General features: G+C 65.4%; 109 protein-coding genes (1 of these 109 running past the window's edge). 61 read left to right on the top strand and 48 right to left on the bottom strand.

All coding sequences use genetic code 11. The features are described from left to right. The 8 genes from L0976_RS00540 to L0976_RS00505 all read right to left on the bottom strand — a co-directional run. Positions 1-129: the start of an AraC family transcriptional regulator gene (locus L0976_RS00540; protein ID WP_234185581.1), read on the bottom strand. The gene continues 870 nt to the left of window position 1, outside the view; the window shows 129 of its 999 coding nt (coding positions 1-129); it begins with the start codon at positions 127-129; its stop codon lies off the left edge, out of view. Positions 130-190: 61 nt separating this feature from the next. Then, entirely contained in the window at positions 191-463 is a 273-nt protein-coding gene (locus L0976_RS00535; RefSeq protein WP_203319737.1) for a hypothetical protein, read from the bottom strand. A gap of 159 nt (positions 464-622) precedes the next feature. Next, positions 623-2068 (bottom strand): D-alanyl-D-alanine carboxypeptidase family protein, encoded by a 1446-nt coding sequence (locus L0976_RS00530; RefSeq protein ID WP_234185580.1) that lies wholly within the window; start codon positions 2066-2068, stop codon positions 623-625. Between the two features lie 120 nt (positions 2069-2188). Continuing rightward, positions 2189-2950 (bottom strand): hypothetical protein, encoded by a 762-nt coding sequence (locus L0976_RS00525; protein ID WP_234185579.1) that lies wholly within the window; start codon positions 2948-2950, stop codon positions 2189-2191. A gap of 243 nt (positions 2951-3193) precedes the next feature. Then, the gene (locus L0976_RS00520) at positions 3194-3793 is read right to left on the bottom strand and encodes a transglutaminase-like cysteine peptidase (protein ID WP_203318969.1); all 600 of its coding nucleotides are present in this window, start codon (positions 3791-3793) and stop codon (positions 3194-3196) included. A gap of 171 nt (positions 3794-3964) precedes the next feature. After that, positions 3965-4225 carry a hypothetical protein gene (locus L0976_RS00515; RefSeq protein ID WP_234185578.1) on the bottom strand — a complete coding sequence of 87 codons (261 nt, stop codon included), beginning with the start codon at positions 4223-4225 and terminating at the stop codon, positions 3965-3967. A gap of 22 nt (positions 4226-4247) precedes the next feature. After that, the gene (locus L0976_RS00510; protein ID WP_203318968.1) at positions 4248-4859 is read right to left on the bottom strand and encodes a PilZ domain-containing protein; all 612 of its coding nucleotides are present in this window, start codon (positions 4857-4859) and stop codon (positions 4248-4250) included. A 133-nt stretch (positions 4860-4992) separates the two neighbouring features. Continuing rightward, positions 4993-5637 (bottom strand): PAS domain-containing protein, encoded by a 645-nt coding sequence (locus L0976_RS00505; protein ID WP_234185577.1) that lies wholly within the window; start codon positions 5635-5637, stop codon positions 4993-4995. Positions 5638-5925: 288 nt separating this feature from the next. Between L0976_RS00505 and L0976_RS00500 the strand changes: the two genes are divergently transcribed. Together L0976_RS00500 and L0976_RS00495 are read left to right on the top strand one after the other, a co-directional pair. Then, a complete protein-coding gene (locus tag L0976_RS00500; protein WP_203318966.1) occupies positions 5926-6666 on the top strand; it encodes a rhomboid family intramembrane serine protease in 741 nt (246 codons plus the stop codon). A 183-nt stretch (positions 6667-6849) separates the two neighbouring features. Continuing rightward, complete coding sequence (locus L0976_RS00495) at positions 6850-7278, top strand: CBS domain-containing protein (RefSeq protein WP_203318965.1); 429 nt, start codon at positions 6850-6852, stop codon at positions 7276-7278. Positions 7279-7454: 176 nt separating this feature from the next. Here L0976_RS00495 and L0976_RS00490 read toward each other — a convergent pair whose 3' ends face one another. From L0976_RS00490 to folE, 3 genes are all read right to left on the bottom strand, one after another. After that, positions 7455-8417 carry a patatin-like phospholipase family protein gene (locus L0976_RS00490; protein WP_203318964.1) on the bottom strand — a complete coding sequence of 321 codons (963 nt, stop codon included), beginning with the start codon at positions 8415-8417 and terminating at the stop codon, positions 7455-7457. A gap of 355 nt (positions 8418-8772) precedes the next feature. Beyond that, complete coding sequence (gene hisI / locus L0976_RS00485) at positions 8773-9225, bottom strand: phosphoribosyl-AMP cyclohydrolase (RefSeq protein WP_234185576.1); 453 nt, start codon at positions 9223-9225, stop codon at positions 8773-8775. 36 nt (positions 9226-9261) lie between these two features. Continuing rightward, positions 9262-9873, bottom strand: a complete 612-nt coding sequence (gene folE, locus L0976_RS00480) for a GTP cyclohydrolase I FolE (RefSeq protein WP_203318962.1) — start codon at positions 9871-9873, stop codon at positions 9262-9264. A 333-nt stretch (positions 9874-10206) separates the two neighbouring features. On the opposite strand from folE, the gene L0976_RS00475 reads away from it, so the two are divergent. From L0976_RS00475 to L0976_RS00465, 3 genes are all read left to right on the top strand, one after another. Beyond that, a complete protein-coding gene (locus L0976_RS00475) occupies positions 10207-10653 on the top strand; it encodes an iron-sulfur cluster assembly scaffold protein (RefSeq protein ID WP_203318961.1) in 447 nt (148 codons plus the stop codon). 204 nt (positions 10654-10857) lie between these two features. Continuing rightward, positions 10858-11226 carry a membrane protein insertion efficiency factor YidD gene (yidD, locus tag L0976_RS00470; protein ID WP_234185575.1) on the top strand — a complete coding sequence of 123 codons (369 nt, stop codon included), beginning with the start codon at positions 10858-10860 and terminating at the stop codon, positions 11224-11226. Positions 11227-11229: 3 nt separating this feature from the next. Then, positions 11230-11760 (top strand): DUF1697 domain-containing protein, encoded by a 531-nt coding sequence (locus L0976_RS00465; protein WP_234185574.1) that lies wholly within the window; start codon positions 11230-11232, stop codon positions 11758-11760. Here L0976_RS00465 and L0976_RS00460 read toward each other — a convergent pair. Further along, a complete protein-coding gene (locus tag L0976_RS00460; RefSeq protein ID WP_234185573.1) occupies positions 11729-12148 on the bottom strand; it encodes a hypothetical protein in 420 nt (139 codons plus the stop codon). The genes L0976_RS00465 and L0976_RS00460 overlap by 32 nt on opposite strands. Positions 12149-12802: 654 nt before the next feature. Here L0976_RS00460 and L0976_RS00455 point away from each other — a divergent pair. Further along, on the top strand, positions 12803-13384 hold the full coding sequence (locus L0976_RS00455) for a hypothetical protein (protein WP_234185572.1): 582 nt from the start codon (positions 12803-12805) through the stop codon (positions 13382-13384). A 190-nt stretch (positions 13385-13574) separates the two neighbouring features. Continuing rightward, the gene (thrS, locus tag L0976_RS00450; RefSeq protein WP_234185571.1) at positions 13575-15548 is read left to right on the top strand and encodes a threonine--tRNA ligase; all 1974 of its coding nucleotides are present in this window, start codon (positions 13575-13577) and stop codon (positions 15546-15548) included. A 159-nt stretch (positions 15549-15707) separates the two neighbouring features. Here the strand turns inward: thrS and L0976_RS00445 are convergent, their stop codons facing one another. Further along, complete coding sequence (locus tag L0976_RS00445; RefSeq protein ID WP_370577047.1) at positions 15708-16694, bottom strand: hypothetical protein; 987 nt, start codon at positions 16692-16694, stop codon at positions 15708-15710. Between the two features lie 105 nt (positions 16695-16799). Here L0976_RS00445 and L0976_RS00440 point away from each other — a divergent pair, with 105 nt between their 5' ends. The 3 genes from L0976_RS00440 to L0976_RS00430 all read left to right on the top strand — a co-directional run bounded on the left by L0976_RS00440 (position 16800) and on the right by L0976_RS00430 (position 19374). Then, the gene (locus L0976_RS00440) at positions 16800-17384 is read left to right on the top strand and encodes a nitroreductase (RefSeq protein WP_234185570.1); all 585 of its coding nucleotides are present in this window, start codon (positions 16800-16802) and stop codon (positions 17382-17384) included. A 4-nt stretch (positions 17385-17388) separates the two neighbouring features. Further along, positions 17389-17997 carry a flavin reductase family protein gene (locus L0976_RS00435; RefSeq protein WP_234186184.1) on the top strand — a complete coding sequence of 203 codons (609 nt, stop codon included), beginning with the start codon at positions 17389-17391 and terminating at the stop codon, positions 17995-17997. A gap of 249 nt (positions 17998-18246) precedes the next feature. Next, the gene (locus tag L0976_RS00430) at positions 18247-19374 is read left to right on the top strand and encodes a DUF2336 domain-containing protein (protein ID WP_234185569.1); all 1128 of its coding nucleotides are present in this window, start codon (positions 18247-18249) and stop codon (positions 19372-19374) included. A 98-nt stretch (positions 19375-19472) separates the two neighbouring features. On the opposite strand, the gene L0976_RS00425 is transcribed toward L0976_RS00430, so the two are convergent. Continuing rightward, on the bottom strand, positions 19473-19904 hold the full coding sequence (locus tag L0976_RS00425) for a hypothetical protein (RefSeq protein WP_234185568.1): 432 nt from the start codon (positions 19902-19904) through the stop codon (positions 19473-19475). 69 nt (positions 19905-19973) lie between these two features. Further along, positions 19974-22028, bottom strand: a complete 2055-nt coding sequence (gene parE / locus L0976_RS00420) for a DNA topoisomerase IV subunit B (protein ID WP_203318951.1) — start codon at positions 22026-22028, stop codon at positions 19974-19976. 209 nt (positions 22029-22237) lie between these two features. On the opposite strand from parE, the gene L0976_RS00415 reads away from it, so the two are divergent. The 4 genes from L0976_RS00415 to L0976_RS00400 all read left to right on the top strand — a co-directional run bounded on the left by L0976_RS00415 (position 22238) and on the right by L0976_RS00400 (position 26366). Continuing rightward, positions 22238-23122 (top strand): alpha/beta hydrolase, encoded by an 885-nt coding sequence (locus L0976_RS00415; protein WP_234185567.1) that lies wholly within the window; start codon positions 22238-22240, stop codon positions 23120-23122. Positions 23123-23210: 88 nt separating this feature from the next. Beyond that, positions 23211-23981: a triose-phosphate isomerase gene (gene tpiA / locus L0976_RS00410; RefSeq protein ID WP_234185566.1), complete on the top strand. Its 771-nt coding sequence runs from the start codon at positions 23211-23213 to the stop codon at positions 23979-23981. 122 nt (positions 23982-24103) lie between these two features. Further along, positions 24104-24592, top strand: a complete 489-nt coding sequence (gene secG, locus L0976_RS00405) for a preprotein translocase subunit SecG (RefSeq protein ID WP_234185565.1) — start codon at positions 24104-24106, stop codon at positions 24590-24592. Between the two features lie 145 nt (positions 24593-24737). Next, positions 24738-26366, top strand: coding sequence for a CTP synthase (locus L0976_RS00400; protein WP_234185564.1), 1629 nt, complete (start codon positions 24738-24740; stop codon positions 26364-26366). 62 nt (positions 26367-26428) lie between these two features. On the opposite strand, the gene L0976_RS00395 is transcribed toward L0976_RS00400, so the two are convergent. After that, positions 26429-26851 (bottom strand): BA14K family protein, encoded by a 423-nt coding sequence (locus tag L0976_RS00395; protein WP_203318946.1) that lies wholly within the window; start codon positions 26849-26851, stop codon positions 26429-26431. A gap of 285 nt (positions 26852-27136) precedes the next feature. Between L0976_RS00395 and L0976_RS00390 the strand changes: the two genes are divergently transcribed. Then, complete coding sequence (locus L0976_RS00390) at positions 27137-28111, top strand: GlxA family transcriptional regulator (protein ID WP_203318945.1); 975 nt, start codon at positions 27137-27139, stop codon at positions 28109-28111. A gap of 79 nt (positions 28112-28190) precedes the next feature. On the opposite strand, the gene L0976_RS00385 is transcribed toward L0976_RS00390, so the two are convergent. The 4 genes from L0976_RS00385 to L0976_RS00370 all read right to left on the bottom strand — a co-directional run bounded on the left by L0976_RS00385 (position 28191) and on the right by L0976_RS00370 (position 32566). Further along, the gene (locus L0976_RS00385; protein WP_234185563.1) at positions 28191-28967 is read right to left on the bottom strand and encodes an amino acid ABC transporter ATP-binding protein; all 777 of its coding nucleotides are present in this window, start codon (positions 28965-28967) and stop codon (positions 28191-28193) included. 16 nt (positions 28968-28983) lie between these two features. Further along, positions 28984-30138, bottom strand: coding sequence for an amino acid ABC transporter permease (locus L0976_RS00380; protein ID WP_203318943.1), 1155 nt, complete (start codon positions 30136-30138; stop codon positions 28984-28986). 1 nt (position 30139) lies between these two features. Continuing rightward, positions 30140-31348, bottom strand: a complete 1209-nt coding sequence (locus tag L0976_RS00375; protein ID WP_234185562.1) for an amino acid ABC transporter permease — start codon at positions 31346-31348, stop codon at positions 30140-30142. A 189-nt stretch (positions 31349-31537) separates the two neighbouring features. Next, positions 31538-32566 (bottom strand): amino acid ABC transporter substrate-binding protein, encoded by a 1029-nt coding sequence (locus tag L0976_RS00370; protein ID WP_234185561.1) that lies wholly within the window; start codon positions 32564-32566, stop codon positions 31538-31540. A 354-nt stretch (positions 32567-32920) separates the two neighbouring features. Between L0976_RS00370 and L0976_RS00365 the strand changes: the two genes are divergently transcribed. Next, entirely contained in the window at positions 32921-34111 is a 1191-nt protein-coding gene (locus tag L0976_RS00365; protein WP_234185560.1) for a cystathionine beta-lyase, read from the top strand. Between the two features lie 11 nt (positions 34112-34122). Here L0976_RS00365 and L0976_RS00360 read toward each other — a convergent pair whose 3' ends face one another. Together L0976_RS00360 and L0976_RS00355 are read right to left on the bottom strand one after the other, a co-directional pair. Beyond that, positions 34123-35283, bottom strand: a complete 1161-nt coding sequence (locus tag L0976_RS00360; protein WP_234185559.1) for an FAD-dependent monooxygenase — start codon at positions 35281-35283, stop codon at positions 34123-34125. A 22-nt stretch (positions 35284-35305) separates the two neighbouring features. Next, entirely contained in the window at positions 35306-35554 is a 249-nt protein-coding gene (locus L0976_RS00355) for a zinc-finger domain-containing protein (RefSeq protein WP_203318938.1), read from the bottom strand. Positions 35555-35721: 167 nt separating this feature from the next. Between L0976_RS00355 and L0976_RS00350 the strand changes: the two genes are divergently transcribed. The 8 genes from L0976_RS00350 to L0976_RS00315 all read left to right on the top strand — a co-directional run bounded on the left by L0976_RS00350 (position 35722) and on the right by L0976_RS00315 (position 42821). Further along, entirely contained in the window at positions 35722-36507 is a 786-nt protein-coding gene (locus L0976_RS00350; RefSeq protein WP_234185558.1) for an alpha/beta fold hydrolase, read from the top strand. Positions 36508-36595: 88 nt separating this feature from the next. After that, complete coding sequence (gene cysE, locus L0976_RS00345) at positions 36596-37429, top strand: serine O-acetyltransferase (RefSeq protein WP_234185557.1); 834 nt, start codon at positions 36596-36598, stop codon at positions 37427-37429. Between the two features lie 95 nt (positions 37430-37524). Further along, positions 37525-37728 carry a DUF3126 family protein gene (locus L0976_RS00340; protein WP_119259238.1) on the top strand — a complete coding sequence of 68 codons (204 nt, stop codon included), beginning with the start codon at positions 37525-37527 and terminating at the stop codon, positions 37726-37728. A gap of 277 nt (positions 37729-38005) precedes the next feature. Continuing rightward, positions 38006-38359: a phasin family protein gene (locus L0976_RS00335; RefSeq protein WP_203318935.1), complete on the top strand. Its 354-nt coding sequence runs from the start codon at positions 38006-38008 to the stop codon at positions 38357-38359. A 262-nt stretch (positions 38360-38621) separates the two neighbouring features. Then, positions 38622-38972: an ATP-dependent Clp protease adapter ClpS gene (gene clpS / locus L0976_RS00330; RefSeq protein ID WP_203318934.1), complete on the top strand. Its 351-nt coding sequence runs from the start codon at positions 38622-38624 to the stop codon at positions 38970-38972. A 9-nt stretch (positions 38973-38981) separates the two neighbouring features. Then, positions 38982-41489, top strand: a complete 2508-nt coding sequence (gene clpA / locus L0976_RS00325) for an ATP-dependent Clp protease ATP-binding subunit ClpA (protein WP_203318933.1) — start codon at positions 38982-38984, stop codon at positions 41487-41489. 250 nt (positions 41490-41739) lie between these two features. After that, on the top strand, positions 41740-42480 hold the full coding sequence (locus L0976_RS00320) for an AzlC family ABC transporter permease (RefSeq protein WP_234185556.1): 741 nt from the start codon (positions 41740-41742) through the stop codon (positions 42478-42480). Beyond that, positions 42477-42821, top strand: coding sequence for an AzlD domain-containing protein (locus tag L0976_RS00315; protein ID WP_234185555.1), 345 nt, complete (start codon positions 42477-42479; stop codon positions 42819-42821). Before L0976_RS00320 ends, L0976_RS00315 begins: the two co-directional genes overlap by 4 nt. A gap of 12 nt (positions 42822-42833) precedes the next feature. On the opposite strand, the gene L0976_RS00310 is transcribed toward L0976_RS00315, so the two are convergent. Genes L0976_RS00310 through L0976_RS00295 form a run of 4 tightly spaced genes read right to left on the bottom strand, consistent with a single transcriptional unit; the run spans position 42834 to position 45659 of the window. Then, positions 42834-43256, bottom strand: coding sequence for an HIT family protein (locus L0976_RS00310; protein WP_203318930.1), 423 nt, complete (start codon positions 43254-43256; stop codon positions 42834-42836). Between the two features lie 18 nt (positions 43257-43274). Continuing rightward, positions 43275-44468: a GNAT family N-acetyltransferase gene (locus L0976_RS00305; protein WP_234185554.1), complete on the bottom strand. Its 1194-nt coding sequence runs from the start codon at positions 44466-44468 to the stop codon at positions 43275-43277. A gap of 1 nt (position 44469) precedes the next feature. Continuing rightward, entirely contained in the window at positions 44470-45195 is a 726-nt protein-coding gene (locus L0976_RS00300) for a glycerophosphodiester phosphodiesterase (protein ID WP_234185553.1), read from the bottom strand. Beyond that, positions 45195-45659 (bottom strand): RidA family protein, encoded by a 465-nt coding sequence (locus L0976_RS00295; protein WP_203318927.1) that lies wholly within the window; start codon positions 45657-45659, stop codon positions 45195-45197. The genes L0976_RS00300 and L0976_RS00295 overlap by 1 nt, the downstream gene beginning before the upstream one ends. A gap of 146 nt (positions 45660-45805) precedes the next feature. On the opposite strand from L0976_RS00295, the gene L0976_RS00290 reads away from it, so the two are divergent. The 14 genes from L0976_RS00290 to lpxB all read left to right on the top strand — a co-directional run bounded on the left by L0976_RS00290 (position 45806) and on the right by lpxB (position 60244). After that, positions 45806-46624, top strand: coding sequence for a cell envelope integrity EipB family protein (locus tag L0976_RS00290; RefSeq protein WP_234185552.1), 819 nt, complete (start codon positions 45806-45808; stop codon positions 46622-46624). Between the two features lie 345 nt (positions 46625-46969). Continuing rightward, positions 46970-47731, top strand: a complete 762-nt coding sequence (gene rpsB, locus L0976_RS00285) for a 30S ribosomal protein S2 (RefSeq protein ID WP_119259227.1) — start codon at positions 46970-46972, stop codon at positions 47729-47731. Between the two features lie 242 nt (positions 47732-47973). Next, positions 47974-48900 carry a translation elongation factor Ts gene (gene tsf, locus L0976_RS00280; RefSeq protein WP_203318924.1) on the top strand — a complete coding sequence of 309 codons (927 nt, stop codon included), beginning with the start codon at positions 47974-47976 and terminating at the stop codon, positions 48898-48900. A gap of 186 nt (positions 48901-49086) precedes the next feature. Then, on the top strand, positions 49087-49809 hold the full coding sequence (gene pyrH, locus L0976_RS00275) for a UMP kinase (protein WP_203318923.1): 723 nt from the start codon (positions 49087-49089) through the stop codon (positions 49807-49809). Between the two features lie 57 nt (positions 49810-49866). Continuing rightward, positions 49867-50427, top strand: coding sequence for a ribosome recycling factor (gene frr / locus L0976_RS00270; protein ID WP_203318922.1), 561 nt, complete (start codon positions 49867-49869; stop codon positions 50425-50427). Positions 50428-50468: 41 nt separating this feature from the next. Further along, entirely contained in the window at positions 50469-51215 is a 747-nt protein-coding gene (locus L0976_RS00265) for an isoprenyl transferase (protein ID WP_203318921.1), read from the top strand. Continuing rightward, the gene (locus tag L0976_RS00260) at positions 51215-52048 is read left to right on the top strand and encodes a phosphatidate cytidylyltransferase (protein ID WP_234185551.1); all 834 of its coding nucleotides are present in this window, start codon (positions 51215-51217) and stop codon (positions 52046-52048) included. Before L0976_RS00265 ends, L0976_RS00260 begins: the two co-directional genes overlap by 1 nt. 25 nt (positions 52049-52073) lie before the next feature. Then, positions 52074-53207, top strand: coding sequence for an RIP metalloprotease RseP (gene rseP / locus L0976_RS00255; protein ID WP_203318919.1), 1134 nt, complete (start codon positions 52074-52076; stop codon positions 53205-53207). Positions 53208-53445: 238 nt separating this feature from the next. Then, on the top strand, positions 53446-55797 hold the full coding sequence (gene bamA / locus L0976_RS00250; protein ID WP_234185550.1) for an outer membrane protein assembly factor BamA: 2352 nt from the start codon (positions 53446-53448) through the stop codon (positions 55795-55797). Positions 55798-55845: 48 nt separating this feature from the next. Further along, positions 55846-56913: a UDP-3-O-(3-hydroxymyristoyl)glucosamine N-acyltransferase gene (lpxD, locus tag L0976_RS00245; protein ID WP_234185549.1), complete on the top strand. Its 1068-nt coding sequence runs from the start codon at positions 55846-55848 to the stop codon at positions 56911-56913. Beyond that, a complete protein-coding gene (fabZ, locus tag L0976_RS00240; protein WP_234186183.1) occupies positions 56906-57379 on the top strand; it encodes a 3-hydroxyacyl-ACP dehydratase FabZ in 474 nt (157 codons plus the stop codon). The genes lpxD and fabZ overlap by 8 nt, the downstream gene beginning before the upstream one ends. Continuing rightward, the gene (gene lpxA, locus L0976_RS00235; RefSeq protein WP_234185548.1) at positions 57376-58185 is read left to right on the top strand and encodes an acyl-ACP--UDP-N-acetylglucosamine O-acyltransferase; all 810 of its coding nucleotides are present in this window, start codon (positions 57376-57378) and stop codon (positions 58183-58185) included. The genes fabZ and lpxA overlap by 4 nt, the downstream gene beginning before the upstream one ends. 5 nt (positions 58186-58190) lie before the next feature. After that, the gene (locus tag L0976_RS00230) at positions 58191-59069 is read left to right on the top strand and encodes an LpxI family protein (RefSeq protein WP_234185547.1); all 879 of its coding nucleotides are present in this window, start codon (positions 58191-58193) and stop codon (positions 59067-59069) included. Continuing rightward, entirely contained in the window at positions 59066-60244 is a 1179-nt protein-coding gene (lpxB, locus tag L0976_RS00225) for a lipid-A-disaccharide synthase (protein ID WP_234185546.1), read from the top strand. Before L0976_RS00230 ends, lpxB begins: the two co-directional genes overlap by 4 nt. Positions 60245-60272: 28 nt before the next feature. Here the strand turns inward: lpxB and gltA are convergent, their stop codons facing one another. Beyond that, positions 60273-61562, bottom strand: a complete 1290-nt coding sequence (gene gltA / locus L0976_RS00220) for a citrate synthase (RefSeq protein WP_203318914.1) — start codon at positions 61560-61562, stop codon at positions 60273-60275. A gap of 308 nt (positions 61563-61870) precedes the next feature. Here gltA and L0976_RS00215 point away from each other — a divergent pair, with 308 nt between their 5' ends. Continuing rightward, complete coding sequence (locus L0976_RS00215; RefSeq protein ID WP_234185545.1) at positions 61871-64342, top strand: ComEC/Rec2 family competence protein; 2472 nt, start codon at positions 61871-61873, stop codon at positions 64340-64342. Here L0976_RS00215 and lexA read toward each other — a convergent pair. The 6 genes from lexA to L0976_RS00185 all read right to left on the bottom strand — a co-directional run bounded on the left by lexA (position 64323) and on the right by L0976_RS00185 (position 70616). Then, positions 64323-65048, bottom strand: a complete 726-nt coding sequence (lexA, locus tag L0976_RS00210) for a transcriptional repressor LexA (RefSeq protein WP_203318913.1) — start codon at positions 65046-65048, stop codon at positions 64323-64325. The two genes, L0976_RS00215 and lexA, sit on opposite strands and share 20 nt — an antisense overlap. Positions 65049-65141: 93 nt before the next feature. Further along, positions 65142-66365: a gephyrin-like molybdotransferase Glp gene (gene glp / locus L0976_RS00205; protein WP_234185544.1), complete on the bottom strand. Its 1224-nt coding sequence runs from the start codon at positions 66363-66365 to the stop codon at positions 65142-65144. Next, positions 66365-66859, bottom strand: a complete 495-nt coding sequence (gene moaC, locus L0976_RS00200; protein ID WP_234186182.1) for a cyclic pyranopterin monophosphate synthase MoaC — start codon at positions 66857-66859, stop codon at positions 66365-66367. Before moaC ends, glp begins: the two co-directional genes overlap by 1 nt. After that, on the bottom strand, positions 66859-67674 hold the full coding sequence (gene trpC / locus L0976_RS00195; RefSeq protein ID WP_234185543.1) for an indole-3-glycerol phosphate synthase TrpC: 816 nt from the start codon (positions 67672-67674) through the stop codon (positions 66859-66861). The genes moaC and trpC overlap by 1 nt, the downstream gene beginning before the upstream one ends. Positions 67675-67682: 8 nt before the next feature. Continuing rightward, the gene (gene trpD / locus L0976_RS00190) at positions 67683-68705 is read right to left on the bottom strand and encodes an anthranilate phosphoribosyltransferase (RefSeq protein WP_234185542.1); all 1023 of its coding nucleotides are present in this window, start codon (positions 68703-68705) and stop codon (positions 67683-67685) included. 15 nt (positions 68706-68720) lie between these two features. Next, on the bottom strand, positions 68721-70616 hold the full coding sequence (locus L0976_RS00185) for a peptidylprolyl isomerase (RefSeq protein WP_234185541.1): 1896 nt from the start codon (positions 70614-70616) through the stop codon (positions 68721-68723). A gap of 283 nt (positions 70617-70899) precedes the next feature. Here L0976_RS00185 and L0976_RS00180 point away from each other — a divergent pair, with 283 nt between their 5' ends. The 5 genes from L0976_RS00180 (at position 70900) to L0976_RS00160 (ending at position 77199) form a co-directional block, all read left to right on the top strand. Next, entirely contained in the window at positions 70900-72549 is a 1650-nt protein-coding gene (locus L0976_RS00180) for a Na/Pi cotransporter family protein (protein WP_234185540.1), read from the top strand. A gap of 80 nt (positions 72550-72629) precedes the next feature. Next, entirely contained in the window at positions 72630-74009 is a 1380-nt protein-coding gene (glmU, locus tag L0976_RS00175; protein WP_234185539.1) for a bifunctional UDP-N-acetylglucosamine diphosphorylase/glucosamine-1-phosphate N-acetyltransferase GlmU, read from the top strand. A gap of 127 nt (positions 74010-74136) precedes the next feature. Beyond that, positions 74137-75963, top strand: a complete 1827-nt coding sequence (glmS, locus tag L0976_RS00170; protein WP_234185538.1) for a glutamine--fructose-6-phosphate transaminase (isomerizing) — start codon at positions 74137-74139, stop codon at positions 75961-75963. Beyond that, positions 75960-76454: a GNAT family N-acetyltransferase gene (locus L0976_RS00165; protein WP_234185537.1), complete on the top strand. Its 495-nt coding sequence runs from the start codon at positions 75960-75962 to the stop codon at positions 76452-76454. Before glmS ends, L0976_RS00165 begins: the two co-directional genes overlap by 4 nt. Before the next feature lie 37 nt (positions 76455-76491). Further along, the gene (locus L0976_RS00160) at positions 76492-77199 is read left to right on the top strand and encodes a DUF502 domain-containing protein (RefSeq protein WP_203318904.1); all 708 of its coding nucleotides are present in this window, start codon (positions 76492-76494) and stop codon (positions 77197-77199) included. A 42-nt stretch (positions 77200-77241) separates the two neighbouring features. On the opposite strand, the gene L0976_RS00155 is transcribed toward L0976_RS00160, so the two are convergent. Together L0976_RS00155 and recG are read right to left on the bottom strand one after the other, a co-directional pair. After that, a complete protein-coding gene (locus L0976_RS00155; RefSeq protein WP_203318903.1) occupies positions 77242-77457 on the bottom strand; it encodes a hypothetical protein in 216 nt (71 codons plus the stop codon). Between the two features lie 79 nt (positions 77458-77536). Continuing rightward, positions 77537-79642, bottom strand: a complete 2106-nt coding sequence (recG, locus tag L0976_RS00150; RefSeq protein ID WP_234185536.1) for an ATP-dependent DNA helicase RecG — start codon at positions 79640-79642, stop codon at positions 77537-77539. Positions 79643-79748: 106 nt separating this feature from the next. Between recG and L0976_RS00145 the strand changes: the two genes are divergently transcribed. The 3 genes from L0976_RS00145 to L0976_RS00135 are packed head-to-tail and all read left to right on the top strand — an operon-like array spanning position 79749 to position 84238. Continuing rightward, the gene (locus L0976_RS00145; RefSeq protein WP_234185535.1) at positions 79749-80057 is read left to right on the top strand and encodes a succinate dehydrogenase assembly factor 2; all 309 of its coding nucleotides are present in this window, start codon (positions 79749-79751) and stop codon (positions 80055-80057) included. Beyond that, a complete protein-coding gene (mfd, locus tag L0976_RS00140) occupies positions 80054-83566 on the top strand; it encodes a transcription-repair coupling factor (protein ID WP_234185534.1) in 3513 nt (1170 codons plus the stop codon). Before L0976_RS00145 ends, mfd begins: the two co-directional genes overlap by 4 nt. Before the next feature lie 30 nt (positions 83567-83596). Next, positions 83597-84238 (top strand): glutathione S-transferase family protein, encoded by a 642-nt coding sequence (locus tag L0976_RS00135; protein WP_234185533.1) that lies wholly within the window; start codon positions 83597-83599, stop codon positions 84236-84238. 6 nt (positions 84239-84244) lie between these two features. Here L0976_RS00135 and L0976_RS00130 read toward each other — a convergent pair whose 3' ends face one another. Both L0976_RS00130 and L0976_RS00125 read right to left on the bottom strand, forming a co-directional pair. Beyond that, the gene (locus L0976_RS00130; RefSeq protein WP_234185532.1) at positions 84245-84916 is read right to left on the bottom strand and encodes a DsbA family oxidoreductase; all 672 of its coding nucleotides are present in this window, start codon (positions 84914-84916) and stop codon (positions 84245-84247) included. A 115-nt stretch (positions 84917-85031) separates the two neighbouring features. Continuing rightward, complete coding sequence (locus L0976_RS00125; RefSeq protein WP_234186181.1) at positions 85032-86831, bottom strand: extracellular solute-binding protein; 1800 nt, start codon at positions 86829-86831, stop codon at positions 85032-85034. Between the two features lie 292 nt (positions 86832-87123). Here L0976_RS00125 and L0976_RS00120 point away from each other — a divergent pair, with 292 nt between their 5' ends. After that, positions 87124-87747 (top strand): invasion associated locus B family protein, encoded by a 624-nt coding sequence (locus L0976_RS00120; protein WP_203318898.1) that lies wholly within the window; start codon positions 87124-87126, stop codon positions 87745-87747. Between the two features lie 77 nt (positions 87748-87824). Here L0976_RS00120 and hspQ read toward each other — a convergent pair whose 3' ends face one another. Continuing rightward, positions 87825-88157, bottom strand: coding sequence for a heat shock protein HspQ (hspQ, locus tag L0976_RS00115; protein WP_203318897.1), 333 nt, complete (start codon positions 88155-88157; stop codon positions 87825-87827). Positions 88158-88310: 153 nt separating this feature from the next. Here hspQ and L0976_RS00110 point away from each other — a divergent pair, with 153 nt between their 5' ends. Then, complete coding sequence (locus L0976_RS00110; protein ID WP_234185531.1) at positions 88311-89333, top strand: hypothetical protein; 1023 nt, start codon at positions 88311-88313, stop codon at positions 89331-89333. Positions 89334-89433: 100 nt separating this feature from the next. Continuing rightward, positions 89434-90468, top strand: coding sequence for a TAXI family TRAP transporter solute-binding subunit (locus tag L0976_RS00105; protein WP_234185530.1), 1035 nt, complete (start codon positions 89434-89436; stop codon positions 90466-90468). A 103-nt stretch (positions 90469-90571) separates the two neighbouring features. Here L0976_RS00105 and glnA read toward each other — a convergent pair whose 3' ends face one another. After that, positions 90572-91981, bottom strand: coding sequence for a type I glutamate--ammonia ligase (glnA, locus tag L0976_RS00100; RefSeq protein WP_203318894.1), 1410 nt, complete (start codon positions 91979-91981; stop codon positions 90572-90574). Positions 91982-92040: 59 nt separating this feature from the next. After that, on the bottom strand, positions 92041-92379 hold the full coding sequence (locus tag L0976_RS00095; RefSeq protein ID WP_011975544.1) for a P-II family nitrogen regulator: 339 nt from the start codon (positions 92377-92379) through the stop codon (positions 92041-92043). A gap of 367 nt (positions 92380-92746) precedes the next feature. Here L0976_RS00095 and L0976_RS00090 point away from each other — a divergent pair, with 367 nt between their 5' ends. Further along, positions 92747-94234 (top strand): NAD(P)H-hydrate dehydratase, encoded by a 1488-nt coding sequence (locus L0976_RS00090; RefSeq protein ID WP_234185529.1) that lies wholly within the window; start codon positions 92747-92749, stop codon positions 94232-94234. Between the two features lie 30 nt (positions 94235-94264). Here the strand turns inward: L0976_RS00090 and L0976_RS00085 are convergent, their stop codons facing one another. The 3 genes from L0976_RS00085 to uvrA are packed head-to-tail and all read right to left on the bottom strand — an operon-like array spanning position 94265 to position 98417. Continuing rightward, positions 94265-95068: a DUF72 domain-containing protein gene (locus L0976_RS00085; protein WP_234185528.1), complete on the bottom strand. Its 804-nt coding sequence runs from the start codon at positions 95066-95068 to the stop codon at positions 94265-94267. A 44-nt stretch (positions 95069-95112) separates the two neighbouring features. Continuing rightward, the gene (locus L0976_RS00080) at positions 95113-95502 is read right to left on the bottom strand and encodes a nuclear transport factor 2 family protein (RefSeq protein ID WP_234185527.1); all 390 of its coding nucleotides are present in this window, start codon (positions 95500-95502) and stop codon (positions 95113-95115) included. After that, complete coding sequence (gene uvrA / locus L0976_RS00075) at positions 95499-98417, bottom strand: excinuclease ABC subunit UvrA (protein WP_234185526.1); 2919 nt, start codon at positions 98415-98417, stop codon at positions 95499-95501. Before uvrA ends, L0976_RS00080 begins: the two co-directional genes overlap by 4 nt. 288 nt (positions 98418-98705) lie before the next feature. Here uvrA and L0976_RS00070 point away from each other — a divergent pair, with 288 nt between their 5' ends. Then, positions 98706-99218 carry a single-stranded DNA-binding protein gene (locus L0976_RS00070; RefSeq protein ID WP_203318889.1) on the top strand — a complete coding sequence of 171 codons (513 nt, stop codon included), beginning with the start codon at positions 98706-98708 and terminating at the stop codon, positions 99216-99218. 79 nt (positions 99219-99297) lie between these two features. After that, positions 99298-99705: a cupin domain-containing protein gene (locus L0976_RS00065; RefSeq protein WP_234185525.1), complete on the top strand. Its 408-nt coding sequence runs from the start codon at positions 99298-99300 to the stop codon at positions 99703-99705. A gap of 6 nt (positions 99706-99711) precedes the next feature. Here the strand turns inward: L0976_RS00065 and L0976_RS00060 are convergent, their stop codons facing one another. Further along, the gene (locus tag L0976_RS00060) at positions 99712-100341 is read right to left on the bottom strand and encodes a MarC family protein (RefSeq protein ID WP_234185524.1); all 630 of its coding nucleotides are present in this window, start codon (positions 100339-100341) and stop codon (positions 99712-99714) included. Between the two features lie 236 nt (positions 100342-100577). Between L0976_RS00060 and gyrA the strand changes: the two genes are divergently transcribed. After that, a complete protein-coding gene (gene gyrA, locus L0976_RS00055; protein WP_234185523.1) occupies positions 100578-103346 on the top strand; it encodes a DNA gyrase subunit A in 2769 nt (922 codons plus the stop codon). 116 nt (positions 103347-103462) lie between these two features. Here the strand turns inward: gyrA and L0976_RS00050 are convergent, their stop codons facing one another. Together L0976_RS00050 and L0976_RS28590 are read right to left on the bottom strand one after the other, a co-directional pair. Continuing rightward, a complete protein-coding gene (locus L0976_RS00050; RefSeq protein WP_203318885.1) occupies positions 103463-103609 on the bottom strand; it encodes a hypothetical protein in 147 nt (48 codons plus the stop codon). A 12-nt stretch (positions 103610-103621) separates the two neighbouring features. After that, positions 103622-103747: a hypothetical protein gene (locus L0976_RS28590; protein WP_255619905.1), complete on the bottom strand. Its 126-nt coding sequence runs from the start codon at positions 103745-103747 to the stop codon at positions 103622-103624. 250 nt (positions 103748-103997) lie between these two features. On the opposite strand from L0976_RS28590, the gene coaD reads away from it, so the two are divergent. The 6 genes from coaD to tgt all read left to right on the top strand — a co-directional run bounded on the left by coaD (position 103998) and on the right by tgt (position 108423). After that, complete coding sequence (gene coaD, locus L0976_RS00045) at positions 103998-104492, top strand: pantetheine-phosphate adenylyltransferase (protein ID WP_203318884.1); 495 nt, start codon at positions 103998-104000, stop codon at positions 104490-104492. A gap of 34 nt (positions 104493-104526) precedes the next feature. Further along, entirely contained in the window at positions 104527-105093 is a 567-nt protein-coding gene (locus tag L0976_RS00040; RefSeq protein ID WP_203318883.1) for a peptidylprolyl isomerase, read from the top strand. 83 nt (positions 105094-105176) lie between these two features. After that, positions 105177-105692: a peptidylprolyl isomerase gene (locus L0976_RS00035; protein WP_234185522.1), complete on the top strand. Its 516-nt coding sequence runs from the start codon at positions 105177-105179 to the stop codon at positions 105690-105692. A 78-nt stretch (positions 105693-105770) separates the two neighbouring features. Beyond that, the gene (locus L0976_RS00030; protein WP_203318881.1) at positions 105771-106220 is read left to right on the top strand and encodes a DMT family transporter; all 450 of its coding nucleotides are present in this window, start codon (positions 105771-105773) and stop codon (positions 106218-106220) included. Positions 106221-106228: 8 nt separating this feature from the next. Next, on the top strand, positions 106229-107296 hold the full coding sequence (gene queA, locus L0976_RS00025; protein WP_234185521.1) for a tRNA preQ1(34) S-adenosylmethionine ribosyltransferase-isomerase QueA: 1068 nt from the start codon (positions 106229-106231) through the stop codon (positions 107294-107296). After that, positions 107293-108423 carry a tRNA guanosine(34) transglycosylase Tgt gene (tgt, locus tag L0976_RS00020; protein WP_234185520.1) on the top strand — a complete coding sequence of 377 codons (1131 nt, stop codon included), beginning with the start codon at positions 107293-107295 and terminating at the stop codon, positions 108421-108423. Before queA ends, tgt begins: the two co-directional genes overlap by 4 nt. Positions 108424-108436: 13 nt before the next feature. Here the strand turns inward: tgt and L0976_RS00015 are convergent, their stop codons facing one another. Continuing rightward, positions 108437-108859, bottom strand: coding sequence for a DUF4864 domain-containing protein (locus L0976_RS00015; protein ID WP_234185519.1), 423 nt, complete (start codon positions 108857-108859; stop codon positions 108437-108439). Positions 108860-109047: 188 nt separating this feature from the next. Further along, positions 109048-110463, bottom strand: a complete 1416-nt coding sequence (locus tag L0976_RS00010) for an aldehyde dehydrogenase family protein (RefSeq protein ID WP_234185518.1) — start codon at positions 110461-110463, stop codon at positions 109048-109050. 96 nt (positions 110464-110559) lie between these two features. Here L0976_RS00010 and L0976_RS00005 point away from each other — a divergent pair, with 96 nt between their 5' ends. Next, positions 110560-111420, top strand: coding sequence for a LysR family transcriptional regulator (locus L0976_RS00005; RefSeq protein WP_234185517.1), 861 nt, complete (start codon positions 110560-110562; stop codon positions 111418-111420). Positions 111421-111644 lie beyond the last annotated feature (224 nt).

Raw genomic sequence — 111644 nt, 5'->3', positions numbered from 1 at the left:
AGCGACGACGGTGCAGGCGGCGACGAAGCCGATGGCTGGCCGAAGGGCGGGCTCGCGCAACAGGACCAGCCGCAGGAGGAGGACGCAGAGCAGGAGCGCGATGACGAAGGGAAGGGGTATTGCCGGCATTCTTCACGCACAGCAGATGTCGCGGGACTTTGCAAGGACCGGCGGCGCCGGTCCGGACGGTTCAGCGCAGGCGCAGGCGCACCGGATGGCGCCGCTCGCTGACGCCGACATGGAGATGGATCCCGGCGGCCGGCTGGCCCGAGCGCCAGGCTCTGGCGCCGTGGGCGAGCAGCATGCCGACGAGATCCTTCGTCCTGTTGCGCGAACGGCCGAGGCCGATGTCCGCGATCCGCATCGCCGCTTCGTGCAGCGGGTGGAGCGTGCCCTTCAGGGCCTTGCGTTTCCCGTCGCGCGCTGCGGGGTGGTCATCGAACAGGTTCTCGTTCATCGCCATGATCTGCCTCGTACGCATTACCCAATCGAGGATGGCAAACCCTTGTGGGGATTGCCGGGCCTTCCCCCGCAGCGTCCGGTACGCAATACCTCACCGGTGGCTGTGCGGGTACAAGGCGGTATTCCACAGGCCGCGCCTACATGGCGCGGTCCGGATGCATCACTGCTGGCTGGCCCAGCAGGCAAACCCCTTGCGCTTCAGCACCTTGCAGGCGGTTGCCGCGCGATCCTGGTTGTCGAAGCCGCCGAAGCGGGCGCGGAAGAGCTGTTCGCTGCCGCTGTTGACCGCGACGGTGAAGGGCTTGGCGCTGGCGAGCGCCTTGCCGCCCTGGTCCTGGGCCTTGGCCAGCAGCTTCTGCGCCTGGCCGCGGTCCGGCGTCGCGCCGATCTGGATCACCCAGCCCGAAGGCGTGGTTTCCCCGACGGCCGAGGTGGTCAGCTTGTCGACAGCGCCGCTCGTGTCGCCCTGTTCCGTCAGGTCTTCCTGCGGAACCGCGGCGTCGCGCTGCAGCTTCAGCGTGGCGGCGAGCGCGCGCTTGCCGACGACTTCCGAGCTGCTTGCCGGCGTCGCATAGGCCGTTTCGAGGTGGCTCTCGTTGTAGCGGTAGGAGGGGACCGGTCCGTTTTCCGGCAGGTCGAAGCCACCGGCGACCGAGGCGGTCGCCGCGCTGCTCGCGACTTCGGCGGACAGGGTCGGTGCGTCGCTGGTCTGGGCGATCAGGTCGCCGCCGCCGCGGCGCGAGGCCTTCGGCATGTAGGTGGCGATGAGCTTGCGCATCTGCTGGTCGCGGGCCGCGCCCGAGCGGCCGCCCATGACGACGCCGACGACGCTGCGGCCATCGGCCATGGCCGAGGTCACGAGATTATAGCCGGAGGCGCGGGTATAGCCGGTCTTGATGCCGTCGACGCCGCGAACCGCGCCGAGCAGGCGGTTGTGGCCGTTGATGACCTGCTTGCCGAGGCGGAAGCTGCGGACCGAGAAATAGGAATAGTACTGCGGGAAGTGCTGGCGCAGCGCGATGCCGAGGCGGGCCTGGTCGCGCGCGGTGGTCACCTGCGCGCTGTTGGGCAGGCCGTTGGCATTGCGGTAGACGGTGCGCGTCATGCCGAGCGCGCGCGCCTTCTGCGTCATGATGCGGGTGAACCGTTCCTCCGAGCCGCCGAGCAGTTCGGCCAGCGCCGTGGAGGCGTCGTTGGCCGAGCGGGTGATCAGGCCGAGGATCGCCTGTTCGACGGTGATCGAGTTGCCGACGCCGACGCCGAGCTTGGTCGGCGGCTCGCTCGAGGCGTTCTTCGAGAAGGGGACGCGGGAATCGAGGCGGATCTTGCGGGCTTCCAGCGCCTCGAAGGTGAGGTAGAGCGTCATCATCTTGGTGAGCGAGGCGGGATAGCGCAAGTCATCCGCGTCTTCGCTGTAGAGCACCTTACCGGTCTTCGCATCGATGACGATGCCGGAATATTTCGGATTTGCCGCCGCCGGCGTCGCCCAGGCGACCGTGGCGATCATCCCGATCATCACCAGACCTTTCGCCGCATTGGCAATCGCCTGACCGGGACGGGGGAGGAAATCGAGGAATACGGAACGGGACACTACGTTACTCTTCATTCTCGAATTGCATATGCCGTCCGCTTGCGACCTGCCGCGACGACCGTTTGGGGCAAGATAGCCACACAGCGTTACCAATCGGTTTATGATGAATCATTGGTTTCTGAGATTGCCCGTGTTTTATCGGCTGCGGGTGGAGGCGGAGGAGCGCCCGTTTTCGGCGAGGGAGCCTCCAAGATAGTCGCGCACCCGCGCCTCCATGGCCTGCCACTGCGGCAAAAGTCTGCTCGAAAAACGGTAAAGCACGGAAAGGTCGCGGCCGATGTGGATGTCGCGCTGGCAGTCGGCGCCTGTCGATTGCGAGGAGTCCGCGGGCATCATGCAGCGCACCGCGTAGTCGGAGCCATCGGGAAGCGTGCCCGTGAAGAACACCTCGCCGCCGTAGCCTGAATTCTCCTTGAGGGCCTGCCGCGTCAGCCCTGCGGGGCCCTGCTCGGGGCGGTCGCCGAAGAGATGGCTGTAGATCGGCCCCAGCCGGCCGGACATGTCCCTCGACATGGTGCTTTGCGAAAGATTGAGGAAAATCAAGTTCTCGGGCCGGGTGGCATCGTTGAAGCGGATGCGCTCGGCGTTGGAATAGCCGCTCATTTCCGGCCAGGTAAGGTAGAGGTCCACGCGTTCCGCGCGCCCCGTGCGGCGCTGGTCCTCGAAGCGGATCGCATTGGCGGGAAGGCGGAGCTGGTCCTGGCCGATGACGATGTCGATGGGTTCCGCATTCTCCGTGTGGCCGGCCAGCGCAATGCGCTCGCCGAGCGCGCGGCCCGCGATGGAGATGGCAACCGTCAGGCCCGCGAGGAAAGCGACGCCGATGGTCAGGCGCGTCAGCAGCCGGTTGGAGAGAAGCGGGGCATGGTCCCCGTTGCCGGTCGTCGCCGCAGCCATCGTCCCCTCGCGTTTCCTCGGCCCGTCCATCGTGGCACATCCTGGCGGAGGGTCTGCGAACATGGTTAATTTTCGGTTGAGATCGTCCGGTTGTATGGCGTCCTGAAAAAGGATGCGGCCGGCTCCGGGACAGGAGAGCCGGCCGCAGGGCCATGGTCGGGACGGGGATCGGGGACTGACCGGGCCCATTCTTTCGCCCGGCGCGCTGCCGGGCAATCTGGTCTTGCGCCTGGGCGCGGGATGCTACTTGACGCTGCCGACCGCTTCGGCGCGGCCGTCCTGCAGCTTGACCCACTTGCCGGCATTGGCCGAGGACTGGCGCTTCAGGAAGCGGTATTCGGTCTCCGACCACAGCAGGACCTTGTTGCGCATGTTGTCGAGCACGAAGTCGCCGCGGTCGGTGCGCACGGTCAGCACCGCGTGGCCTTCGCCGCTCGGCTGCAGCACGACCGTGATCAGCAGGTTCGAGGGCGAGATGCCGGCTTCGATCAGGCGCTTGCGCTTGATCAGGACATAGTCCTCGCAATCGGCGGCACCCTGCGGGTAGGTCCACTTCTCCTCGACGCCGTAGATCTCCATGTCCGTCATCGGAACGAACTCGATATTGGCGTTGTAGTTGACGTTGAGGATCGTCTTCCAGTTTTCCTGCGTCAGCTTGAGCGGGCCTTCGTCCTTGCCGTTGGGGCCGCATTCGTCGCGGTACTGCTTGCAGAACTCGTAGTGGCCGATGGGCTGGTTGGTGGCGCCCGCCAGCGGAATGTTGGCCGGCAGCGCCATGGCGACCTGTGCCGCGGCGAGAGAGAAGAGGAATGCAAGCGTCCCTGTCTTGATGTTTTTTGTCATTGTGTCGTCCCCGTTTGATGAGGCCACAATGACAGCTATGTTTTGATCTTGCGCGAAAAGCCGAAGTATAACTTAGTTCAAATCAAGATCGCATAAGTATAAAACAAGAATAAAACTTGATCTTCATTTTATGTGTATTCGAAACGAATTTGACTAAAATTCTAACGAGTTTCACCGCCGCGCCTGCCGGATGTTCTCACCTAATCCATTGGTTTTGAAAATTTTTTCGGATTTGCGGGTCGCGGCAGGATTCGTTTGGAGGGCGTGCATCAGGCCGAGGGCCGGGGGAGCGGATGCCATCCGCGTTACGCCGTGACGGCGCAAGCGGCCGCCCGGCGCGGGGAAGCGCCCGCGGGCGCGGAAATTTTTTCGGATTTTTTTGTGCCGACCTGAAACAGAAAAAGGCCCGACCGGGCCTTTTTGGGACTGCATCGTCCGGGATCGTCCTGAAACGCTACAGGAAGACGGTCAGCGCTTCCTTCGACTGGACCGAGGAGAATTCGATCGCAACGCCCTCCTGGAAGTGACGCACGACGCGGCCCTTCATGTGGCCGAGCTGGACGGCGGTTCCGAGCGCCGGGCGCACGTCGATGTCGACGGCCGCACCGGAAAGCGAAAGGTCGATGATGCGGCAGGGATAGCGCCGGCCGTCGTCCAGCGTCAGGTCGGTGCGGGTGTTGCGCGGGGTGAGGCGGTCGTGGCGGCGGTCTTCCGGCAGGCCGAGCTCATGCTTGTTGGCGATCCAGGTGAGCTGGGCCGCGAGCTTTTCCCGCTTGCGGTCCGTTGCGTTGAGCTGGATTGCGAAGCCGTCCGCGTTGAGAAGCGCGACGGTGCCCTCGATGCGGCCCACATGGTCGATATAGGCGATGATGCGCTCGCCCATCTTGGGGCGCGCCGCGCAGACGAAGCTCGCATCGCCCGGCGACATGTCGAGGACGGTGCAATCGAATTCTTCATGGCTTGCGAGCATCAGCCGGCCCGACAGGTTTACCGATACGCGCTGGAAGGCGCGCTGGTCGGGCTGCGGCTTCCGGGCGGCGGGCGATGCTTGCTGGAAAGAGTACATGAGCGCGCGTGCCTGATCATCCTATCTCTTTCCAAGACTTAACCTTTCTGGGTTAACAGAAGGTTTGCCGGTGCGGGAAAATCTCGCGAGGGGCGGGATTTCGACAACCTGTGGGCGTTGCAGGTTGTGTTCGCTAGCGTTCCTGCGGCTCTCCGGCCTTTCGGCCGCCCTCGAAGATGCGCAGGTGCATGACCCGGCTGACCGTCTGGCCAAGGCCGGCCGGGCGCATGGCCATGATCGAGGTCGGCATGGGGATCGACGGCCGGTTGGCGGCGGGATCGCTCCGGCGTTCGGGATCGATGACCGAGAGCGCGCCGAGCGTGGCATAGCGGAAGGCGGATAGCGGCGGGCGCTGGCCGGGCAGGGGCGCGAAGGTGCCGATGATGCGGTCGGCCGTCCTGCCTCGGGTGGCGAGCGGCAGCAGCGCGATTTCCGCCTCCGTCGTCTCCAGCGTGCCGTCGACGAGCTGGACATGCATGATGGCGGGTGCGGCCTGCGCCATGACGTTCTCGGCGATCCGCGCGACGCGGACGCGCTGGTCCGGTGCAAACAGCGCGTCGAAATCCGAGCCCTTGAGTTCCCGGGCGAACTGCGCGCAAAGCCGCGTGCCGGCCAGCCGGAAGCGCGGAGCGTGCAGGCGGCCGTCTTCGAGGATGAACACGTCGGGCAGGATCGCCGCGATGTCGGCGGGCTCGATGGCGCTGCGCAGCGGCACGGCGCGCTCGCCGCGCTGGCGTGCCCAATAGTCGTAAAGTGCCGTTGCGGCCTTGGTCTGCATGCGCATATCCAATCGATTCTGTCCCGTTCCGGCACGCTGGATGCGGCGAACGGGCATTCCCGGAAGGTGTAGCGAGTTTCATGCCAGCCCGGCATTAAGGTTAACGATTGGTTTCGATTGCGCAGGCCGCCGGCTTGGGAGAACATCCGGCCATCCCTCCACGAGGGAATGGTTTACTGCACATCGATTTGGCCTCGGCGATTGGGGCACCGGCCGTCGGCGAAAGCTGCACGGCCTTTCTTTTCTCTGTATAAGCACGATTCGATTTTTGAGTATGGTGGTTTGGTCATGCGTAACGACGGCGATGAAGTGCACGGTGGCGAGTTCGGCGACCGCAGGCGGGAGCCGGCGTTCAACCTGCCGGCAAGCCTCGTCTTCGTGCTCGGCGTGCTGACGCTGATCCATCTCGTGCGCACCTATCTCCTGTCGGCTTCGACCGACGAGTTCGTGCTGCTGCACTTCGGCTTCATTCCGGGGCGCTATTCGATTCCCCTTTCGGAGCAGGACCTCGGCTGGCTGTGGAGCCCGGTCACCTATTCGCTGCTGCACGGCGGCTGGGAGCATCTGATCTTCAACGCCTTCTGGATGGTCGCTTTCGGCGCGCCCGTCGTGCGCCGCATCGGCCGCACGCGCTTCTTCCTCTTCTGGTGCCTTTCCGCCATCGCGGCGGTGGCGTTCCACACCGCGCTGCACTGGGGGGCGATGATCCTCGTCGTCGGCGCTTCTGGCGTCGTCTCGGGCCTCATGGGGGCGGCCGCGCGTTTCGTCTTCTCGCCGAGCGGGCGCATCAGCCGGCAGTTCGCGCATCTCAACCGGCGGCTCACCATCGCCGAGGCGCTTTCCAACCGCTCGGTGCTCGTCTTTTCCGGCATCTGGTTCCTCACCAACTTCCTGATCGGCTTCGGGCAGATCTTCGGAACGGTCGCCGGCGGGGCGATCGCCTGGGAAGCGCATATCGGCGGCTTCCTGTTCGGCTTCCTGTTCTTCCCGCTCTTCGATGTGGCTACGGCCGAGAGCCGGCGGGATTAACGATAGTCCATTAGCGGTCTTGCAATCGCCTCTTTCGTGGCGCACCATGAACGTGTTCCGGTTCGCACATGCACACCGGAATGGGCCGCATCCGCAAGGAGGAAGGGATGCGTCCACGTTACTGGCAGGGCATCCCTGCGGGTGTCCCGCCTCTCAGCGTCATGATGCACACGGGAGGTACGCATGTATGTAAAGACGATACTGGACGAGAAAGGCCGCAACGTCGTGACCGGCGGCCCGCAGCTCACCGTGAGGCAGGCTGCCGTCTATCTTCATGAAAACCACATCGGCGCCATCGTCATCGTCGACCGGAACGACCGCATCGCCGGCATTCTCACCGAGCGCGACATCGTGGCCGCCATTGCCCGCAGCGGGGCCGAGTGCCTGGACAAGCCCATTTCCTCCATCATGTGGGGCAATGTCCATCGCTGCGACGAAGGCCAGACCGTCGACGAGATCATGGAAATGATGAGTTCGCTGCGCGCCCGCCACATTCCCGTGGAGAAGGAGGGACGCCTCGTCGGAATCGTCTCCATCGGCGACGTGGTGAAGTCCCATATTCGCGCCATCCAGCACGAGGCCGAGGCCATCAAGGCCTATATCGCGAGCTGACGCCGGCGTTAGAGCATTTCCGCTGAACTCCGGTTCAGCGGAAATGCTCCAGTTTTTTGTTTTTATCGCATTATCCGACGCCGAAGCGATCCCGCTTCGGCTGGAAATGCTTTAACGGTTTCGGGCGGAACGATCTTCATCGCTCCGCCCGTCGTCGTTTCTCGCCGCTGCGCCATTCAGCGCGCCATCACAACTTCCTGCATGCGCTTGATCTCGAAAATGCGCGCCTTGGCTTCGAGGTAGCCGCGGTCGATGGATTCGCCCGCGCGGTGGAATTCCGAGAGGCCGATATCCGCAAGCTTCGGATGCAGCGACAGGTCCGGCGGGTCGCCGGCCAGGCGCGCGCGGGAAATGCGGTCCTGGATGATGTTGAAGGACTGCACCATGACGCTCGTCAATCCGAGGCGGGCGGCGCTGTCCTCCTGTTTCGGTTCGGTCACCTTCTGCGGGCTGGCGCTGTGCTTGATCACGGCGGAGCGGCCGTAAAGATCGTAGTTGAGGTTGACGGCGACGACCAGCGGCTCCTCGTACGCCCGGCAGACGGAAACCGGCACCGGGTTCACCAGGGCGCCGTCCACCAGCGTCCTGTTGTTGCACTTGATCGGCTCGAAGATGCCCGGCAGCGCATAGGAGGCGCGCAGGGCCGTGATCAGGGCGCCGCCGTTGATCCATACTTCGTGGCCGCTGTTGACTTCCGTCGCCACCGCGACGAAGGGGCGGTCGAGATCCTCGATCGACAGGTTCTCCAGATGCTCCTGCATGCGGCGCGTCAGCCGCATGCCGCCGAAAAGGCCGGAGCCGCGGATGGTGAAATCGAGGAGGCCGGCGATGCGGCGCATGGTGAGCGATCGGGCGAAGGCTTCCAGCTCGTCCAGCTTGCCGGCAAGGTAGCAGCCGCCGACCAGTGCGCCGATCGACGTGCCGGCGATCATGCCGATCTCGATGCCTTCCTCGTCCAGCGCCCTCAACACGCCGATATGCGCCCAGCCGCGGGCAGCGCCGCCGCCGAGGGCAAGGGCGATCTTGGATTTGCGCGGCGGGGCCGGCGCGGGAATGTGAGACATGTCGTTCATGGAAGGTCCGCCCGGATCCGATGCATCCGCCGTTACGAGACTACGATTGAAACTCCAGTTCAGCATTCCGGACCTCCGTTCCCAAGAGGAATTCGCGGTGAAGCAAACGGTTCCGTCCACCCTGCGCCCTCGGCAACACAATAGATCGCAGGATAGTTGCAATCCGTGACGCGGGGAAATTCCGGCACGAAAATCCTTCCGGAAAGTGCGCGGCGTTTGAGCCGGAGCAGGGTGCCCGCCCGCAGGATCGTCGCCCCGCCGCAGGTGGCGCTGGAAACCGTTCGGGACGCATGCGAGCGATGGGGTTCCATATCCTGATCCGCATGGCGGGGCTAGAAGCCGCCATGGAAGCGATTAGGCGGCCGAAGAGGTTGCCAATTGGTAAATCCGTGCCGGAACGGGACGCAAAACGCGCGGATGCTTAATTTTTGCTGTAGACCGCCGCCGGGTCGAATTGCGGTTCGCCGCCGGTGATCGTCAGCACAGCACCATCCGGGCTGTTCGAGACCGTGCGGTAGAAGCACGAGCGGCGGCCGGTGTGGCAGGTGGCGTCGTGGCCGGCGACGGAGACCTTGAGCCAGACGGCGTCCTGGTCGCAGTCGGTCCTCAGTTCCACGACGGTCTGGAGGTTGCCGGAGGTCTCGCCCTTCTTCCAGAGCGCATTGCGCGAGCGGCTCCAGTAATGGGCGATGCCCGTCTCGATGGTGAGCGCCAGCGATTCGGCATTCATGTGGGCGACCATCAGCAGTTCGCCGTCCTTCGCATCCGTCACGACGGCGGTCACGAGGCCGCTGTCGTCGAAACGGGGGGTGAAGGCCGGGCCTGTCTCCAGCTCGGCCTTGTCCCTGGAGGGGGCTTGGAAGGTGATCGGCATGGCGGTCGGCTCCGTCGGGTGGAGCCGGCCTTCGGCCTAGCTCCGGATCATCGTCATGAACCGGACCTGTTCGGCCGGCTCGGTCTTGAAGGCACCGGTAAAGGTGGTGGTGAGCGTTGTCGAGCCCTGTTTCTGGATGCCGCGCATGGCCATGCACATATGCTCGGCCTCGATCATCACGGCGACGCCCCGCGGGTTCAGCGTTTCGTCGATGGACCTGGCGATCTGCGCCGTCATCGTCTCCTGCGTCTGCAGGCGGCGGCCGAAGATCTCCACCACGCGGGCAATCTTGGAAAGACCAAGCACCCGGCCGTTCGGAAGGTAGGCGACATGCGCCTTGCCGATGATCGGCACCATATGGTGCTCGCAATGCGAGAAGAACGGAATGTCCTTCACCAGCACCATGTCGTCATAGCCGGCGACTTCCTCGAAGGTGCGGCCGAGCACGTCCTCGGCGGCAAGGTCATAGCCGGAGAAGAGCTCGCGATAGGCCTTGGCGACGCGCGCAGGCGTATCCAGCAGGCCCTCGCGCTGCGGATCGTCGCCGGCCCAGCGAAGCAGCACGCGAACGGCGTCTTCCGCCTCTTTCTGCGTCGGCCGGCCGGCGTCATCCTCGATGCGCGGAAAATTGGTGACTATGGCGTCCATGGACCCATTGACCTTTCTGCAGGTTACCTGACGTGTGTATCGGACTCGCCACTGGCCATTCGCCTAACCCTGCAGGCTTGGGTTCCGTTGGCGGGCTCCGGGGCTCTCGGGTCATCGCTTAGCAGTGCGAGCGACCGTCCGGCACGGTTTCCCAAACAACAGGTGAGTGCTCCGCATCTTGCAAAACCCTCACCCCAATACGAGTTATCATATAGTATCGACCGAGGCCTGCGAAAGAGGCCTGAGGCGACACGCGATGCTTTTTTACCGACGACATCGGAATAATCTCCTCGGATCATTGAAGATTCCGCAAAAAACGCGGAAAACGGAAGCATGATGGACGATATTTACAACAGCCGTATCCTGGAGTTCGCCGGCAACATCCCGCGCATCGGCACCCTGCCGGATGCGGACGGCGAGGCCGGCGCCCATTCCAAGCTCTGCGGCTCGCGGGTGAAGGTGTATCTCAAGCTCGACGGCGATACCGTCAGCGATTTCGCCCATGAGGTGAAGGCCTGCGCGCTCGGCCAGGCGTCCTCCTCGGTGATGGCGCGCCATGTGATCGGCGCGACCGTGGCGGAAATCCGCAAGGCACGCGAGGACATGCTCGCCATGCTGAAGGCCGACGGCGAGGGGCCGACCGGCCGCTTCGAGGAGATGCGCTTCCTCAAGCCCGTCAAGGACTACAAGGCCCGCCACGCCTCCACCATGCTGACCTTCGACGCCGTGGTCGACGCCATCGGCCAGATCGAGGCGAAGCGGCTGGAAAAGGCCGGGTGAGGGCGGTGTTTGCCGTCTGCCCCTCATCCCGCTGCCGCGACCTTCTCCCCGCGAGCGGAAAGAAGGGAAATGCCGCACCGTTTTCCCCTCAAGCCGGACGGTCGATGGAGCGCCGGACGTTCCCGCCAGTCCCTTCCCTCCGCCTGCGGGGAGAAGGTGCCGGCAGGCGGATGAGGGGCATCCTCTCCTCGGGCGGCAAAGCCCATGTGTAACGCCCCGGACTGCGACCATACCCCCGAACGCCTGCGCCACAAGGGCCGCAACTGGAACGGCCCGTTCCGCAAGACGCCGGGGCGGCTCTTCGGCATGGGCCTCATCCGCCTCTACCAGCTCACGCTCTCCGGCTTCATCGGCAATTCCTGCCGCCACCTGCCGACCTGCTCGGAATACGGCTACGAGGCCGTCGCGCGCCATGGCCTGTGGCGCGGCGGCTTCATGACGCTCTTCCGCGTCGCTCGCTGCGGCCCCGGCGGCACGCATGGCTTCGATCCCGTGCCCGAGGCGCTGGAAGCGCGCCTTGCCTGGTGGGCGCCGTGGCGGTTGTGGCGCGTCTCGAAGGCGGAGCGCGGCTGAGCGGTGGAAACCTATGTCGCCCTCCTGCACTCCATCGTGCTTTCGCCCGGAAAGCGGGTGGTGATGGCGGACCTGAAGGCGATGGCCGAAGGCCTCGGCTTCCGCAACGCCCGCACGCTGGCCGCCACCGGCAACCTCGTCTTCGAGGGCGAGGCCGCGCCGCTCGGCGAAATCGAGGCGTGGCTGGAAGCGGGCTTCCGCACGAGCTTCGGCAAGCACGTCGACATCATCGCCCGCACCGCCGAAGCCTGGAAGCGCCTTGCCGCCGGCAATCCCTTCCCGCAAGGCAACGGCGCCGACGTCGTGGTGCGCGCCATGCGCGTGCCGCTCGACGAAAAAGCGCTGGCAAGGCTCGAAAGCCACGCGACACCCGACATCCGCCTTGCCCTTTCGCACGGCGACCTCTGGATCGATTTTGCCGCAAAACCGAGCGAAACGAAGCTGCTCGCGCACCTGACGACGAAGAAGCTCGGCATCGGCACGCTGCGCAACGCCAACACGGTCAACGGCCTTTGCGCGCTCCTGGCCCGATAGGCGGCGCGAGCGCGGTATTCCATCCTTCGGGCACGTTCGGGTCGTCGTCCAGCGCTTCCGCTTCCTCTTCCCACCTGTCCAGCTCTTCCTGGCTGTAGCCGGCGGCGAGCCATTCCCGGCGCTGGCGCTCTTCGAGCTCCCGCGACGCGCAGTTGAGCGCGGACTGGGTGGCATCGTCCACCACACAGGGCGGAAACTGCTTGTAGTGGGTGGTGGCGATCTCCTCCGCCGGCCAGCAGCCGGTGCAGCGCTTCGCCCGCCGGCATTTCGGCAGGCGGCAGGCAAGGTGAAGGCCGGCAAAGGTGGCCGCCTGACGAAAATACGGCTGGAGACGCTGAGTGCGCCTCTGGTGCCGCTCGTCCTTGAAAAGTTCCTGACCGTAAGACATCGCGCTCTCCTTTCCGCGCCGGCCTTCGCCACCGACGGGGCGCGCCGGAACCGCCCGCATGGCGATCCACCGGGTTTTCGAAACTGTCCGGAGAACCGCGCGAAAGCGTTGCCTCTCTGGTTTATGGATGGTGGCTTCGCTTTCGCGCGGCCCAGGCGTTCTTCGGAGGCGGTCCGACCTCCTTCAGGCTGGGAGCTGCTTCGCTGCACGCTGTCTCCGCATGAACCTTGTCCGAAAACCGTTTTCGCGGCTTTGGCGGGCATGCATCGGTCAGCGCTTGCATGGCGGACCCAAACCGACCCCGCAAGACCCGGGGAAGGGGGAAGCCTGTTGCGACGGAAGCTTTCGCCCCCGCAGCGCTCCTCGCCTCTTTCGCGCCTGCCGTACGTTTCGGCAGAACACGAAAGCGCCTCCTCCCGCCCGCATCGACACGTTACGCGATCCGTCCGGCGGCGGAAGGACTTTTAGGATAGGGGAGGTTTTGGGGGTGGGGAAAATGCAGATGTGTTTTCATTATATTTGCGGCAGCCTTGATCATAGAAGGCGCCGCAATTTCCTTAGTCTGCGCCCTTGGAGAAAACAGTGTCGCTTTGAACGGGGCTAGCCACCAGATATACCAAACCAGTGTTGTTGTCGTTGAGTGCGGGAGTTCTAATGTCTTCAGTTTTGCAGACCTTTGGAGAGCGTCTTTTTGAGAAAATAAATGATCCATTCGCGCGCCCGTTTGTTTGTAACGGCTCGCCATACGATTGCAGTGCATTCATAGTTGGAATCAACGCGGCCACAAGACTGGGACGCTTTGCCGAGTATTGGTCCCATGATTCAGGCTTTGATTGGGAAAAATTTAAAGCGGATTATAAGTCACTTGGAAAAAAAGAAGGCAACAGGCGTCCTATCGAGGCGATTTCCCGTGGATTGAATGGGGCCTTGGAAACTAACGTATGCGCGAAACCTTCACGTCGCTCCAACGAATTAACAGACGCTGACTGGAGCGGCAGCCTGTTGCCATTTCTATTTGCAGAGCTCAAGCCAAAGGTTGTCTTTGTCCACGCAACCCGACCAATTAGATATTTTGAAGGCGTTACCGGTTGCCGAGGTGTGAGCATGATTCCGCAGAAGGCTGAATGGTTAGGCCATAAGTTTTGGCTAAGCGGTAGGCCAGGCGCGCTGTATACTTTGGGAACGAATGAGGCGTTCATCTATGGGCAACAACTTCGATCCCTAGAAGACCTTTGATGATGCCAATCCCAGGGGGGCTTCTGTCGTACAATTTTAGAGATGTAAGAAGCGAAGTTGGGGGTGTCTTGCAGCCCTTCCAATCCTTCCGTTTTCCCCTTATATCGCAGGCGCAACGTGCCGGCGCATCCGGCCTTTTCACTCGCATACCACCCGCATTCGTTGGCGGGACTGGATAGGAGATTTTTGAATGTCTGCACCTGTTTCCCTGACTTTTCCCGACGGTTCCGTCCGCGATTATCCCGCGGGCTCGACCGGGCGTGACGTGGCTGAGGCGATTTCCAAGTCGCTGGCCAAGAAGGCGGTCGCGATTGCGCTCGACGGCGAGCTGCGCGATCTCTCCGATCCCGTTTCCAACGGGCGGATCGAGATCGTCACCCGCGAGGACGACCGCGCGCTGGAACTCATCCGCCACGACGCCGCCCATGTGATGGCCGAGGCCGTGCAGGAGCTGTGGCCCGGCACGCAGGTGACGATCGGCCCGGTCATCGACAACGGCTTCTACTACGACTTCGCCAAGGACGAGCCCTTCACGCCCGACGATCTGCCGAAGATCGAAAAGCGCATGAAGGAGATCATCCAGCGCAACAAGCCCTTCACCAAGGAAGTCTGGTCGCGCGACAAGGCCAAGGAGGTCTTCTCCTCCAAGGGCGAGAAGTACAAGGTCGAGCTGGTCGATGCGATCCCCGAGGGGCAGGACCTCAAGATCTACTACCAGGGCGACTGGTTCGACCTGTGTCGCGGCCCGCACATGGCCGCCACCGGCCAGATCGGCACGGCCTTCAAGCTGATGAAGGTCGCGGGCGCCTATTGGCGCGGCGATTCGAACAATCCGATGCTGACGCGCATCTACGGCACCGCCTGGCGCACGCAGGAGGAGCTCGACACCTATCTCAACATCCTCGCCGAGGCCGAGAAGCGCGACCATCGCCGCCTCGGGCGCGAAATGGACCTGTTCCATTTCCAGGAGGAAGGACCGGGCGTCGTCTTCTGGCACGGCAAGGGCTGGCGCATGTTCCAGACGCTCGTCGCCTATATGCGCCGTCGCCTCGCGGGCACCTATGAGGAGGTGAACGCGCCGCAGGTGCTCGACAAGTCGCTGTGGGAGACCTCCGGCCACTGGGGCTGGTATCGCGACAACATGTTCAAGGTGACCGTCGCCGGCGACGAGACCGACGACGAGCGCGTCTTCGCGCTGAAGCCGATGAACTGCCCGGGCCATGTGCAGATCTTCAAGCATGGCTTGAAGTCCTACCGCGAACTACCCGTCCGCCTTGCGGAATTCGGCAACGTGCATCGCTATGAGCCGTCCGGCGCGCTGCACGGGCTGATGCGCGTGCGCGGCTTCACGCAGGACGATGCGCATGTCTTCTGCACCGACGAGCAGATGGCGGCCGAATGCCTGCGCATCAACGACCTCATCCTCTCGGTCTACAAGGACTTCGGCTTCGACGAGGTCGTGGTGAAGCTCTCCACCCGCCCGGAAAAGCGCGTCGGTTCCGATGCGCTTTGGGATCGCGCGGAAAGCGTCATGATGGACGTGCTGAAGCAGATCGAGGCGCAGTCCGGCGGGCGCATCAAGACCGGCATCCTGCCGGGCGAGGGCGCGTTCTACGGGCCGAAGTTCGAATACACGCTGAAGGACGCCATCGGCCGCGAATGGCAGTGCGGCACCACGCAGGTCGACTTCAACCTGCCGGAACGCTTCGGCGCCTTCTACATCGACCAGGCGTCGGAAAAGCGCCAGCCGGTGATGATCCACCGCGCCATCTGCGGCTCTATGGAGCGCTTCCTTGGCATTCTCATCGAGAACTTCGCGGGGCACATGCCGCTGTGGATCGCGCCGATGCAAGTGGTCGTGGCGACCATCACCTCCGAGGCGGACGACTATGCCCGCGAGGTGGCCGACAAGCTGCGCGAGGCGGGCCTGACCGTCGAGACCGATCTTCGCAACGAGAAGATCAACTACAAGGTCCGCGAGCATTCGGTGACCAAGGTTCCGGTCATCATCGTCTGCGGCAAGCGCGAGGCGGAGGAACGCTCCGTCAACATCCGCCGCCTCGGTTCGCAGAACCAGACGGCGATATCGCTCGACGAGGCGATCGAGGCGCTGTCGCTGGAGGCGATGCCGCCGGATTTGAAGCGCAAGCTGGGCAAGGCTTGAGGCGAGGGGCGCTTGCCCCTCATCCGCCAGCCGGCACCTTCTCCCCGCAAGCGGGGAGAAGGGACTTGTGGCAAGGGGCGGTGCAACATCTTCCTCTCCCCGCTTGCGGGGAGACGGTCGCGGCAGCGGGATGAGGGGCTCGGCACCCTTGTCCGGCGCTCAGTCCACCACGTCCTGCGCGGCGGCCTTCTGGTCGTTCGCCTTCTCGTCGAGCAGCACCTCGACATCGGTGTTCACGCCGGCTTTCACCTGGAAATCGCGCTGGTAGATCCTGTTCTTGTTGCGGGCGACGGCGATGTAGCTGCCTTCCGCCAGAACGAGCGTCGGGAACGCGCCGACGCTTTCGGAGACGGTATCGCCCGAGGAGGTGAGGATCGACCAGGCCGTGTCGGCGATGGCCTCGCCGCCGGGCTCGGAGACGAGCTTCAGCGTCAGCTTGGCGGCGCGGTGCTGGATGGTGGCGCGCGTCAGCTTGCCGGCTTCCACCTGGATATCGGCGCGGATGACGGCATTGACGTCGCCATAGTCGGAAACGACATGGTAGGTGCCGGCATTGAGGCGCACGACGGAATTCGGCTTCACGTCGTCCATGACGAGGTTGCGCTCGCCGTCCTCGCGCACCTCGGCGGAATAGACCGCAAAGCTCAATTCCTTGGGCGGGATGCGCACATCCGCGCCGGAGACGGCGTTCAGCATGATGCCGCCGGCATCGAGCACCATGACCTGCTTGTCGACGGAGCCCTCTTCCGGCACGACGAGCTTCTTCGTCGCGCCCGCCCGGCCGAAGGCGACATTGACGAAATATTCCCCGGGAACGAGGTGGAAGGCGGCCGTGCCGCCCTCGGAGGTGGCCAGCAGCGGCAGCTTGCCGTCGGCGGCCGGAATGGGCGAGAAGACGCGCCAGGTCAGGCCATGCTGCATCGGCTGGCCGTCCTTGGTCAGCAGCGCCTCGCAGGTGACGTCCCTGAGGTTGCGCGGCGTCGCCTCGCCGGTGACGATGGGGTTGAAGGACGTAACCTTGCTGCCCTTCAGCGGCGTGGTGATCTGCGAGAAGCTCTCAAGCGAATCCTGCGCGCGCGCCGGCACGAAAGAGGCGGCAAGGCTCGCGAGGGCGAGGCCTGCGGCGGCGGCGGGATGGATACGCATGCGCATGGGAACGGTTGACTTCCTGACTGTAAGGCTCCACTTGAAGGCCCGGCTAATGGCATTTTCAAGGCCGCGCCGGCGGCACGATATTGGAACTCCCTCGCGATGAAAACCGAAATAAAGCTGATCGATTATCTTTCGACCCGCCGGTCGATCCCCGCCTTCCAGATGAGCGCGCCCGGCCCCTCGAAAAGCGAGGTGGAGGAGATGCTGAAGCTCGCCTCGCGCGTGCCGGACCACGGCAAGCTCGCGCCCTGGCGCTTCATCGTCTATCGCGGCGAGGAACGCCGGCGGATCAGCGAGGCGCTGGCCGGGATCGCGCTCGCCGACAAGCCGGACCTTTCCGAGGAGATGGTGAAGGTGGAGAACACGCGGCTCACCCGCGCGCCGGTGGTGATCGCCGTCGTCAGCCGCGCGGCGCCGCATTTCAAGATCCCGGAATGGGAGCAGGTCATGTCGGCCGGCGCCGTCTGCCTCAACCTCGTGATGGCGGCGAACGCCCATGGCTTCGCCTCGAACTGGCTGACGGAATGGTATGCCTTCGACGAGCGCGCCCATCCCATCCTCGGCGTCGAGCCGGGCGAGAAGGTCGCCGGATTCATCCATATCGGCACGCCGACCGTTCCGCCGACCGAGCGGCCGCGGCCGGAGCTTGCCGAGATCGTCACATGGGTGGGCGATGACGCCTGACGCACTGTTCTACGAGACCGCGGCGAACGCCCACGGCCTGAAGCACGATCCCTTCAAGGCCATCGTCGCGCCGCGCCCGATCGGCTGGATCGGCACGAAGGCGAAGGACGGGCGGCGGAATCTTTCGCCCTATTCGTTCTTCAACGCGGTGAGCGACAGGCCGAAGCTCGTCATGTTTTCCTCCAGCGGCCACAAGGACAGCGTGGCGAATATCGAGGAGACGGGCGTCTTCACCTGCTCGCTGGCAAGCCGGCATCTGGCCGAAGAGATGAATGCGAGCTCGCTCGCCGTGCCGCGCGGTGTCGACGAATTCGAGATCGCGAAGCTGACGCCGGTCACGGGGCGCCTCGTCGATGCGCCCTATGTCGGCGAGGCCCATGCGGCGCTCGAATGCCGCGCGACGCAGATCCTGCGGCCGCTCGGCCTCGACGGGCGCGAATCGGACAACTGGGTGGTGTTCGGCCAGGTCGTCGGCATCCATATCAGCCCGGAGATCGTTCGCGACGGGATGCTCGACATGGCCGTCGCCCGGCCGCTCGGGCGCATGGGATACATGGACTATTGCGACGGCGGGGCGGATGTCTTCGCCATGACGCGGCCGAAGGCCGGGTGAAGGCGGATCCTCGGGTCAAGCCCGAGGATGATGGCGGCGAGGCAAGGTCTCCAGCTCTTTCGACGTTGGGGCCGTCGCGGGTAATCCTCCGTCCTTCTCCTCCTTCGTCACTCTCGGGCTGACCCGCAGGATCCACCGCCGGGCGGCATTCATCGTGTCACCGTCCGGTTAACGGACATGGTGAACCAATCTTAAACACTTTGCCGCTAGCTTGGTGCCCGTAGCGTTTTCAGGCGTTTGGGGCGTCCATTGATCGTTCATGCATTTCTCCGTTGGGTCGAGACCGCGCGGGCCGCCGACAGGGCGAAGGCCGCAAGCGTGCTGGCGCGAGCCTATGCCCGCTTTCGGATCGCGCCGGACGACCGGCATGCGGCCGAGATGGCGATGATCTTCCTGCTCGACGATCCGGCGCCCAAGGTGCGGCTGGCGCTGGCCGAGGCGCTGGCCGACAGCGAGGACGCGCCGCGCGCCGTCGTGCTGCCGCTGGCGGAAGACCAGCCGGACATCGCCGCCCACATCATCCTGTGTTCGCCCGTGCTGACGGATGCCGATCTGGTGGACCTTGCCGCCAAGGGCGGCGACATGACGCGCATGCTGATCGCGCACCGCGCCTTGGTCTCCCGGGCCGTTTCGGCGGCGCTTGCGGAAGTCGGCGAGGTGCCGGATGTGCTGGCGCTGCTGGAAAACGAGGGCGCGGCGATCTCCCGCCGCAGCCTGGCGCGCATCGCCGACCGGCTCGGCCACGATGCCGAGGTCCGCGCGCTGCTGCTCGACCGGGACGACCTGCCGAGCGACGCCCGCCATGCGCTTGTCGAGAAGATCGGCTCGGCGCTTGCCGGCTTCGGCCTCATCCAGGCGGCGGTCGGCACGAGCCGGGTCGAGCGCATCACGCGGGAGGCCTGCGACCTGGCGACGATCGGCCTGGTCGCAGAGGTGGCCGACAGCGAAATGCCGGCGCTGGTGGAGCACCTGCGCCTGACCGGTCGCCTGACGCCCGTCTTTCTCATGCACGCGCTGTGCACCGGCCGGGTGGAATTCTTCGCCGCGGCCATCACCAATCTTTCGGGGCAGGCCGAGCGGCGGGTCCGCTCCATCCTGTCAGACGGCCGCGAGGCGGCCGTGCGGGCGCTCTATGAAACCGCCGGCCTCGGGCGCGACATCAGCGCGCTCTTCGCCGAGGCGACGATGCTGTGGCGCAGCGAGGCGAAGGGCGGGGATGGCCTGCTCTCCGTCTCGGAGCGGCTGCTGTCGCGCGCCCGCGCGGCTGGCAACGCCTCCTGCCAGTCCATGCTGGAACTGGTCGAGCGGCTCGCCATTGCCGAGCAGCGCCAGACGGCGCGCAGCTACGCGCTGATCGCGACCCGGGAAGCGGCGTAACCGGGGCCGATGTGCCGGGGATGACGCAGGTCGTCACGTCCCGGGCGCAAGCCTGCTGGAAGCGCGATGCCTCGCCTCGGAACTGCAAAGCCGATCGATCAATCGGCAAACCGCTTCACGACCCAGGAATAGCCGCCTTCCGCATAGCGGACCGGCGTGGTGACGGCGGCCTTCAGGGAGGCGGCGTCGGGGATGGCCCTTTTCACCAGGGCGAGCGTGCGGGCGGCAAGGCCCTGCCTTGCTTCCTCGGTTTGCACGGGGGCGGCGGGCTCGCTGCCGGTAGCGGTTTCCGCCGGCAGCGGATCGGGCGCGGGTTCCGCCACCTCGGCCGTCATGCGGTTGCCGGACGTTTCGCAAACGGCGACGATGACGGGATAGTTCGCGTTCTGGTGGCGGTTGATGTAGGTCTCGGCCTGCGCGTCGCAAAGCGCCACGGTCTGCCAGCTCCGGTCGACCGTATCGATATAGTGGCACTGGGTCGCGCTGTCGTCGCAGCCCATGATCGTCATGACGATGAGCGCAGCTTTCATGGCCGTCCTTTCCGCCTCGGATATGCCGGTTAGAAGCGGCCATTGCCGCGAAAATATGGCGGCAAGGCCTCAGATGTCGAGGTTGTCGGCGAAGACGGCGCGCTCCTGGATGAAACGGAACCGGGCTTCCGGCTTGGTGCCCATCAGGTCGTCCACCGCCGTGCGCGTGCCCTCGAAATCGACGTCGTCGATCGCCACCTTGAGAAGGGTACGCTTTCTCGGGTCCATCGTCGTTTCCTTGAGCTGCGCCGGCAGCATCTCGCCGAGGCCCTTGAAGCGGCCGAGCTCCACCTTGCCGCGGCCGTTGAACTCCGTGCGCATCAGCTCCTCGCGGTGCGCGTCGTCGCGCGCATAGAGCGTCTTGCCGCCCTGGCTGATGCGGTAGAGCGGCGGCACGGCGAGGTAGAGGTGCCCGCCGCGGATGAGGTCCGGCATCTCCTGGTAGAAGAAGGTGATGAGCAGCGAGGCGATATGCGCGCCGTCGACGTCGGCGTCGGTCATGACGATGACGCGCTCGTAGCGCAGGTCCTCGTCGCGGTATTTCGAGCGCGTGCCGCAGCCGAGCGCCTGCACGAGATCGGAAATCTGCTGGTTGGCGCCGAGCTTCTCGCGGCCGGCGCTGGCGACGTTGAGGATTTTTCCACGCAGCGGGAGAATCGCCTGGTTGGCGCGGTTGCGCGCCTGCTTGGCCGAGCCGCCGGCCGAATCGCCCTCGACGATGAAGAGTTCGGCGCCCTCGGCGGAATTCTGCGAGCAGTCGGCGAGCTTGCCGGGCAGGCGCAGCTTGCGCACGGCCGTCTTGCGGCTCACTTCCTTTTCCTTGCGGCGGCGCATGCGCTCTTCCGAGCGCTCGATCACCCATTCGAGAAGCTTGGCGGCTTCGGCGGGGTTGTCGGCAAGGTAATGGTCGAAGGGGTCGCGCAGCGCGTTCTCGACGATGCGCTGGGCCTCGACGGTGGCGAGCTTGTCCTTGGTCTGGCCGACGAATTCCGGCTCGCGGATGAAGACCGAGAGCATGCCGACCGCCGAGATCATCACGTCGTCGGTGGTGATGGCGGCGGCGCGCTTGTTCTGCGTCAGCTCGGCATAGTTCTTCAGGCCCTTGGTGAGGGCGATGCGCAGGCCCGCCTCGTGCGTGCCGCCGTCGGCCGTCGGGATGGTGTTGCAGTAGGAGTGGATCAGCGAATCGCCGCCGTACCAGGTGACGGCCCATTCCAGCGAGCCGTGGCCGCCCGACTTCTCGCTCTTGCCGGCGAAGATCTCGCGCGTGACGGTGTAGTCCTTGCCGAGCGTCGCCTGCAGGTAGTCCTTGAGGCCGCCGGGGAAGTGGAAGACGGCCTTTTCCGGGGTCTCGGAGCCTTCCGGCAGGAGCGAGGGATCGCAGCTCCAGCGGATTTCGACGCCGCCGAAGAGATAGGCCTTCGAGCGGGCCATGCGGAAGACGCGGCCGGGATCGAAGCGGGCATGCGTGCCGAAGATTTCCGGATCCGGGTGGAAGCGCACCTTCGTGCCGCGGCGGTTGTGCACGTCGCCGAGCTCCTCCAGGCCGCCGACCGGCTTGCCGCGCGAAAAGCGCTGGCGGTAGAGCTTCCTGTTGCGCGCGACCTCGACTTCGAGATGGTCGGAAAGGGCGTTGACGACCGACACGCCGACGCCGTGCAGGCCGCCCGAGGTCTCGTAGGCCTTGCCGTCGAACTTGCCGCCGGCATGGAGCACGGTGAGGATGACCTCCAGCGTCGACTTGCCCGGCATCTGCGGGTGGTTCTCGACCGGGATGCCGCGGCCGTTGTCGGTGACGGTGAGGTAGCCGTCCGCGTCGAGGTGAACCTCGATGAAATTGGCATGGCCGGCGACGGCTTCGTCCATCGAGTTGTCGATGACTTCGGCGAAGAGGTGGTGCAGGGCCTTTTCATCCGTGCCGCCGATATACATGCCGGGACGCATGCGCACGGGCTCGAGGCCCTCCAGCACGCGGATCGCCGAAGCGTCGTAGCCGCCCGAGCCTTCGGCCGGCGGCGCGGCGCGCGTCTCGCGGGCGGGCACGGGGCTTTCCTCCGGCGCGGCGGGCTGCCGGGCAGGTTCGGAGGGCATGTTGGCGAAGAGGTCGTTGTTGTCGTCTTGCATGGGCCGTTCAGAGTTTGTTCCGTTTGCCGGTTCTTCCCGCCGATCCGTCGGGATCGGGGCCTGGCAAGGATGAGGTCGTCAGCGAATCACTGGCGACTCTGCCAGATTCCGTGGGTTTTCGCGATGTCGGGATACACCAACCGCCGGGCGAGGATTGCTTTGCGCGCGGGCGGATGGCAAGTATCGCCAGCCCAGAGGAGCCGCACTTCATGCCTCAGTCCACAGTTCATTGCCTTTGCCGGCTGGTTCTGGCCGCGATCTTCGCCGGATTTGCCGCGGGAGACGCCGCGGCGCTGACGCTCAAGCCCTGGAAGGACGAGCTCTTCGGATATCCCGCCGTGGTGGAGACGACGGACAACGGCGCGTTGCGTGTCGTCGACTACCAGGAGATGCGCGACATCAACGGCCGCGACCAGGTGCCCGAGCGGCGCGTGAGGTCCGCCTATGTCTCGACGGCGGTGAAGAAGGCGCAGCAGAACCTGACGGTGGATACGCCCGCCGGGCCGATCGACGTGGCGATGACCGGCAAGGGCGAGGGGGCGTCCTTCACCGTCATCTTCATCCACGGCCGGGGCGGCGACCGGCGGCTCGGCAACAACGACTGGAATTTCGGCGGCAACTTCAACCGCCTGAAGAACCTCACCGTGCAGAACGGCGGCGTCTATTACGCGCCGAGCGTGCCGTCCTTCGACGATGCGGGCGCGGCGCGCATTTCCGGCCTCATCCTGAGGGCCAAGGCGCTTTCGCCGGACAGGCCCGTCATCCTCGCCTGCGCCTCGATGGGCAGCTTCATCTGCGCCCGCGTCGTGCGGGATGCGACGGCGGTCAGGAGCCTTTCCGGCATGGTGCTGATGGGCGGGGCGGCGGATGGCGACTATGCGAAGACACCGGCCTTCAAGGCGAAGCTGCCGGTGTTCTTCACCCATGGCGACAGCGACGGCGTCTATGCGGCCAACGACCAGATCGCCGTCTTCCGCAAATTGCTGAAGGCCGGCATCCCGACGCGCTTCGTGCTGCTCCAGACCGGCGGCCACGGCACGCCGGTGCGCATGACCGACTGGCGCGAGACGCTGAACTGGCTGTTTGCGCAGTAGGCGGCGGCCGGCGGCAAAACGCACCTTTCCTTGCAGGCCCCGATTTGCTACGCCGCTTGCCAACCGAGACGTATGATTGGGAGGCCTCATGACACCGGACGTTACACCGCTCGTCGCCGGAAACTGGAAGATGAACGGCACGCGCGCATCGCTCGACCAGATCAAGGCGATGGCCGAGGGCGTGAAGGGGCCGCTTTCGCAGAAGGTCGAGACGCTGATCTGCCCGCCCGCGACCCTGCTTTACGTCGCGACCGCGCTTTGCGACGACAGCCCGCTGAAGATCGGCGCGCAGGACTGCCACGAGAAGGCCTCCGGCGCGCATACCGGCGACATTTCCGCCGAGATGATCGCCGACTGCTTCGGCACCCATGTCATCGTCGGCCATTCCGAGCGCCGCACGGACCACAAGGAAAGCGACGCGCTGGTGCGCGCCAAGGCCGAGATCGCCCACCAGAGCGATCTCGTTGCCATCGTCTGCATCGGCGAGACGGGGGACGAGCGCAAGGCCGGCAGGACGCTCGATGTGCTAAAGGCGCAGCTCGCCGCTTCCGTGCCGGACGGCGCGACGGCGGAAAACACCGTCATCGCCTATGAGCCGGTCTGGGCGATCGGCACGGGCCTGACGCCGACGGCGGCGGACGTCGAGGAGGCGCATGCCTTCATGCGCGCGGAACTCACCGCCCGCTTTGGCGGCGAGGGCGCGACGATGCGCATTCTCTACGGCGGCTCGGTCAAGCCGGGCAACGCGCAGGAATTGATGGGCGTCGCCAATGTCGACGGCGCGCTGATCGGCGGGGCGAGCTTGAAATCGGACGATTTCCTTGCCATCTACCGCGCATACGAAGCGCTGACGGCCTGAGGCCTGTCCGCCTGCCCCGCAAAAGGCGGGCGGATCGACCGGAAGGGCTTGGAATGGCGCGCGGCTTGGTATATTGAGCCGCAAACCTGAAATTTGGGCCGCCTGGCCGGGACCTGGAAAACATGCAGACCATCTTGCTCGTCATCTATCTCATGGTCGTCGTCGCGCTGATCGGCGTCGTGCTGATCCAGCGGTCCGAAGGCGGCGGCCTCGGCATCGGCGGCGGCTCCGGCTTCATGTCGGCCCGCGGCACGGCCAATGCCCTGACGCGCACGACGGCGATCCTCGCCACGCTGTTCTTCATCCTGGCGCTCGGCATGGGCATCCTCGCCCGCTACGAGACGCAGCCCACCGACATTCTCGACCGTATCCCCGGCACCACGGGCACGGGCGGCGTGCTCGACGCGCTTGGCGGCGGCGAGCAGAGCCGGGGCACGCAGAACAACACCAACCAGACGCCCGCGACGACCGGCACCGACGCCGTACCGACCGAGGGCGGCGCGGCCACCGGCACGGGCAACACGTCGACCAATTCCGGTGCGACGACGGGCACCGGCACGGGTGCCGCCACGGGCGAGGGCGGAAACGCCGGCGTGCCGAGCGGCCAGTAAGCCGCATAAACCCAAACGAACCGGCCGGTTGGCGCAAACCAACCGGCCTTCTTCTGTGTAAAACGCCGATTGCGACTTCCGAAATCACGCCCAAGGTGATTTTTCGGTGGCGGAATCAATTTTGAAAAGGTATCCGGTGACTCCCATGGCGCGATATGTATTCATCACTGGCGGCGTGGTTTCTTCCCTCGGAAAAGGCATCGCGGCCGCTGCACTCGGAGCTCTCCTTCAGGCCCGCGGTTACCGCGTGCGCCTCAGGAAGCTGGACCCTTATCTCAATGTCGACCCGGGCACCATGAGCCCGACGCAGCACGGCGAGGTGTTCGTCACCGACGACGGCGCGGAGACCGACCTCGACCTCGGCCACTACGAGCGCTTCACCGGCCGCTCGGCCACCAAGACCGACAACATCACCACCGGCCGCATCTACAAGAACATCATCGACAAGGAACGCCGCGGCGACTATCTCGGCGCGACCGTGCAGGTCATCCCGCACGTCACCAACGAGATCAAGAACTTCGTCACCGAAGGCAACGACGACTACGACTTCGTGCTCTGCGAGATCGGCGGCACGGTGGGCGACATCGAGGCCATGCCCTTCATGGAGGCGATCCGCCAGCTCGGCAACGACCTGCCGCGCGGCACGGCCGTCTATGTCCACCTGACGTTGATGCCCTATATCCCGGCCGCCGGCGAGTTGAAGACCAAGCCGACGCAGCATTCCGTCAAGGAGCTGCAGGCCATGGGCATCCACCCGGACATCCTGCTGGTGCGCGCCGACCGCGAGATCCCGGAAGCCGAGCGCAGGAAGCTCTCGCTGTTCTGCAACGTGCGCCCGACCGCCGTGATCCAGGCGCTCGACGTCGCGTCCATCTACGACGTGCCGCTCGCCTATCACAAGGAAGGCCTCGACGACGAGGTGCTGGCCGCCTTCGGTATCGAGCCGGCGCCGAAGCCGCGCCTTGAAGCCTGGCAGAACGTTTCCGACCGCATCAAGACGCCGGAAGGCGAGGTGACCATCGCCATCGTCGGCAAGTATACCGGCCTCAAGGATGCCTACAAGTCGCTGATCGAGGCGCTCTACCACGGCGGTATCGCCAACCACGTCAAGGTCAAGCTGGAATGGATCGAGTCGGAGGTCTTCGAGAAGGAAGACCCGGCGCCATATCTGGAAAAGGTGCACGGCATTCTCGTTCCCGGCGGCTTCGGCGAGCGCGGCTCGGAAGGCAAGATCAACGCGGCGCGCTTCGCCCGCGAGCGCAAGGTGCCCTATTTCGGCATCTGCTTCGGCATGCAGATGGCGGTCGTGGAAGCGGCGCGCAACCTTGCCGGCATCGAGAAGGCGTCCTCCACGGAATTCGGCAAGACGGCCGATCCGGTCGTCGGCCTGATGACGGAATGGGTGAAGGGCAACGATCTGGAGAAGCGCTCGGCCTCCGGCGATCTCGGCGGCACGATGCGCCTCGGCGCCTATCGCGCTTCGCTGAAGGGCGGCACGAAGATCGCCGACATCTACGGCTCGACGGACATTTCGGAACGCCATCGCCATCGCTATGAAGTGAATGTCGATTACAAGGACCGGCTGGAAGGCTGCGGCCTCGTCTTCTCCGGCATGTCGCCGGACGGCCTCCTGCCGGAGACGGTGGAATATGCCGACCATCCGTGGTTCATCGGCGTGCAGTACCATCCGGAACTGAAGAGCCGCCCGCTCGACCCGCATCCGCTCTTCGCGAGCTTCGTGGAGGCGGCGCTCGAACAGAGCCGCCTCGTCTGACATCGGTTCAAACGAAAAGCCCGGCATTCCTGCCGGGCTTTTCGTATTTCAGGGCTGGACGATCAGCGCGAATAGGGCGACAGGCACTGCTTGCGCGGGCCGTTGTTCGGCTGGAACGTGTTGTCATAGGCCCGGTACGAGCGATAGCGGTTGACGCACCAGTTCACATGGGCGTTGCCGGCGCGCGGCTGGCTGTTGATCGCACCGCCGATGGCGGCGCCGAGGCCGAAGGCTGCGAGCGGATACCACCAGCCGTCCGAATGGCGGCGATAGCCCGGGCGCTGATAGCGGTAGCCGCGATGGCCATGCCAGTGACGCTCGGCCCTGCGCTCCCGGCGATCATAACGGTACTGCACCTTCTCCACCGAGGAGGCCGCCGGTACGGGGACCTGGGGGAAGGTGATCGCCTGGGCGGGCACGATGGAGGTGAGGGCGAGGGCGAATGACAGTGCGCCTGCGGCAAGACCGGACTTCAGCTTCAACATGGGGGAACCTTTCCTGCTTGTTCGCTTGCTCAACGCGGGAAGGGCGCTACGGTTCCACTCTTCTTCGCTGCCACCCCTGATTTCATTTGCAAAGTGCCAAAAAAAAACGGGCTGGTCCGCCTTTCGGCTCGCCAACCCGTTCCGATAGGTCGCGGATCAGGGTGTTCGGGGTACAGGGGCCTTCACCACGATCCGGCTGCATCTCCGGATCACCTGTGAGGCCGATCATGCCCGAACATATTTTTCCCGATTGACAAAATCCGCATCTTTTTTGACAATTTCCACATGGCTGGAAAAGCGCCGCGGCAGGGGCCGCTCGACGTCACCATCGCCCTTCTGCCGGAGTCGTCGATCATGTCGCTCGCCTCGGTGCTCGATCCCATGCGCGCGGCCAACCGCGTGACGCCGGAACCAGCCTTCCGCTGGAAGATCCTGTCGCCGCAGGGCAAGCCCGTCGTGCTGACCTGCGGCGTGGAGATCCGCGTGGACGGCGGCTTTGCCGACGTGACGAGCGGCGATGCGCTCCTCGTCATCGCCGGCTTCAACCAGGACCGCCACGCCGACCGCAACTTCGTCGCGCGGCTGAAGAAGGTGGCGCGCCGGTTCGGTATCGTCGCCGGCATCGAATCGGGGTGCTGGCTCCTGGCGCGCTCGGGCCTCCTCGATGGCCGCGATGCGACCGCGCACTGGGAGGAACTGGAGGATTTCGCGGCGGCCTTTCCGGCGCTCAACGTGCGCGCCGACCGCTTCGTCACCGACGGCCCGCTCTGGACCTCGGGCGGGGCCTCGCCGACCTTCGACATGATGCTGCACCTGGTGCGCGCGCATTTCGGCTCGGCCGTCGCGCTCGATGTTGCGAGCGTCTTCGTCTATGACGAGACCCATGCGGCGACGGATGCGCAGCCGCTCGTCTCGCTCGGCCGGCTGGGCGAGCACCAGCCGGAGCTCGCCGCGGCCATCCGGCTGATGGAGCGCACCATCGACCGGCCGCTGACCGTCGCGGCCCTCGCGCGGCGGCTGGGCTTTTCGACGCGCAGGCTGGAGACGCTGTTTGCCGGCCGTCTCGGGATCGGGCCGGGCAGGTACTACCTGCGCCTGCGGCTGACGGCCGCCCAGCGGCTCGTGCGCGACACGTCGCTTTCCATGCAGGACGTGGCATTGCGCAGCGGCTTCGACAGCCTCTCGGCCTTTTCGCGCGCCTTCCGCAACCATTTCGGAGCGAGCCCGCTGAAACTGCGGGCGGAATTGCGCGGGAAGTGACAAGCGCCGCGCTGCGCGCCCGGAATCGAAAAGGCGGGCGCAAGGCCCGCCTTTTCCCGTTCCGATGCCGAACCCGCTCTCAGTGAAGGATCTGGCTGAGGAAGAGTTTCGTGCGCTCGTGCTGCGGATTGTCGAAGAATTCGGCCGGGGCATTCTCCTCGACGATCTGGCCCTGGTCCATGAAGATCACCCGGTTGGCGACCTGGCGGGCAAAGCCCATTTCATGCGTCACGCACAGCATGGTCATGCCTTCCTCGGCGAGCGAGACCATCGTGTCGAGCACCTCCTTCACCATTTCCGGGTCGAGTGCCGAGGTCGGCTCGTCGAACAGCATGATCTTCGGCTTCATGCAGAGCGAGCGGGCGATCGCCACGCGCTGCTGCTGGCCGCCCGAGAGCTGGCCGGGATATTTGTGGGCCTGCTCGGGGATCTTGACGCGCTTCAAGTAGTGCATCGCGACCTCCTCGGCCTCCTTCTTCGGCATCTTGCGCACCCAGATCGGCGCGAGTGTGCAGTTTTCCAGGATCGTCAGATGCGGGAAGAGGTTGAAGTGCTGGAACACCATGCCGACCTCGCGGCGCACCTCGTCGATCTTCTTGAGGTCGTTGGTGAGCTCGATGCCGTCGACGACGATGCGGCCCTTCTGGTGTTCCTCCAGCCGGTTGATGCAGCGGATCATCGTCGACTTGCCGGAGCCGGACGGGCCGGCGATGACGATGCGCTCGCCCTTCATGACCTTGAGATTGATGTCGCGCAGAACGTGAAAGTCGCCGTACCACTTGTTCATGTTGACGATCTCGACGGCGACGTCGGTCGCGGAGACTGCCATCTTTTGCGCCTGGGCTTGGTTGGCCATTGTTGTTTCCTCTCAGTTATCTCTTGTGGTTCGTGTCGAGCCGGCGTTCCACGAAGGCCGAGTAGCGCGACATGCCGAAGCAGAAAATCCAGAACACGAAGCCGGCGAAGATCAGGCCCGTCAGCGGCGTGACCGGCGTGATCCAGCCCGAATCCCCGAAGCTCGCCTTCACGATGCCGAGCAGGTCGTACATCGAGATGATCGTGACGAGCGAGGTATCCTTGAACATGCCGATGAAGGTGTTCACGATGCCGGGGATCACGAGCTTGATGGCCTGCGGAAGCACGATGAAGGTCATTTTGTGGAAGTAGTTTAGACCAAGAGCGTCGGCCGCTTCATATTGTCCTTTCGGAATGGCTTGAAGACCGCCGCGAATAACCTCCGCCATGTAGGCCGAGGCGAAGATCGACACGCCGATGAGCGCGCGCAGGAACTTGTCGATGTTGTTGCCCGGCGACAGGAAGAGCGGCAGCAGCACGCTCGCCATGAACAGGACCGTGATCAGCGGCACGCCGCGGATCAGCTCGATGAAGACGATGCAGGCGGTCTTCATGATCGGCATGTTCGAGCGCCGCCCGAGCGCCAGCAGGATGCCGGCGGGGAGCGAGATGACGATGCCGACGAAGGAGAGGATGAGCGTCACCATCAGCCCGCCCCAGAGCGAGGTTTCCACATGCCTGAGGCCGAACGACCCGCCGAGCAGCAGGAAGAAGGAGACGAGCGGGAAGGCGAACAGCAGCAGGAGGGCGTTCAGCCCCTTGCGTGGCACCTTCGGTATCAGGAGGGGGACGAGCAGCGCCACGAACAGGGCGGCGACCAGCAGCGGCCGCCACAGCTCGTCGCGCGGGTAAGAGCCGAACATGAACTGCACGAAGCGGTCGTTCACATAGGCCCAGCAGGCGCCGCTCCAGCCGGCGGGAAGCTGGCCTCCCTGTTCCGTGGTGAGGCAGGCGGTGCGGTCCGCCCCAGTCCAGACGGCCGAAAGGAAGAGCCAGTTCAGCGCCTTCGGCACGTAGTAAAGGATCGCCGTGAGGGCGAGGATGGACAGGATGCTGTCCTTCCAGGAGGCGAACAGGTTGTTGCGGATCCAGGCAAGGGCCGACCTTTCGGAGACGGGCGGCTTTTCCGCCTCGAGGAACCGGTTGCGGACGTAGGTAATGCTCTCGGTCATCTCAGCGCTCCACCAGGGCCATCTTGGCGTTGAACCAGTTCATGAACAGCGAGGTGACGAGACTGATCGAGACATAGATCAGCATCCAGATCGCGATGATCTCGATCGACTTGCCGGACTGGTTGAGGATGGTGCCGCCGACCGCGACGAGGTCGGCGTAACCGACGGCCACCGCGAGCGAGGAGTTCTTGATGAGATTGAGATATTGCGAGGTGAGGGGCGGAATGATGATCCTCAGCGCCTGCGGCAGCACGACGAGGCGCGTCGCCTGGCCGGGACGCAGGCCCAGCGCATAGGAAGCTTCCGACTGGCCCTTGGAGACGCCGCGGATGCCGGCACGCACGATCTCGGCGATGAACGAGGCCGTGTAGAGCGACAGCGCCAGGTAGAGCGCCAGGAATTCCGGACCGATGACCATGCCGCCGCGCATGTTGAAGGAGCCGGGCACCGCGTAGTCGAGGCTGAGGGGGCTGCCCACCAGCACGAAGACGACGAGCGGCAGGAGCACGATCAGGCCGAGATTGACCCACAGCACCGGCGGGCGCCTTCCCGTGGCGCTCTGGCGGGCATTCGCCCAGATCGTGAAGGCGATGGCCGCCACGACGCCGATCGCAAAGGCGATCGCCACGCTCCCGAACCCTTCGCCGAAGACCGGCGCCGGCATGTAGATGCCGCGATTCGAGACGAAGAAGACCGCATCCGGATTTTCTTCGAGGTGCTGGAAGATGGTGCGGATCGACGGCAGGAGGGCGAGGACGCCGAGATACCAGAAGAAGATGACCAGCAGCGGCGGGATGTTGCGGAAGATTTCCACATAGACGGTGCACAGCCGCGCGACCAGCCAGTTGTGCGACAGCCGCCCGATGCCGACGAGCAGGCCGACGATCGTCGCGGTGACGATGCCGGCGGCGGCGATGACGAGCGTGTTGATGAGGCCGACCTGCAGCGCGCGGAAATAGGTCGAGTCGCTGGAATAGGCGATCAGCGTCTGCGCGAGGTCGAAGCCGGCGCGGCTGTTCAGGAAGCCGAAACCGGCCGTCATGTTGGCGCGGGCGAGGTTCTGGACGACGTTGTTCCACGCGTACCAGATGGCCGCGACGATCAACACGAGCGTCACGACCTGATAGACGATACTTCTCAGTGCCGGATTGTAGAGAAGAGATACCTTCGGCGGTTCGCCGGACCCTGTTCGGGCATCCGCAAGAGCCATGCATTTCCCCTGACGTTGCTTTCGCCCTGTTTTCCGGGCGTTTGTCTGGAGGCTTTCCGCCTTTCCAGAAGGCGGAAATCCCCGTTCCAGTTTAGCGCAGATTCCGGCGCGGCGCGCTCGGCGCATTTGCCGGAGATGCCTTGAAAGGGAGGGCAGCGCGCCGCCCTCCCGATGGTGCCGGAGCCAGGATCAGCGGACCGGGGGAGCGTACTGCAGGCCGCCCTTCGTCCACAGGGCGTTGAGGCCGCGGGCGATCTTCAGCGGCGAGCCTTCGCCGACATTGCGCTCGAAGGATTCGCCGTAGTTGCCGACCGCCTTGATGATCTGGACGGCCCAGTCCTTCGGTACGCCGAGGTCGGCGCCGATGGTGGAGTCGGCCTCTTCGCCGAGGAAGCGCTTGATGTCCGGGTTGTCGGACTTCTTCATCTCCTCGACATTGGCCTGGGTGATGCCGAATTCCTCGGCGGCCACCATCGCATAGTGCGACCAGCTCACGATGTCGAACCACTTGGAATCGTTCTGGCGGACAGCCGGGCCGAGCGGCTCCTTGGAGATGATTTCCGGCAGGACCATATGGTCGTCCGGGTTGGCCATCTTCAGGCGGATCGAATAGAGGCCCGAGGCGTCCGTCGTGTAGGCGTCGCAGCGGCCGGCATTGTAGGCGGCGTCCGCTTCGTCCTGCGCTTCGAAGACCACGGGCTTGAAGTCCATGTTGTTGGCGCGGAAGTAGTCGGCGAGGTTGAGTTCCGTCGTAGTGCCGGACTGGACGCAGACCGAGGCGCCGGAAAGCTCCAGGGCGGACTTCACGCCGAGTTCCTTCTTCACCATGAAGCCCTGGCCGTCATAGTAGTTCACGGCGCGGAAATCGAAGCCGAGCTGCGAATCGCGGCTGATGCTCCAGGTGGTGTTGCGGGCGAGAATATCGATTTCGCCGGACTGCAGGGCCGGGAAGCGGTCCTTGGCCGAGAGCGGCGTGTACTTCACCTTCGTGGCGTCGCCGAAGACGGCTGCGGCCACGGCCTTGCAGAGATCGACGTCGAGACCGGACCAGTTGCCCGCCGAATCCTGTGCGCCGAAGCCGGCGAGATTCGAACCGTTCACGCCGCACTGCACGAAGCCCTTGGCCTTCACGTCAGACAGCGTGTCCGCCTGTGCCGCCGTTGCGCCAAGCCCCAGTACGGCGGCGCCGACGAGCGCAGTCACGATTTTTTTTGCCATTTTTTACAACCTTTTTCTGTTGTCTTGTTTTGTCCGCAGGACCCGCTTCCCTGACGGGCGCACCTGCGGAACTCGCCACCCTCCCGGCGCGAGGTTGCTTATCTCATGCTCAAAATGACGCAGGGTCAAGGGAGCGCCGCCATTTTCCGGCCACACCCCGGAATTTATCGGCAATTGACCGCGATTTGGGCAGAAAATCACGAAACTGCGCAGTAAATCGCCCAAAAGATTCGCCTGTTCAACGTTTGAAGCGCTTTGGATGCGCCTGCGGTTGAAACCCTGGGGGTTGACCTCCCGGGCGCTCTGGCGAAAAGTCGGAACTGCGAAATTCCCTCCATCTTTCCGGACAGGCCCATGAAAAACAGAGACGAAATCCTCGCCGGCGCCGGCGTGAACACCCGCCTTGCCCACGCTGGAAACGACCCGGCGGCGTTCTACGGTTTCGTCAACCCGCCCGTCGTGCACGCCTCGACGGTGCTTTTCCCCAATGCCGCGACCATGGAGAACCGCGCGCAGAAATACACCTACGGCACGCGCGGCACGCCGACCACCGACGCGCTCTGCGCGGCGATCGACGAACTGGAGGGCTCGGCCGGCACGATCCTCGTTCCCTCGGGCCTTGCCGCCGTCACCGTGCCGTTCCTCGCCTTCCTGTCGGCCGGCGACCATGCGCTCATCGTCGATTCGGTCTATCATCCGACCCGCCACTTCTGCGACACGATGCTGAAGCGCCTCGGCGTTTCCGTCGAATACTACGACCCGACAATCGGTGCCGGCATCGAGGCGCTGATCCGGCCGAACACGCGGCTGGTGCACACGGAGGCGCCGGGTTCCAACACGTTCGAGATGCAGGACATCCCGGCCATCGCCGCCGCCGCCCACAAGCATGGCGCGGTGGTGACGATGGACAATACCTGGGCGACGCCGCTCTATTTCCGCCCGCTCGATTTCGGCGTGGACATCTCCATCCACGCGGCGACGAAATATCCGGCCGGGCATTCCGACGTGCTGTTCGGCACGGTTTCGGCCAATGCCGCCCATTGGGAGCAGTTGCACGAGACCCAGATCACGCTCGGCACCTGCGCCTCGCCCGACGACGCCTACCAGGTGCTGCGCGGCCTTCGCACGATGGGCGTGCGGCTGGAGCGGCACCAGGACAGCGCGCTGGAACTGGCGCGCTGGCTGGAAGGCGTCGACGAGGTCTCGCGCGTGCTGCATCCGGCCCTGCCGAGCTTTCCCGGCCACGACCTCTGGAAGCGCGACTTCAAGGGCGCGAGCGGCATCTTCTCCATCGTGCTGAAGGGTGGCTCGCCGGATCGCCACAAGGCCAAGGCCCATGCCTTCCTCGATGCGCTCGGCATCTTCGGCCTCGGCTATTCCTGGGGCGGTTTCGAGTGCCTTGCCGTGCATGTGCATCTCGGCGACCGCCGGGTGGCCAAGGGGCCGCAGGAGGGGCCGGTGCTGCGGTTGCAGATCGGGCTTGAGGACGTGAAGGACATCAAGGCGGATATCGAGCGCGGATTGGCCGCGGCGCGGGCGGTATAGGACAGGCCATTTCACTCCGGCGTGCGGTAGCCGTAGAGCCAGTCGAGATCGGCGGCGAGACCTTCCGGCCTGCGCAGGGAGAGCACGAGGTTGCGTGCCAGCGCGACCGGGCCGCGGGCGTGGTAGGCGAAGCGGTTGAACGCGCCGCGGCTGCGCACGCGGGCGACGCGCTCGCGGCGGGTCTTCTCGAACCGGCGCAGCGCCTCCGGGATATCGGTCGCGGTGGCGAGCCTTGCGGCCAGCAGCGCCGCGTCCTCGATCGCCATGGCCGCGCCCTGCGCCGCAAAGGGCGTCATGGCGTGGGCGGCGTCGCCGATCAGCACGGTTTTCCGGCCATCCGTCCACGCGCCGTCCGGGCAGCCGAAGAGCGGCCATACCAGCGGGTCCTGCGCGTCCGGCAGCAGGCGGCGGATGTCCGCGTGCCAGCCGGCGAAGGCCTCCAGCATGCGCCCGCGCGTCACCGCGTCGCCGCGGCGCAGCCAGCCGATGGGCGGCGCGTCGGACTGGGCGTGGATCGCGACGATGTTGAAGGCCTCAATCTCCGTGAGCGGATAGGCGATGAGATGGGCCTGCGGGCCGAGGAAGGCCGTGACCGCGCGCGGATCGAGGAACGGCGGGGCGGCGGCGAAAGGCACGAGGAAGCGCCAGGCGACATTGCCGGAATAGCGGGCGGGCAGGGCGCCGGGCACCGCGTGCCTGAGGCGCGACCAGACGCCGTCCGCCGCGACCAGCACGTCGGCGGGAGCGGCGGCAAGGGCGTCCGCGGCGCTTTCGATCCGCGTTCCCGTCGTCAGCGTGCAGAGCGGCTCGGCGCGAACGGCGTCGAGAAGGACCGTCTGGAGCGAGGCGCGATGGAGAACGCCGTAGGGAGCGCCCCAGCGGCTGCGCGCGGCCTTGCCGGCGGGAACCGAGGCGAGGGGGGAAAGCGAGATCCCGGAGGACAGGCCGATATGGTCCGGCTCGGTCCAGCGGGTGCTCAGCGCATCGAGGAGGCCGAGGTCGACCAGGATGCGCGAGGCGTTGGGCGAGAGCTGCAGGCCGGCGCCGACCTCCTCTAGGGCGGGCGCCTGCTCGAGGATATGCGAGGCGATGCCCCGGCGGGCGAGCGCCAATGCCGCCGTCAGGCCGGCAATGCCGGCGCCGACAATGGTCGTGGTTCTGATGGGGGACATGGAGGAATTGGCCTTTCGGCCGTCACGCCGCGACCTGGTTGGTGAAGGTGCAGCCGACCGGATCGGTCTGGGTGGCCTTGAGGGCCGGGTTGTAGCGGTAGAGCGTCGAGCAGTAGGGGCAGACCTTCTCGTTGTCGTCACCCATGTCGAGGAAGACGTGCGGATGGTCGTAGGGCACGGAAGCGCCGACGCACATGAATTCCTTCACGCCGATCTCGATCGCGCGGTGGCCGCCGTCGTTCTGGAAATGGGGAATGCTGTGCCCAGCCATGTCATGCTCCGTAAAACGCGTCTTTTCTGGCGCGGACCATAGTCGCCTTCGGGTTAAATGTGTAGATGCAAAACCGTCGCGGGGGAGGAGAAATCCGCGTTGCTGCGGTTTTCTCGGCGAGCGGCAGGCATTATGAGCATCGACAGGAAAACGAAAGACAGCCCGCCATGAACCTCGACAACCCGCCCTTTTCCCGCTTCACCCACGATGGCCTGGAGCTCGCCTTCTTCGACGAGGGCGATCCCGCCGGGTATCCGGTGCTGCTGATCCACGGCTTTGCCTCCAGCGCAAACGTCAACTGGGTGTTTCCCGGCTGGCTGAAGACGCTGGGCGATGCGGGCTACCGGGTGATCGGCATCGACAATCGCGGCCACGGCGCGAGCGACAAGCCGCACGACCCGGCACTCTATACGCCGCCGCTGATGGCGGGCGATGCCGCCGCGCTGCTCGATCATCTCGCGATCCCCGAGGCGCATGTCTTCGGCTATTCGATGGGCGCGCGCATCACCGCCTTCATGGCGCTGGCCCATCCGCACCGGGTGCGCTCCGTGGTCTTCGGCGGCCTCGGCATCGGCATGGTGGAGGGCGTCGGCGACTGGGATCCCATCGCGGACGCGCTGCTCGCGCCGTCGCTGGACGCGGTGACGCATGAGCGCGGCCGCATGTTCCGCGCCTTCGCCGACCAGACGAAATCCGACCGGCAGGCGCTCGCCGCCTGCATCATGACCTCGCGCGACCTCCTGACGGTCGAGGAGATGGGGCGGATCGACATGCCGGCCCTCATCGGCGTCGGCACGAAGGACGACATCGCGGGCGCGCCGCAGCCGCTCGCCGCGCTGATGCCGGACGCCCGCGCGCTCGACATTCCCGGCCGCGACCACATGCTCGCCGTCGGCGACAAGGTGTTCAAGCGCGCCGTCCTCGACTTCTACGCGGAAATCGCCGGCCGCTGAGCGGCCTTCACGATGATGGCCGAGCGGCCATTTCGCTCCGCCGTGCTTTGCACTATATTCAGGCGGACATGACACAAGGAGTGCGGCGATGGTCGCGATGAACGAACTGAGGGCCGGCGAGAAGCTCAAGGCCATGGATCCGATCTGGGACAGCCTGCGCGAGGAAGCGCGCGTGGCCGCCCAGGCCGAGCCGCTGCTGGCGGCCTTCCTCTATTCGACGGTGCTGAACCACCGCTCGCTGGAGGAAAGCGTGATCCATCGCGTCTGCGAGCGCCTCGATCATCCCGACCTCCAGGCGAACCTCCTGCACCAGATCTTCGACGAGATGCTCGAGGACTGGCCGGAATGGGGCAGCGTCCTGCGCGTCGACATCCAGGCCGTCTACGACCGCGACCCGGCCTGCCTGCGGTTCCTCGATGCCGTGCTCTACTTCAAGGGCTTCCACGCCATCCAGACCCACCGTCTGGCGCACTGGCTGCACGACAAGGGCCGGCGCGACCTTTCCCTTTATGTCCAGAGCCGGTCCTCCAGCGTCTTCCAGACGGACATCAACCCGGCGGCACGCATCGGCAAGGGCTTCTTCCTCGACCATGCGACGGGCCTCGTCGTCGGCGAGACGGCGGTCATCGGCGACAACGTGTCGATCCTTCACAACGTCACGCTCGGCGGTACCGGCAAGGAGGGCGGCGACCGCCATCCGAAGATCGGCGACGGCGTGATGATCGGGGCGGGCGCGAAGATCCTCGGCAACATCCATATCGGCCATTGCTCGCGCGTTGCCGCAGGCTCGGTCGTGCTGAAGGCCGTGCCGCCGAAATCGACGGTCGCCGGCGTGCCGGCCCGGGTGATCGGCGAGGCCGGCTGCAACGAGCCGTCGCGCGCGATGGACCAGCTTCTGGCCGCCTTCGACTACGATCTGTGAGCGGGAAAAGTCGCGCTCTCGTGGCATTCGAGGGTTTACACGCTCTGGAGCAGGTGCGAGAAGCGCGGCACATCAACCGTTGACGGAGACATATCGTGAAGCCGGAAGAAATCAGGAAGCTCGAGGCCTACTTCAAGCGCAATCTCAACAAGGAGATCGTCGTGAAGGCTCGCCCGCGCAAGGATGAATCGGCGGAAGTCTATCTCGCCGACGAATTCCTCGGCGTCATCTTCCGGGACGACGAGGACGGGGAACTCTCCTACAACTTCTCCATGGCGATCCTCGACATCGACCTGTGATCCGTCGGGAAACGCAGGATTACAAGGCCCGGCCGCCCTTGGCGCCGGGCTTTTTCATTGTGGGTGCTGCCCTTGCGCGGGGGGCATGAAGGCCTTGAACGGCGTTCCTTTTCGTTATCATTTTGCGACAGAGTTGGCTTTTGCAAGGCGCAATGATCATACCTATGGCGCAACGCGTTGCTTTGCCTCGGAAATATTGCATTGCAGCATCGATATTGACTTTTTTGTGCTCCGCATATAGATTTCGGCCCAATCACCGGATCCAAAGGAGACTTCGATGTTCAATTTCGACGAAGCCAACAAGAAGGGCAAGGAAGCCGTGGACACTTTCGTCAAGAACTACACGACCGTTGCACAGGGCTGGCAGGCGATCGCGACCGAAACCGCCGATTATTCCAAGAAGTCCTTCGAAAACGGCCTTTCCCATTTCGAAAAGCTTTCCGGCGTCAAGAGCGTCGAAGCCGCTCTCGAACTCCAGACGGCTTTCGTGAAGTCCTCCTATGAAGGCTTCGTGGCCGAAGCCACCAAGCTCGGCGAAATGTATGCCGACCTCGCCAAGGGCGCCTACAAGCCCTACGAGGCGCCGGTCGCCAAGGCGACCGCGGCTGCCAAGGCTGCCGCTGCGGCCTGACAGCTTCAAGACACGCGCATAGCGTTTACCGGCCGGCCGCGGGCAACCGCAGCCGGCCTTTCTGTGTTTGAGGATTGCGCGAGGCTGACGCAGCGGAGCCAAATTTCGCTATTTCCTTCGGATGGCCCGCGATTATGATTGCAGTGCGAAGCAGGGGTCTTACAATCGTGTACCGAGACATTAGATAACAGTTCCAGAAGGGCAGCCTCAGCCGAACGGTTCGCCACAAGGACGCGACCGTAAGACAAGGGAATGAACACGAATGGATGTGAGACGGGTTCGAATGCAGGATGGTGAAGAGGGCGGCGATACTCCCGGTCGCAGCACTTCGGTCATCACGCGCACGAAGCCTAAGACGAAGAAGCCGAGCCTCTATCGCGTCCTGCTTCTCAATGACGATTATACTCCCATGGAGTTCGTGATCCACATTCTGGAGCGTTTCTTCCAGAAGGACCGCGAAGCGGCCACGCGGATCATGCTCCATGTGCACAATCATGGCGTAGGCGAGTGTGGCGTGTTCACCTACGAGGTTGCCGAAACCAAAGTGACACAGGTGATGGATTTCTCCCGCCAGCACCAGCACCCGCTGCAATGTGTCATGGAAAAGAAATGAGGAACGAACGTGCCAACATTTTCTGCCAGCCTTGAAAAGGCCCTCCATCAGGCACTGACCTACGCGAACGAGCGCCATCACGAATATGCGACGCTCGAACACCTTCTGCTCGCGCTGATCGACGACGCGGACGCCGCCGCCGTGATGGGCGCCTGCAACGTCAATCTTGATGTCCTGCGCAAGACCGTCACCGACTATGTCGACCATGACCTTGCAAACCTCGTGACGGGCTACGAAGAGGATTCCAAGCCGACCTCCGGCTTCCAGCGCGTCATCCAGCGCGCGGTGATCCATGTCCAGTCGTCCGGCCGCGAGGAAGTGACCGGCGCCAACGTGCTCGTCGCGATCTTCGCCGAGCGCGAGAGCCATGCCGCCTATTTCCTGCAGGAGCAGGAGATGACGCGCTACGACGCCGTCAACTTCATCTCGCACGGCATCGGCAAGCGTCCCGGCGCATCCGAGCAGCGGCAGGTCCGCGGTGCGGAGGATGCCGAGAACGAGCCGAAGCAGCAGCGCAGCGGCAACGAGCAGGAAGAGCCCGCCAAGAAGCAGGACGCGCTCACGGCCTATTGCGTGAACCTCAACGAGAAGGCCAAGAACGGCAAGATCGACCCGCTGATCGGCCGTCACGCCGAGGTCAACCGCACGATCCAGGTGCTCTGCCGCCGCTCCAAGAACAACCCGCTCTATGTGGGCGATCCCGGCGTCGGCAAGACGGCCATCGCCGAGGGGCTCGCCAAGCGCATCGTCGAGGGCAAGGTGCCGGAAGCGCTGGCCGATGCGACGATCTTCTCGCTCGACATGGGCACGCTGCTCGCCGGCACGCGCTATCGCGGCGACTTCGAGGAGCGCCTGAAGCAGGTCGTCAAGGAGCTCGAAGAGTATCCGGGCGCCGTGCTGTTCATCGATGAGATCCACACCGTCATCGGCGCAGGGGCGACCTCCGGCGGCGCGATGGACGCGTCCAACCTCCTGAAGCCGGCGCTCTCCTCCGGCGCGATCCGCTGCATCGGCTCGACGACCTACAAGGAATACCGCCAGTTCTTCGAGAAGGACCGGGCGCTCGTGCGCCGCTTCCAGAAGATCGACGTGAACGAGCCGACCATCGACGACACGATCGAGATCATGAAGGGCCTCAAGCCCTATTTCGAGGAATATCACAAACTTCGCTATTCCAACGAGGCGATCAAGACGGCCGTCGAGCTTTCGGCGCGCTACATCAACGACCGCAAGCTGCCGGACAAGGCGATCGACGTGATCGACGAGACCGGCGCGGCCCAGATGCTGCTGCCCGCCGGAAAACGCCGCAAGCTGATCACCGAGAAGGAGATCGAGGCGACGGTCGCCACCATGGCCCGCATTCCGCCGAAGACCGTCTCGAAGGACGACGAGCAGGTGCTCGCCAACCTCGAGAAGGAACTGCGCTCGGTCGTCTACGGCCAGGACCTCGCCATCGAGGCGCTGGCCTCGGCGATCAAGCTGTCGCGCGCCGGCCTTCGCGAACCGAACAAGCCGATCGGCTGCTACCTGTTCTCCGGCCCCACGGGCGTCGGCAAGACGGAAGTCGCCAAGCAGCTTGCAAGCTCGCTCGGCGTGGAGCTGCTGCGCTTCGACATGTCGGAATACATGGAGCGGCACACGGTCTCGCGCCTGCTCGGCGCACCTCCCGGCTATGTCGGCTTCGACCAGGGCGGCCTCCTGACCGACGGCGTCGACCAGCATCCGCATTGCGTGCTGCTGCTCGACGAGATCGAGAAGGCGCATCCGGACCTCTACAACATCCTGTTGCAGGTCATGGACCACGGCTCGCTGACCGACCATAACGGCAAGAAGATCGACTTCCGCAACGTGATCCTGATCATGACGACCAATGCGGGCGCATCCGACATGGCCAAGGCCGCCATCGGCTTCGGCTCGTCCAAGCGCGAGGGCGAGGACATGGAGGCGATCAACCGCCTGTTCACGCCGGAATTCCGCAACCGCCTCGATGCGATCATCCCGTTCGGCTCGCTGCCGACGCCGGTCATCCATCAGGTCGTGCAGAAGTTCGTCATGCAGCTCGAAACCCAGCTTGCCGAGCGCAACGTCACCTTCGACCTGCAGCCGGAGGCGATCTCCTGGCTCGCGGAGAAGGGCTACGACGAGAAGATGGGCGCCCGTCCGCTGGCGCGTGTCATCCAGGAGAACATCAAGAAGAAGCTCGCCGACGAGATCCTCTTCGGCAAGCTCAAGAAGGGCGGCGTCGTCCGCGTCTCCGTCGGCACCAAGGAAGACGGCTCGAAGGGCCTGATCCTCGACGCCGTGCCGGAGACCGCGCCGATCAAGCCGAAGGCCGAGATCGAGGAGGCCGCCGCCAAGAAGGCGAAGCCGCGCAAGGCGAAGGAAACCGTCGCCGCCGAGGCAGCGCCGACCAAGGCGCGCTCGCCGAAGAAGGCGGCCGAGGCCAAGGCCACGGAGCCGAAGGACGAGCCGCCGCGCAAGTCCGGCACGGTTCCGAAGGTGCCGCGCAAGAAATAACGGCTTTACAAATCGTACCGGGGCCGGGCAGGAAACTGCCCGGCCCCGTTTCGTGACAAGGTGTCGCAAACCTCGCTATCGCCATGCTCCGGCCTGTCCCGGGCATCTGCGAAGGTTCGATCTTTCAAGGCGTTGGCAGACGCTCGGCACAGGGCCGAGGGTGACGCCGTGGACGAGGTGAGGCCTTGTCGAAACATGGGGTGCGGACGGCGAAGTGAGCGTCCAATCTTTCTTGCCGCAAGAGATTTTCATGACTGCCGAGACCGCGCCCGAACCCCGATCCCAGACATATTGGTTCCTCTTCGGCATGCGCGGCCTTTTCAGCCTGCCGGCCATCATCCTGATGCTCTCCTTCGTCGGCTTCGCCGCCTTCACGGCGGAGGCGAAGATACCGGTCGGGCAGGTGATGTTCATGACCGGCATGATCTGGGCGCTGCCGGCCAAGGTCATCCTCGTCGGCTCCATGCTGTCGGGCGCGCATATCGCGACGGCCTTCCTTGCCGTCACGCTCTCCTCCGTGCGCATGATGCCGATGGTGGCCTCGCTGGTGCCGGAGATCCGCACCGGCCGCACGCCGACCTGGCTGCTGCTGGTCGTTTCCCATTTCGTCGCCATCACGGCCTGGGTCTTTGCGATGGAAAGGGTGCGCGACGTGCCGCGCGCCGGCCGGCTCGCCTTCTTCGCCGGCTTCGGCATCACGCTGACCACCACCAATATCGTGCTCGTCGGCCTCGTCTATGGCGCCGTGTCGGAATTCCCGCCGCTCGTCTCCGGCTGCCTGTTCTTCCTGACGCCGGTCTATTTCCTCACCTCGATCTGGATTTCCGCGCGTCACCGCGTGATCTACTGGGCGCTCGGCGTCGGCCTTGCGCTCGGCTGGCTCTTCGCGGTGATCGCGCCGGAATACGACATCCTGCTTGCCGGCATCGTCGGCGGCACGCTGGCATGGTGGGGCGAGCGCATGCTGCGCCGGCGGGAGGCGGCCCGATGAGCTTCGAGGGATATTGGCCCTATGTCTACATCGCCGTTGCCGGCTGGCTCGCGACCGATTTCTGGCGCTGGGCCGGCGTCCTCGTCGGCAACCGCATCGACGAGCGTTCGGAACTTTTGAACTGGGTGCGGGCGGTGGCGACGGCGCTCGTGGCGGCCGTCATCGCCAAGATGATCTTCTTTCCGACCGGCACGCTCACGAGCTCGCCGCTCTGGCTGCGCTTGGGCGCGGTGGGCTTCGGCGCGGCCGCCTTCTTCCTCGGCGGCCGCTTCCGGCAGATCCTCGGCATCGCCGCGGCCATCGCCTTCCTGGCCGCGGGGCTTGCACTTCTCGGCGCCTGACGGCGCGGACGGTCACTTCAGCGCGTTGCGCAGCTTTTCCGCATTGGCGGCCAGCACGCCCTGGTCCTCCATCGTGCCGGAATGGGGTTTGAGCGGCAGGCCCTCGATGCGCGGGATGACGTGGAAGTGCAGGTGATAGACTGTCTGGCCGGCGGCCGGCTCGTTGAACTGGATGACCGTCACGCCGTCCGCCTCGAACGCCTCCTTTACGGCGACAGCCACCTTCTGCACGACAGGCATGAGGCGGGCGAGGGTCTGCGGGTCCGCATCGAGGATGTTGCGCGATGGCGTCTTGGGGATGACGAGCGTGTGGCCGCTCGCCTGCGGCATGACATCCATGAAGGCGACGGCATGCTCGTCCTCGTAGACGCGGTGCGAGGGGATCTCGCCGCGCAGGATCTTCGCGAAGATGTTGTTGGGGTCGTAGGCGGTCATGCTTGTCTCCCGGTCAGGTCAGTCGGTGTCGTCGTGGTTTTCGCCACGGCGGAAGGGGCCGTGCTCGGCAAGATAGTCGCCCATCATCTCGACATCTTGCCGCTCGCGTTCGAGATAGTCGGCGATGGCGCGGCGAAGGCCGGCATGGGCGATGTAATGGGCGGAATGGGTGGTGACGGGCAGGTAGCCGCGCGCCAGCTTGTGCTCGCCCTGCGCGCCGGCCTCGACGCGCGTGAGCCGCTTCTCGATCGCGAAGTCGATGGCCTGGTGGTAGCAGACCTCGAAATGCAGGAAGGGATGATCCTCGATGCAGCCCCAGTGGCGGCCGAAGAGCGTGTCGCCGCCGATGAAGTTGATCGCGCCGGCAATGTAGCGGCCCTCGCGCCGTGCCATGACCAGCAGGATGTCGTCCGCCATGCGCTCGCCGATCAGGCTGTAGAAGCGGCGGTTGAGATAGGGCCGGCCCCATTTGCGGCTGCCGGTGTCCATGTAGAAGGCGAAGAACTGGTCCCAGACGCTTTCGGTGAGGTCGCTGCCGGTCAGCCAGTCGATCTCGATGCCGTGCTCCAGCGCTGCCCTGCGCTCCTTCTTCAGCGCCTTGCGCTTGCGGGAGGCGAGCGTTTCGAGGAAATCCTCGTAGGCGCCGTAGCCGGCATTGATGAAATGGAACTGCTGGTCGGTGCGGTGCAAATAGCCCGCGGCCTCGAATACCGGCATTTCCGTCTCCGGCACGAAGGTCGCATGGGCGGAGGAGGCGCCGTGCCGCCGGGTCAGTTCCTTCAGGCCCTCGGCGAGCGCCGCCTGCGCTTCCACGACGGGTTCACCCGTGCGGTGAAGCAGGCGGGGGCCGGTCGCGGGCGTGAAGGGAATGGCGGCCTGGAGCTTCGGATAGTAGCGCCCGCCGGCACGCTCGAAGGCGTCGGCCCAGCCGTGGTCGAAGACATATTCGCCCTGGCTGTGGCTCTTGAGATAGACGGGCAGGGCGCCGCGCAGCGCGCCGTCCTCGCCCTCCAGCAGCAGGTGCTGGCCGAGCCAGCCGGTCTCGGCGGTGGCGCAGCCCGATTCTTCCAGCGAAGACAGGAAGGCATGGCTGACGAAGGGATTGTAGGGCTCGCGCGCATCGCCCCTGGAGGCGCCGGCAAGGCGCGCCCAGTCCTCCGCCGGGATATCGGCGAAGCTCGTTTCGACACGGATGCGCACCGCCTCCGTCATGTCAGGCGGTCAGCGGCTCGCGCGGATCGAAGCCCTCGAAGGTCATCTGGTCCGCGTTGTTGGCCGTGATCGTGCGCGCCTCGTCGTCGTGCACGGTCCATGTGATGATCTTCACGCCGAGGTCGCGCTGGCGGCTGATGAAGGCGTTCGGCAGGTGGCCGTAATAATAGGAGATGAAGTCGAGGCCGAGCTGCATCGCCTCCTCGTGCACGGCGAAATTCTCCGGACGCTGGCCTTCCGCCGTCAGGCCGACGGGGCGGGTGGTGCCGATTGCCTTGAGGTCCTGCAGCAGCCATTGGTCGAAGCTCATCAGGGCGATGGGGCCTTCGTAGTCCTCGATGGCGTCGAGCACGGCCATGGCGAAGCCGTCGTCGTCGCCCTTGCGGCCCTTCAGCTCCAGCACGAGGGGTACGCGGCCCTTGACGAGGTCGAGGAGCTGGCGGAGCGTCGGAATGCGGTCCGCCGTGCCGCCGATGGTCAGCAGGCCGAGCTCGGCGGCGGTGCGCTGGCGCACGTCGCCGTCGATGCCGCAGAGGCGCTTGAGATTGTCGTCATGGAAGACGACCGGAATGGCATCGGCCGAATATTGCAGGTCGCATTCGATGGAAAAGCCGGCATCGGCGGCGCGGGCGAAGGCCGAGAGCGTGTTTTCCCAGACGGTCCGGTTGAGGTCGTGGTAGCCGCGATGGGCGATCGGCCGCTCGGTCAGCCAGTTGAACTTGTGCATCAGGCGATTTCCATGATGGCGTCGATCTCGACGGCGGCATTGAGCGGAAGCGCAGCCATGCCGACGGCGGCACGGGCGTGCTTGCCGGCATCGCCGAGCGCGCCGACGAGGAAGTTGGACGCGCCGTTGATGACGAGGTGCTGCTCGACGAAATCGGGCGCGGAGGCGACGAAGCCGTTGATCTTGATGATGCGCCTGATGCGGGAGAGGTCGCCGAGCGCTGCCTTGGCCTGGGCGAGGAGGCCGAGGGCGCACAGTTCCGCCGCCTTCTGGCCGGCCGCGACGTCGACATTCCTGCCGAGATGGCCGGTATAGGCCATCTTGCCGTCCAGCATCGGCAACTGGCCGGAAATGTGGAGCACGTTGCCGCTGATGACGAAGGGCACATAGTTGGCCGCAGGCGCTGCCGCCACGGGAATGTCGTAGCCAAGTTCCTTGACGCGGTTTTCGATTTCAGCGGACATTGCGCTCTCCGTTCTCGGCTCGTGGGGGCATCTGCGGCGGGATCGGCCGCACTGTGGGAAATGAATATGGCAAGGCGTGGATATTGCCTCGCTTTTGCCGGAAGAGTTCTTATAACATCGCCGTCGGATTCAACAGGAGGAAACGGATGTTTCGTTCATCCTTTGCCACGGCTCTTGCAGCCGGGGCATGCCTTGCCGGCAGCGGCGCCCTTGCGACGCCGGCGACAGGGCTTGCGCCGCACCGCGCCGTCTACGACCTCCAGCTCAAGGATGCGACCGAGCGGTCGGGCATCGCGGGCATGTACGGCCGCATGGTCTACGAGTTCAACGGAAGCCCGTGCGACGGCTACACGGTGAGCTTCCGCTTCGTCACGCAGGTCAATACCGGCGACGAGACGCGGCTGACCGACCAGCAGACGACGACCTACGAGGACCTCAGGAACGGCAGCTTCCGCTTCCTCACCCGCTCCTTCACCGACGAGAAGCTGGACAAGGAGGTGCGCGGCACGGCGCGCGAGGACAAGAAGGGCGTCAGCGTCGACCTGACATTGCCGGATGCCCGCAAACTGGAGCTTGCCGCCAGCCGCTTTCCGACAGAGCACATGGTGGAAGTGATCGAGCACGCCCGAAAGGGCGAGCGCTTCTTCGAATCGCGCATCTACGACGGCTCGGATTCCGGCGACAAGACGCTGATGACCACCTCCGTCGTCGGCAAGAAGGAAATGCCAAAGGCCGGCGACCCGGATGCCGACAAGGCGGGCACATTCGCCAAGCAGGCCTTCTGGCCGGTCTCCATCGCCTATTACAACGATACGAGCGAGGGCGACGCGCTGCCGGTCTACCGCATGTCCTTCAAGCTGTACGAGAACGGCATCACGCGCGACCTCACCATGGATTACGGCGAATTCTCGCTGACCGGCAAGCTTGCCAAGCTGGAGCTGTTCAAGCAGCAGGAGTGCAAGTAGGGACGTTTGACGCCTTGACTTGCCTCTAACCCTTTCCCCGCCTGCGGGGCGAGGGGACGCGCCTCACGAACAGGCATTGTTCGAAGAAACCGGCGCGGCATATCCCTTTCGCCCCGTGGGCGGGGGAAGGTGGCCGGCAGGCCGGACGAGGGGGCAAAATGGGCGCGCCGAACGCATTTTTACCCCGCTGCCCTTGATTTGCCGGGAAACTGGGGGTAAGGGGCAGCCATTCCACACGTAAGGCATGGGATCGTCCGGGAGAAATCCGGGCCTTTCCGCCGGTGGCATTTCCGAAGGAAGTGCTGTTCGCCTTGCGGAGGTTCAACCGGAAAAGGATAACTAGGCATGGCATTGCCCGATTTCTCTATGCGCCAGCTCCTGGAAGCCGGCGTTCACTTCGGCCACCAGACCCACCGCTGGAACCCGAAGATGAAGCCGTACATCTTCGGCGACCGCAACAACGTCCACATCATCGACCTGGCACAGACCGTTCCGCTGCTGTCGCGCGCCCTTCAGGTCGTGTCCGACACGGTCGCCGGCGGCGGCCGCGTTCTCTTCGTCGGCACGAAGCGCCAGGCATCCGAGATCATCGCCGATGCTGCCAAGCGTTCGGCCCAGTACTACGTCAACTCCCGCTGGCTCGGCGGCATGCTGACGAACTGGAAGACGATCTCCAACTCGATCCAGCGCCTGCGCAAGCTCGACGAGATCCTGTCCTCGGAAGGCTCCGGCTATTCCAAGAAGGAACGCCTGACCCTCGAGCGCGAGCGCGAGAAGCTTGAAAAGGCTCTCGGCGGTATCCGCGACATGGGCGGCACCCCGGACCTGATGTTCATCATCGACACCAACAAGGAATCGATCGCGATCCAGGAAGCCAAGCGTCTCGGCATTCCGGTCGTCGCCATCATCGACTCGAACTGCGACCCGGACCCGATCGATTTCCCGATCCCCGGCAACGACGACGCCTCGCGCGCCATCGCCCTTTACTGCGACCTGATCGCCCGCGCTGCCATCGACGGCATCGCCCGCCAGCAGGGCGCCTCGGGCCGTGACCTCGGCGCCTCCGCCGAAGCGCCAGTCGAGCCGGCTCTCGAAGCCGAAGCTTAAGGCCAAAGGCGGAGCGAAGTCTTTCGCTCCCGCTTTCCTGTTCGACCGAGGCCAGAGAGACGATCCCTGGCCTCGGCCTGTTTGAAGGGCCTGTCCGCGCCGATCCATCGGGTCGCGGTCACGCGGCAGGCCTGCGGTGATCTTCATCACCCTGTCATATTTCCGGGTACATTCGTTCCCAAAACCTTGAGTTCGCCGAGGTTTTCCGGCGACACGCAACAAGAACCGACAAGAGGCTCACAATGGCTGAAATCACCGCTGCACTGGTGAAGGAACTGCGCGAAAAGTCCGGCGCAGGCATGATGGACTGCAAGAAGGCGCTGGCTGAGAACAACGGCGACATCGAAGCGGCAATCGACTGGCTGCGCGCCAAGGGCATCGCCAAGGCCGACAAGAAGTCGGGCCGCACGGCCGCCGAAGGCCTCATCGGCGTTGCAAGCGCCGGCACCAAGGCCGTCGTCGTCGAAGTCAACTCCGAGACCGACTTCGTTGCCCGTAACGATGCCTTCCAGTCCATGGTCCGCGGCATCGCCGACGTGGCGCTGACCACCGACGGCACCGTCGAAGCCGTTGGCGCCGCCACCTATCCGGCAACCGGCAAGTCGGTCACCGACAGCATCAAGGATGCCGTCGCCACCATCGGCGAGAACATGAACCTGCGCCGCTCGGCCGCCCTGTCGGTCGAGGACGGCGTCGTCGCGACCTACATCCACAACGCTGCCGCCGACCGCCTCGGCAAGCTCGGCGTTCTCGTCGCGCTGAAGTCGACCGGCGACAAGGAAGCCCTGAACGCCATCGGCCGCCAGGTCGCCATGCACATCGCCGCCACGGCTCCGCTCGCCATCCGCGCCGAGGAAGTCGACGCCGCCGTTGCCGAACGCGAGCGCAACGTCTTCATCGAGCAGTCGCGCGCTTCCGGCAAGCCGGACAACATCATCGAGAAGATGGTCGAAGGCCGCATGCGCAAGTTCTTCGAGGAAGTCGCGCTGCTGTCGCAGGCCTTCGTCATGAACCCCGACCTGACCGTCGGCGCTGCCGTCAAGGAAGCTGAAAAGACCGTCGGTGCGCCGATCGAAGTCACCGGCATGGCCCGCCTCCTGCTCGGCGAAGGCGTCGAGAAGGAAGAGTCGGACTTCGCCGCCGAAGTCGCAGCCGCCGCCAAGGGCTGATTTTCCTATTCCATTAGGGAAAAGGTGAGGGCGCCGCGTGACAACGCGGCGCCCTTCGTGTATCCGGCTTGCCGAAATGCCTGCCCCGAAATTTCTCTGCGGCCAAGGCTGCCCTGCGCGGACCCTCCCTCGGTTTCCGCCCGGCGGCCGGATCGGGCGAGCAGGCGCACGAGTTCAGGAGCGACAATGACTGCCAAGCCAATCTACAAACGTGTTCTGCTGAAAGCCTCCGGCGAGGCGCTGATGGGATCGCAAGGCTTCGGCATCGACGTCGCCGTCGCCGACCGCATCGCCTCCGACATCGCGGAAGCCCGCGCGCTCGGCGTCGAGGTCGGCGTCGTCGTCGGCGGGGGCAATATCTTCCGCGGCGTCGCCGTCGCCTCCAAGGGCGGCGACCGCGTCACCGGCGACCACATGGGCATGCTGGCGACCGTCATCAACGCGCTGGCGCTGGCGACCTCGCTGCGCAAGCTAGACATCGACACCGTCGTCCTCTCCGCCATCGCCATGCCGGAGATCTGCGAGAGCTTCTCGCAGCGCGCGACGCTCTATCACCTCTCGCTCGGCCGCGTGGTGATCTTCGCCGGCGGCACGGGCAACCCGTTCTTCACCACCGATTCGGCCGCTGCGCTGCGCGCCGCCGAAATGGGCGCCGAGGCGATCTTCAAGGGCACGCAGGTCGACGGCATCTATTCCGCCGACCCGAAGAAGGACCCGACCGCCACCCGCTTCGACCGCCTGACGCACAGCGAAGTGCTGGAAAAGGGCCTTGCCGTCATGGATGTCGCCGCCGTCGCTCTGGCGCGGGAGAACTCCATCCCGATCATCGTGTTCTCCATCCATGAAAAGGGCGGTTTTGCCGAAATATTGACCGGCGGCGGACGCGGTACCATCGTAACCGACAACTGATTCTACAGGCGCGCACGCCCGTCGCGTGCAACCACGACTGAAAACGGGAGTATTCCGATGAGTGAAGGTATTGACCTTAAGGAACTGAAGCGCCGCATGGATGGCGCGATCAGCGCGTTCAAGAACGACATCGCGTCGCTGCGCACCGGCCGCGCCTCGGCCAACGTGCTCGATCCGGTGCAGGTCGAAGCCTACGGTTCGCGCGTGCCGCTGAACCAGGTCGCCAACATCTCCGTTCCGGAGCCCCGCATGCTGTCGGTCTCCGTCTGGGACAAGGGCATGGTCGGCGCCGTCGAGCGCGGCATCCGCGAATCCAACCTCGGCCTCAACCCGATCATCGACGGCCAGAACCTGCGCATTCCGCTGCCGGAGCTCAACGAGGAGCGCCGCAAGTCGCTCGTCAAGGTCGCCCATGACTATGCCGAAAAGGCTAAAGTGGCGATCCGGCACGTGCGCCGCGACGGCATGGACGACCTCAAGAAAGCCGAAAAGGATGGCGATATCGGCCAGGATATGAGCCGCAGCCAGTCGGAAAAGGTGCAGAAGATGACGGACGACACGATTCTGGACGTCGATCGCTTGCTTGCCGAGAAGGAAAAGGAAATCATGCAGGTCTAGGCCTCGGCCGCCTGCTTCCGTTCCTCCTTACCGGATCGCTCATGAACCAGCTCTCGCCCAGCACCGTACCGGCACACGTCGCCATCATCATGGACGGCAACGGACGCTGGGCGAATGCGCGCGGCCTGCCGCGCGCCATGGGGCATCGCAAGGGCGTCGAGTCCGTGCGCGAGGCCGTGAAGACGGCTGCCGAATGCGGCATCTCCTATCTCACGCTCTTCGCCTTCTCCTCGGAGAACTGGAGCCGCCCGCAAAGCGAGGTCTCCGACCTCATGGGCCTCCTGAAGACCTTCATCCGGCGCGACCTCGCCACGCTGCACAAGCAGAACGTGCGCATCCGTGTGATCGGCGACCGGGCGAACCTTTCCGGCGACATCCTGCCGCTTCTCCTGGAAGCCGAGGAGACGACGCGCGCCAATACCGGCATCACGCTGGTGATCGCCTTCAACTACGGTGCGCGCGACGAGATCGCCCGCGCTGTCGCGCGGCTCGCCGGGGACGTGGCGGCCGGCCGGCTCGACCCGTCGGCGATCACGCCGGAGCGCATCGGCGCCGCGCTCGATACCGCCGACATTCCCGATCCCGACCTCGTCATCCGCACCAGTGGGGAGGAGCGGCTGTCGAATTTCCTTCTGTGGCAGGCGGCCTATGCCGAGCTGATGTTCATCCCCGAGTTCTGGCCCGACTTTTCGCGCGAGACCTTCATTGCCGCGCTCTCCCGCTATGCCATGCGGGAACGCCGGTTCGGCGGGCTGCAGCCTGCCGCCACCCTTGCAACAGGTTCGTGATGCAGAGTGAACTGCGCCTGCGCATCCTTTCCGGCATCGTCCTTGCCGTCGTCGTGCTCGCCGCGACGTGGTTCGGCGGCCTCGCCTTCCGTGTGCTTGCCGCGGCAATCGCGTTGCTCATCTATTACGAGTGGTCGACCATAACGCGGCTTGCGGAGACGGATTTCCGCGGCAACGCCTTCGGCTGGCTGTCGGTCGCGCTCGTTTCGGCGCTCGTCCTCTTCTCCTTCGACGAGCTGGCGCTGCCCGTGCTCATCGGCGCCGCCCTCTTCGCCGTCGCCTATGCGCTGGCGACGAGGGCGAGCGGCTGGCTTGCCGGCGGCATCGTCTATTCCGGCCTCACGGTGATTTCGCTCGCCGCCATCCGCGGCGATACCGTGCACGGCTTCGCGGCGATGCTTTTCATCTTCGCCGTCGTCTGGTCGACGGACATTCTCGCCTATTTCGTCGGACGCGCCATCGGCGGCCCGAAGCTGGCGCCGCCCATTTCGCCGGGCAAGACCTGGTCGGGCGCGATCGGCGGGACGATTTCGGCCGTCATCGCCGGCACGCTCGTGCATATGGTCTTCTTCTCGCTGAACGGACTGTGGGTGCCGGTGATCGCGCTGGTGCTCTCGGTGTTCAGCCAGATCGGCGACCTTTTCGAATCCTTCATCAAGCGCCGATTCGGCGTGAAGGATTCCAGCCGCCTCATTCCGGGACATGGCGGCGTCATGGATCGCGTGGACGGCCTTGTTTTCGCCTGCTTCGCCGCGTTCCTGATTGCGCTCGGCGATGCCATCGTCTCGGGCACCACGAACACGCCGGCGGGCGTTTTCCTTTTCGGCCCGTGAACGCGACAGACTGGGGACTGGAAGAATGGACATGCTGGCTGGCTCTCTCGGTTTCGTGACGGGCTATATCGTTCCGTTCCTGATCGTGCTGACGCTGATCGTCTTCGTGCACGAGATGGGCCACTATCTCGCCGGCCGCTGGTCGGGCATCGGCGTCACGGCGTTTTCCGTGGGATTCGGGCCGGAGCTCATCGGCTTCACCGACCGGCACGGCACGCGCTGGAAGCTTTCGGCGATTCCGCTCGGCGGCTATGTGAAGTTCCTCGGCGACGACGATCCGGCCTCCATCCCCGACTATGACGCCGTGTCGGCCCTGCCCGAGGACGTGCGCAAGCGCACCTTCCTCGGCGCGGCCCTGTGGAAAAGGGCCGTGACGGTCGCTGCCGGGCCGATCGCCAATTTCATCCTGGCCATCGCCATCTTTGCCGTGATGTTCTCCATCTACGGCCGCCAGGTGGCCGATCCGGTCGTTGCGGAAGTGCGGCCCGGCAGCGCCGCGGAAGCGGCGGGCGTCCGACCCGGAGACCTTCTGGTCGCGCTCGACGGGCAGCCGGTCGCCACCTTCGACGACGTGCGCCGCTATGTCAGCGTTCGCCCGGAACTCAGGATCGTCGTCACCGTGCGCCGCGACGGCGCCGACATCGACCTTCCCATGGTGCCGGAGCGCAGCGAGATCACGGACCAGTTCGGCAACAAGATCGAGCTCGGCCTGATCGGCATCGTCACCAACCAGGAGACCGGCAATTTCCGGATCGTGGAGTACGGACCCGTGGAGGCCGTCGGGCAGGGCACCCTGCAGAGCTGGCATATCGTGACGGGCACGTTCGACTATCTGTCGAACCTCCTGACGGGCCGCATGAAGGCCGATCAGCTCGGCGGGCCGATCCGCGTGGCGCAGGCATCCGGCCAGATGGCGACGCTCGGTGTTGCCGCATTGCTGCAACTTGCCGCCGTTCTGTCTGTTTCCATTGGACTTTTGAATCTGATGCCGGTTCCGGTACTTGATGGCGGCCATCTGATGTTCTATGCGGTGGAGGCTGTCCGGGGCAGGCCTGTCGGGCCCGGGGCGCAGGAGATCGCATTCCGCATCGGCATGGCGCTGGTGCTCATGCTGATGGTCTTTGCGACCTGGAACGACATATCGATGCTTCTGGGATGAAGGCAGCCGGCATGGGGCCGGCAGGATCGAACAGGGAGGCCGCAGCCTGAAACCGGGTGATGCTAACGGTCTGTTTACCGTGATCAAAAGCAATTAGTGGCCTACGGGCCACGGTTCGAATTGAAGTAAACAGAAATTAACGCGTGACCTTGCTTGTATGGCAAAAGCGGTTAAAACGGCAATCGTGTCCGGAATCGGGCATGCATGCCGGACGTTGAAACGAAGGTAAGTTGTGAAGATGAAAGCTGGTTCAAACTTTTTGAACGCCGTGTCTGCCGTTGCACTGTCGGCGAGTATGGTTGTCACGGGCGGCTCTGTTGCCACGCTTGTCTCTGCCGGCGTCGCCCAGGCGGCCGTCGTCCGGAACATCCAGGTGCATGGCGCCGATCGCGTCAGCGCCGATACGGTCAAGGCCAATCTCGCGATCCAGCCCGGCAAGACCTTCTCCAATGCCGACATCGACGAATCCGTCCGTCGCCTCTATGCGACCGGCTACTTCTCCGACGTCCGCATCTCGGTTTCCGGCGGAACGCTCGTCGTGACCGTCAACGAAAACCAGCTGATCAACGAAGTCGTCATCAACGGCAACCGCAAGATCAAGGACGACAAGCTGCAGGGCGTCCTCCGCTCGCGCTCGCTCGGCCCGTACAATGAGACGACGATCGAAGCCGACAAGCAGGCGATCCGCGATGCCTATGCCGCCATCGGCCGCAGCGACGCAACCGTCACCACGCAGACCTATCCGCTCGGCAACGGCCGTGTGAACGTCGCCTTCGTGGTGGACGAGGGCGACCGCACGAAGATCTCGCAGATCAACTTCGTCGGCAACGAAGCCTACAGCAACGGCCGCCTGCGCTCCGTCATCCTCACCAAGAAGTCGAACTTCCTCTCCTTCCTGACCCGCAAGGACGTCTACAGCCAGGAGAAGCTGCGCGCCGACGAAGAGGCACTGCGCCAGTTCTACTTCAACAACGGCTATGCCGACTTCCGCGTCATCTCGTCCGAGGCCGTTCTCGACGAGGCGTCGAACGAATATGTCGTGACCTTCACGGTCGAGGAAGGTCAGCGCTACAATTTCGGCGACGTGAACGTCGAATCGACGGTCGAGGGTCTCGACTCGGAAGAGCTGAAGGGCCTGATCGAATCGCGTCCCGGCAAGGTCTACCGTGCCAAGGACGTCCAGGAGACGATGTCCGAGATCTCGCAGCGCGTCGCGGCGCAGGGCTATCCCTTCGCCCGCGTGACGCCGCGCGGCAACCGTGACCTCGGCAACGGCACGATCGCCGTCGACTATCTCGTCGACCAGGGCGAGCGCGCCTATGTCGAACGCATCGAAATCCGCGGCAACACCCGCACGCGCGACTACGTCATCCGCCGCGAGTTCGACATCGGTGAAGGCGACGCCTTCAACCAGGAAGTCGTCGCACGCGCCAAGCGCCGCCTCGAAGCACTGGGCTACTTCTCCAGCGTCAACATCACGACGGCTCCGGGCAGCGAATCCGACCGCGTCGTCCTGGTCGTCGACGTGCAGGACCAGTCGACCGGCTCGTTCGGCATCGGCGGCGGTTACGAAACGGGCAAGGATGGCGGCTTCAAGCTGGAAGCATCGATCGAGGAAAAGAACTTCCTCGGCCGCGGCCAATACATCCGCATTGCTGCCGGCGGCGGTAAGGATTCGCGTGATTACAGCCTGTCCTTCACGGAACCGTACTTCCTCGGCTACCGTCTTGCCGCAGGCTTTGACGTCTTCAAGAACGAGGACAAGAGCGAAGACTATTACAACGTCGACTCGCAGGGCTTTACCCTGCGCGTGACGGCTCCGATCACGGAAGACCTGTCGACGACGCTTCGGTACAACTATACCAAGCTGGATTACAAGTCGTCGCTGGTCCCGCGCGACCCGCGACTTTCGACGCCATATTGGGATGTTGTTGAAGGTAGCCCCTGGGTTCGTTCTTCGGTCTCGCACAGCCTGACCTTCGATACGATCGATGACCGTACGTTGCCGCGCGAAGGTATTTTTGCCCAGGTTACGCAGGAGTTTGCCGGTCTCGGCGGGGACTCCGACTATTACAAGATCACCGGCAAGGCGCGCTATTTCCATACGCTTCTGGACGACGCGGACGTGATCGGCTCGATTGCTGTCGGCGGCGGACACATGTGGGGCTTCGGCAACGATACCAAGGTCTACGATCAGTTCACGCTGTCGGCGTCTGACGTTCGCGGCTTCGAGTCTGGCGGTATCGGCCCGAGGTCCAGGGCGGCTGCTACAGGAAACGGCGACAACATCGGCGGCACCACCTATTTCACGGTTTCTGCCGAAGCTTCGTTCCCGCTGCCGATGGTTCCGCGTGACTCCGGTTTCCGCGGCGCTATCTTCGCCGATGCCGGTACGCTCTATGGCAATGATGTGTACACCGGTGGGGACACGGTTATGGGCACGAGCATGAGCCTGCGTGCCTCCGTCGGCGCCAGCATCATCTGGGCTTCGCCGTTCGGTCCGCTGCGGTTCGACTACGCGGTTCCGATCAAGAAGGAAGAGTTCGACGAAGTTCAGCGCTTCAAGTTCGGCATTGCTACCCAGTTCTGACGATTTGCGCCCAGAACTGTGAGAACATGAACGTTCTGGAGTGCGCCGATGGAGCATAACTGGTTTTTTCCGCCCCATGACGGCATCCGTCTGGGTGACCTAGCGGCAGCGCTTGGGGCGGAGCTTGCCGATGCTGCACAGGCCGACCGGGTCGTGCGCAATGTATCGCCCGTAAGCCGGGCGAAAGACGGCGATCTCTGTTACATCCTCTCCCGCAAGCTTCGCGCCGAGCTCGATACGAGCCAGGCGACGGCGATTCTTTGCGAGCGCCCGCTCGCCGCGCTGGTTCCCGCGCATATCGCCGTGCTGATTTCCGCGCGCCCGCATACAGCTTTCGCCATGGCCGGCGCACTGCTGCATCCGGCGGCCATGCGGCCGGAGGCAATGACCTCCGCGCCTGCCGGGGTAGCTCCGGGCGCCTATGTCGACCCGGCGGCGCGGCTCGAACCCGGCGTGACGGTCGAACCCATGGCGGTCATCGGCAAGGGCGCGGAGATCGGCGAGGGCACGCATATCGGTCCCGGCGCGGTCATCGGCGCCGGCGTGCGGATCGGCCGCAACTGCACGATCGCCGCGGGCGTCACCATTCAATATGCGCTGGTCGGCAACAATGTCATCATCCATCCCGGCGCGCGCATCGGCCAGGACGGCTTCGGCTATGCGCCGGGCCTGAAGCCCGGCATGATCAAGATCGTCCAGATCGGCCGCGTCATCATCCAGGACAATGTCGAGATCGGCGCGAACACGACGGTCGACCGCGGCACGATGGACGATACCGTGATCGGCGAGGGCACCAAGATCGACAATCAGGTGCAGGTGGGCCACAACGTGCGCATCGGTCGCCATTGCGGCATCGTCAGCAAGGTCGGCATCGCCGGCAGCACGCGGATCGGCGACGGCGTGATGATCGGCGGCGCCTCGGGCATCAACGGCCACATCACCATCGGCGACGGCGTGCAGATCGCCGCCATGAGCGGCGTGGTCGCCGATATTCCGGCGGGCGAGAAATACGGCGGTATTCCCGCCCGTCCGATGCGCGATTTCCTTCGCGACATGGCGGAAATCGTCATGCGTTCCAGCACTCGAGTCCAGAAGAAGGGGGGCAATGATGAGTGAAGAAACCAGGGCAACGCTCGGCGTGGCGGACCTGCGTGAAATCCTCACGCTTCTTCCCCACCGCTATCCCTTCCTGCTGGTCGACAAGATCATCGAGATCGACGGGGACGATTCGGCCATCGGCATCAAGAACGTGACGGTGAACGAGCCGCACTTCATGGGGCATTTTCCCGATCACCCGATCATGCCCGGCGTCCTGCTCGTCGAGGGCATGGCGCAGACGGCGGGCGCGATCTGCGCGCGCAAGGCCTGCACGGGATCGAACCTCGTCTATTTCATGACGATCGACAATGCCCGTTTCCGCAAGCCGGTCGTGCCCGGCGACCGCGTGGAGTTCCACGTCACGAAGCAGAAGCAGCGCGGCAATATCTGGAAGTTTCACTGCGATGCAAAAGTTGATGGGCAACTTGCCGCCGAAGCTGATATCGGCGCGATGATCGTGAAAAAGGAAGACGCCTTAAAATGATTGCCGCCAGTGCGAAGATCCATCCGCTCTCCGTCGTCGAGGACGGGGCGGTCATCGGTGAGAACGTCGTCGTCGGCCCCTTCTGCCATGTCGGGCCGAAGGTCGTTCTCAAGGATGGCGTGGAGCTTCTGACGCATGTGGTGGTCACCGGCCGTACCGTCATCGGTTCCGGCACGCGCATCTTCCCCAATGCCGTCATCGGCGGCGATCCGCAGAGCGTGCATCACGACGGCGCCGAGACGACGCTCGATGTCGGCGACCTGTGCGTGATCCGCGAAGGCGTGACGATGAATGCCGGCACGACCGAGGGCGGCGGCCGGACGATCGTCGGCAACAACAATCTCTTCCTCGCCAATTCGCATGTCGCGCACGATTGCATCCTGGGCGACCATATCATCCTGTCGAACAACGTCATGCTCGCCGGCCATGTGAAGATCGAGGATCGCGTCATTCTCGGCGGCGGCTCCGCCGTGCACCAGTTCACCCGCATCGGCCGCCAGGCCTTCATCGGCGGTCTTTCGGCCGTGTCCTACGACGTCATCCCCTACGGCATGCTGAACGGCAATCCCGGCATCCTCGGCGGCCTCAATGTCGTGGGCATGTCGCGCGCAGGCATGGACAAGGCGACGATCCATCAGGTTCGCCGCGCCTTCAAGCAGATCTTCGAGGGCGAAGGGTCCATCCGCGTCAATGCCGCCGCGATCCGCGAGGAATATGCGGAGAGCGCTCCGGTCATGCAGATCCTCGATTTCATCGCCGCGGAAAGCGACCGGGCCCTTTCGTCTCCCAACCGGGGCAAGGGCTGACCGTCATGGCGGAAAGCCGGCCCGAAGCGCGCGACCGGCTGGCCATCATCGCCGGCGGCGGCATGCTGCCGCGTTACGTCGCCGATGCCGCCCGTGCCCGCGGGGAAAGCCCCTATATCCTGGCGCTCAGCAACGAGTCGGGCGACGACTGGTCGGGTTACGATCACGAAGTGATTTCCATCGGAAACTATGCCGGTATCGGCGCTGCGTTCCGCCGCCACGGCATCGGCCGCGCGGTCCTGTCCGGCTGGGTGCGCCGCCGGCCGGAATGGCGCGATATCCATGCGCCCTTCACGGCGCTGCTCGCCATTCCCTCCGTCGTCCGCACCTTGCTGAAGGGCGGCGACGATGCTGTCCTGAAAATGGTCATCCGCCTCATAGAGGGTGAGGGCGTGCGTGTCGTCGGCGCCCATGAGATCGTGCCGGATCTCCTCGGAAGCGAGGGGCCGCTCGGCGCCGTCGTGCCGGACAGCGCGGCCGAGGCCGACATCGCGGCGGCCGCTGCTGCGGCCCTGGCGCTCGGCCGGCTGGACGTGGGGCAGGGCGCCGTCGCCGTCGGCGGCCGCGTGGTGGCGCTGGAGGGGGCAGAGGGCACGGACGGGATGCTGGAGCGCGTGGCGCAGCTTCGCGCGGCGGGCCGCATTTCCCAGCGCCGCAAGGGCGTTCTCGTCAAGCTGTGCAAGCCGGGGCAGGACCTGCGCGCCGACCTGCCGTCGATCGGCCTCGAAACCCTGCGCCGGGCGAAGGCGGCGGGGCTCGCGGGCATCGCCGTGGAGGCGGGCCGCTCGCTGATACTGGAGCGCGAGACGCTCGTTGCGCAGGCGGATGCGGCCGGCCTCTTCGTGACGGGCATCCTGCCGGACAGAACGGAGACTGCGCCATGACGGGAGAACCGATCAGGGTCGGCGTCATTGCCGGCGAGGTCTCCGGGGACCTGCTTGGCGGCGATCTCGTGGCGGCGCTGCGCGCGGCCCATGGCGGGCCGATCGAGCTCGTCGGTGTCGGCGGCGAGGCGCTGGAGCGGCAGGGGCTGAAATCCCTCTTCGACTTCTCCGAACTCTCCATCATGGGCATCTCGCAGGTGCTGAAGCGCCTGCCGTCGCTGCTGCGCCGCATCCGCCAGACGGCGGACGCGTTGATCGCCGCTCGCCCGGACGTGCTGATCATCATCGACAGCCCGGATTTCACCCATCGCGTCGCCCGGCGCGTCCGCAAGGCACTGCCGGACCTGCCTGTCGTCAACTATGTCTGCCCCAGCGTCTGGGCCTGGAAGGAAGAGCGGGCGCCGCGCATGCGCGCCTATGTCGACCATGTGCTGGCCCTGCTGCCGTTCGAGCCGGCGGCGATGGAGCGGCTCGGCGGCCCGGCTACCACCTATGTCGGCCACCGGCTGGTCGGCGATGCGGACATCCAACGGGTGCGCGCCGCGCGGCTTGCGCGGCCCGGGGGCGAGGCCGGCGGGAAGACCTGCCTCCTCCTGCCCGGTTCGCGCAGCACGGAGATCGGCCGCCTCCTTCCGGTGTTCGGCGAGATGGCGAAGGAGCTTTCCGCGCGCCATGCCGATATCCGCTTCCTGCTGCCCACGGTGCCGCGGCAGGAGCCGCTGGTGCGGCGGCTGACGGCGGACTGGCCGACGCCGCCTGAGATCACCGTGTCGACGCAGGACAAGTGGGCGGCATTCGCCGCCGCAGACGCGGCGATCGCGGCCTCCGGCACGGTTATCCTGGAACTGGCGCTCGCGGGCGTGCCCGTCGTGTCGACCTATCGCTTCGACTGGATCGCCAATTTCTTCCTGCGCAGGGTGAAAATCTGGACGGCGGCCATTCCCAACCTCATCGCCGATTATGCCGTCGTGCCGGAATATCTCAACGAGCAGGTGCGGCCCGGCGTCCTGACGCGCTGGTTCGAGCGTCTTTCCACTGACACGACCGAGCGCCGGGCCATGCTGGAAGGCTACGATCTGGTAGAGGCCCGCATGCAGACCGCCCGCCCGCCCGGCGAAACCGGCGCGACGGTGATCCTCGATCTTCTCGCAACAAAAAAGCCCGGTCGAAACTGACCGGGCTTTCTGCTGTCGATTGCCGAGATCAGCGCTTGGAGACCGGCAGGTAGTCGCGCTTGGGTGCGCCGACATAGAGCTGGCGCGGGCGGCCGATGCGCTGTTCCGGGTCTTCGATCATCTCGTTCCACTGGGCGATCCAGCCGACCGTGCGGGCGAGCGCGAAGAGCACGGTGAACATGGTGGTGGGGAAGCCCAGCGCCTTCAGCGTGATGCCGGAATAGAAGTCGATGTTCGGATAGAGCTTCTTCTCGACGAAATACTCGTCCGTCAGCGCGATGCGCTCCAGCTCCATCGCCACTTCCAGCATCGGGTCGTCCTTGATGCCGAGTTCGCCGAGAACCTCGTGCGTCGTCTTCTGCATGATGCGGGCGCGCGGGTCATAGTTCTTGTAGACGCGGTGGCCGAAGCCCATCAGGCGGAACGGATCGTTCTTGTCCTTGGCGCGGGCGATATATTCCGGAATGCGGTCGACCGAGCCGATTTCGGCGAGCATGTTGAGCGCTGCCTCGTTGGCGCCGCCATGGGCCGGGCCCCACAGGCAGGCGATGCCGGCCGCAATGCAGGCAAACGGATTGGCGCCCGACGAGCCCGCGAGGCGGACGGTCGAGGTCGAGGCGTTCTGCTCGTGGTCGGCGTGCAGGATGAAGATGCGGTCCATGGCGCGGGCCAGAACCGGGTTCGCGACATAGTCCTCGCAGGGAACGGCGAAACACATGCGCAGGAAGTTCGACGCATAGTCGAGGTCGTTCTTCGGGTAAACGAAGGGCTGGCCGATATGGTACTTGAAGGCCATGGCGGCGATCGTCGGCATCTTGGCGATCATGCGCAGCGAGGCGACCATGCGCTGGTGCGGGTCGGTGATGTCGGTCGAGTCGTGGTAGAAGGCCGAGAGCGCACCGACGACGCCGCACATCACGGCCATCGGATGGGCGTCACGGCGGAAGCCGGTGAAGAACTTCGACATCTGCTCGTGCACCATGGTGTGGTGCGTGACGCGATAGTCGAAATCGTCCTTCTGGGTCTTCGTCGGCAATTCGCCGTACAACAGGAGGTAGCAGACTTCCAGAAAATCGCCGTGCTCGGCCAGTTGTTCGATGGGATAGCCGCGATGCAGCAGAACACCTTCGTCGCCATCGATATAGGTGATCTTCGATTCGCACGAGGCGGTGGAGGTGAAGCCGGGGTCGTAGGTGAAGGTGCCGGTATTCTTGTAGAGCGTGCCGATGTCGATCACATCGGGGCCGATCGTCCCGGATCGCGTCGGCAGTTCCACTGACTTGCCGCCGACCGATACATCCGCGCTTTTTCCTGTCATAACGATCCTCCGTTGTTTCGAATGGGCGGCACACGTCCCGTGCCGCGACCATGAACATGCTCGTTTTGCTAGCCCATTTACGGTGCCCTGCCAAGCGATACGAAAGGCAAATTGTGCATTGCGGAAACAGGCTTTCCGGCAACGCAATATCTACCGTTTCCATGAAGTTGCAAGCAACCTTTGAGAGTGTCCGCCAAATTGCGGAGGTAGCATCCTTTCTGTCTGCCTTAGCAATTTTACCGCCTACTGCCGATTGAAAGTCTCGCCAATCGATTGCACAGTGAGAGAGGTGAACGGGGCCGGGACGAATGGCCGAGGGGAAAGTCGAGGAGCGGGGAGAGGCGGCCGAGGCCCATGGCTGGCGGACGGCGGCCGAGGCAAGCGCCCTGCCTGCGGTTTCCGGCCATCGGGCGCCGCCTCGCCGGGCGCCGTTTGCCGCCGTGCTGCGGGTGGCGGGCCAGCTTCGCAGCGATGCGACAGGGCGGCATGCCCTTGCCGCTGCCTTTGCCGAGGAGCGGGCGCACGGCCATTTCTTCCTGTTCGTGCCCGTCTTCATGGGGGCGGGCGCTGCGCTCTGGTTTGCCGCCGCAGCCGATCCGTCGCCGCTCGCCATGATCCTCGTGGCGCTCGCGGCGCTCCTGCCGGCCTGGCGCCTTCGCCACCGGGAGGGGTGGCCGGCGCTTGCCGCGGGCGCGGCGTTCCTTGTTCCGGTCGGCATGCTGCTTGCCGCCCTCGAAAGCGCGCGGCTCGATACGATCATCCTGGACGCTCCGGTAACGACCGAGATCGGCGGCCGGGTGCTGTCACGCGAAAGCGACGCGCGCGGGGCGATCCGCTATCGCGTCGCGCTGGAGACGACGCAGGGGCCTGTCCTCAAACGTGCACCGGGCGTGGTGACGGTGCTTGCGCGCAGCACGCATGACCCCATCGCCATCGGCAGCGGCATAACGGGGCGCGCGCGCCTCGGCCCGCCCTCCGGTCCCTCGCTCGCCGGGCTCAACGATTTCGCGTTCGACGCCTATTTCGCGGGAACCGGCGCCGTCGGCTATTTCTACAGGGCTCCGACCGCCATGGCGGGCACCGAAACCGGACTGGAGGGTCGGGTCCGGCGCGAGATCGCGACATGGCGCAACAGCCTGACCGAGCATATACGCGGCCGCATCGGCGGGGACGCGGGGGCGATCGCCGCGGCGCTCGTGACGGCGGAGCAGCGGGCGATCAGCGCGGAGACGGTGGAGGCGCTGCGGCAGGCGGGGCTGACCCATGTGCTCGCCATTTCCGGGCTCAACATGGTGCTGGCCGCCGGGACCTTCCTCGTCGGCGCGCGCGGGCTGATGGCGCTGATCCCCGGCTTTGCCGAACGCTATCCCACCAAGAAGATCGCAGCAGCCGGGGCGCTCGTCATGGTGACGCTCTACATCCTCGTCTCGGGCGGGGCGATCTCGGCCGTGCGCTCATGGATCATGATCTGCGTCATGCTCGTCGCGGTGATGTTCGGCCGTTCGGCGATCAGCCTGCGCAACGTGGCGATCTCGGCGATCCTCATCCTCATCGTCACGCCCTCGGCCGTCACCAATCCCGGCTTCCAGATGTCCTACGCGGCGACGCTCGGCCTCGTCGCCGGCTATGCGGCCTGGCGCGAGCGTCCGGTTCGCCGCGAAAGCCGGGGCGGGCGGTTCCAGCTCATCGGCGGCTCGGCGGGCCGCTTCTTCGGCGGACTGCTTCTCTCCTCGCTGATCGGCAGCCTTTCCACGCTCATCTATTCGGTCGGCCATTTCCATCGCATTCCCGCCTACGGGCTTGCCGGGAACCTCCTGGCCATGCCGGTCATCAGCGCCATCGTCATGCCGTTCGGGCTGATGGCGGTGCTGCTCATGCCCTTCGGTCTCGACGCCATTCCCTTCGTCATCATGGGCAAGGGGATCGATTGGATGATCGCGATGTCGAACTGGGTCGCCAGTTGGAAGGGCGAGATCGTCATCGGCCGCATTCCGCCGCTCGCCTTCCTGCTGATCGGCGTCGGCGGCGGCCTGCTCTGCATCCTACGCACCAGGCTGCGTCACGCGGGCACCTTGCTGGTCGTGCTGGGCATCGGCATTGCATGCTGGCCCGACGGGCGTCCGCGTCCCGAGGTGCTGGTGTCGGAGGACGGCCGCCTCGTCGCCGTTCTCGATGGCGCCAGGGTGGCGACGAACCGAGCCCGGCCGCCGGGTTTCGTCTACGATCAATGGCGCCGGGCGCTCCGGCTCGGCGAACTCGTCAAACCGGACATGCGCAAGACGGCGGGCCTGACGCTGGAGGATGCCGGGGAAAAGCCGGCGGGAGCGCCAGAAGGAAAGCGACCGCGGCGCAAGGCGGATCGGCAGAAGGCGAGGGATGCCCTCACCGCGGCTCTCGATGCGGCGGGAAAAGGCCCCGGCTTCGTCTGCGAAACGAAAGCCTTCTGCGCCGCCGTCTCGCCGAGCGGCTGGCGGATCGTCACGCTGGAGGACACCGCCTTCCTCGGCACGGCCTGCGACGGGGCGGATCTCGTCGTCGTGCCCTTTGCCCTGCGGCTGGATGCCTGCCGCTCCGGCGCCCGGCTGGTGACCGCGCGGCATCTGCGGCGAACGGGCGCGCTGGAAATCCGGCCGGCTGCGGCAGCCGCAGCCAGCCTTCCCGAGGCGGAATTCACGTCTTCCGTCGAAACGCTCGATCGCCCCTGGTCGAGGCACCGCACCTACGACTGGCGGACCGGCAGCTTCGATAACGGACAGGCGGTCAGTGATAACGACGGATGAGGCCGACGAGCTTGCCCTGGATCTTGACGCGATCCGGCCCGAAGATGCGGGTCTCGTAGGCCGGATTGGCGGCTTCGAGTGCGATGGAGGCGCCCTTGCGGCGGAAGCGCTTCAGCGTCGCCTCCTCTTCGTCGACGAGCGCGACGATGATCTCGCCGGGATTGGCGGTGCTGGTGTTGCGGATGATGACGGTATCGCCGTCGAGGATGCCGGCCTCGATCATCGAATCCCCCCGGACTTCCAGCGCATAATGGTCGCCGTTGCCGATCATCTCGGCCGGCACGGTGATGTCATGGGTGTTGTTCTGGATGGCGGAGATCGGCACGCCGGCGGCGATGCGGCCCATCACGGGCACCGACACGGACGTGGGCATGTCGGCCGGGGCAGCATTGCGCTGCGGCGGGGCGGCGGCCGGCGCGGGCGGCTTGCCGCGGCTGCCTTCGATGACGGAGGGCGAGAAGCCGCGCCGGGGCTGCAGGCTCGGCGAATAGGCCTCGGGCAGCTTGATGACCTCCAGCGCGCGCGCCCGGTTGGGCAGGCGGCGGATGAAACCGCGTTCCTCCAGCGCCGTGATGAGGCGGTGGATGCCCGATTTGGAGGCGAGGTCCAGGGCGTCCTTCATCTCGTCGAAGGACGGCGGAATGCCCGATTCCTTCATGCGCTCATGGATGAAGAGGAGGAGTTCCTGTTGTTTGCGCGTCAGCATGGTCTCTCCACCGAGAATCGTGAAACAAATCCAGAACAGACACTATCTGTTCCATATGTGTTCCGCAAGGGGCCGGTGAAACAATAATGCTGCTCAAACAGCGGGTTCGCGCAGGAGCAGGACTTGGCAGGCCGCGCCCGCCTCAAGGGCCGGCGCATGCGGCAGGCGGACAAGGAGGCCTTCGGATTGCGCGAAGGTCTTCATCATCGAGGAATCCTGCTTGTCGAAGGGCGTCACGCGGAGCTCGCCGGCAGGTCCGCGGTCGATCCGGGCGCGGATATGGTCCTGGCGGTGATCGTTTTCCCGGACCGGCACGGCGGCAACGGCGCTGCGCAGCCGGCTTTTCCCCGGAAGACGGGCGAGGCGGCGGACAAGCGGTTCCAGGAAGAGCAGCGAGCAGACGAGGCTCGAGACGGGATTGCCGGGAAGGCCGACGACCTGGATCGCGCCGAGGCGGCCGACCATCAGCGGCTTTCCGGGCCGCATGGCGATGCGCCAGAAATCGAGCGCCATGCCGGCCTCGCCGAGGACGGGCTGGACGAGGTCGAAATCGCCGACGGAGGCGCCGCCGAGCGTCACGAGCACGTCGATGTCGAGCACCAGCGCCTTGCGCACGGCTTCCAGGATCGCCTGCCTGTCGTCTTCGACGATGCCGAGGTCGATGACCTCCGCGCCGGCTTTACGGGCGATGGCCGAGACGCCGTAGGTGTTGGAGGCGATGATCTGGCTTGCACCCGGCCGGGTGCCCGGCGGGACGAGCTCGTCGCCTGTCGCCAGCACCGCGATGCGGGGGCGGGCATAGACGGTCAGTTCCGCATGGTTCATCGCGGCGGCGACGGTCAGGCGGCCGGGATCGAGCACGTCGCCGGCATGCAGCACGACCTCGCCTTCGGAGAAATCCTGTCCGCGGGGACGGATGTGGCGGCCTTCCGGGGTGAGGAAGGTGGTGCGGATGCGGCCGTCCTCCAGCCGTTCCGCGTCCTCCTGGAGAAGGACCGTATCGGCGAAGGCGGGCAGGGGCGCGCCGGTGAAGATGCGCACGGCCTCGCCAGGACCTGCGGTGCCTTCGAAGGCGTGGCCGGCGGAGGAGGTGCCGACGACCTTGAGGATGGAGCCCAGTTCGGCGATGTCGGCATGGCGGACGGCGTAGCCGTCCATGGCGGAATTGTCGAAGGGCGGCTGGGTGAGGCGGGCGGCGAGGTCTGCGGCGAGCACGCGGCCCTCGGCGTCCCGCAGGCTCACCGTCTCCGTCCGCACTGTCGGCTGCGCGGCGGACAGCAGGCGGTCGAGGGCGTCCGCGACGGGCAGGAGGGACATCAGGCGTCTCCGCGCTTGTAATCGCCGGAGCGGCCGCCGGATTTCTCGCGCAGGCGCACGCCGCCGATCTCCATCTCGCGGTCGGCGGCCTTGGCCATGTCGTAGACGGTGAGGCAGGCGACGCTGACGGCCGTCAGCGCCTCCATCTCGACGCCGGTGCGGCCGGTGAGCTTCGCCATGGCCTCGACGCGCAGGCCCGGCAGCGCGTGGTCCTCGCGGATGTCGACGGCCACCTTGGTCAGCATCAGCGGGTGGCAGAGGGGAATGAGGTTCGCCGTCTGCTTGGCGGCCATGATGCCGGCAAGGCGCGCCGCGCCGATCACGTCGCCCTTCTTCGCGTCGCCCTTGAGGATGAGGTCGAGGGTGGCCGGCGCCATGCGGATGAAACCTTCGGCGACGGCGATGCGCACCGTCTCGGCCTTGTCGCCGACATCCACCATGTTGGCCTCGCCCGAGGCGCCGATATGGGTGAGCGTAAGGCGTTCCCCGGCCATCATTCCGCCGCCAGAACGCCGGCGTCGCCGGTCAGCAGCGCGCGCGTGGCGGCCGTCACGTCGTCCTTGCGCATCAGGCTTTCGCCGACGAGGAAGGTGGAAATGCCGACCTTGCCGAGGCGCATGCAATCGGCATGGGTGAAGATGCCGCTTTCGCCGACGAGCAACCGGTCCTCCGGCACCATGCCGGCGAGCTTTTCCGAAACGGCGAGATCCACCTCGAAGGTGCGCAGGTTCCGGTTGTTGACGCCGACGAGCTTGGATTTCAGCTTCAGCGCCCGTTCCATCTCCGCCTCGTCATGCACCTCGATCAGCACGTCCATGCCGAGCGAGAAGGCGGCGTCCTCCAGCATCTTCGCGGCATCGTCGCCAAGCGAGGCCATGATGAGGAGGATGCAGTCCGCGCCCCAGGCACGCGCCTCCAGCACCTGGTAGCTGTCGAACATGAAGTCCTTGCGCAGCGCGGGCAGGGCGCAGGCTTCGCGCGCGGCCGTCAGGAACTCCGGGGCGCCCTGGAAGCTCGGCGTGTCGGTAAGCACGGAGAGGCAGGCCGCCCCGCCCGCCTCATAGGCCCTGGCGAGCGCCGGCGGATCGAAATCCGGCCGGATGAGGCCGCGGGAGGGGCTCGCCTTCTTGATCTCGGCGATGAGGCCGAATCGGCCTTCGGCCTTCCGGTCCCTGAGGCTTGCAAAGAAGCCGCGCGGCGGCGCCTGATCGCGGATGCGGGCGCGAAGCTCGGCCGGGGCGACGCGCGCCTTGGCGGCGGCGATCTCTTCCAGCTTGTAGGCTTCGATCTTCCTGAGGATGTCGGTCATGGCCAATCCTACTCCGCCTGGCCTTCGTTGGAAACCGCGACAAGTCGTTCCAGGGCGGTGCGGGCGCGGCCGCTTTCGAGGGATTCGGTCGCGAGCTTCATGCCCTGTGCGAGCGTTTGCGCCTTGCCGGCAACCATGAGCGAGGCGGCGGCATTGGCAAGCGAGATGTCCCGGTAGGGCATGTGCGCGCCGCCGAGCACGGACAGCAGTGCGGCGGCATTGTGCGGGCCGTCGCCGCCGCGAAGGTCGTCGAGCTTGACCTGCGGCAGGCCGAAATCGGCCGGTGTCAGCTCGAAGGTGCGGATCTTGCCGTCCTCCAGGGCCGCGACCTGCGTCGTGCCGGTCGTGGTGATCTCGTCGAGGCCCTCGCCGTGCACGACCCAGATGCTTTCCGAGCCGAGATCGCGCATCACCTCGGCGATCGGCACCAGCCATTGCGGCGAGAAGACGCCGAGGAGCTGGCGCTTGACACCGCCCGGATTGGAGAGCGGGCCGAGCAGGTTGAAGATGGTGCGCGTGCCGAGTTCGACGCGCGAGGGGCCGACATGCTTCATCGCCGAATGATGGAGCTGGGCGAACATGAAGCCGAGCCCGGCATCGTGCACGCAGCGGGCGATCTCCGCCGGGCCGATGTCGAGCCTGACGCCGAGGCAGGAAAGGGCGTCGGCCGTGCCCGACTTCGAGCTGAGCGCCCGGTTGCCGTGCTTGGCGACGGGCACGCCGGCACCCGCGACGATGATCGCCGCGAGCGTCGAGATGTTGTAGGTGCCCGCGCCGTCGCCGCCCGTGCCGACGATGTCGATGGCATCGGCCGGCACGGTGACCGGCAGCATGCGGGCGCGCATGGAACCGACGGCGCCGTAGATCTCGTCCACGGTCTCGCCGCGCACGCGCAGCGCCATCAGGAAGCCGCCGATCTGCGAGGGCGTGGCCGCCCCCGACATGATGATCTCGAAGGCGCCGCGCGCCTCCTCGCGGTCGAGCGGCGCGCCGGTGGCGACCTTGGCGATATAGGGTTTCAGATCGGACATGCGGTTTGCGTCCCCCTAGCGCCGCGCGATGCTCTGCTCGGCGAGCGACCGGTTGATGGAGACGCCGTAGGTCGTCTGCAGGGCGCTTACCATCTGGTCGAGGATGTCGTCGCCGCTGGTGCGGGCGACGGCCTGGATCTGCTGCTCGTCGTTCGACAGCGCGTCGGTCGCGGCATCCGCATTCACCTCGGTCACCTTGAGCAGGATCTGGCCTTCGCCATCGACGCCGGGCGTGGCGGCGACATGGCCGAGCGGGCCGGCGAAGGCCGCGGCGACGGCCGCCGGGCTCAGGACCGGATCCTGCGCGCCGCGGTGGAGGCCGGCCTTGTTCTCGACGGCCATGCCCAGCTCGTCCGCGATTGCGGAAAGCGCGTCGCCCTTGCGCACGCGCCCGGCCAGTTCCTCGGCTTTCCTGGCAAGGGTCTGGCGCTGCTGTTCAGCGGTCCAGTCGGCAACGACACGGTCGCGTACCTCGTCGAGCGTGCGGTCGCGCTCCGGCAGCACGTCGAGCACGTCGTACCAGGCATAGCCCTCGCGGCCGACATTGATCGGCGAGGTTTCCATGCCGACATCGGTCTTGAAGACCTCGCCGAGCAGGGCGGTTTCTTCCGGGAGGCCGGCGATCTCCTCGCCCTTCGGGTCGTTGCCCTGGGCGTCCGCGGCCTCGACGGTGATGGCCTTCAGGTTGTTCTTGGCGGCGGCGTCGGCAAGGCTGAGGCCTTCGGCGCGGCTGTCCTCCAAGCGGTCGTGCACGGCGAGGATGCCTTCCGCGGCTTCCGAGAGCGCAAGCTCGTTGCGCAGCTCTTCCTTCACCTCGTCGTAGGTCTTCGTCGTTTCCGGGCGGATGTTCGTCACGCGCAGGATGATCGGGCCGAAGGTGCCGTCGATGACCGGGGTCGTGCCGCCGTCGGCGGGAACGGCGAAGGCGGGATCGGCGAGCTTCCGGTCGGGAACGTTGTCCCTGGTGAAGTCGCCGAGCAGGACGTCGGCTGCGGTCTTGCCTTCCTCGGCGATCAGCGCGTCGAAGGTGGCGGTGCCGGCGGCGAGCTTGGCGGCAGCGGCGTCCGCGGCGGCGCGGTCCTTGAAGGTCAGTTGCTCGATGGTGCGCGTGGCGGGCGTGCTGTACTTCTGCTTGACCCGCTCATATTCGGCCTTCAGCGCATCCTCGGTGATGGCGGCGGTCTCGACGATGTCCTTCGGCTCCAGCGAGACATAGACGAACTTGCGGTATTCCGGCGCGCGGTACTTCGCCTTGTTCTGTTCGAACCAGGGGGCGAGCACGTCGTCGCCGGGCGCCTTCACGGGGTCGATATTGGCGTTGCTGAGCAACAGGTAATCGATGGTGCGCGCCTCGTTGCGGTACTGGCGCAGCGCGCCGGTCAGCACGTCGGGGGCCTTGTAGCCATCGGAAACGGCTTCCACGACCTGGGTGCGGATGGCGACCTGGCTGCGGTTGTTGATGTAGTCGTTCTCGCGCAGGCCTGCATTGCGCAGGATCGCCGAGAAGGCGGTGCGGTCGAACTGGCCGTTGACGCCGCGGAAGGCCGGGTCGTCGGCGATCAGGCGGGCGAGGCGGCCTTCCGAGAGGCCGAGGTTCATGTCGCGCGAGAGCTGGTCGAGCGCGGCGCCCGCCACGAGTTCTGCGAAGACCTGGTTCTCGACGCCGAAGGCGCGGGCCTGCTCGGCGTTGAGCCGCATGCCGAAGCGCTGCGACATGGTCGCGACCTGGCGCTCGTAGGCGAGGCGGAAGTCCGTCGGCGAGACCTTGACGTCGCCGACGGTGACCACGGCATTCGACCCGCCCGTGACGATCGAGCTCGAAACGCCCCAGACCGCGAAGGAACCGACCAGAACGATCAGCAGGGCTTTTGCCACCCAGGTCTGGGCGGCGCTTCTCAAGGCATCGAGCATCGTCTAACTTTCCTCATGTCGGCGGCCATGCGGCCGGAGATCGTCTCTTAACGGAAAGTTCGCGGGAATTGAAGTGCGCAGCGTGCGCGCGATGCGGGGCAAAAAACACGCCTGCCGCAAATCGGTCGTAAAGCGTCGATTTCCTTTGCCGGCAAATGAAAAATTTCTGAAATTATTGGCATATTCCGGCTGAATTCCGCTGTCATAATTTGAAAATTCATGTTCGGATGCGGGATCGTTCCGGTGAGTCCGACCGTTGTTTGGGGCCGTGAGGAGGCAAGACGTGGAATCCACGATCGTCATGATCAACCTTTTCGGTGCGGTGGCGCTTCTGCTTTTCGGCCTCGCGCTGGTGAAGGACGGCATGACGCGGGCCTTCGGCGTCAAGCTGCGCTCCGGGCTGGCGCTCGGCACGCGCGGTCCGTTCCGCTCCTTCTTCGCCGGTTTCGTCGCCACCGTCGCGCTGCAGAGCTCGACCGCGACCGCGCTGATGATCGCCTCCTTCGTGGAAAAGAACCTCGTTCGCGCGCGCATGGCGCAGATCGTGCTGCTCGGCGCCAATGTCGGCACCGCCGTCACGGCCTGGCTGGTGGCGACCGGCATCGAATCGATCTCGCCCTTCATCATCCTCGTGGGCGTGCTGTTCTACAAATCCTCCGGCTCCTCCGCCCGGCAGGGCCTCGGCTCGGCGCTCGTCGGCATCGGCCTGATGCTGCTTTCGCTGCATCTCCTGGGCCTTGCGACGGAGCCGATGCGCCAGTCGCCGGCGCTCGCCGCCTTCCTGACGCTCCTGGGCGACGCGTGGCCCGCCGCGCTCGCCTTCTCGACCGTGCTCGCCATCATCTCCTCCTCCAGCCTCGCGGTGGTCGTGCTCATCCTGTCGCTGACGGCGATGGGCATCCTGTCGCCGGCGCTGACGGTCATCCTCGTGCTCGGCGCCAATCTCGGCGGGGCCGTGCCGCCCGTCATCGCGACGCTGAAAGCCGCCGCGTCCGCCCGCCGCGTGACGCTCGGCAACCTCCTCGTGCGCGGGGTGGGGTGCCTTGCGGTGCTGCCCTTCGCGGGTCAGGTCGCGGACCTCCTCGCCATGCTGCCCGTTCCGGCCGCCAAGCTGCCGGTCGACGTGCATCTTGCGTTCAACCTCGTCGTCGCGCTGATCATGTGGCCGCTTTCGGGGCCGCTCTCGCGGCTCATGGAAAAGCTCGTGCCGGAGGAGAAGCCCGAGGACAACGGGCCGAAATATCTCGACGATTCGGCGCTTTCGACCCCGGTCGTCGCGCTGTCCGGCGCAACGCGCGAGGTCCTGCGCGTCGGTGATCTCATCGAGGCCATGCTTATCCGCACGATGCGCGCCTTCAACGACAACAACCTTGCGCCCATGAAGGACATCGGCGAACTGGAGCGGCAGGTCGACACCCTGCAGCAGGAGGTGAAGATCTATCTCTCCCGCCTCGGCCGCCAGGGCGTCAGCGGCGAATGCGCGGCCCGCTCGATCGTCATCATCGACTATGCCATCAATCTCGAGCATGTCGGCGACATCATCGAGAAGGGGCTGCAGGAGCAGGTGCGCAAGAAGATCGTCAACGGGCTGAAATTCTCCGACGACGGCTACAAGGAACTCGACAACCTCTTCAACCTGACGATCGAGAACCTGCGTATCGCCCAGACGATCTTCGTCACGCGCGATGCCGGCCTTGCCCGCCAGCTCATGGAGGTGAAGGTCGATGTGCGGCGCATGGAGAAACAGTCTTCCGAGCGGCATCTGGAGCGGCTGCGCGACGGACGGCTCGACAGCCTCCAGACGAGCTCGCTGCATCTCGACATGCTGCGCGACCTCAAGCGCGTCAACGCGCATCTGGTGTCCGTCGCCTATCCGATCCTCGACGAGAACGGCCTGCTGACGGAAAGCCGCCTGCGCAGCAAGTCGAACTGAGGCGCGGAGAAATCCCTTTGTCTCCGGCCGCGCCTTTTTGCTAAGGAACGGCGTCGAAGACGGGTGAACGAGGGATTCCCATGACCGCAGACCGGACGAAGCGCAACTGCCTGGCCGTCATCCTGGCCGCGGGCGAGAGCACGCGGATGAAGTCCTCGCAGTCGAAGGTGCTGCACCCGGTCGCCGGCCGGCCGATGATCGCCCATGTGGTCGACGCCCTCGCCAGGGCCGGCATTTCCGACATCGCGCTGGTGCTCGGCCGCGACGCGGAGAAGGTCGAGGCTGCGGCGCGGAACGCGGCGGTCAGCAGTTCCGTCCATATCCAGACCGAACGGCTCGGCACGGCCCATGCGGTGCTTGCCGCGCGTGAAGCGATTGCCAGGGGATATGACGACGTGCTCGTCGTCTTCGGCGATACGCCGCTCATCACCGAAGCGCCGCTGGTCGCCGCGCGGGACGGGCTTGCCCATGGCGCGGATGTCGTCGTCATCGGCTTCGAAACGGCCGATCCGACGGGCTACGGCCGGCTGATCGTCGAGAACGACGAGCTTGTGGCGATCCGCGAGCACAAGGATGCCAGCGAGGCCGAGCGCGCCATCACCTATTGCAACGGCGGGCTGATGGCCATCGACGGGCGCAAGGCGCTCGATCTCATCGGCCGGATCGGCAACAGCAACGCCAAGGGCGAATATTATCTCACCGACATCGTCGAGGTGGTGCGCGCGGCGGGCGGCCGGGCGGTCGCCGTGGAGGCGCCCGAGGAGGAACTGACCGGCTGCAACACGCGCGCCGAACTTGCCGTCATCGAACGGCTCTGGCAGCAGCGCCGCCGGCACGAGATGATGCTCGACGGCGTTTCGATGATCGCGCCGGAAACCGTGTTCCTCGCCTATGACACCGAGATCGGCCGCGACGTGACCATCGAGCCGAACGTCGTCTTCGGGCCGGGCGTGACGGTCGAGAGCGGCGCCGTCATCCATTCCTTCTCGCATGTCGAGGGTGCGCATGTCTCGGCCGGCGCCGAGGTCGGCCCCTATGCGCGCCTGCGGCCGGGTGCCAATCTCGGCGAGGGCGCGAAGGTCGGCAATTTCTGCGAGGTGAAGAAGGCGGAGATCGGGGCGGGCGCCAAGGTCAACCATCTGACCTATATCGGCGATGCCTTCATCGGTGCGCGCACGAACATCGGTGCCGGCACCATCACCTGCAACTATGACGGCATCAACAAGCATGTCACGCGCATCGGCGCGGACGCCTTCATCGGCTCCAATTCGGCGCTGGTCGCGCCGGTCTCCATCGGCGACGGCGCCTATATCGCCTCGGGCAGCGTGATCACGGCCGACGTGCCCGACGATGCCGTCGCCTTCGGCCGCGCCCGGCAGGAGAACAAGGAGGGCCGCGCGGCGCTGATCCGTGCGCGCAACCAGGCGATCAAGGACGCGAAAAAGAAGGCGGCGCCCTAACACGTCGATTGGGCGCGCCCACGTTAACGCCTGCAATCGAAAGTGAGCGGGCCCATGTTGCGCCGCAGAAAAAAAACTCTACGAAAAGAACGCAATGAAATGCGTCGGATAGGAATGGGAGCGCGCCATGTGCGGAATTGTCGGTATCGTCGGAAACCAGCCTGTCGCAGGTCGGCTTGTCGATGCGCTGAAGCGCCTTGAATACCGGGGTTACGATTCCGCCGGGGTTGCCACCGTCGTCGACGGACGGCTCGCCCGCCGCCGGGCCGAAGGCAAGCTCTTCAACCTCGAAAAGCGCCTTTCGGAAGAGCCGTTGGCCGGCACGATCGGCATTGCCCACACCCGCTGGGCGACGCATGGCGCGCCGACGGAAGGCAACGCCCATCCGCATTTCGTCGACGGCGTCGCCGTCGTGCACAACGGCATCATCGAGAACTTCTCCGAGCTGAAGGACGAGCTGGTCGCCGGCGGCGCCACCTTCACCACGCAGACCGATACGGAGGTCGTCGCGCAACTCATCGCGAAATATCGCCGCGAGGGCCTCGGCCGCCGCGAGGCGATGCATGCCATGCTTCGGCGCGTCACCGGCGCCTATGCGCTCGCCGTGATCTTCGAGGACGATCCGTCGACCATCATGGCCGCGCGCAACGGTCCGCCGCTCGCCATCGGCCATGGCCGCGGCGAGATGTTCCTCGGCTCCGACGCCATCGCGCTCGCGCCCTTCACCAACGAGATCAGCTACCTCGTCGATGGCGACTGGGCGGTGATCGGCCGCGAGGGCGCCTTCATCTTCGATGCCGACGGCAATCGCGTCGAGCGCGCAAGGCAGGTTTCCTCCGCCGCCGCCTATCTCATTGACAAGGGCAACCACCGGCACTTCATGGAGAAGGAGATCCATGAGCAGCCGGAGGCGATCTCCCATGCCCTCAGCCACTATGTCGACTTCCTTGCGCAGACGGTGCGACCCGTTGCCGGCGACATCGATTTTGCCAGGGTGCCGAGCCTTGCCATTTCCGCCTGCGGCACCGCCTATCTGGCGGGCCTCGTCGGCAAGTACTGGTTCGAACGCTATGCGCGCCTGCCGGTCGAGATCGACGTCGCCTCGGAGTTCCGTTACCGCGAGATCCCGCTCAATCCGGCTTCGGCCGCGCTCTTCATCTCCCAGTCCGGCGAGACCGCCGACACGCTCGCCTCGCTTCGCTACTGCAAGGAGCGCGGGCTGAAGATCGGCGCCGTGGTCAACACGAAGGAATCGACCATCGCCCGCGAATCGGACGCGGTCTTCCCGATCCTCGCCGGCCCGGAAATCGGGGTCGCCTCGACCAAGGCCTTCACCTGCCAGCTCGCCGTCCTCGCCGCGCTCGCCATCGGCGCGGGCCGGGCGCGCGGTACGCTCGGCGAGGCGGAGGAGAAGGAACTCGTGCGCCACCTTGCCGAGATGCCGCGCATCATGGCCGGTGTGCTCAACACCATCCAGCCGGCCATCGAGCAGCTTTCGCGCGACCTGTCGAAATGCAAGGACGTGCTCTATCTCGGACGCGGCACCAGCTATCCGCTGGCGATGGAAGGCGCGCTGAAGCTCAAGGAAATCTCCTATATCCACGCCGAAGGCTATGCCGCCGGCGAGCTGAAGCACGGCCCCATCGCGCTGATCGACGAGAACATGCCGGTCATCGTCATCGCCCCGCACGACCGATTCTTCGAGAAGACCGTCTCGAACATGCAGGAAGTGGCGGCGCGCGGCGGCCGGATCGTCTTCATCACCGACGAGAAGGGCGCGGCCGCCTCGAAGCTTCCGACGATGGCGACCATCGTGCTGCCCAATGTCGACGAGATCATCGCGCCGATGATCTATTCGCTGCCGATCCAGCTCCTGGCCTATCACACGGCCGTCTTCATGGGCACGGACGTCGACCAGCCGCGCAACCTCGCCAAGTCCGTGACGGTGGAATGATCGTCCGGCCGGAACGCGAAGGCGACATCGACGCGATCCGCACGCTGACGGAAACGGCGTTCCGGACGGCGCCCCATGCCGATGGCACCGAACATCTGGTCATCGACCGTCTCAGGGCCGCCGGTGCCCTGACGCTTTCGCTGGTGGCGGAGGAGGGCGGGATGGTCGTCGGCCATGTCGCGTTCTCGCCGGTCAGGATTTCCGACGGAAGCCGGGACTGGTACGGCCTCGGGCCGCTTTCGGTCGACCCGCCCCGCCAGGGGAAGGGGATCGGCGGAAGGCTTGCGCGCGAAGGGCTCGATCGGCTGAAGGCCGCCGGGGCAGGTGGCTGCGTCGTGCTCGGCGATCCCGCCTACTACAGCCGTTTCGGTTTCGCACAGGATCCGAGACTGACGCTGGACGGGGTGCCCCCCGAGTATTTCATGCGCGTTGCGTTTTCTCCGGTTTACGGCGAGGGAACGGTTTCCTATCATCCGGGTTTCTACGGTTGAGCGGCCTCCCACGCCACCGCCCCACACTGGACGACAGATGACCGACCTTGTCCCGAGACAGTCGCTTGCCATGCGGCTGCGCAACAATTTCCTCACCGGCCTCGTCATCTGCGCGCCGATCGCCATTACCATATGGCTGACCTGGACCTTCATCCACTGGGCGGATAGTTGGGTGAAGCCCTATATTCCGGCGCCCTACAATCCGGAAAACTACTTCCAGTTCGCCATTCCGGGCTTTGGCCTCCTGATCGCGCTGGTGTTCATCACGCTCATAGGCTTCCTCGGCAAGAACCTGATCGGCCGGACGATCGTCGAGTTCGGCGATTCGCTGTTCAACCGCACGCCGCTGGTGCGCACGGTGCACAAGAGCCTCAAGCAGATCTTCGAGACGGTGCTGAAGGACAAGGGCACGTCCTTCAACAGGGCGGCGATGATCGAATATCCGAGCGCCGGCTTGTGGTCGATCGTCTTCGTGGCGACGGACGCGCGCGGCGAGATCGCGACGAAGTTCAAGTCCATGGGCAAGGACATGGTCGCCTGCTTCCTGCCGCCGACCCCGTTTCCAACGGCCGGCTTCCTCGTCTACGTGCCGCGGGAAAAGCTCGTGCCGCTCGACATGAGCGCGGAGGACGCCGCCAAGCTCATCATCTCGGTCGGTCTCGTCACGCCGCCGGAAAAGTCGCTGGAGCTCATCGAAAGCGAGGAGCAGCGCAAGGCCAAGGCGAAGTCCCGGAAGAAGGGATAGGAAAAGGGCGAGCCGCCCCGCGGGCGGGACGGCTCGGCATGCCTATTCCTCGACGACGGCGTTCTGCCGTTCGTCCAGGATGATCCGGTCGGCTTGTGCCGGCAGGCGGGACTGCTTTTCGGTCGTGGTCACGCTGGCGGTGGTGATCGTCTTGTCGACCTTGGCTTCGGCCGAGATCTTGTTGTGCCAGGCGCAATCCGCAAAGGCTGCGGAGGCGGAAAGGGCAAGCGTCGCCGCGACTGCGAGAACTGTCTTCATGGCATTTCTCCTTTTTCGCTGATGCGGGAAGAAGTATGCCTTCACGGGCAGTCCCGGCGAAATCACGATTTTGTGGGTATCAACCGGCGCGCAGGAAGCGGATCGCCTCGTCGCGGCGGTAGAGATAGAGCAGGGTGCGGATCGCTTCGCCCCGCTCGCCCGTCAGCTCCGGGTCGCGCTCGAGAAGATAGGCGGCGTCCTTGCGGGCGATTTCGAGAAGATCGCCGTGCGCTTCGAGGCTTGCGACGAGGAAGCCCGGCGTGCCGGACTGCCGGGTGCCGAGCAGCTCGCCTTCGCCGCGCAGCTTCAGGTCCTCCTCGGCGATGCGGAAGCCATCCTCCGTCTCGCGCAGGATCGAAAGGCGCGCACGGCCGTTCTCGCCGAGCGGCCCCTTGTAGAGCAGGATGCAGCTCGATGCTTCCTCGCCGCGTCCGACGCGCCCGCGCAACTGGTGGAGCTGGGCAAGGCCGAAGCGCTCGGCGTGTTCGATGACCATGATGGAGGCATCCGGCACGTCGACGCCGACCTCCACGACGGTCGTCGCGACCAGCAGCCGCGTCTCGCCGTTCTTGAAGGCGAGCATGGCGGCGTCCTTTTCCGGCCCGCTCATGCGCCCGTGCACGAGGCCGGCGGCATCGCCGAAGATACCGGCGAGCGTCGCGTGCCGTTCCTCGACGGACATGAGGTCGCTTTCCTCGGATTCCTCGACCAGCGGGCAGATCCAGTAGGCCTTCTTGCCTTCGGCAAGCGCGGCGCGCAGGCGATCGACGATGTCGCCGGTGCGCTCCTGCGGCACCACGACGGTCTGGATCGGCTTGCGGCCGGCCGGCTTTTCCGTGAGCTTGGAGACGTCCATGTCGCCGAAGGCGGCGAGGACGAGGGTGCGCGGGATGGGCGTCGCCGTCATCACCAGCATGTGCGGAGAGATGCCCTTTGCCGTCAGGCGCAGGCGCTGGTGCACGCCGAAACGGTGCTGTTCATCCACCACGGCGAGCACGAGGTCCTTGTAGGCGACGTTCTCCTGGAAGAGCGCATGGGTGCCGATGACCATCTGGGTCTCGCCCGAGGCGATGCGTTCGAGGATGGCGTCGCGCTCGCGGCCCTTGGTGCGACCGGTCAGCACGTCGATGGTGACACCGGCCGGTGCCGCCATGCGGGAGAGCGTGGCGAAATGCTGGCGGGCGAGGATTTCGGTCGGGGCCATCAGCACGGCCTGCCCACCGGATTCGATGGCGGCGAGCATCGCCATCAGCGCCACCGCCGTCTTGCCCGCGCCGACATCGCCCTGCAGGAGCCGCAGCATGCGCTGCTCGCCCGCCATGTCCTTCAGCACCTCGCCGATGGCCGTCTGCTGGCTGTTCGTCAGCGAAAAGGGCAGGGCGTCGATGACCGGGCGGCTCAGCGCGCCGGTCGCGGTCACCGGCCGGCCGGCGACCTTGCGCAGGCGCTGGCGCACGAGGGCGAGCGAGATCTGGCCGGCCAGGAATTCGTCATAGGCGAGGCGGCGGCGGGCGGGGGCCTGCGGGTCGAGGTCCGTCTCGTCGCGCGGATCGTGCAGGCGGTGGAAGGCGTCGAAGGCGGACGGAAAGCCCTGCCGTTGCAGCAACGTCGCGTCGATCCATTCCGGCAGATGCGGCACGCGGGCGATGGCGGCCTCCACCACCTTGCGCAGGACGCGGGATGTCAGGCCGGCCGTGAGGCCATGCACCGGCTCGACCAGCGGCACGCTGTCGGCCTCGCCGAGCCGCGCCATGTAGTCGGGATGCACCATGGAGGGGCGGCCGTTGAACCAGTCGACCTTGCCGCTCACCACGACGGTTTCATCGATGGGCAGCGCCTTTTCCAGCCAGTTGCCCTTGACCCGGAAGAAGGTGAGCGCCAGTTCCCCGGTCTCGTCGTGCAGGAAGACGCGGTAGGGCTGGCTCGACCGGCCGGGCGGCGGCGGCTGGTGGCGGTCGACGCGGCCGGTGATGGTGACGATGACGCCCGGCGGCGCATTGGCGATGCCCGGCTGGTTGCGACGGTCGACGATCGAATGCGGGAAATGGAAGACGAGGTCGACGACGCGGCAATCCTCGATGCTCTCCTGGCCGAGCAGGCGCGCGAAGAGGTCGCCCAGCTTCGGGCCGATGCCGGGGAGCGAGGAGAGGGGTGCGAAGAGCGGATCGAGCAGGGCAGGTCTCATGGCGGGCAAAATCGCCGGAGATCATGCCTTTGGCAAGGCTGACAAGCGGCTTTTGCCGGTCTATAGAAGCGCCAATTGCACCGAGGGCTGGAAAGCGAGGACGATCATGACGGGAACGACACGCTCGAGCGCCGAGATCGACCCGCGCCGCAAGCGCATCCTCTTCCGTTGTTGGCACAGGGGCATCCGCGAGATGGACCTGGTGCTCGGCGCCTTCGCCGATGCGGAGATCGCGACGCTCGGCGAGGCCGAGCTCGATGAGCTGGAGCGCATCATGGCCGAGGAGGATAACGACCTCATAAAGTGGGTGACCGGCGAGAAGCCGGTGCCGGACGCGTTCCGCGACGGCCTCTTCCCGCGCATCGCCGCCTACCGCCCCGATTTTTCGCCGCTCTTCAAAGACACCAGCGCATGATTCCCGGATTTTCCCCTGAACGCGTTGCCGGCGCCGGCCGGCCGATGACCATCGGCGCCGTGCCCTCCGGGGTCGAGCCGCTGATCCTCGCCGATCTCGCCCGCAAGACCGGCCCCGTCGCCTATGTGCTCTCGGACGGCCAGCGCATTTCCGATCTGGAACAGATGCTCGGCTTCGTCGCACCCGATATTCCCGTGCTGACGCTGCCCGGCTGGGACTGCCTTCCCTACGACCGTGTCTCGCCGAGCGCCGAAGTCTCCGCGCGCCGGCTTTCCGCGCTCTCGGCGCTGATCGCCCACCGGAAGAAGCCGCATGCGGCCATCGTGCTCGTCACGGTCAATGCCATGCTGCAGAAGACGGCGTCGCGGATGGTCATCGAGAACCTTGCCTTTTCCGCAAGGCCCGGCAACCAGGTCCGCATGGACGACATCGCCGCGCGGCTGGAGCGCAACGGCTTCGAGCGCGTCGCCACGGTGCGCGAGGTAGGGGAATTTGCCGTGCGCGGCGGCATTCTCGACGTCTTCGTGCCCGGCAGCCTGGAGCCGGTGCGCCTCGATTTCTTCGGCGACACGCTGGAATCGATCCGCGCGTTCGACCCCGTCAGCCAGCGCACGACCGGGCAGGCGCGCGCCCTCGACCTCAACCCGATGAGCGAGGTGACGCTGACGCCGGAGACGATCTCGCATTTCCGCAAGCAGTATCTCTCCTCCTTCGGCGCCGCGACGCGCGACGACGCGCTCTACCAGGCCGTTTCCGAAGGGCGGCGCTATCCCGGCATGGAGCACTGGCTGCCGCTGTTCTACGCCGAGCTCGAAACCGCCTTCGACTATCTGGAAGGCTTTCGCTTCGTCACCGACCACACGGTGCGCGAGGCGGCGGTCGAGCGCTCGCGCCTCGTGCGCGACTATTACGACGCGCGCCTTGCCTCCGCCACGCCCGGCAAGGGTCAGGTGGCGCAGGCGACGCCCTACAAGCCGGTGCCGCCGGGCCTTCTCTATCTCGACGCCGAGCGCTTCGCCCGCGAAATCGACGAGCGAAACGCCATCCGTCTCTCCCCCTTCAACGAGCACGAGGGCGAGGCGCGCCATGTCGAGACCCTCGAGGCGCGGCCCGGCATGCGCTGGGCGCGGCCGGCCGGCAGCGAGGATGCGGACGGCGCACGCGTCAACGTTTTCGACCAGGCCGTGAAGCATATCGCGGACAAGCGGGCGTCCGGCGCCAAGGTGCTGGTGACGGGCTGGTCGGAAGGTTCGCTGGATCGCCTCCTGCAGGTGCTTGCCGAACACGGGCTCGGCAATGTCGTGCCCGTCGAGAAATTCGGCGATCTGCGCAAGCTGAAGCCGGGCGAGGCGGGGTCTGCCGTCCTCAGCCTCGAAAGCGGCTTCGAGGCGGGCGACATCGTCGTCATCGGCGAGCAGGACATCCTTGGCGACCGCATGGTGCGGCGCGCCAAGCGCCGCAAGCGTGGCGCGGATTTCATCACCGAGGTCGCCGGCCTCGACGAAGGCTCCATTGTCGTCCATGCCGAGCACGGCATCGGCCGCTTCGTCGGCCTGCGCACCATCGAGGCCGCCGGCGCGCCGCATGCCTGTCTCGAACTCGTCTATGCGGACGACGCCAAGCTCTTCCTGCCCGTCGAGAACATCGACCTCCTCTCGCGCTATGGGGGCGAAGGCACGGATGCGCTGCTCGACAAGCTCGGCGGCGTCGCCTGGCAGGCGCGCAAGGCCAAGCTCAAGAAGCGCCTGCTCGACATGGCGAGCGGCCTCATCCAGATCGCCGCCGCGCGCCTTGTGCGCCATGCTCCCGTGCTGGCGGCGCCGGAAGGCGTCTATGACGAATTCGCCGCCCGCTTCCCGTATGACGAGACGGACGACCAGGCGAACGCCATCGACGCCGTGCGCGAGGATCTCGGCGCCGGCCGGCCGATGGACCGCCTCGTCTGCGGCGACGTCGGTTTCGGCAAGACGGAAGTGGCGCTGCGCGCCGCCTTCATCGCGGCGATGAACGGCGTGCAGGTTGCCGTCGTCGTGCCGACGACGCTGCTCGCGCGCCAGCATTTCAAGACCTTCTGCGACCGTTTCCGGGGCCTGCCGATCCGCGTGCAGCAGGCCTCCCGCCTCGTCGGCTCGAAGGAACTGGCGCTCACCAAGAAGGAACTCACCGAGGGCAGGACGGATATCGTCGTCGGTACCCATGCGCTGCTCGGTAGCTCCATAAAATTCGCCAATCTCGGCCTCCTCATCATCGACGAGGAGCAGCATTTTGGCGTGAAGCACAAGGAGCGGCTGAAGGAGCTGAAGAGCGACGTGCACGTCCTCACGCTCTCGGCGACGCCCATCCCGCGCACCTTGCAGCTCGCCATGACGGGCGTGCGCGAGCTCTCGCTGATCACCACGCCGCCGGTCGACCGCATGGCGGTGCGCACCTTCATCTCGCCCTTCGATCCGCTCGTCATCCGCGAGACCTTGATGCGCGAGCACTATCGCGGCGGCCAGAGCTTCTACGTCTGCCCCCGCCTCAGCGACCTCTCGGAAATCCACGATTTCCTGCGGCAGGACGTGCCGGAGCTGAAGGTGGCCGTCGCGCACGGCCAGATGCCGGCCACCGAACTCGAAGACATCATGAACGCCTTCTACGAAGGCCGCTACGATGTGCTGCTCTCGACGACCATCGTCGAATCCGGCCTCGATGTGCCGACGGCGAACACGATGATCATCCACCGTGCTGACATGTTCGGCCTCGCCCAGCTCTACCAGCTGCGCGGCCGCGTCGGCCGCTCCAAGGTGCGCGCCTTCGCGCTGCTGACCCTGCCGGTCAACCGCACGCTGACGGGCACGGCGGAACGCCGCCTCAAGGTGCTGCAATCGCTCGACACGCTCGGCGCCGGCTTCCAGCTCGCCAGCCACGACCTCGACATCCGCGGCGCGGGCAACCTTCTCGGCGAGGAACAGTCCGGCCATATCAAGGAGGTCGGCTTCGAGCTTTACCAGCAGATGCTCGAAGAGGCCGTCGCCGAGATCAAGGGCGACGAGGAGGTCGCCGACAGCGGCTGGTCGCCGCAGATTTCCGTCGGCACGCCGGTCATGATCCCCGATGATTACGTGCCGGACCTGCACCTGCGCCTCGGCCTCTACCGCCGCCTCGGCGAGATCACCGAGCTTGGCGACATCGACGCCTTCGGCGCGGAACTGATCGACCGGTTCGGCCCGTTGCCTATCGAGGTGCAGCATCTCCTGAAGATCGTCTACATCAAGTCGCTCTGCCGCGTGGCCAATGTCGAGAAGCTCGATGCCGGCCCGAAGGGCGTCGTCGTGCAGTTCCGCAACAAGGAATTCCCGAACCCGACGGCACTGGTCGGCTACATCGCCAGGCAGGGCGCGCTGGTCAAGATCAGGCCGGACCAGAGCCTCTTCCTCGCCCGCGACTATCCGACGCCGGAAAAGCGCCTGACGGGCGCGGCGCAGGTGATGACGCAGCTTGCGGGGCTGGCGAAGCAGGGCAACTGAGCGGGGCACAAGGGCCGAGAGGATTGCTAAATGCCGGAAATGCATCCATCGGTCACGGTCTATGGCGCAAGCTACAGCGTCTACGTTCGGATCGTGCGCATCGCACTCCATGAAAAGGGAGTGCCTTACAATCTCGTGCCGGTGGACGTGTTTTCAGACGAGGGCGCGCCGCCCGAGCATCTTGCGCGGCAACCCTTCGGCCGTATTCCAGCCTTCGAGCACGACGGGTTCGCCCTCTACGAGACAAGTGCGATAACCCGCTACGTGGATGAGGCATTTTCCGGACCGCCGCTGCAGCCGAGCGCTCTTCGTGATCGCGCGCGCATGAACCAGATCGTCGCGATGCTGGACAATTACGCCTATCTGCCGATGGTGTGGGATGTCTACGTGCAGCGGATGGAGGCATCCGGGAACGAGGCGATAGACGAAGCACGCATTGCCGCCGGCGTTGAAAAGGCCCGCCTCTTCCTGGGGGCGCTTTCGAACTTGCTGGGAGCCGAAAACTGGCTCTCCGGGCCGGAGCCATCATTGGCCGACTTTCATGCCGCTCCGATGTTCGGCCTGTTCAAGGAAGCGCCGGAGGGCGCCGCGCTCATTCGCGAATTCCCGTCCATTCAGGCATGGTGGGAGCGGAGCAAGGTCCGCCCCTCCGTTCTTGCGGCGAGCGGATAGGACCGCTCAATTCTGCCCGACGCGCTCCTGCGCCTTCATCGCCGCGATCTCGCGGAAGGCGTTGGTGAGAACATCGACGGACTGGGCGCCCATCACGGCGTATTTGTTGTCGATGATGAAGCAGGGCACGCCCGTCACGCCCATGTCGCGGGCCATGCCGATCTCCTCCTTGACGGAATCGACATCGGCGCCGGCGGAAAAGAGGGCGGTCACCACGGCGCGGTCCATGCCCGAGGCTTCCGCGATGTCGAGCAGCACGGCACGGTCGCCGACATTGCGGCCTTCCTCGAAATAGGCCTTGAAGAGGGCGAGCGCGACGCGGCCCTGGATTTCGGGGCCTTCGATCATCGCCCAGCGCAGGAGGCGATGCGCGTCGAGCGTGTTGGGGCTGATCGTGACGGCGGGAAAGTCGAAGGCGATGCCGTCCTCCTTGCCCAGCCCCGTCAGCATTTGATGGGCGCGGTCGACGGCGTCAGTGCCGCCGAGCTTTTCGGCGAGATGCTTCTTGTGGTCGACGCCTTCCGGCGGCATGTCGGGATTGAGCTGGTAGGGCCGGAACGTCACCGTGACGACAAGCTCGTCCTTCACGGCGTCGATCGCCTTGTCGAGCCGTTTCTTGCCCAGATAGCACCAGGGGCAGACGACATCAGAGACGACATCGATCGTAATGGCTTCCATCCGGTTTTCCTTTCGAGGTGCCGGGAGATTCCGGAACAGGACGCCGAGATAGGCCGACGCGCCGCCGCTTTCAACAGGTTACCTCAGGGTAACCCGAGTTCTGGGGATGACCCCTTTACTGCGCCCGCTCGTCCCACCATGTCGGGAACTGGAAACCGTAGAGCGGAACCGCCTGCGGCCGGGCGATATGCTTGGAATGCGCGACCCACTGTTCGCCGAGATGGTAGAGCGGCACGACATAATAGCCCGAAAGCAGCATCCTGTCGTGCAGGCGCACGGCCGAGCGGAAATCCTCCGCCGTGCGCGCGGTCAGGATGGCCTCGAGGATGCGGTCGACGTCGGGATCGGCGATGCCGGCGAAGTTGGAGCTGCCGGGCCGGTCGCGCATGGTCGAGCTCCAGTAGCTGATCTGGTCCCGGCCCGGCGAGAGCGAGGAGGGGAACGCCTTGACGATGACGTCATAGTCGAAGGTCTGCGTCCGGCTCTGGTACTGCGAATCGTCCACCGTGCGGATCGCCGCCTTCACGCCGAGCGCGGTGAGGAAACGCTGGTAGGCAAGCGCCAGCTTCTCCTGGTCCGCGTTCTGCGTCATAATCTCGAAGGCCAGCGGCTTGCCCGCGTCATCGACCATCTGCCCGCCCTTGATGGCGTAGCCGGCCTTCCGGAAGAAATCCATCGCCTCGCGCAGCACCTTGCGGTCACGGCCCGACGCGTCGGTCGTCGGCAGCAGATGCGTGCCGTCGAGGATGTCCGCGTCGATGCGCGACAGCGCAGGGCCGGCGATCTCGCGCTCGCGCGCATCGGCCGCCACGCCCATCGAGCTCAGCTCGGAATTCTGCCAGTAGCTCTGCGTGCGCTTGTAGGCATTCTCGAAAAGGCTGCGGTTCACCCAGTCGAAATCGAAAACCAGCGTCAGCGCCTTGCGCAGGTCCCGGTTCTGGAAGAGCGGCCGGCGGGTGTTGAAGACGAAGCCGAACATGCCCGAAGGCGTCTTCGGCGTGATGGCGTCCTTGACGACCGCGCCGGAGAGGGCGGCCGGGAAATCGTAGCCGCGCGTCCACTTCGTCGGGTTGCCCTCCTGGTAGAGGTCGATCTCGCCCTTCTTGAACGCCTCGAAAAGCGAATTGTCCTGCAGGAAATACTCGACGGAGATCTCGTCGTAATTGTCGAAGCCGACCTTCGAGGGAAGATCCCTGGCCCAATAGTCCGGGTCGCGGGCATAGACGATCTTCTCGCCCGGCTTGACCTCCTTCACCTTGTAGGGGCCGGAGCCGAGCGGGAGGGCGAGCGAGGTGCGGTCGAACGTCTCGACGTCGATGGCGTGCTTGGGCAGGATCGGTGAATAGCCGGCGATCAGAAGCGGCGTTTCGCGGTCGGCCTTGTCGTTGAAGGTGAAGCGCACGCTGCGTTCGCCGACCTTCTCGACTTTCTCGACCCCGTCGAGCCGGAGGCTGAAGGGCGTGCGGCCCTTGTCGCGCAGCAGCTCGAAGCTGAAGATGACGTCTTCCGGCGTGATCGGCTCGCCGTCGGCCCAGCGCGCCTTCGGGTTGAGGTTGAACTGGATGAACGAGCGGTTGTCGTCCCATTCCGCCGTTTCGGCGATGAGGCCGTACATGGTGAAGGCTTCGTCGCGCGAGCGCTGCATCAGTGATTCGTAGACGAGGTTGCCGAATTCCGGATCCCACATGCCGCGCGCCGTGGTGCGCATGCTCTTGAGGATGAAAGGATTGAGGTTGTCGAAGGTGCCGACGACGCCGTAGGCGATGCGCCCGCCCTTCTTCACGTCCTGGTTGACGTAATCGAAATGCGCATAGCCCGGCGGAAGCGCGGGTTCGCCATGCATCGCGATGGCGTGCACCGGGGCGGCAAGGCCGGACAGGGGGGCGAGAGCGAGCATCGAGGCGGCTAGGGCCATCAGGAAGGGGCGCAACGGGATCTCCTCGTCAGGGCCGGATGATTCTCATGCATTATAGCCGCCTCGAAGTGGACGGAACCGTGGTAGCGCGGAAATAGAAGCCGCGCGGGATTTTCGCAAGGAAAGGCTGGATATCCGCCGCGGCCCATTGTAACAGGATACGCCGAAGCGGGTCATGCAAATGCCTCATTTCGCCGACAGGAGAGCGCACGGCTGACCAAAACGCCCGAGAGGGGCCTTGCGGAGGGGCGCTGTCGCTCCGGCACCGGATTTTCAGGAGACCGAACTCGTCATGATCTTCACATCGAATCTCATCAAGCGGACCGTGCTTTCCGCCTTTGCCGCCTCGGTCGCCCTGGCGGCGGCTCCGTCGGCATCGCTCGCTCAGCAGGCCGCTCCGCCGAAGGGCTGGTTCAAGGTCTGCACCAAGCAGGAAGACAACGACGTCTGCATCGTGCAGAACCTTCTGACCGCCACCAGCGGCCAGCTCATCACCGCCATCGGCCTCATCACCGTCAGCGGCAAGACCAACCGCAAGATCATGCAGGTCTCGGTGCCGAGCGCCCGCCTCATCCCGGTCGGCGTCCAGATGCAGATCGACGGCGGCAAGGCGCAGAAGCTCGACTACGCCATCTGCATGCCGGACAAGTGCGTCGCGGAAGTACCGCTCACCGACCAGGTCCTCGCTAGCCTGAAGAAGGGCGGCGAACTGGTTCTTACCTCTGTCAACTTCCAGCGCGCGCCGAACCCGATCAAGATCTCGCTCGAAGGCTTCACCGGCGTGTTCGACGGCGAGCCGATCGAACAGTCGCAACTCGAAGAGCGCCAGCGCCTGCTGCAGGAAGAAATGCAGAAGAAGGCCGAGGAAGCCCGCAAGAAGCTCGAGGATGCCCAGAAGGCTGCCAAGAGCCAGTAAGCGGCGGCCCGCCATCAGATACGAAAAACCCGGCCATCGGCCGGGTTTTTTATTGCCTGTGATCGGGCTTTTGCGGATCAGTGGAAGATGCCGCTCTGCTCCTTCCAGCGATAGTGCCCCTGGTCCACGTCCATCAGGGCGCGGACCTGCGGGTGACGGATCGGCTGACCGCTGTCGTCCGCAACGAGGTTCTGCTCGGAGACATAAGCGACATATTCCGTGTCCTCGTTCTCCGCGAAGAGATGGTAGAAGGGCTGATCCCGCGACGGCCGGATCTCGGCCGGAATGGAATTCCACCACTCTTCGGTATTGGCGAATTCAGGATCGACGTCGAAGACCACGCCACGGAAGGGGAAAACCCGGTGGCGGACCACGTCGCCGATGGCAAATTTTGCGTCACGCATCTTCATGGCGTACCTACCTTTCCTCCTATATTTGGGTAATTTCGCTGAAACATCAATAGTTCCGTCGCCATCCGCGTTTGCGCCGCGATGGGGTGGCGCTTGCGCCCCAAACCGTTTCGGCGTACCTCGAAGAAAGATGGCTCGGGCGGATCGGACGGCATGAACAATCAGTGGGGCAGGAGCGGCAACGGAACGACGGCAAGCGGCGGATCCGGACTGGCCGGCATCCTGTTCGCCTCCATCGTCAGCCTGGCGCTCGGCGGTGCGGCCGGCTACGGCGCTTTCCGCGCGATGGACGGCGCGGCCTCCTCCAGTGAAATCGATGCGCGGGACAAGCGTATCGCCGAGCTTGCGCGCGAGCTCGACGCCCGCGCCGCACAGATCGCGGAAAGCAGCCGGCAGGCGGAGGCCGCGGCGCAGGAGAACGGCACGCTCAAGCGGCAGATCGAAACCTTGCGCGACGATGCCGGCACGTCGGACACGACGATCGTCGCCGCCGAGAACGCGCGGCTGACAAAGGACGTCGTTCCGGGATTGAAGAAAGCGCTGGAACAAGCGACGCAACGCACCGCGGATGCGGAGGCCCGCCGGAAGCGGGCGGAAGAGGCGGCGCAGGACCGGGAACGCCAGCTTTCCCTCGTCACCGACCAGATCGCACGGCTGGAAAAGGCGCTGGACCAGGCGCGCGGCCAGCAGGACAGTGCGCAGAGCGCCGAGACCGAGCGCCTGGAGGCCGAAGCCGCCACGCTGCGCCGGCAGATGGAGGACGCCCGCCGCGCCGAACTAGCGATGCGGACGAAGGACCTGCCGGCGCTGCGCGACGCGCTTGCCAGCAAGGAACGCGAGGTCGCCGCGCTTGCCGCCCGCAACGCTTCGCTTGCAGCGCGGATCGATACGCTCGAAGCCGCGGCGCGCGCGCAGCCGAAAGCGCCGGAGGACGGCGGCGAGGGGCCGGCGCGCGACAATGCCCCGGACGGCCGCAATCCGCGCAATGCATCTGAGGTAACCCAGGCGATGCGCGACACGCCCGGCCTCGACCGCCTGACGAGCGTCCAGCGCGACCAACTGGAGCGCGCGCTGGTTTCCGGCGAATGCGTCACCAACGCGCTCGGCGGCGTCTTCAAGCGCGTGCCGGTGCTGACGCTCAGGAACCTGATGCGCGGGCTCGACAGCGACTGCTAGTCCTGCGGCGACCTTGCCGCAGGACTTCGTATTCACGCAACTGCGGGCGCAGGACCGTTCATGCCTGTGCCCGGACTTGCCCCGACGGAAGGAGATTTGGATGAAGCGATCTGTTCTGGCGGCCGTGCTCGGCCTTGCGTTTTCGGCGGGCGGAGCCCCGGCGCAGGAATTCGAGCGCAATATCATGACCGGCGGCCCGCAGGGCACCTACATCAAGATCGGCCGGGACATCGCCGCGCTCGGTGCCGAATGCGGGCTTAAGCTCAATGTCGTCGAAAGCGCCGGCTCGCTCGAAAACTTCGTCGGCGTGCGCAACCGGCGCAACACGCAGTTCGGCATCGTGCAGAGCGACGTGCTCGAATATCTCAAGACCTTCGAGGCGAACGATCCCGAGGTGCAGAAGGCTGTGAAGGGCGTGCGCATCATGTTCCCGCTCTACAACGAGGAAATCCATGTGCTGGCCCGCAGGGACATCGCAAGCATGAAGGACCTCGCGGGCAGAAAGGTCGCCGTCGGCAAGAAGGACAGCGGTACCTTCCTCACCGCCACGCTGATCATGGACATCCTCCAGGTCAAGGCCGGCGAACGCATGGACATCAACCCGGACGAGGCGCTGCCGAAGCTGCTCTCCGGCGAGATCGACGCCTTCTTCTATGTCGCGGGCGCCCCCGCCGCCCTCTTCACCGGCGAGGCGATCGACAAGGCGAAATTCCATCTCCTGCCGATCACCGAGGCGCCGCTGCTGGCGACCTATACGCCCTCGCGCATCGCGGCGGGCACCTATTCGTTCCAGGACGAGCCGGTTGATCTCGTCGCCGTGAAGGCCGTGATGATGACCTACGACTACGACGTCAAGCGCAACGCCTATCATCGCGATAGCTGCAAGACGGTCACGGACTTCTCGAGCCTCATCATCGGCGGTCTCGACAAGCTGAAGACGACCGGGCACCCGAAATGGAAGACGGTGGACCTGACCGCGCTGCCGCCCGGCTGGCAGGTCGGCGTCTGCGTGAAGGCCGGCATGGCGCTGGACTACAAGCCCTCCTGCAAGCCGGCTGCGGGAAATGCCGCAGGCGGAGCGGACGATTCGAACGAGGAGTATCTGAACCTTCTCAAGCAGCGGCTCCAGCAGTAACGCCGCGACGTCCTGCCAACGACAGAAAGCAAAAAACCCGGCCATCGGCCGGGTTTTTCGTATGGAGCGCCTCCCGCCCGAAGACGGGAGGCAGTGCCGCCGGTCAGGCGGAGTAGTACATGTCGAACTCGACCGGATGCGGGGTCATTTCGAAACGCATGACTTCCGCCATCTTCAACTCGATGTAGGAATCGATCTGGTCGTCGTCGAAGACGCCGCCGGCGGTCAGGAACTTGCGGTCCTTGTCGAGGCTTTCGAGGGCCTCGCGCAACGAGCCGCAGACGGTCGGGATCTTCTTCAGTTCCTTCGGCGGCAGGTCGTAGAGGTCCTTGTCCATGGCCTTGCCGGGATGGATCTTGTTCTTGATGCCGTCGAGGCCGGCCATCAGCATGGAGGCGAAGCCGAGATAGGGGTTGCCGAGCGGGTCGGGGAAGCGGATCTCGACGCGCTTGGACTTCGGACCGGTGCCGAACGGAATGCGGCACGAGGCCGAGCGGTTGCGGGCCGAATAGGCGAGCAGGACCGGCGCTTCATAGCCCGGGACGAGACGCTTGTAGGAGTTCGTCGTCGGGTTGGTGAAGGCGTTGATCGCCTTGGCATGCTTGATGATGCCGCCGATGAAGTAGAGGCAGGTTTCGGACAGGCCCGCATATTCGTCGCCCGCGAAGGTCGGCTTGGTGTCCTTCCAGATCGACAGGTGGACGTGCATGCCCGAGCCGTTGTCGCCGAAGATCGGCTTCGGCATGAAGGTCGCCGTCTTGCCGTAGGCGTTGGCGACCTGGTGCACGACGTACTTGTAGATCTGCACCTTGTCGGCGCTGCGCACGAGGGTGTCGAACTTGACGCCGAGCTCGTGCTGGGCGGCCGCCACTTCATGGTGCTGCTTCTCGACGGTGACGCCCATCTCGGTGAGGACGGTCAGCATCTCCGAGCGCATGTCCTGGCAGCTGTCGACCGGGGGAACCGGGAAGTAGCCGCCCTTGACGCGCGGACGGTGGCCGAGGTTGCCGGTCTCGTAGTCGGTGTCGTCGTTGGACGGCAGTTCGGAAGAATCGAGCTTGAAGCCGGTGTTGTACGGGTCGGCCTTGTACTTGACATCGTCGAAGACGAAGAATTCCGGCTCGGGGCCTGCATAGACGGTGTCGCCGATGCCCGAGGCCTTGAGGTAGGCTTCAGCCTTCTTGGCGGTGCCGCGCGGGTCGCGGTTGTAGGATTCGCCGGAGACCGGGTCGAGGATGTCGCACATCACGACCATGGTGGACTGGGCGAAGAACGGGTCCATGTGAACCGTCGCCGGGTCGGGCATCAGCACCATGTCGGATTCGTTGATGGCCTTCCAGCCGCCGATCGAGGAACCGTCGAACATGACGCCGTCGGCGAACATGTCTTCATCGACGCAGCCGACGTCCATCGTGACGTGATGCATCTTGCCACGCGGGTCGGTGAAGCGCAGGTCGACGAACTTTACGTCGTTTTCCTTGATTTGCTTGAGGATGTCATTGGCAGTCGTCATTAGTCTGGTTCCTGTGTGTGATGACGAGATGAACGCCTTGGCCGGACGGCCAGGCGGGATCAGATGGCATCGATACCGGTTTCGCCGGTGCGGATGCGGATGACTTCTTCGACGTTGGAGACAAAGATCTTGCCATCGCCGATGCGGCCGGTCTGGGCCGCGTTGCGGATCGCCTCGATGACGGCCTCCGCGTTCTCGTCCGCCAGAACGACCTCGACCTTCACCTTGGGCAGGAAGTCGACGACGTATTCGGCGCCACGGTAAAGCTCCGTGTGGCCCTTCTGGCGTCCAAAGCCCTTCGCCTCCGTGACGGTGATGCCCTGCAGGCCGACTTCCTGAAGAGCCTCCTTCACCTCATCGAGTTTGAAGGGCTTGATGATCGCTTCGATCTTTTTCATGAGAAGATGTCTCTCCGCTTCTCCCGTTTGCGCAGGACTGCGCCCGCTGCTCACTTCAAATGCACGTAGCATGCCAAGTTGAAGCAGGATGCGTGCCAGTTCACAGAAAAATCCGTTTCCGCCACCATCCCGCTCGTCCTCACGCGGGCGATGATGCGGCTTTCCGGGCAAAAGGGCTAGCGGAATCTGCCTAAAAAATGTCTCTTTCCGCCCCTGGCTGCGCATCGCCGCGGCGCCCTTCGCGGGGCGCGGCGGGCCAAGCTGCAAATTTAAGCATACGGAGCAGGCATATGCTTAAAAAACAGGCTTTCGCGGATGCGAAGACCGGACTTGCCTCCATCGCCTCTTTGCAGGCATGGTGAATGCCATGCACAGGCAAATCGACACGCTGATCATCACGCCCGAGGACATGGGACGCATCGACCGCGCCGCTGCGGCATCGGGCCTGTCGGGCTACGGCCTCATGGAGCGGGCGGGGCAGGCGGTCGCGGCGGCTGCGCTGCGCCGCTTTCCGGGCGCCCGGCGCTTCGCCGTCCTGTGCGGGCCGGGAAACAACGGCGGAGACGGCTATGTCGCCGCGCGCGCCCTGCAGGCGGCGGGCGCCGACGTTGCCCTTTATGCCCTTGGCGACCCTCTATCCCTGAAAGGCGACGCGGCGACGGCCCGTGGCAGCTTCGAGGGCGATGTGGCGCCGCTTTCGGACTATGCCCCGCGGGCGGGCGACGTCGTCATCGATGCGCTGTTCGGCGCGGGCCTTGCCCGCGACCTGCCGGAGGAGGCCGCCCGGGTGATCGCTGCCGTGCGCGGCAACGCATTGCCCGTTCTGGCGGTCGACCTGCCGTCCGGCGTCGACGGCCGGACGGGCAAGGTGAGGGGCGCGGCCTTCGAGGCCGTGGCGACCGTCACCTTCATGTGCCGCAAGCCGGGCCATCTGCTCCTGCCCGGCAAGGCGCTGGCGGGCGCGGTGGAGGTCTTCGACATCGGCATTCCCGCCCGCATTCTCGCCGGGCATGCCGGCCACATGCGGGTGAACGCACCCGCCGTCTGGCGTGTCGCGCTGCCGGCACAGACGGGTGAAACGCACAAATATATGCGTGGGCATCTCGCCGTCTTCTGTGGCCCGGCGACCGCCACCGGCGCGGCCCGCCTTTCCGCCGCGGCAGGCCTTCGCGCGGGGGCCGGCCTCGTCACGCTGCTTTCGCCGACCGACGCGCTTTCCGCAAACGCCGCCCACCTGACCGGCGTGATGCTGAAATGCGTGGACGGGGAGGCGGACCTCGCGGCCCTGCTGGAGGACGAGCGGTTGAAAACCTTCGTCCTCGGTCCCGGCTTCGGGCATGCGGACAAGGCGCGGCGCCATGTGCGCCTCCTCGCCGAAAAAGGCCGTCACCTCGTGCTCGACGCCGACGGCATCAGTGCGTTCCGCGACGATGCGGACATGCTCTTCCGGCTCTTTGCGGACGGACCCGCGCGGCTGGTCCTGACGCCGCACGACGGCGAATTTGCCCGGCTTTTCCCCGACCTTGCCGGCGACAAGGCGCTTTCGAAGATCGAACGCGCGCAGCAATCGGCCGCGCGGGCCAATGCGGCCGTAATCCTCAAGGGGGCCGATACGGTTATCGCCGCGCCGGACGGGCGCGTGCTGGTCAACGAGAACGCGCCGCCATGGCTTGCGACCGCGGGCTCGGGCGATGTGCTCGCGGGTATCGTCGGCGCCCATCTCGCACAGGGGATGCCGGCCTTCGAGGCGGCGGCCGGCGCCGTTTGGCGCCATGGCGAGGCAGGGCGCATCGCGGGCGAGGGGCTGACGGCGGAGGACCTGCCCCGCGCCATTCCGCCATGGCCGCAGGAGTGAGCGGGCTGGCGCGGTCGAGACGAGCCGACCTCAGCCCGTCCGCTTCTTCAGTTCCCGTGCGCCGTTCGGTGCATTCACCTTGCCCGAGGTGATGAAGAAGGCAAAGACGTCGCGGGCCGATCTGGCGGGTTTGGTGTCCGGATCGACCTTCGGCAGGTCGGACGGCTCGCCACCGGCCGCCCAATCCTTCAGTCGCCCGGCCCATTCGTCCAGCGCCTTTTCCGGATAGCAGGTCTCGATGTCGTCCGAGCCCCTTTGCAGGCGGACATAGACGAAATCCGCCGTCACGTCGGCGATCTCGGGATAGTCCGCATGCTGCGCATAGACGATCGCCATCTTGTGCCTGCGGGCAAGCGCGGCGAATTCCGGCACCTTGAAGCTGTCATGGCGCACTTCGAGCGCGTGCTTCAGCTTGAGCCCGTCCAGCGTTTCCGGCAAGAGCTTCAGGAAGCCCTCGAAATCGTCGGGCTCGAACTTCTTCGTCGGCGGGAACTGCCAGAGGATCGGGCCGAGATGGTCGCCGAGCTCGGTCAGTCCCTGCGTCAGGAATTTCTCCACCGACTCGCCGCCGTCGGCCAGCACCTTGCGGTTCGTCGTGAAACGGCTCGCCTTGAGCGAGAAGATGAACCCATCGGGCACCTCGGACGCCCATTTGGCAAAGGTCTCCGGCTTCTGCGAGCCGTAATAGGTGCCGTTGACCTCGATGGCCGAAAGCTCGCGGCTGGCGAATTCGAGCTGCCGCTTCTTCGGCAGCTTCTCCGGATAGAATCTTCCCTCCCAGGGCTCGAAGGTCCAGCCGCCGATGCCGGTTCTGATGGTGCCGGATGTGCTCATGGTCTCCTCCTGAATGGCCGGTACAACCGGCTTGATGGAATGCTTCAGCCGGCGGCGGACTCCGGCCTGTGAAACAGCCGCCATCGCCAGATGTCGCCGCGGCGGCGGCGCACGCCGGAAAGCCGATAGGGAACGGCGCTCTCGCCACCGTTCTCGCCGGGCAGGGCATTTCCGTCCGCGAAAATCCAGGCGACATCGCCTTCCGTGGCGACATCCAGCCTGTCCCAGGCCCAGCGGACCGTCCGGGGCTTGGCCATCAGGCCCGCGAAGAGGAGGGCGATGGCCTTGCGCCCCTCGGCGCGCTCGCCCATTTCCGAGCCGACAGGCAGCGCGTCGTCCTCTAATTCATCGTCGATCCTCGCGTCCTTCGACAACAGTCGATGGCTCAGCCGCTCGACCGCCGCACGCGCGGCCGTTTCGCCATCGGCCGTCATTCGGCTGCGGCCTTCCGCATCGGCCGGCGCTCCAGGAGTTCCTTCAGGAAGTGGCCGGTATAGGAGCGCGTGACCTTGACGACATCCTCCGGCGTGCCTTCCGCGATCACCTCGCCGCCGCCGTCGCCGCCCTCCGGGCCGAAGTCGATGATCCAGTCGGCGGTCTTGATGACCTCCAGGTTGTGCTCGATGACGACGACCGAATTGCCCTGGTTGACCAGTTCGTGCAGCACTTCGAGGAGCTTGGCCACGTCATGGAAGTGCAGGCCGGTCGTCGGCTCGTCGAGGATATAGAGCGTGCGGCCGGTCGAGCGCTTGGACAGTTCCTTGGCGAGCTTGACGCGCTGCGCCTCGCCGCCCGACAGGGTGTTCGCCTGCTGGCCGACCTTGATATAGCCGAGGCCGACCTGGTTCAGCGTCGTCAGCTTGTCGCGCACGGCGGGAACGGCGGCGAAGAACTCGACGCCTTCCTCGACGGTCATGTCGAGCACGTCGGCGATCGACTTGCCCTTGAAGGTGACGTCGAGCGTTTCGCGGTTGTAGCGCTTGCCGTGGCAAACGTCGCAGGTGACGTAGACGTCGGGCAGGAAGTGCATCTCGATCTTGATGACGCCGTCGCCCTGGCAGGCCTCGCAGCGCCCGCCCTTGACGTTGAAGGAGAAGCGGCCCGGCTGGTAGCCGCGCGCCTTCGCTTCGGGAAGGCCCGCGAACCAGTCGCGGATCGGCGTGAAGGCACCTGTATAGGTCGCCGGGTTCGAGCGCGGCGTGCGGCCGATGGGCGACTGGTCGATATCGATGACCTTGTCGATATATTCGAAGCCGTCGATGCGCTCGTGCTCGGCCGGGATCTCGCGCGCGCCCATGACGCGGCGGGCGGCGGACTTGTAGAGCGTCTCGATCAGGAAGGTCGACTTGCCGCCGCCGGAAACGCCCGTGACGGCCGTGAAGACGCCGAGCGGGATTGATGCGGTGACATTCTTCAGATTGTTAGCTTTCGCGCCGACGACCTTGATTTCCTTTTTCTTCTTCGGCTTGCGCCGCTCGGCTGGAACGGCCACGGAAAGCTCGCCGGAGAGATACTTGCCGGTAAGCGACGCGGGATTGGCGATGACTTCGTCGGGCGTGCCTTGCGCGATCACCTCGCCGCCATGGATGCCGGCAGCGGGGCCGATGTCGACCACATAGTCCGCCGTCAGGATCGCGTCCTCGTCATGCTCGACGACGATCACCGTATTGCCGATGTCGCGAAGGTGCCGCAGCGTATCGAGGAGGCGCGCATTGTCGCGCTGGTGGAGGCCGATGGAGGGCTCGTCCAGAACATAGAGCACGCCCGTCAGGCCGGAACCGATCTGCGAGGCGAGGCGGATGCGCTGGCTCTCCCCGCCCGACAGCGTGCCGGAATTGCGCGACAGCGAGAGATATTCGAGACCGACATCGTTGAGGAAGCGCAGGCGCTCGCGGATCTCCTTGAGGATGCGCACGGCGATCTCGTTCTGCTTGGCGTTGAGATGCTCCGGCAGCGCCTCGAACCAGTCGCGCGCCACGCGGATCGACATTGCCGTCGTCTCGCCGATATGCAGCTTGTTGATCTTCACCGCCAGCGCCTCGGGCTTCAGGCGATAGCCGTTGCAGGCCGGGCAGGGGGCGGCCGACATGTAGCGCTCGATCTCCTCGCGCGACCAGGCCGAATCCGTTTCCTTCCAGCGGCGTTCGAGGTTCGGCACGATGCCCTCGAAGGTCTTCACCGTCTTGTAGGAGCGCGCGCCGTCCTTGTAGTTGAACTCGATCTTCTCCCTGGTACCGTTGAGGATGGCGCTCTGCGCTTCCTCGGACAGTTCTGACCAGCGGTTGGAGAGCTTGAAGCCATAGGCTGCGCCGAGCGCTTCCAGCGTCTGGTTGTAATAGGGCGAGGAGGACTTGGCCCAAGGCGCGATGGCGCCGTCGCGCAGCGTGCGCTCGCTTTCCGGCACGATGAGGTCCGGGTCGATCTTCTGCTGGCTGCCGAGGCCGTCGCAGGTCGGGCAGGCGCCGAAGGGGTTGTTGAAGGAGAAGAGCCGCGGCTCGATTTCCGGGATGGTGAAGCCGGAGACCGGGCAGGCGAACTTTTCGGAGAACAGCACGCGTTCATGCGTCTCGTTCAGCGACTTGTTGGCCGAGCCGCCGGCGGACGTCTCCTCGATAGGCAGCGGCTTGTCGGCGAATTCCGCGATGGCGAGGCCCTCGGCGAGCTTGAGGCAGGTTTCAAGGCTGTCGGCGAGGCGCGAGGCGAGGTCGGGCCGTACCACCACACGGTCGACCACCACGTCGATGTCGTGCTTGTACTTCTTGTCGAGCGCGGGAACGTCGGCGATCTCGTAGAACTGGCCGTCCACCTTGACGCGCTGGAAACCCTTCTTCATCAGCTCGGCGAGTTCCTTCCTGTACTCGCCCTTGCGCCCGCGCACGACGGGCGCCAGGATATAGAGGCGCGTGCCTTCGCCGAATTCCAGCACGCGGTCGACCATCTGGCTGACCGTCTGGCTCTCGATCGGCAGTCCTGTTGCCGGCGAATAGGGCACGCCGACGCGCGCGAAGAGCAGGCGCATGTAGTCGTAGATCTCGGTGACCGTGCCGACGGTGGAGCGCGGGTTCTTCGAGGTCGTCTTCTGCTCGATGGAGATGGCAGGCGACAGGCCGTCGATCTGGTCGACGTCCGGCTTCTGCATCATTTCCAGGAACTGGCGCGCATAGGCCGAGAGGCTCTCGACATAGCGGCGCTGGCCCTCGGCATAGATGGTGTCGAAGGCGAGCGACGACTTGCCGGAACCCGAAAGCCCGGTCATCACGATCAGCTTGTTGCGGGGCAGATCGAGATCGATGCCCTTGAGATTGTGTTCGCGTGCGCCGCGAATGGAAATTGTCTTGAGTTCGCTCATTGTGTCCAGCGTCAGAAGTCGTTGCGCATTGCAGAAGGCGTCGGCTCCTATGTAGGGATTGGTTGGGGCCTGTCCATGCGCGGTCAGAAGATTCCGTGCCCGTTTCCGATTCGGTTGACAAGAGTGTAGGGAATTATTAGAACAAAAAAAGAACGAAATTTCGCAATTGATCTGTGGATTATCCCACGTCCGGGGCGGCGCAGGCGCGCGGCAGCCGATAAGATGCCGCATTCATGTAGTGAAATGATACCGGGCGCGACGCCCGGTGCGACAACGGGAAATACGGGTATGGCTGGAAGCGTCAACAAGGTGATCTTGATCGGGAACGTCGGAGCGGACCCGGAAATCCGGCGCACGCAGGACGGTCGGCCGATCGCCAACCTGCGCATCGCCACCTCCGAGACCTGGCGCGACCGCAACAGCGGCGAGCGCCGCGAGAAGACGGAATGGCACAATGTCGTCGTCTTCAACGAGGGCCTTTGCAAGGTCGTCGAGCAATATGTGAAGAAGGGCGCCAAGCTCTATATCGAAGGCGCGCTGCAGACCCGCAAGTGGCAGGACCAGACCGGCAACGACCGTTACACGACGGAAATCGTGCTGCAGGGCTTCAACTCGACGCTGACCATGCTCGACGGCCGCGGCGAAGGCGGCGGGGCAAACCGTGGCAGCGGTGATTTCGGCGGCGCCGCGCCGAGCTACGACGACTATGGTTCGCGCCCGGCCGCAGGCGGCGCCGGTGCTGGCAGCCGTTCAGGCGGTGGTTCGCTCTCGCGTGACATGGACGACGACATCCCGTTCTGAGAACATGAAAGACCGGCCCCGGCGCCGGTCTTTTTCCTGGCGCTCACCGCGGGGCAACGCTGCCGGAGGAGGGCGCGCCATGGGGAACGGGAAGACGGTCGCAGACGTGCTTTTCCTGCGGCCGGGTGAGGGTCGGGCCTATCCGCTCGGGCGCATGAACGCGGTCTTCAAGGCGGATCATGGCGAGACCGAAAACGCCTACAGCGTTTCCGAATGGTGGCTGGAGCCGCACACGACCGGGCCGGGCGCCCATTCCCATGCCGGAAATATCGAGCTCTTCTATGTGCTTGCGGGCGTGGCGAGCATCCTTGCCGGCGAGGCGTGGCTCGAGGCGCCTGCCGGCAGCTTCGTGCGCATCCCGGCCAATGTGATGCACGATTTCCAGAACCGCACGGATGAGCGGGTCGGCCTGCTCAACGTCTTCCTGCCCGGCGGCTTCGAGGAGAACATGCCGGCCATCGCCGCATGGTTCGCCGGGAACGCTTGACCCGCCTCAGCCGAAGAACACCGACTTGATGCCGTCCACCACGAACTGCACGGCCAGCGCCGCGAGGATGACGCCGAGCAGGCGCGTCAGGATGGCGCGGCCGGTATTGCCGAGGAAGCGGTCGATGCGCTCGGCGATGACCAGGGAGAGGAACAGGATGGCGATGCAGAGCGCGAGGACGCCGATCAGGGCGGCACGCTCCAGCGCGGAAGGGAAGGAGCCGGAGAGCAGGATGGTCGCGGAGATCGCGCCGGGGCCGGCGATCAGCGGCAGGGCAAGCGGGAAGACGGCGATGTTGTGGATGTGATCGCGGGTGATCGCCACCTCGCTCGTCTTCTCCTTCCGCTCGTTGCGGCGCTCGAAGATCATCTCGAAGGCGATCCAGAACAAGAGGAGGCCGCCGGCGATGCGGAAAGCGCCGATGGAGATGCCGAGCAGCGAGAGCACGCCGGCACCCGTGATCGCAAAGACCGCCAGGATGCAGAAGGCGATCAGCGAGCCGCGCAACGCCACCTGCTTGCGCTGCGGGCGCGTCATGCCGACGGTGAGCCCGAGAAAGATCGGCGCGAGGCCGGGCGGATCGATGGTCACGAGCAGCGTCGTGACCGCATTGACCAGATGATCGACATTGAGCATGCGGCGTTCCCCTCGCCATTTGGCGGCCGTTTCGGCGGCCCTGTCCGCGCATTGTTAGGCGAGGGCGGCGTGCAAGGGAAGGGCGGGCGCCATGCGCTGCCGCGCGGGCCATGAAAATGCGCAAATCGGCGGATTTTCTGGGAAAAGCCTGTTCAAAACCCCCGGCAAAATTGGCGCTCCCAGCGCCGTTGGGCTATAAAATTGCATCTGATTCTGAACAACGATCGTGACCGAAATTGACAGAACAAACGACACCCGGCGGCAAGAACCCTCCCGGCATTGAGCCGATCTCCATCATCGAGGAAATGCAGCGGTCCTATCTCGATTACGCCATGAGCGTGATCGTGTCCCGCGCGCTGCCCGACGTGCGCGACGGCCTGAAGCCCGTTCACCGGCGCATCCTCTACTCGATGAGCGAAATGGGGGTCGACTGGAACAAGAAATACGTGAAGTCGGCCCGCGTGACCGGTGACGTGATGGGTAAATACCATCCGCACGGCGACGCCGCGATCTACGACGCGCTGGCACGCATGGCGCAGGACTGGTCGCTCCGCCTACCGCTGATCGACGGCCAGGGCAACTTCGGCTCCATCGACGGCGACCCGCCGGCGGCCCAGCGCTACACGGAATGCCGCCTCGAAAAGGCCGCCCATTCGCTGCTCGACGACCTCGACAAGGAGACGGTCAACTTCCGCGACAACTACGACGGCACGATGAGCGAGCCGGTCGTCGTTCCCGCGAAGTTCCCGAACCTTCTCGTCAACGGCGCCGGCGGCATCGCCGTCGGCATGGCGACGAACATTCCGCCGCACAATCTCTTCGAGGTCATCAACGGCTGTATCGCGCTGATCGACAATCCGGCGATCGAGCTTCTCGACCTCATGCAGCACATTCCGGGGCCGGACTTCCCGACGGGCGCGCTGATCCTCGGCCGCGCCGGCATCCGCCAGGCCTACGAGACGGGCCGCGGTTCCGTCATCATGCGCGGCCGCGCGCATATCGAGCCGATGCGCGGCGATCGCGAGCAGATCATCATCACGGAAGTTCCCTTCCAGGTGAACAAGGCGACGATGATCGAGAAGATGGCCGAGCTGGTGCGCGACAAGCGCATCGAGGGCATCTCGGACCTGCGCGACGAATCCGACCGGCAGGGCTACCGCGTCGTCATCGAGCTGAAGCGCGACGCCAATGCGGAAGTCATCCTCAACCAGCTCTACCGCTACACGCCGCTGCAGACGTCCTTCGGCTGCAACATGGTCGCGCTGAACGGCGGCAAGCCGGAGCAGATGACGCTGCTCGACATGCTGCGCGCCTTCGTCGCCTTCCGCGAGGAGGTCGTCAGCCGCCGCACGAAGTACCTGCTGCGCAAGGCGCGCGACCGCGCACACGTCCTCGTGGGCCTTGCCATCGCCGTCGCCAATATCGACGAGGTGATCAACCTCATCCGCCGCGCGCCCGACCCGCAGACCGCGCGCGAGCAGTTGATGGAGCGCCGCTGGCCGGCCAAGGACGTCGACGCGCTGATCCGCCTCATCGACGACCCGCGCCACCGCATCAACGAGGACCTCACCTACAATCTCTCCGAGGAACAGGCCCGCGCCATCCTGGAGCTGCGCCTTGCCCGCCTCACGGCGCTCGGCCGCGACGAGATCGACGAGGAGCTCAACAAGATCGGCGAGGAGATCAAGGATTACCTCGACATCCTCTCCTCGCGCCTGCGCATGATGAACATCGTCAAGGAAGAGCTCGCCGCCGTGCGCGACGAGTTCGGCACGCCGCGCCGCACCGAGATCGCCGAGGGCGGCCCGGACATGGACGACGAGGACCTGATCGCCCGCGAGGACATGGTCGTCACCGTCTCCCATGCCGGCTACGTCAAGCGCGTGCCGCTCGCCACCTATCGCGCGCAGCGCCGCGGCGGCAAGGGCCGCTCCGGCATGGCCATGAAGGACGAGGATTTCGCCACCCGCCTCTTCGTCGCCAACACGCATACGCCGGTCCTGTTCTTCTCCTCGCGCGGCATCGTCTACAAGGAGAAGGTCTGGCGCCTGCCGATCGGCACGCCGCAGTCGAAGGGCAAGGCGCTGATCAACATGCTGCCGCTGGATCCGGGCGAACGCATCACCACCATCATGCCGCTGCCCGAGGACGAGACGACGTGGGAAAACCTCGATGTCATGTTTTCGACGACGCGCGGCACGGTCCGGCGCAACAAGCTGTCCGATTTCGTCCAGGTCAACCGCAACGGCAAGATCGCGATGAAGCTCGAGGAAGAGGGCGACGAGATCCTCAACGTCGAGACCTGCACCGAGCACGACGACGTGCTGCTGACCACGGCGCTCGGCCAGTGCATCCGCTTCCCGGTCGATGACGTGCGCGTCTTTGCCGGCCGCAACTCGGTCGGCGTGCGCGGCATCACGCTGGGCAGCGGCGATCGCATCATCTCCATGACGGTCGTCGGCCATGTCGCTGCCGAGCCGTGGGAACGCGCCGCCTATCTCAAGCGCTCCGCCGCCGAACGCCGCGCCAGCGGCGTCGACGAGGAGGATATCGCGCTGGTCGGCGAGGATGTCGGCGAGGTCGGCGATCTCACGGAAGAGCGCTACCAGGAACTGAAGATGCGCGAGCAGTTCGTGCTGACGGTCTCGCAGAAGGGCTACGGCAAGCGGTCGTCCTCCTACGACTTCCGCACCTCGGGCCGCGGCGGCAAGGGCATCCGCGCCACCGACACGTCCAAGACGGGCGAGATCGGCGAACTCGTCGCCGCCTTCCCGGTCGAGGAGAAGGACCAGCTCATGCTCGTCTCCGACGGCGGCCAGCTCATCCGCGTGCCGGTCGACGGCATCCGCATCGCCAGCCGCGCGACGAAGGGCGTCACGATCTTCTCCACCGCCAAGGACGAGAAGGTGGTTTCGGTCGAGCGCATCAGCGAGCCTGACGGTGACGACGACGCCGAAGGCGATGTCGAGGCAGCGGACGATGCTGCGCCGGGCAGCGAGGAGTAAGCCTCGCAGCCTCCAGACACGAAAAAGCCGGACGGGCAGGGAACCGTCCGGCTTTTCATTTGAAGCGGGCAGCCCGGAGGAAAGGCTGCCCGCTTTGACGGCGGCAAGGGGCGTTCTCAGACGCCGAAGCCGCCTGCTTTCGTTTTCAGCCGAACGGCCTTCAGAGCTTCCCGCTCACGCTTGATCTCGAAGATCGTGCGGGCGAAGTCGATCGTGAAGACCGTGCTGATGAAGATCATCGAGAGGATGGTGATCGCGGCCATGGTGCGGCTTCCTCAGCGCAGCCACTTGCCGCGGGCGGCGACCTTGGGAGCAGCCGGCCGATCCTCTTCACGCAATGCATGGATCGTCGCGACGGAGAGGGCGATGAACATCGTCATGCAGAGTAGAGCGAGTGCCATTTTCGAGTTCCTTCCAGCCTAAGGAAACGCATTACTTGTTCCACTGTGTTCGGACGGTAGAATGCGTCGCAACGCATATTGTTCCCGGCCCCTATGCTGTCATTAAGACATGGCCTGCCTGAAATGGTCTTGAACGGCTCGTTCATGGGCGGTTCATGTTCTTCAACAGGGGACAGCGGGCGCTGCGACAGGCGGCGCCCTTGCGGAAAAGGGCGGTCCATGACAAAAGGCGGCAAACGGGACCCCGCCGATGACAGTCGCCTTCTATCCTGGCTCTTTCGATCCGATCACCAACGGCCATGTCGATGTGCTGGTCCAGGCGCTGAGCGTGGCGCCGAAGGTCATCGTGGCGATCGGCATCCATCCCGGAAAGACGCCGCTGTTCTCCTTCGAGGAGCGCGCGGACCTCATCCGCCGGTCCATCGTGCAAGCCTTGCCGGAGCGGGCAGGGGACGTCAGCGTCGTCTCCTTCTCGAACCTTGTCGTCGACGCCGCGCGCGCCAACAAGGCCCATCTGCTCATCCGGGGCCTGCGCGACGGGACGGACCTCGACTACGAGATGCAGATGGCCGGCATGAACCGGCAGATGGCGCCCGACGTGCAGACCGTCTTCCTGCCGGCGGGTGTCGCCTCGCGGCCCATTACCGCCACATTGGTCCGCCAGATCGCGGCCATGGGCGGCGATGTCGGCGCATTTGTCCCGGCGCCCGTCTTCGAGGCCCTCAAAGCCCGGCAGAAGGGCTGAGCGCAATCATCCAGAACCCCTCCAGGGAGCTATCATGACCATCCTTCGCTTCGCCTTCGCAGGCGCCCTGTTCCTCGCGACCGCCACCAGCGCCGTCGTTGCCCAGGCCGCCGATTTCATCACGATCCAGCTCAAGGACGGCCCCGTCGTCATCGAACTGAACGACAAGGCGCCCAAGCACGCCGAGCGCATCAAGGAACTGGCCGCGGCCGGCGAATACGACAACGTCGCCTTCCACCGCGTGATCGAAGGCTTCATGGCGCAGACCGGCGACGTGCAGTACGGCGACATGGAGAACGGCTACCAGCCGCAGGCGGCCGGCACGGGCGGCTCCAGCAAGCCGGACCTGCCGGCGGAATTCTCCGACGTTCCCTTCGAGCGCGGCACGGTCGGCATGGCCCGCGCGCAGGATCCGAACTCGGCGAATTCGCAGTTCTTCATCATGTTCGCTCCCGGCGATTTCCTGAACGGCCAGTATACCGTGGTCGGCAAGGTCGTCTCCGGCATGGAGAACGTCGACAAGATCAAGCGCGGCGACGATGCAGCCAACGGCTCGGTGACGGACCCTGACCGGATGATCAAGGTCACCGTCGGCAAGTAAGCCCCGCATTTTGATTTTCCGCCTGTTGCAATCACCAGACCGCGACCCACTTCTGCGGGACAGGCTTTAAAAGGAGAAAGACCATGGCCGAGATCAAGGATCCGGAAAACACCATCATCATGGAGACCTCGAAGGGCAGGGTGGTCATCCAGCTTCTTCCGGATCTCGCGCCGGGCCACGTCGCGCGCGTCAAGGAACTGGCGCGCGAGGGCGCCTATGACGGCGTCGTCTTCCACCGCGTGATCGAAGACTTCATGGCCCAGACCGGCGACGTGCAGTACGGCAAGACCGGCGGCAAGGACTTCAACCCGGCCCGCGCCGGCATGGGCGGCTCCGAGAAGCCGGACCTGAAGGCCGAGTTCTCCAACATGAGCCATGTGCGCGGCACCTGCTCCATGGCCCGCAGCCAGATGCCGAACTCCGCCAATTCGCAGTTCTTCATCTGCTTCACCGACGCCCCCTGGCTCAACAAGCAGTATTCCGTCTGGGGCCAGGTCATCGAAGGCATGGAGAACATCGACAAGATCAAGCGCGGCGAACCGGTGCGCGATCCCGACACCATCGTCTCGATGAAGGTTGCCGCCGACGTAGCGGCCTGATAGAAACCATCCGTTTCGACCGCGCCCGCCCCGGCGGGCGCGGTTTTTCTTTGTGCGCTTTTCAAGAGACAAGTCGATATGACCGCTTTCCTCTGGGCGCTGCTCGGCGTCGCGGCCGGCGCGTGCATCGCCATCCAGGCTCCCATCAATGCGCTGCTCGGGCGCGGGCTCGGCATGCCGGTCGCCGCCGCCTGTGTTTCGTTCCTCTCCGGGGCGATCATCCTTGCCGCCGTGATGTTCGCCACCGCCTCGTTCGAGGGGCGGGCACCGGACTGGCGCGGGCCTGATCTCTGGCTTTATGTCGTCGGCGGCGCGCTCGGCACGATCTATGTCACGACCGCGATCTTCCTGACGCCGCGCATCGGCGCCGCCGCCGTCATGGCCTTTGCCGTTTCCGGCCAGCTTCTTGCCGGCATCCTGCTCGACCGCATCGGCTTTCTCGGCATGGCCGTGCGCGAAATCTCCGTCGGCCGCATCGCCGGCGCGCTTCTTCTCGTCGCCGGCGCGCTGATGATCCGCTTCCTCTGAGGCCTGCCATGCGTGTCGACCTCTTCGATTTCGACCTGCCGGAGGAAAACATCGCGCTTCGCCCGGTGACGCCGAGGGAAGCGGCGCGGCTGCTCGTCGTGCGCCCCGGCGCGGATGTGCCCTACGAGGACCGCACGGTCGGCGATCTGCCGTCGCTGCTGCGGGCGGGCGACGCGCTGGTCTTCAACGATACGCGCGTCATACCCGCCCAGCTCGAGGGCGTCCGCCACCGCGAGGGCGCCGGCGGCCAGAAGGTTTCCGCGACGCTGCACATGCGCATTGCCGGCGACCGCTGGAAGGCTTTCGCCAAACCGGGCAAGCGCATCAAGCGCGGCGACCGCATCACCTTCGGCGCGGCGGAGGGCCTTTCGGCCATCGTCGAGGAGAAGGGCGAGAGCGGCGAAGTCACCCTGCATTTCGACGCGTCGGGCCCGGAGCTCGACCGGGCCATCGCCACGGTCGGCCATATTCCGCTGCCGCCCTATATCGCTTCCAAACGCGCCGACGACGAGGCGGACAGGAAGGACTACCAGACGATCTATGCCCGGCAGGAGGGCGCCGTTGCCGCACCGACCGCCGGACTGCACTTCACCGATGCGCTCTTTGCTCGGCTCGATGGGCTCGGCGTCGAGCGGCATTTCGTGACGCTGCATGTCGGCGCCGGCACCTTCCTGCCGGTCAAGGCGGACGATACGACGGACCATGTCATGCACGAGGAGATCGGCTACGTCTCCGAGGACACCGCCGCCGCCCTCAACGCCGTCAGGGCGAGGGGCGGGCGCATCGTCTCTATCGGCACGACATCGCTGCGCCTTCTGGAAAGCGCTGCCGAAGAGGACGGCACGATCCGGCCGTGGTCCGGCGCGACGGGCATCTTCATCACGCCCGGCTACCGCTTCCGCACGGCCGACATGCTGATGACCAATTTCCACCTGCCGAAGTCGACGCTCTTCATGCTCGTCTCTGCCTTTTCCGGCCTGGAGACGATGCGCGGCGCCTATGCGCACGCGATCGAGACCGGCTACCGCTTCTATTCCTACGGCGACTCCAGCCTGCTTTTCCGGGACCACCGATGACCGACACCTTCCAGTTCAAGCTCCTCGCCACCGACGGCAAGGCGCGCCGCGGCGAGGTTTCCATGCCGCGCGGCACGATCCGCACGCCGGCCTTCATGCCCGTCGGCACGGTGGGCACGGTCAAGGCGATGTATCTCGACCAGGTGCGCGAACTCGGCGCGGACATCATCCTCGGCAACACCTATCACCTGATGCTGCGCCCCGGCGCCGAGCGCGTCGCCCGCCTCGGCGGCCTGCACGAACTCATCCGCTGGCCGTTTCCGATCCTGACCGATTCGGGCGGCTTCCAGGTCATGTCGCTTTCGGGCCTGCGCAAGCTCGACGAGCAGGGCGTGACGTTCAAGAGCCATATCGACGGCGCATTGCACCACATGTCGCCCGAACGCTCGATCGAGATCCAGGGCCTGCTCGACAGCGACATCCAGATGCAGCTCGACGAATGCGTGGCGCTGCCGGCTTCCCCGAAGGAAATCGAGCGCGCCATGGAAATGTCGCTGCGCTGGGCCGAGCGCTGCAAGGCCGCCTTCGGCGACCAGCCGGGCAAGGCGATGTTCGGCATCGTGCAGGGCGGCGACATTCCGCATCTGCGCGTGCGCTCGGCCGAGGCCCTTTCTGGCCTCGGCCTCAAGGGCTACGCCATCGGCGGCCTTGCGGTGGGCGAGCCGCAGGAGGTCATGCTCGACATGATCGACACGACGATCCCGCATCTGCCGACCGAAAAGCCGCGCTACCTGATGGGCGTCGGCACGCCCGACGACATGCTGAAATCCGTCGCCCGCGGCATCGACATGTTCGACTGCGTGATGCCGACCCGCTCGGGCCGCCATGGCCTCGCCTTCACCCGGCGCGGCCGCATCAACCTGCGCAATGCGCGCCACGCGGAGGACATGCGCCCGCTCGACGAGGAGTCGACCTGCCCGGCCGCGCGGGATTATTCGCGCGCCTACCTGCACCATCTCGTCCGCGCCAACGAGTCGCTCGGCGGCATGCTGCTGACCTGGAACAACCTTTCCTATTACCAGGACCTGATGGCCGGCATCCGCAAGGCGATCGAGGAAGGCCGCTTCGCCGACTTCATGGCGGAGACCCAGGAGATGTGGGCGAGGGGCGATCTCGCCCCCCTCTGAGGCGCACGCACCTTCAGATTCCGGGTCCGGGAGCGGCGGGCACCATGTGCACGCCGTTGATCCTGTAGCTGCCGTCCGGCTGCCTCACGAGCTGGTAGAGCGCCGTCCAGTCCTTGCCGTCCCGCCCGGAAATCAGCACTTCCTGGACAACCGTGTCGCCCTCGACCTTCGAGCGGCCGAAGGCAAAATTGCCCGGCCGGTAGACCGGGGCGTATCCGCGCTTGACCATGTCGAAGAACGCATCCTTCGTCGGGAATTTTTCGCGGAGGGTCGGGGAGGCGAACGCATAGGCCGCACCGGCGTCATCGTTCAGGAAGGCCCGGATCTGCCCCTCGATCACCGTCCGCACCGTATCGAGCGGCTCTTGCGCCCGCGTGACGGCGAAGGGGAGCAGGGCGAAGGCAAGGCAAGGGATCACGACGAAAGGCAACCTCATGGCATGCACTCCTTTTCGGCGCCCTTCAGGATAGCACATAGATCCGAAAACGACCCTTCTATATATTTTTATTATAAATCATATAATTATACCGACTATCTAATCCAACGTATGAATTTCGCTTCACGACATGGATCGACCGGCCGCCCAACTTGCAGGACCGCAGGCTTTTGCGAATCCCGATCCCTTCAACCGACGATGGCCTTGGGTTCGAGGAACGCATCGAGACCGAAGGGGCCGAACTCGCGCCCGATGCCGGAATGCTTGAAGCCGCCGAACGGAACCTGCGAATCCGAGGGCGCTTCGTTCAGGACCACGCGCCCGGCTTCGAGCCGGCGGGCAACGCGCCGCATGCGCTCTATGTCGGCGCCGAGAACGTAGGATTGCAGGCCGTATTCCGTGTCGTTGGCGATGGCGATGGCTTGCGCTTCGTCGCGATAGGCGATCACGCTGAGGACCGGGCCGAAAATTTCCTGCCGGGCGATCTCCATGTCGTTGGTGACGCCGGTGAAGACGGTCGGCCGCACGAACCAGCCGCGATCGAGCCCGGCCGGGCGGCCCTCGCCACCGACGAGAACGGTCGCACCGGCCTTGCGGCCGAGCCGGATGAAGGACTGGACCCGCTCCCATTGCCTGGCGCTGACCATCGGCCCGATGGTGGCGTCGGGATCATCCGGCGGGCCGACCTTTATCCGTGACACGGCCTCGCCGAGGCGTTCGCTCACCTCCGCCAGACGATGCTCGGGGACGAGGAGGCGGGTGCCGGCGATGCAGGCCTGTCCGCTGTTGCGGAAGGCGGACGCGACGATGTGGGGAACGGCCCGGTCGAGGTCCGCGTCGTCGAGAAGGATCTGCGGGCCCTTGCCGCCGAGTTCCAAGGTCACGCGCTTGAAGGTGTCGGCGGCCGCGCGCAGGATCGTGCGCCCGGTCGCGGTCGAGCCCGTGAAGGTGATCTTGGCGATGTCCGGGCTTTCGCTCAGGGCCGCGCCCACCACATGGCCGTAGCCGTTGACGACATTCAGGACGCCACGCGGCAGGCCGGCATCGTGAAGCGCTTCCAGCACGGCCTGGGTCTGGATCGCGCTCATCTCCGACGGCTTGACGACGATGCTCGTTCCGGCGGCGAGGGCGGTGGCGAGCTTGGTGCAGATGAAGCCGATATTGCTGTTCCAGGGGGTGATCGCCGCAGCGACACCGACCGGCTCCATGATGATTTCGGCGTTGCCGATGCGGCGGGTGAAGGCATAGTCCGCAACGGTCCTTGCCGCCGTTTCGAAGACGTGCGCGGCATGGGGAACCGAAAAGGCGAGAAAGGATTGCGGCGCACCGTATTCCAGGGCCATCGCCTCCTTCAGAACGTCCGCCCTGGCTGCCACGGCATCGCGCAGCGCATGGAGCATCTCGATCCGTTCCTTCGGGCTCGTGTCTCGCATGGCCGGGAAAGCGCGCTTTGCCGCGGCAACGGCCATCCGGACGTCTTCGGCGTCCGCAAGCCGCACCGTTCCGGTCTTTTCCTCGGTCGACGGATTGAACAGGTCGAACCGCTCCTCGCCATGCGGCGTGACGAAGGCGCCGTCGATATAGATCCGGTCGATTGCTCTCATTTTTTGATCTCCTGTCTGGACGAGGATGGTATGCACGTCGCCGGGGATCAGGATAAGATCATCAATCATTCACAGGCTGATGAGGAAAATCGCGCAATGAAAGCCAGCCTTGCCGAGCTCGAGGCAGTCACCACCATCGCGAGGCATGGCGGCTTTCGCGCGGCGGCGCGCGAGCTTAGGGTGTCGTCCTCGGCGCTCAGCCATGCCGTGAACGCGCTGGAAGGCCGGCTTGGCGTGCGGCTCTTCAACAGGACCACGCGCTCCGTGGCGCTGACGGCAGCGGGCGAGGCTTTCGTCGACGAGGTCGCCGCCGCGCTTGCCGCCATCGACAGCGCCATGGAACGCGCCCAGCAGTCCCAGGCGCGCCCAAGCGGCGTGCTGCGGCTGAACATCTCGTTGGGTGCAGCCCGGATGCTGCTGGAACCGCTGCTGCTGCGATATGCGGACCGTTATCCCGAGGTGACGCTCGATGTGGTCACCGAGGCCGCACTGGTCGATATCACGGGGCAGGGCTTCGATGCCGGGTTCCGGCTGGCCGAGGCCGTGCCGCCCGACATGATCGCCATTCCGGTGACCGGGCAGACGCGCATGATCGTGGTCGGCGCACCGGCCTATCTCGAGGGTCGCCGGATGCCCGGCCATCCGAACGACCTGAAGGCCCATCGGTGCATCCGGCTACGGATGGCAAATGGCCGGATCTATCACTGGGAATTTGTCCGGCACGGGGAAGGCCTCGAAATCGACGTCCCGGGATCGCTCATCCTGGACGAAAGCGGATTGATCCTCGAAGCTGCGCTCCACGGCGCCGGCCTTGCCTATGTGTCGGACTTCGGAACCCGGGAGCACCTGATGGCCGGGCGGCTCGTGCAGGTGCTGGACGACTGGACGCCGCCATTCGATGGCCTGTGCCTCTATTATCCCGGCCGCCGCCATGTGCCGGGCGGCGACTTGGATTGAAAACAGGCGGGGGGGGAAGCCATGATCCCGGAGCGAGACCGTCGAAGCCACCGGCATGTCGCACTTGGAAATAGAATGTACCCACTGTGAGCTCAAGCCCAGGTGTGAGCTCAAGCCCAGGCGCGACTTGCAGGCTCGTTGATGCTATCCTCCGGATCGCATCTGCGCGAGTAGCTTCTGGCGAAAGACCTCGGCCGGTGTCTTGTAGCCGAGGCACTTGCGTG

This window comes from Shinella sp. NM-101 (assembly GCF_021401195.1).
Classification (GTDB): Bacteria; Pseudomonadota; Alphaproteobacteria; order Rhizobiales; family Rhizobiaceae; genus Shinella.
Note: the sequence above shows the minus strand (reverse complement) of the source record. Positions and strands in the feature narration are given on the sequence as shown.

Bases quoted from the DNA above. Each gene is read 5' to 3' on its own strand.
- L0976_RS00475 (WP_203318961.1), top strand. From the start codon at position 10,207: ATGATGGACGATATTTACAACAGCCGTATCCTGGAGTTCGCCGGCAAC.
- L0976_RS00445 (WP_370577047.1), bottom strand. From the start codon at position 16,694: ATGCGTATCCATCCCGCCGCCGCCGCAGGCCTCGCCCTCGCGAGCCTT.
- L0976_RS00040 (WP_203318883.1), top strand. From the start codon at position 104,527: ATGACCATCCTTCGCTTCGCCTTCGCAGGCGCCCTGTTCCTCGCGACC.
- cysE (WP_234185557.1), top strand. From the start codon at position 36,596: ATGGTCGCGATGAACGAACTGAGGGCCGGCGAGAAGCTCAAGGCCATG.
- lpxB (WP_234185546.1), top strand. From the start codon at position 59,066: ATGACGGGAGAACCGATCAGGGTCGGCGTCATTGCCGGCGAGGTCTCC.
- secG (WP_234185565.1), top strand. From the start codon at position 24,104: ATGCAGACCATCTTGCTCGTCATCTATCTCATGGTCGTCGTCGCGCTG.
- L0976_RS00500 (WP_203318966.1), top strand. From the start codon at position 5,926: ATGCGTAACGACGGCGATGAAGTGCACGGTGGCGAGTTCGGCGACCGC.
- parE (WP_203318951.1), bottom strand. From the start codon at position 22,028: ATGCAAGACGACAACAACGACCTCTTCGCCAACATGCCCTCCGAACCT.
- glp (WP_234185544.1), bottom strand. From the start codon at position 66,365: ATGTCCCTCCTGCCCGTCGCGGACGCCCTCGACCGCCTGCTGTCCGCC.
- L0976_RS00360 (WP_234185559.1), bottom strand. From the start codon at position 35,283: ATGTCCCCCATCAGAACCACGACCATTGTCGGCGCCGGCATTGCCGGC.
- glmS (WP_234185538.1), top strand. From the start codon at position 74,137: ATGTGCGGAATTGTCGGTATCGTCGGAAACCAGCCTGTCGCAGGTCGG.
- L0976_RS00015 (WP_234185519.1), bottom strand. From the start codon at position 108,859: ATGAGGTTGCCTTTCGTCGTGATCCCTTGCCTTGCCTTCGCCCTGCTC.
- L0976_RS00525 (WP_234185579.1), bottom strand. From the start codon at position 2,950: ATGGCTGCGGCGACGACCGGCAACGGGGACCATGCCCCGCTTCTCTCC.
- lpxD (WP_234185549.1), top strand. From the start codon at position 55,846: ATGGAGCATAACTGGTTTTTTCCGCCCCATGACGGCATCCGTCTGGGT.
- glnA (WP_203318894.1), bottom strand. From the start codon at position 91,981: ATGACGACTGCCAATGACATCCTCAAGCAAATCAAGGAAAACGACGTA.
- L0976_RS00295 (WP_203318927.1), bottom strand. From the start codon at position 45,659: ATGTCCGCTGAAATCGAAAACCGCGTCAAGGAACTTGGCTACGACATT.
- L0976_RS00320 (WP_234185556.1), top strand. From the start codon at position 41,740: ATGACTGCCGAGACCGCGCCCGAACCCCGATCCCAGACATATTGGTTC.
- folE (WP_203318962.1), bottom strand. From the start codon at position 9,873: ATGGACGCCATAGTCACCAATTTTCCGCGCATCGAGGATGACGCCGGC.
- L0976_RS00135 (WP_234185533.1), top strand. From the start codon at position 83,597: ATGCCGGAAATGCATCCATCGGTCACGGTCTATGGCGCAAGCTACAGC.
- L0976_RS00310 (WP_203318930.1), bottom strand. From the start codon at position 43,256: ATGACCGCCTACGACCCCAACAACATCTTCGCGAAGATCCTGCGCGGC.
- yidD (WP_234185575.1), top strand. From the start codon at position 10,858: ATGTGTAACGCCCCGGACTGCGACCATACCCCCGAACGCCTGCGCCAC.
- tgt (WP_234185520.1), top strand. From the start codon at position 107,293: ATGACCGACACCTTCCAGTTCAAGCTCCTCGCCACCGACGGCAAGGCG.
- L0976_RS00505 (WP_234185577.1), bottom strand. From the start codon at position 5,637: ATGCAGACCAAGGCCGCAACGGCACTTTACGACTATTGGGCACGCCAG.
- recG (WP_234185536.1), bottom strand. From the start codon at position 79,642: ATGAGACCTGCCCTGCTCGATCCGCTCTTCGCACCCCTCTCCTCGCTC.
- L0976_RS00080 (WP_234185527.1), bottom strand. From the start codon at position 95,502: ATGACGGCCGATGGCGAAACGGCCGCGCGTGCGGCGGTCGAGCGGCTG.
- coaD (WP_203318884.1), top strand. From the start codon at position 103,998: ATGACAGTCGCCTTCTATCCTGGCTCTTTCGATCCGATCACCAACGGC.
- L0976_RS28590 (WP_255619905.1), bottom strand. From the start codon at position 103,747: ATGGCACTCGCTCTACTCTGCATGACGATGTTCATCGCCCTCTCCGTC.
- L0976_RS00455 (WP_234185572.1), top strand. From the start codon at position 12,803: ATGTCTTCAGTTTTGCAGACCTTTGGAGAGCGTCTTTTTGAGAAAATA.
- L0976_RS00120 (WP_203318898.1), top strand. From the start codon at position 87,124: ATGATCTTCACATCGAATCTCATCAAGCGGACCGTGCTTTCCGCCTTT.
- L0976_RS00185 (WP_234185541.1), bottom strand. From the start codon at position 70,616: ATGCTCGATGCCTTGAGAAGCGCCGCCCAGACCTGGGTGGCAAAAGCC.
- L0976_RS00160 (WP_203318904.1), top strand. From the start codon at position 76,492: ATGACCGACCTTGTCCCGAGACAGTCGCTTGCCATGCGGCTGCGCAAC.
- glmU (WP_234185539.1), top strand. From the start codon at position 72,630: ATGACCGCAGACCGGACGAAGCGCAACTGCCTGGCCGTCATCCTGGCC.
- lpxA (WP_234185548.1), top strand. From the start codon at position 57,376: ATGATTGCCGCCAGTGCGAAGATCCATCCGCTCTCCGTCGTCGAGGAC.
- L0976_RS00215 (WP_234185545.1), top strand. From the start codon at position 61,871: ATGGCCGAGGGGAAAGTCGAGGAGCGGGGAGAGGCGGCCGAGGCCCAT.
- L0976_RS00395 (WP_203318946.1), bottom strand. From the start codon at position 26,851: ATGTTGAAGCTGAAGTCCGGTCTTGCCGCAGGCGCACTGTCATTCGCC.
- L0976_RS00385 (WP_234185563.1), bottom strand. From the start codon at position 28,967: ATGGCCAACCAAGCCCAGGCGCAAAAGATGGCAGTCTCCGCGACCGAC.
- L0976_RS00165 (WP_234185537.1), top strand. From the start codon at position 75,960: ATGATCGTCCGGCCGGAACGCGAAGGCGACATCGACGCGATCCGCACG.
- uvrA (WP_234185526.1), bottom strand. From the start codon at position 98,417: ATGAGCGAACTCAAGACAATTTCCATTCGCGGCGCACGCGAACACAAT.
- L0976_RS00380 (WP_203318943.1), bottom strand. From the start codon at position 30,138: ATGACCGAGAGCATTACCTACGTCCGCAACCGGTTCCTCGAGGCGGAA.
- trpC (WP_234185543.1), bottom strand. From the start codon at position 67,674: ATGACCGACATCCTCAGGAAGATCGAAGCCTACAAGCTGGAAGAGATC.
- L0976_RS00145 (WP_234185535.1), top strand. From the start codon at position 79,749: ATGACGGGAACGACACGCTCGAGCGCCGAGATCGACCCGCGCCGCAAG.
- L0976_RS00005 (WP_234185517.1), top strand. From the start codon at position 110,560: ATGAAAGCCAGCCTTGCCGAGCTCGAGGCAGTCACCACCATCGCGAGG.
- frr (WP_203318922.1), top strand. From the start codon at position 49,867: ATGAGTGAAGGTATTGACCTTAAGGAACTGAAGCGCCGCATGGATGGC.
- L0976_RS00335 (WP_203318935.1), top strand. From the start codon at position 38,006: ATGTTCAATTTCGACGAAGCCAACAAGAAGGGCAAGGAAGCCGTGGAC.
- L0976_RS00390 (WP_203318945.1), top strand. From the start codon at position 27,137: ATGGCTGGAAAAGCGCCGCGGCAGGGGCCGCTCGACGTCACCATCGCC.
- L0976_RS00060 (WP_234185524.1), bottom strand. From the start codon at position 100,341: ATGCTCAATGTCGATCATCTGGTCAATGCGGTCACGACGCTGCTCGTG.
- L0976_RS00315 (WP_234185555.1), top strand. From the start codon at position 42,477: ATGAGCTTCGAGGGATATTGGCCCTATGTCTACATCGCCGTTGCCGGC.
- clpS (WP_203318934.1), top strand. From the start codon at position 38,622: ATGGATGTGAGACGGGTTCGAATGCAGGATGGTGAAGAGGGCGGCGAT.
- L0976_RS00520 (WP_203318969.1), bottom strand. From the start codon at position 3,793: ATGACAAAAAACATCAAGACAGGGACGCTTGCATTCCTCTTCTCTCTC.
- L0976_RS00515 (WP_234185578.1), bottom strand. From the start codon at position 4,225: ATGCAGTCCCAAAAAGGCCCGGTCGGGCCTTTTTCTGTTTCAGGTCGG.
- L0976_RS00010 (WP_234185518.1), bottom strand. From the start codon at position 110,463: ATGAGAGCAATCGACCGGATCTATATCGACGGCGCCTTCGTCACGCCG.
- L0976_RS00355 (WP_203318938.1), bottom strand. From the start codon at position 35,554: ATGGCTGGGCACAGCATTCCCCATTTCCAGAACGACGGCGGCCACCGC.
- L0976_RS00155 (WP_203318903.1), bottom strand. From the start codon at position 77,457: ATGAAGACAGTTCTCGCAGTCGCGGCGACGCTTGCCCTTTCCGCCTCC.
- L0976_RS00300 (WP_234185553.1), bottom strand. From the start codon at position 45,195: ATGCACAAGTTCAACTGGCTGACCGAGCGGCCGATCGCCCATCGCGGC.
- moaC (WP_234186182.1), bottom strand. From the start codon at position 66,859: ATGGCCGGGGAACGCCTTACGCTCACCCATATCGGCGCCTCGGGCGAG.
- L0976_RS00230 (WP_234185547.1), top strand. From the start codon at position 58,191: ATGGCGGAAAGCCGGCCCGAAGCGCGCGACCGGCTGGCCATCATCGCC.
- rseP (WP_203318919.1), top strand. From the start codon at position 52,074: ATGGACATGCTGGCTGGCTCTCTCGGTTTCGTGACGGGCTATATCGTT.
- L0976_RS00035 (WP_234185522.1), top strand. From the start codon at position 105,177: ATGGCCGAGATCAAGGATCCGGAAAACACCATCATCATGGAGACCTCG.
- L0976_RS00305 (WP_234185554.1), bottom strand. From the start codon at position 44,468: ATGACGGAGGCGGTGCGCATCCGTGTCGAAACGAGCTTCGCCGATATC.
- L0976_RS00425 (WP_234185568.1), bottom strand. From the start codon at position 19,904: ATGAAAGCTGCGCTCATCGTCATGACGATCATGGGCTGCGACGACAGC.
- L0976_RS00535 (WP_203319737.1), bottom strand. From the start codon at position 463: ATGGCGATGAACGAGAACCTGTTCGATGACCACCCCGCAGCGCGCGAC.
- tsf (WP_203318924.1), top strand. From the start codon at position 47,974: ATGGCTGAAATCACCGCTGCACTGGTGAAGGAACTGCGCGAAAAGTCC.
- L0976_RS00370 (WP_234185561.1), bottom strand. From the start codon at position 32,566: ATGGCAAAAAAAATCGTGACTGCGCTCGTCGGCGCCGCCGTACTGGGG.
- L0976_RS00510 (WP_203318968.1), bottom strand. From the start codon at position 4,859: ATGTACTCTTTCCAGCAAGCATCGCCCGCCGCCCGGAAGCCGCAGCCC.
- hspQ (WP_203318897.1), bottom strand. From the start codon at position 88,157: ATGAAGATGCGTGACGCAAAATTTGCCATCGGCGACGTGGTCCGCCAC.
- L0976_RS00065 (WP_234185525.1), top strand. From the start codon at position 99,298: ATGGGGAACGGGAAGACGGTCGCAGACGTGCTTTTCCTGCGGCCGGGT.
- L0976_RS00030 (WP_203318881.1), top strand. From the start codon at position 105,771: ATGACCGCTTTCCTCTGGGCGCTGCTCGGCGTCGCGGCCGGCGCGTGC.
- L0976_RS00495 (WP_203318965.1), top strand. From the start codon at position 6,850: ATGTATGTAAAGACGATACTGGACGAGAAAGGCCGCAACGTCGTGACC.
- L0976_RS00070 (WP_203318889.1), top strand. From the start codon at position 98,706: ATGGCTGGAAGCGTCAACAAGGTGATCTTGATCGGGAACGTCGGAGCG.
- L0976_RS00440 (WP_234185570.1), top strand. From the start codon at position 16,800: ATGAAAACCGAAATAAAGCTGATCGATTATCTTTCGACCCGCCGGTCG.
- L0976_RS00105 (WP_234185530.1), top strand. From the start codon at position 89,434: ATGAAGCGATCTGTTCTGGCGGCCGTGCTCGGCCTTGCGTTTTCGGCG.
- L0976_RS00460 (WP_234185573.1), bottom strand. From the start codon at position 12,148: ATGTCTTACGGTCAGGAACTTTTCAAGGACGAGCGGCACCAGAGGCGC.
- L0976_RS00290 (WP_234185552.1), top strand. From the start codon at position 45,806: ATGTTTCGTTCATCCTTTGCCACGGCTCTTGCAGCCGGGGCATGCCTT.
- L0976_RS00085 (WP_234185528.1), bottom strand. From the start codon at position 95,068: ATGAGCACATCCGGCACCATCAGAACCGGCATCGGCGGCTGGACCTTC.
- L0976_RS00265 (WP_203318921.1), top strand. From the start codon at position 50,469: ATGAACCAGCTCTCGCCCAGCACCGTACCGGCACACGTCGCCATCATC.
- L0976_RS00130 (WP_234185532.1), bottom strand. From the start codon at position 84,916: ATGGAAGCCATTACGATCGATGTCGTCTCTGATGTCGTCTGCCCCTGG.
- L0976_RS00050 (WP_203318885.1), bottom strand. From the start codon at position 103,609: ATGGCCGCGATCACCATCCTCTCGATGATCTTCATCAGCACGGTCTTC.
- thrS (WP_234185571.1), top strand. From the start codon at position 13,575: ATGTCTGCACCTGTTTCCCTGACTTTTCCCGACGGTTCCGTCCGCGAT.
- L0976_RS00125 (WP_234186181.1), bottom strand. From the start codon at position 86,831: ATGGCCCTAGCCGCCTCGATGCTCGCTCTCGCCCCCCTGTCCGGCCTT.
- tpiA (WP_234185566.1), top strand. From the start codon at position 23,211: ATGACACCGGACGTTACACCGCTCGTCGCCGGAAACTGGAAGATGAAC.
- L0976_RS00530 (WP_234185580.1), bottom strand. From the start codon at position 2,068: ATGAAGAGTAACGTAGTGTCCCGTTCCGTATTCCTCGATTTCCTCCCC.
- L0976_RS00090 (WP_234185529.1), top strand. From the start codon at position 92,747: ATGCACAGGCAAATCGACACGCTGATCATCACGCCCGAGGACATGGGA.
- L0976_RS00400 (WP_234185564.1), top strand. From the start codon at position 24,738: ATGGCGCGATATGTATTCATCACTGGCGGCGTGGTTTCTTCCCTCGGA.
- L0976_RS00095 (WP_011975544.1), bottom strand. From the start codon at position 92,379: ATGAAAAAGATCGAAGCGATCATCAAGCCCTTCAAACTCGATGAGGTG.
- L0976_RS00260 (WP_234185551.1), top strand. From the start codon at position 51,215: ATGCAGAGTGAACTGCGCCTGCGCATCCTTTCCGGCATCGTCCTTGCC.
- L0976_RS00490 (WP_203318964.1), bottom strand. From the start codon at position 8,417: ATGCTGAACTGGAGTTTCAATCGTAGTCTCGTAACGGCGGATGCATCG.
- hisI (WP_234185576.1), bottom strand. From the start codon at position 9,225: ATGCCGATCACCTTCCAAGCCCCCTCCAGGGACAAGGCCGAGCTGGAG.
- L0976_RS00365 (WP_234185560.1), top strand. From the start codon at position 32,921: ATGAAAAACAGAGACGAAATCCTCGCCGGCGCCGGCGTGAACACCCGC.
- rpsB (WP_119259227.1), top strand. From the start codon at position 46,970: ATGGCATTGCCCGATTTCTCTATGCGCCAGCTCCTGGAAGCCGGCGTT.
- trpD (WP_234185542.1), bottom strand. From the start codon at position 68,705: ATGTCCGATCTGAAACCCTATATCGCCAAGGTCGCCACCGGCGCGCCG.
- pyrH (WP_203318923.1), top strand. From the start codon at position 49,087: ATGACTGCCAAGCCAATCTACAAACGTGTTCTGCTGAAAGCCTCCGGC.
- L0976_RS00375 (WP_234185562.1), bottom strand. From the start codon at position 31,348: ATGGCTCTTGCGGATGCCCGAACAGGGTCCGGCGAACCGCCGAAGGTA.
- mfd (WP_234185534.1), top strand. From the start codon at position 80,054: ATGATTCCCGGATTTTCCCCTGAACGCGTTGCCGGCGCCGGCCGGCCG.
- lexA (WP_203318913.1), bottom strand. From the start codon at position 65,048: ATGCTGACGCGCAAACAACAGGAACTCCTCCTCTTCATCCATGAGCGC.
- L0976_RS00415 (WP_234185567.1), top strand. From the start codon at position 22,238: ATGCCTCAGTCCACAGTTCATTGCCTTTGCCGGCTGGTTCTGGCCGCG.
- L0976_RS00350 (WP_234185558.1), top strand. From the start codon at position 35,722: ATGAACCTCGACAACCCGCCCTTTTCCCGCTTCACCCACGATGGCCTG.
- gltA (WP_203318914.1), bottom strand. From the start codon at position 61,562: ATGACAGGAAAAAGCGCGGATGTATCGGTCGGCGGCAAGTCAGTGGAA.
- bamA (WP_234185550.1), top strand. From the start codon at position 53,446: ATGAAAGCTGGTTCAAACTTTTTGAACGCCGTGTCTGCCGTTGCACTG.
- L0976_RS00110 (WP_234185531.1), top strand. From the start codon at position 88,311: ATGAACAATCAGTGGGGCAGGAGCGGCAACGGAACGACGGCAAGCGGC.
- fabZ (WP_234186183.1), top strand. From the start codon at position 56,906: ATGAGTGAAGAAACCAGGGCAACGCTCGGCGTGGCGGACCTGCGTGAA.
- queA (WP_234185521.1), top strand. From the start codon at position 106,229: ATGCGTGTCGACCTCTTCGATTTCGACCTGCCGGAGGAAAACATCGCG.